This is a genomic window from Parapedobacter pyrenivorans (genome assembly GCF_014636865.1).
Taxonomy (GTDB): domain Bacteria; phylum Bacteroidota; class Bacteroidia; order Sphingobacteriales; family Sphingobacteriaceae; genus Parapedobacter; species Parapedobacter pyrenivorans.
In genome coordinates this window covers 2,893,933-2,998,918 of the sequence record NZ_BMER01000001.1, presented here as the reverse complement: position 1 = coordinate 2,998,918, position 104,986 = coordinate 2,893,933, and the positions used below count along the sequence as shown (strand labels likewise).

The following is a 104,986-nucleotide window of genomic DNA, read 5'->3' as shown; positions in this document are numbered from 1 at the left end:
GCTCGTGCCCGTAAAGGTAAAGCTGGCGCTGCTGCCGCCTGCCAGGGTCATGACTACCGTTTCCGTTGCCTCGATCACCTGGTCGTCCATGACGGTTACCGGAACGTCGACACTGTTCTGACCCGCTGGGATCGTAACCGCCGCGGTGATCGCGGCGTAGTCATCCCCGGCCGTGGCGGTGCCCCCTACCGTATAGGTTACCGTGATATCTTCCGCTACCGTCACACCTATGGGCAGGCTGACCGTGAAGCCACCGTCTGTGCCCGGCTCCGCCGCATCGGCGGTTTTTACGATGTTGAGGATGAAGTTTTCCGGTATATTGTCATCGTCTGTGATGTCCAGCGTTGCGTTACTGCCGCCGGTAAAGGCAAAGCTCGCACTACTGCCGCCCGTCACGCTGACAATCACCGTCTCCGTACTTTCGATCACCTGATCGTCCGTGATCATCAACGGCAGATCCACGCTGTTATCACCGGCTGGGATTACCGTTACTCCGGAGAGCGGTACATAATCCTGGCCGCTAGTCGCCGTACCGGCGACAGAATAATTTACCGTGATGTCTTCCGTAGCGGTCAAATCCGCCGGAAGCGCAATATTGAATGCCCCATCGGTAGCAGGTTCTGCCCCGTCGATGGTTTTGGTCACGTTCAGCACCAGATTGGCCGGTGTATGCTCGTCGTCCGCAAGGTGCACCATCGCGCTGCCCGAACCGGTAAAGGCAAAGCTGGCACTGCTGCCGCCGTTGAGCGATACAACCACGGTTTCGTCCCCTTCGATCAGCTGGTCGTCTATTACAGCTACCGGTATCTGTATACTGTTTTGCCCCGCGGGGATTACCGCCGTACCGGTGAATGCCGTGTAGTCATCACCTGCGGTGGCCGTACCTGCCACGGTGAAGTTTACCGTAATGGCTTCAGAAGCCGTGATGCCTGCAGGCAGGCTGACGGTAAAGATGCCATCGGTGCCCGGCTCTGCCGCGTCACCACTATTGGCGATGGTCAATGCCTGGTTCGCTGGCGTATTATCATCATCCGCGATGTTTACTTCCGCGCTGCCGGTGCCGGTGAAGGTGAAGCTGGCACTGCTGCCGCCAGCCAGGGTCATGATCACGGTTTCTGTTGACTCGATTACCTGGTCGTCTGCAACCGTTACCGGAACCGTGACACTGTTTTGTCCGGCCGGAATCACAACGGCTCCGGTGATCGCGGCGTAGTCATCGCCTGCCGTGGCTGTGCCATCGATGGTGTAATTTACGGTGATGTCTTCAGTAGCTGATATGCCGGTGGGCAGGCTGATCGTGAAGCTACCGTCTGTATCCGGCTCCGCGCCGTCAGCACCCTTGCTGATCGCCAGGGATAAGCCTGTTGTGCTCTCATCATCGGCGATATCTACCGTTGCACTGCCTGTTCCGGTGAAGGTGAAGCTGGTGCTGGCCCCGCCGTTAAGCGTCATAACAACCGTTTCCACTGCCTCGATCGCCTGGTCGTCGCTTACGTTCACCGGTACACTTACGCTGTTCTGGCCCGCGGCGATCACCACTGCACCCGTAATCGCGACGTAGTCGTCGCCCGCGGTGGCCGTACCGCTGATCGTATAACCTACCGTTACATCTTCGGATACCGTTATACCTGCCGGCAGGCTGATGTTAAAGGCACCATTTGTAAGCGGCTCGGCCGCGTCCCCATCATTTGTAACCGTGAGCACCCGATTAGCCGGATCAAGATCGTCATCCGCAATATCCATGGGCACTGTATTAGCAGCGGCATCAGCCGTGTATGTAAAGCTGTTACCGTCTGTACCACCCGCAAGGTTCATCACTAATGTTTCGGTGCCTTCAATGATCTTGTCGTCCCGCACGTTAACCCGAACCGCGACACTGTTCTGGTAAGCTGGCAGTGTTATGGTGAAAACCGTATAGTCCGTATTGCGCGTTGCCCCACCGGTCATGTTATAGCTGAGCGTCAAATTGGCCGAAGAAGTGTAACCCGCAGGTAGCGAGACGGTATAGCTACCACCGGAAGACGGCTCTGCGGCGTCTGTATTTTTGACGACCGACAATACCTGGTTGGCGGCCACTGCGTCATCGTCCGCGATGCTTACCGTAATATCATTATTGGCCGGATCCGGGGGGAAAATGAATGCATTCCCTCCTCCGTCGGTCGCGCTGCCGGAGAGCAATGTAAAGATCATCGTTTCTGTAGGCTCTATCACTTGGTCGTCCAGCACATCGAGGTTAACGGCGACGCTGTTGGTGTTAGCAGGTATGATAATCGTTCCCATATCCTGGTAGTCAATACCGGATGTGGCTGTGCCGGATACCCGATAGCCTACCGTTACCGGCCATGCCGATGTGGCAACCCCGGCAAGCTTAACCGTAAATGTTGCTCCGGTACCCGGCTCTGAACCATTCGTGCCGGCAATTACTTGCAAGGGCGTACTGCTGGCGGCATTGGCATCAACAATATTCACGGTGCCGCTGTTAGCGGAAGGATCAATTGTGAACGGATAACTAACCGAAGCGGCATCCGTTAATGTGACCTGCACACTTTCAGGCCCTTCAATAATGCCATCATTTGCGGCATCGACGTCTATAAAAACTTCATTGGCACCAGCCGGTATCACGATATTGCCACTGTTCAATCCGAGTATATTATAGTCTGAACCAGTTGTTGCAGTACCCGCAAGAAGGAAGCTGATCATCACATCGTCAGAACTGGTCACCCCAGGAGGCAACGATATCCGGTATTGCCCGTTCGTGCCGCCTTCTATCGCATCGGATACTTTGGTGAGCAACACGATGTTGCTGTTGGCGGTAAAATCATTGTCACCGATATTCACGGTAGCGCTGTTGCCCGCGCTTGGGATCGTATAGGTGTAATTGGCCGACGTGGCCGCAGACAAGTTGAATATCACTGTTTCACTAGGTTCTACCACACTGTTGTCAATAACGGCAACCGGCACTGCGATGCCATTTGTTCCCGCGACTATGGTGATTGTGCCGGTCAACGCCGTGTAATCCGTACCCGGTGTGGCGGTACCGCTTACGCTGTAGCTCAACGTAATGTCCTCTACGGCCAGTACGCCGGCAGGGAGGCTGATCATAAAGCCACCGTTGGTAAAAGGTTCCTGTGCATCCGCCGTTTTGGTAACGCTAACCTCGCGTTTAGCAGCCGAGAATCCATCAACCGTAACGGTAGCGGTAACCGATTCCGCACATCCCTCAGTGTTGGTGACCGTATAGGTGATGTCTGCCGTGCCGCCGGATACGCCGGTTACCACGCCGCTGGCGTCGACGGTGGCTACGGCAGCATCGCTGCTCGACCATACGCCGTCGGGTGTGGTGCTAGAAAGTGTGGTGGTTTCCCCTTCAAATACCGTGAGTGTCCCCGTGATGGCATCGACCACAGGCAGTGGATTTACCGTAATCGTCGCCGTCTGGCTGGCGGTACAACCCTCTTCAGTGGTTACCGTATAGGTGATGGTAGCCGTTCCGGGGGCGATCCCGGTTACCTCTCCCGTAGTCGCATCAACCGTTGCGATGGCCTCGTCACTGCTGCTCCAAACACCGCCTGTGGTGACACTCTGCAACGGGATGGTGCTTTCCACACATACCGCATCGGCGCCGGTTATCGGCGCTACGGTTACCGTGTTTTCGGTGATTACGATCTCATCGGAAATGCTGCACCCGTCGGGATATTCTACGGTTACGCTGTAGGTGCCAGCATCAGTAACGGTCAGCGTATTGCCGGTGCTGCCATCGCTCCATAAATACGTAGCAGAGGGGCCTGCAAAGAACCCATCTGTGTTCAACACGATGGGGAATCCATCCGCACACACCGTAAGGTCGGGGCCAAAGCCCATTATCGGCGAAGCGCCGTCGTAAGGCGCGATGTCCCAACCGCTACTGCCGCCCAGATCCTGGCTATGCGAGCCGGCCGTAAACTCCGCCCCACCTGTAGCTGTCATCTGCTGAAAACGGACATAATCGAAGTTTACATTACCCGTAGCTTTGGTAACGATCGCGTTGGTCGCTCCGCTGCTCATGATTTCCGTCAACCGGCACGGCGTACCACTGCCAAACCAGCTATCCGTTATGATGGTGTTGGTGCCGGAATTAAAGATATATCGGCTTCCTGGGAAGAAAATCAACGTACCGATCGTGTTGTTGGTACCATAGATTTTACCGCCGCCTTTAAATTCTACGGTATCCAATTGGTTGTTTGTTCCATTGATACCGATGTCCGAAGCAACATTCGTGTACGTAAAAACAACCTTGCTGGCCGCGATACTGGAAAACGCACTATGCTGAGTCCAGTAGCCGCTGATTGACACCCGATCATAGGCAAAACCATCGGCGAGAAACACGCGGGTGTCTATCATTGAACCGTCCGCAGCGAGGGAACGATTGGATGTGCCGCCATTGTATCGCCAAAGGTTGCCTGTCAGGATGGTGCTGCCCGTAATATCAACCGAAAGATTATTGTTGCGTTCGTTATTATCCACTGCATGAATATTCAAAACAACGTCATTGGCCACCAAACTTCCTTCATACAAAAAGATATCGGTCTGGTTATTGCTGTAGTCATTGCCAAAGACTAAGCGCCCACCTGTTTTGCGGAGTTCGAAATCCAGATTACCCAGCGCCTGCCCGGTGATGGTGGTTTCTTCCGTGCCCCGAAACTGAATGATCGTATTCAATGTGCTGGAAGGGTTGAGTACCATGCTTTCGCCCCATGCTTCCATGTTCCAAGCCCCAGCTTTGTTCAGAATCGGATTATTTGCCGCACCTGTCCAGTTCATATCACGGAAATAGGCGTTGCCGGCGTTTACCGTTATCGTCCTTGCCGCCGCTGTCGTCCCGAAGCCGCTGTTCACATCGAAATAAACATCGTTTGCAACCGTCGGGATACACGCTCCGCCCGGTCCGCCTGATGTGGTACTCCAATGGGAAGCGTCGTTCCAATCGCCGGCTCCACCCACCCAATACCGCGCATCGCCATCGGAAGCAATGATATTCCAGCCGGCATTGCCGCCGGCGTCAGCGCCGGAGAAGGTGATGGGAAGCGTCAGTGACCCGCCACCGCCGGTGGCGACCATATTTTCCATGTATACGTTGGCGATATCCACCTCCGCATCTGGGCCGAAGACGATGGTGCTAACTGCCGCACCGCTCCGTATTTCTCCCAGGCCGCTGCAATCGGGATGGGTAGCCTTGAAGTATTTGTTAATCGTATTACTATCAAAGAACCGAAAATTCCTGCTTTCGCCTGTGATCAACGAGTCGATGCTATTCCCGCCGTACCGAATCATCCCCTGCCCCTTGAATTCCAGCGTACCGATCGTGTTGCTGCTGCCAATCCACGCCTCGCTGGTCAGCGACGGATTACTGAACGTCAGGAAGTCGATCGTTGCATTGGCAATATCAAACCCATTGACGTTCGTGGCCGAGGATTCCACTTGATAGAAGCTTCCGGTCCGGATACCGAGATTCGTCTTCGCCAAAATGTAAGAGCCTGCTGCATCTACAGTCTTCGCTGCGTTTAAGAATTCCCAGTTGTTCACCGTTATGGACGCGTCTCTCATAGTTAAGTGTCCGCCCTGTGATTGGATACCTTGAAACACATTGATATCCAATACCCGGTCGTGTACATCCACATCTCCCCGCAACCAAACCACCCTGGCCTGTGGATTGCTCCAATTATCCAACAAGGCAACGGTGCCGATAGCTGCTGAAGGGCCTGACTTGGAGATACGAACCTCTAAAAGGCCCTGTGTGCTATTGTTGTTCGTGAATGTCACATCCTCCGCTCCGGTAAATTGCAACATGGCGTTCATCGTAACGTTCGGATTAAGAACGACGGAACCGTAAACCCGCAACTGGTAATTGTTTGACTCGTTGAACGTGACATTGCTCGTCAGATTCGCAGCCCAAGTCATATCTTGGCAATACGTATTGCCCGATGTGGTTATCACGCTGCCTGCGTTGAGCCCGCTGGCATTATCAAACACGACGTTGTCCGTTACAAACGGGATACAAGCACCGCCGGTGCCGCCGCTGGTTTCGCTCCAATGGCTACGGTCGCTCCAATCGCCAGCACCGCCTACCCAATATAGTGTACGGCTGGCCGTAGTGGGTGTATTGATAATAAAGCCACTGTTCCCTTCGTTATCCACCCCATTAACCGTGAGGGGTGTAATGCTCCCCGTTGCTGCGATATTGGTCAGCAACACGTTATCGATCTCAGCCACGGCTCCGTCTGCGAAGTGAATGGTACCGCCGGAGCTGCCCGTTATTTCCGTAAACCCATCACACGGTAAGCCACCAGCCCGGAAGCGTTTATTGATCGTTGTCGTGCCGCGGATAGTAATGTTCTTATTGGCTGCTGTGTACAGCGTGTCGAAAGCATGCGCGCCATTATCAATGATCTCAAACGCTCCGCCTATTTCAGCATACTGAATCACGTTGTTTGATCCCCCAACTGCCGCATTCCCTGCAACCGTTACGTACTTAATCACATTATTTTCGCCCCGGACAACGCCTGCGCCCATAAAGATCAACGTGTCTATGGTATTACCCACATGGATGCGTGCATTGGATGTCAGCGACGGGTTGCTGAACACCAGTTTCTCGAAGGTCGTATTATATACGGAAAAAAGATCGTTATTCGGACTATCCGACAGTGCCTCGACCTCGTCGAACTCGCCGCCGTCTGTTACCAGTCGAATAGCCGATTGGATGTAAGATCCCTCCGCCGCAGTCGTTTTATTCGCTCCCCTGAAATAAAAGTTGCGCAGTACGCTTAGCCGGCCTCCGGTAATGTCCAAATGCCGGGGATTATCGTTCTCGCTCCAAAAGCTAAAGACTTCTACATTCCTATCGGAAGCATCCAGGTAACCTGCCGTCAAGGTAAGACCGTAAGCGTTATTAGCCGTACTCCCCGTGTAGACCAAATCATCCGCAAGTGTTAACCCGCTTCCGGGTTTATTGATGGTCAGGTTCAGGATACCGTCAATCGTCCCGTTGGCGGTGAGCGTACCGGGATTGCTCCCCGCAAATTCCACGTTGACCACGCCATTATATGTCACCGTTGGCGCTAGCACCAGGTTGCCATATATAAACAGCGTATTTGAACCCGTACGAGCCAGAACGGGATTATTCGGCACATCGCTTTCCCACGTCATGTTGGCACAAAACGAATTGGCATCCAGCGTCACCGTCCGCGCTGTGGCCGTCGTGCCAAACCCGCTGTAACTACCAAAAAACACATTGTCGCCCGTGGCGGGAACGATGCTAGGTGTGCTTCCCGTGGGGCTGCCGAGCCGCCAATTGTTGATGTTACTCCAATTCCCACCGCCGCCTACCCAATAATAATCGGCAGCTTGGAGTTGAATAGTAAACAAAAGGGTGAGCAACGCAAGTAAGGTTCTTTTCATGATCAATCGACTAGCTGTTCTAGAATTTCAGAATATTTACCGGGCAGGAGTAAGCAGATGGCATGGTACATGGATAGGTGTCTTTGTTTTTCGGAGACAAAAATACGCTGCTTCCGACCCGTTGGTCAATCGTGCTTTTTTGAAAATTAACTAGTAGAAACGCGTTTTGCTGAATAGAAAATTTTCTATCAGCCAGGCATTTTGGCCGATCGAAACATTAATAATCAATCAATTAGAAAAAAAGCGAACTAATAATTAATTCCTCTTGCGCCCGTCAGGTAATTTGGGTACTTTTACCACACATCACATTATGGCCGAAACACCATCTATCTTAGAACGTGACTTCATTTATCGCCTCAATCAGAAATACCGCTTTTTTAGCTTTGGCAGCCTTTCTTATCGGTCTAGATCCAACCTTTGCGTCAGATCAAACGTTTATCATTGACCATTATACCGACGAGCATGGCCTTCCCCAAAACAGTGTAAAAGGAATCGGCCAGGATAACTTGGGTTTCCTATGGTTGATTTCAGAAAAAGGCCCGATCCGTTATGACGGTAACGGGCTATTCAGAACATTCGATGATTTATCGGCATCATTAAGAACGGACCGGATGATGGCGCTCTATCAAGGTGGGCCAAATGGGGAGCTCTGGGCTCAAGCAGAAAACGATGCCCTTGTCCTGTTGAAAGACGGGCGGGCCGTTACCTCGAATGAGACCTTTTGGACTGTTTTTGACAAGCCACGGCTGGATGCGGAGAAAACGCTGGTCACCACTACCCGATTGCCCTCACCTTATCCTGAAGCGCTTCCGGAGCACCTCTTTGTTCCAGACGGGGCGGGAAGCGGATTTGTCGTATCAAAGGATTCAATATCGTTCCCGCCGGACAATCTGAAATCCGTGTACAGGCTTCATTTTCCAAACAAAAACCCGTGGGGATTTGTGGGTTTCCAAGGGAAGTTACTTTACCTAGACCAGCTTCGATCATGTACGGTATTCCATCGGGATAACCGGATTACGCAAGAAGAAATCAGCGGCGATCTGCTCAGTTTACCGGCCACCACACGCTTTACAATCTATTGGAATACGGCATCCGATCAGGTCTTTATCTATGCGGCAAAAAAACTGTATTGGCTATCTGAGGATAACAATGGAAGATTCCACAGCACGTTGCTCGTTTCTGGATTCGATTTCAAAACGAATAACATTACCACGGCGCATTATGTGCCATTTCAAGGAAAGCTATTTCTTGGCAGCGCAACCAAAGGGCTGTTCGTTGTGCGAAAGCGGCATTTCAATATGCTCCATTCAGGTGTAGATTACCCCAGCAACACCTTTTACAATCAAACGTTGCTGCCTAACGGCCTACTATTGACCAATGAAGGCCGCACTTTTGACCAAAAGGGCCAGCCGCATCTGTCCCGCTTTCTGCAAGAAAAAAAACACCAATACCATCAGGTCTTCGGCCCCGACGGATACCTATGGATATTTCAGTGGGATACCATTCTGCTCGTTTCTCCTCGGGCTGACCAGCTAATCGGCATCAGGCAAAATCCGGCATTGGCAAAATTTTCCGATTGGGATGATGCCTCAAATTTCTGGATCGGAGGCGACGCAGGTAAACTGCAGAAGTACCACGCAGATCGAGATACGTTCTTAACCATGGGATCCTTTCCGGCCATCACGTATATCGAAGACGGAGGTCCGCAAGAATTATATATCGGCACCAAAAACGGCCTGTTCACCTTCAATACGCTGGACTACACCAAAAAAGAAATCCCGGAATTCGCCGGTAAAACCATACGCAGTATTTATAAGGAATCTGCCAGCAGGCATTGGATAACCACCTACCAACACGGTTTCTTTTTATATGAAAACGGGGTGGTAACTGCTTTTCCATTAGACAAAAACGGCTACCTGGCAACGTCGCATTGCATGCAGGAAGATACCCGTGGCTTTCTATGGATAAGTACGAATAAGGGTCTGTTTAAAGTGAGTAAACGACAATTACTGGACTATAAACAAGATATAACGAATGTGCCGTTTTATTTTTACTATGACAAACAGTGGGGACTCAATACCAATGAATTCAACGGCGGATGTAAGCCGTGCGCCATTAAACTGCCCAATGGCGATTTCTCGTTTCCATCGTTGGATGGTCTCGTGCAGTTCTCTCCGTACACGATCAGTGATTATTTCCCCTCCGGCGACGTCATACTTGATCAGGTGATATTAGATGAAAAAACGTTACCAATACAGGATACCATTAACATCCCGAACGAATTTTCACGTTTAGACATCAAAGTGGCCACACCGTTTTATGGTAGCCCGTACAACATGGAAATCGACTACGTCGTAACCAGTGAAGGCAAAGGCAAAGGCAATTGGCTTCCCCTTAATACTGCAAATCATACGTTATCCATCAATGAACTGTCCTCGGGCAGCCACGAAGTCTTAATACGTATGCGGAACGGTATGGGCGCCCGCGATTTCAGTTACGCGGCATTCCATCTTTACATACAGCCCTTATTTCACGAGACGACCTGGTTTACCTTACTTCTTTGTATGGCCTTGGGCCTCGCCGTTTGGCTGTTTATCGCTTTGCGTACCCGGTTCATCGTTAACCAAAACCGGTTGCTGCTCATGAAAGTCAACGAACGGACAGACATACTCGAAAGCCAGTATGAGTGGCAACAGCGGCTCTCCACGTCGATCACGCACGACATCAAAGCCCCGCTTAACTATGTGGTCAGGGCATTGGGTGCTATTCATGACATTGCGAAGGCTGAAGGTTTTTTGCCCCGCGAAATGGAACAGGTTTACCTATCAACTAAAAATATTTACCATTATTCGAACAACCTGACGAAATTGGCCAAACTCATGCCCACGCGGGGCGCGTTGGAATTCGCGGACGTACCGTTATTCCAGATTACGCAACAGCAAATCGACATTTTCGAATCGGCGGTCGAATCCCGGGGCAATACCGTGCATAACAACATCCCCATGAGCACCAGCGTATATTCCAACGCTGATATCCTGGCCATCATCATCCATAACCTGTTGGACAATGCAACCAAGTTTACCCAAAACGGGGAAATAAAAATCAACGTCGAACCCAAGACCGATACGACGGTGCTTTTTAGCATTACAGATACCGGCCTGGGTTTCCATCCCGAACAAGTAGACTATTACAATGAACTGAATCAGGGGCACCTACCTGTCCGGATTGAAGAAAAGAACATTGGCTTTGGCTTACTGTTGGTCAAGGATATGGCTCACCTGATCGGCGCGGAAATGTTTATCCAAAGCGTACTCGGAGGCGGTACAACCATTTCGTTCATTTTACGAAACCGTGCATGATGCTAAACGCATCCATTAATTCTTTGACGTTCCGGACATCCAGTTTCTCGAAAATTTTATTCTTATAGGTCCCCACGGTAGAGGTATGGATGAACAGGATTTTTGCAATCTCCCCTACCCCCTTCCCCTCAATCAATAGCCGGCTTATTTCCAGCTCTCTGTTTGTGAGCCGTGATAAGGGATTATTGTGCAATTGCCCTCCTTTATTCAACCTATTTTGCAGCATATGTTCCTTCAGTTTCTCACTCAAGTATTTTCTGCCGGCGAGCACCGCGTTCAGGGCCTCCCTGATCTCGTCTTCTTCGCTGTCCTTTTGTACGTACCCATCGGCGCCCGAATCGATATATCGTAACGCGTATAACCCCTCGTCATAAGCCGAAAGCATCAAAATCCGCACATTTGCTTGGAGATTTCGTATCGTCGGAATCATTTGGAAATTGTTTCCCCCCGGTATGTTGATATCCAAAACGATGATATCCATCGTTTCCGATGACAACAATCGCAATAATGCGGGTAAGTCAGCGGCTAAATGAATGGTACTTTCTGGCATCCATTCACGAATGAGGTATTTCATTCCTATTCTAACTGCACTATGATCATCGGCAATGGCAACGTGCAATGGCATATCAAGTCCCTTTCAAAACATACAGTAATTTCATCGGCATAAATCAGAAATGAATATATTCATTTCACCCACAAATATGGCAAAAAAGAACTGCTATCGCTAATCATACAGAAAATCAATAGGATAGGATAAAGACCTTATCTTGTCATATGACTGAATTACGCAAACAATGTAATGAATGTAATAATCTATTATTCAGTACGATACTTCAAATATGTGTAACAAATCCACACGCTTCTGCCATTTCACGAAATTTTTCCACGCGCTCGCCGGTCTCCATGGCCCGGTAGATGGCCTGCAAGATCACGGATAAGCCGGTTCCAGTTTGGCCCAGCCGTGCTCCGCCTCGGCCCCAAGGATGTTCATGCCTTGCCCGCTACCCCTTTGCATGCAGCGGAAGCGTAAACCAGAACGTACTTCCGGCGCCTACCCGACTTTCCACCCACAACCTACCGTTAAGCCTTGTGATGATTTCGTTAGACCAATAGAGGCCAATACCCAAACCGGATACATGCAGTCCACTATCTTCCACCCGGTAAAACCGCGTAAACAAGTGTGGGAGCTTATCGGCAGCTATGCCCCGCCCAAAGTCCCGAACGCCTACCTTAACTTCATCTTCCGCACAATCCAGGCTTACCCTCACCTCATCGGCACCCGGCGAATATTTGATGGCATTGGTGAGCAGGTTGATGAGTACTTGCTCGATGCGCTGCGCATCGCTGTTTAAGATACAGGTTTCCGCAGCCGTGTCAAACACAATCCGGTAGTTCTCATGCGTCTGCGCGATGAGCGCTGTCGTCTCTTCTATGAGGTATTTCAGATCAAACTCCGCGATATTCAGTTGGAGCTTGCCGGCCTCGATCTTTGATATGTCCAACAGGTCGGCTACGAGCATGTTGAGCTTTTTCATCTGGTGCAGTGCCTTTTGGACAAACAGTTTAGCCTTGCCATCTAAGGGCATCGCTGCCAATAGCTGCAAGTAGGCGAAGACACTGGTGAGCGGTGTCTTGAGCTCATGGCTTGCCAAACCGATGAATTCGTCTTTTTTATCGTTCAGTGCCTTCACCTCCTCATAGAGTTTGGCATTGTCCAAGCCGATGGCGGCCTGGGCAGCAATCGAAGCCACCAGTTGCTCATGATCTGCGGTGAATTTACCCGCCTCGGGATGACCGAAAAACAATCCGCCGATGACCGCTCCCGAGCGTGACACGACCGGTACGGCCAGGTAGCTCACCACCGGCAGGTGGCCGTTGGGCATTCCGTAATGCGGCGGGTTTTTCCCATAGCGCGGATCCTTGGTGATGTCATCGACGCGTACGATACCCTCGCCGGAAAACGTGGGATGGAATACGGCGGTATTTCGCGGCATCCCGAATTTTTCAAAAGCCTCGCGCGGCGCTCCAGATAAGGTATACAGCAGGTATGACTGGCCGTTCTCGTCGGTTTGGTTGTGGAAGAACGCACCGAACGCTGCGCCCGTCAACGCCGTGGTACTATCGGTTACCTTTTGCAGGATGTTGTTCAGGTCGAGATCTTCCGAAATGCTTTCGACCATTGAATTGATGATTTCGAGGCGCTCAGTATACCGACGGGCCGCTTCCTGAGCCGCGACCTGCACGCTGATGTCGCGGGCAATCTTCGAAGCGCCGATAATCTGGCCTTCATCATCGATCAACGGTGATACCGTGATTGAAAGCGGTATTTCGCGCCCGTCTTTCGTGAGCCTTACGGTGTTAAAATGATCCACCCGCCTGCCTGCGCGGATCTCACCGATGATGTAGTCTTCCTCCTGCAGGCGCGAGGATGGGATAATCAATGAGATGTGCTTGCCGATAGCCTCCGTGGCCGTGTAGCCAAACATGCGTTGCGCGGCGTTATTCCAACTGGTGATGATACCGTGCAGCGTCTTGCTGATGATCGTATCGTCCGAAGTCTCTACGATCGCTCCAAGCCGCGCCTTCCGTTCGATACCTTCCTGGATCCGGGCTTCGTTGGCTTTCTGCTCGGTGATGTCCATCACCGTCCCGATGAGTCGCACCGGATTGTCCGCACGGTCAAAGTAGACCTTCCCCTTGGCCTTTACCCACCGCAATCGGCCGTCTTCGATACCGACGGTCCGGTACTCAGTGTCGTATATGCCATCGGTTTTCACCTTGTCAAACGACTCGTTAATCGTCGCCACCACGTCCGTGCGGTCTTCGGGGTGCAGACCACCGATGAAATCCCCTTCGTACGAAACCGGGCCATCGTGGCCTACACCAAACAATTCCCTGCAGCGTTCATCCCATTCCAACCTTCCACTATTAACATCCAGGTCAAACACGCCAAGCTGTGCAGCTTCTTTCGCAAGCTGTGATTGTTCATAAGCCCTTTCAACTTCAAATTTGGCTTTTACTTGGGTAGACACATCGATGGTGATCGCAATCACGCCGATGATCTCGCCCTGGCTATCCCGATAGGCCTCTAAAACGAAGTTTTGATACACGGTATCGATCTTTCCGTTTCGCAACAGCATGACGGGTTGCTCATACGCCCGATACGTTTTTCCGGTACGGTACACGTGGTCGATCCACTGTTCCAAGCCCTGCCCCCCGGCGTCCGGCAATCCCTCAAAAATCGGACGGTGCATCACGTCCTTCTCGGCTTTGCCCCATAGCTCGATCATCATGGCGTTGGCCACTTCCACCACGTGGTCGGGTCCGCTCATGAAACACATCGCCACCGGCGCCTGGAGGATGATGTTGTGGAGCATCTTTTGGCTATGTTCAACGCGCTGTTTGGCCAATACCACATCCGTCACGTCTGCGGCCGTGTTCATCACCCCGTAAACCCTACCGAAGCGATCCTTCAACGGCGTGAAACTGTAGTTGAAATAAAACGTCTTCAGCACCCCGCCAAGGGTCAGGTCGACGCGCTGGTTGCGGGTATTAAAGGGCCTACCCGTGGTAAATACCGCATCAAGCTGTTCATAAATATGCTGGTCACGCAACTCCGGCAACACATCGGCATACCGCTTTCCGATCACGTCATTTCCCTTGCCCCAAACATCCATGATGGCTTGATTTGCCTCTGCGATGCGCATTTCGCGCCCGGCATAGACTGCAATCGGAAACGGCGCATTCGCAATGATGCTGCGCGTTTTGAATTCACTTTCCGCGAGGTCGTCGTTGGTCATCCGCAGCTCCTCATTCGTGGCGGTCAGTTCTTCATTGATGGCTGCCAACTCCTCGTTGGCGGCGGTCAATTCCTCATTCATCGCATGCATCGCCATTTCACTTTTCGCAATGGCCGCGATACCCGAGCGGATTCTTTCCTCGAGCTCTTTATTGCGCGTCGCCAGGTCTATATTGGCCTGGTCGGGCACGGCCGATGGCGAAACCGGTATACGGGCAATCTCGTCGACATCCGTGCACGAACCGACAAAGCCGGCATAGGAACCATCTGGCAAGTAGCGGGGCGCACCGCTTTCCGATAGCCATCGGTAAGCACCGTCATGCCTACGCAATCGATATACCATCCGGTAGGGCTTATGGCTATCGATAGCCACGGCATAGGCAGTCATGCAGCGCTGCAGATCATCCGGATGGACACTGTCCAACCATCCGTCGCCCTGCTCCTGCTCCAACGTCCGCCCTGTAAAACGCAGCCATCCCGCATTAAAGACATGGCGCCGCTTATCCGTGGCGGCGATCCACATCAGTGCCGGCACGTTGTCGGCCATGATTTTATAGGGGTCGTCCATGAGCTTATCGGGCGTATTTTTCTCCATATGCAATTATAGCAAATCGATGTGATTTCGATCGTATACGATTTCCATTTGTATACCGGTTTCCATCGTCTATTAAAAGCCTGCAGAAATAGTCAGATTATCGGATAGGTAATACAATCTTAAGCCCTAAATGTTTGTCGACTTGCACGATTCGCTAGGTAGCTGATGAAACCGACTTCACAACGGGCACTTCGAGCATGAGGCGATAGCTTATGGCAAGCGGCTGTTTCAGATACGGGAAACTTTCGATACTTGGAATTGTTGGCTAGTTATCTGTATATTTTTACATCATTCAGTTATGGAAAAAAAGACGCATCCGCAAAATCCCCAACAACCGGACACCAAGTATCCGATGCCCCCCTTTCCTGAACAAAAACAGGACTACCCGGGAAAAGAGGCGTTGATGAAGCCGCTGGCCGACCATGGCGAAAAAAGCTACAAAGGCACCGGAAAGCTGGCTGACCGAAAAGTAATCTTAACCGGCGGTGATTCCGGTATTGGAAAAGCGGTAGCCATCGCCTTCGCACGCGAGGGGGCCGACATGGTACTTAGCTATCTGGATGATCTGGAAGACGAAGACGCACAGGATACCGCAAGACATGTGGAAGAAGCCGGCCGTACGTGCATCCTGATCAAAGGAGACATCACGAGTGAGGCGCACTGCCAATCCATCGTAGCGAAAGCGGTACAGGCATTCGGCCGTATCGATATCCTGGTCAATAATGCCGCATTTCATATGGCACGGAAATCGTTGCAGGATATCCCTTCCGACGAGTGGACCCACACGTTCGCCGTGAATGTGCATAGTATCTTTTACCTGTGCAAAGCCGCCGAACCTCACATGAAGCCTGGTAGCTGCATCATCAATACGACTTCGGTAAACACGTTTAATCCTTCGGATGATTTGCTTCCATACGCAGCCACCAAAGCGGCCGTGGAGAATTTTACGGCAAACCTCAGCCAGATCCTACTGCAACAGAAAAAAGGCATCCGTGTAAACGCCGTAGCCCCAGGGCCGGTATGGACGCCGTTGATTACCTCAACGAAATGGCATGATGCGGCTACTTTTGGCGAGAACACGCCAATGGGCCGGCCCGGACAGCCTGCGGAGATTGCGCCGGCGTTTGTGTTCCTGGCTTCAGAAGAAAGCAGCTACATTTCAGGGGCTACCATACCGGCCACAGGGGGCCGTATCACGATTTGATGGCGGGCTCGGGTTACCTGCGTAGAAAAAAGTAACAAACTAAATGCGGCCCCGGCTGTTGTACCCATTGATAACTAAAATTTATGCAAATGAAGACGATTAAACTATTTTTCGCTGTTTTGGGCGCGGCCGCGTTTCTCGCAGCATGCAGCAACACAGGTAACAACCAACAACAAGACACCGACACCACGTACATGGAGCCAGCACCACCACCGGCTAACGACACGATGATGAATGACACCCTGATGAATGATACGTTGTAGTCTGTCGCAAAACTGAAGTCAAATCATTACAACGATGGGTGCTGGTAATCCATCGGTTGACGTAATCGTTATCGGTGGAAGTTTCTCGGGGTTATCTGCTGCGCTTGCGATCGATACGCTTTGGGGCTCATCCCCGTCAGCTGCCGGAATGACTCATGAAACGATGCAAAGTTACGGAAACCACTTGCATAGCACAGTTCTTTAACCGGCCGCTGTGGTTTATCAACCAACTGCCTGCACACATAACCGATCCGGATTTCGGTGAGGAACTGCACATAGGTTTTACCTGTTCGCCGCTTAAAAAACCGGCAAAACGATGTCCGGCTCAACCCCACCAGGTCCGCCACGTCTTCCAGCGTGATAGGCTGGCCTAAATGTGCGAAGCTATACCCGTAGATTTTGTTGATCCGCTCTTCGTCCATTCGGTCTATCCGATAGTCGAAGCCCACCGATGACAACGGTTGAGCTTCGGCCTGCACTTCCAAAAAGGTAGCAAGGCAATGCAACAGCGCAATGATCCGGTGCATCCCTGATGCTTGGCGTACGACCGTCAGTTCATCGGCAACACGCCGGGCACCGGCACCGCGCAGCAGCAGTCCGCGTGCGCTCTGGTCGATCAGCTGGACCAGCCCACCGGATTCGGGCAGCCGCATGAAAACCTCGCCCAGCAACCCCGGCTGGAAGTGAATCGCCGTGGAATACGGCTCGACTGTTGCGTTGCTTTCGGCTGTTTCGTCGTACCGCCAGCAATGGGGAAGGTTTGACCCCACCATCACCACATCCCCCGCTTCAAACCGGCTGATGCTGTCGCCAACAAACTGCAGGCCCGTGCCCCGATGAAAACCAATCAATTCAATTTCACTGTGGAAGTGCCACCAACTGTTGGTGTTGCGCACCCCATCCTGCCGCACGCTGAATGACGCTTCAACCGGCCGTTGAACAAAGAGTGGTTTTGCGCGTATCTCCATTGTAAAAGCAATTATCAGACTTTTGAATCAAAGCACAAAAACTAAGATAATATTTCTTAATCATCTGGCAATGCATCGGCAACGAGGAATGCATGCAATCGCCTATTTTTACACCCTGATATGGACACCATCATTTGCCACACACCGGGCGTACTCCAGCTCATCCAAACGGATGAACCACGCCCCCATCCTACCGACGCAGTGCTAAAGATCCGTCAAGTTGGTATTTGCGGCACCGACCTCCATGCATTCAAGGGCGTACAGCCCTATTTCAACTACCCCCGCATCCTCGGTCACGAACTCGCCGCAGAAGTGTTGCATGTGCTGCCGGGATATGGCTTCGAGGTAGGCCAACTGGTCACCGTAAAGCCCTATTTCCATTGCGGCAGCTGCATAGCCTGTCGACAAGGCAAAACCAACTGTTGCGTGGATATGAAGGTCTATGGCGTCCATATCGATGGCGGCATGCGTGCGCGCGTGTCGCTACCGGTTAGCGCACTCCTGAATGGAGACGGACTCAGTGTCGACGGCCTCTCTTTGGTAGAGCCGCTGGCCATCGCTGCCCACGGAGTTCGACGTGCCGCCATCCAACCCGGCGAATGCGTTTTGGTCATGGGTGCCGGCCCTATTGGCATCAGCACCATGTTACTGGCGCAGGCTGCCGGGGCCCAGGTTATCATCATGGACACCAACGTCTACCGCCTACGCCACTGCGAGGCGCTGTCAGACCAGGTGGTGACCATAGACGCTAGCGATGTAGCTATTTACCAACAATTGCGGCACCAAACGCAGGGCGATATGGCCAGCGTGGTTATCGATTGCACCGGAAGCCAACTCGCCATTACCAATGGATTCGATTACCTGGCACATGGCGGCCGGTATGTACTGATTGGCTTGCAGCAAGCGAATATTGCTTTTTCACACCCCGAGTTCCACAAGCGTGAAGGCACCCTGCTGAGCAGCCGCAACGCGCTCACCGAAGATTTTGACCAGGCAATCCGCCTGTTGCGGGGTGGCACGATCCGACCCGACATGTTTATCACGCACCGGATCCCATACACCGAGCTACCCGAATCGTTCGCGGACCTGCTCAAGCCTTCAAGCGGTATTATTAAAGCGGTGGCCGATTTCAGCGAATCGTAATCTCGGCCCGTATCATTGGAAAACAAATGATGTATACTAACAAAATAAACAAAGATGATGAAACAAGCAGTAATGATTTGCAGTGCAATTGCGGCCTGTATGCTGGCGCACGCACAAACAGAGATGGCCCCTGCGGGATTTGATCAATTAACCGAAAACATCCAACGCGGACGCATCGATACCATCCAATATTTCTCAACGACCGTAGGTACGGACCGGAAGGCGTTGATCTATACCCCACCGGGCTATACGACAACGAAGTCATATCCCGTGTTATACCTCCTGCATGGTATCGGCGGTGACGAAAAGGAGTGGTTTGACAACGGGGTACCGCACCTTATCCTCGATAACCTCTATGCCCAGGGCGGGGCAGCAGAAATGGTTGTCGTGATGCCCAATGGCCGCGCGATGAAAGATGACCGTGCCACCGGTGATATCATGGCCAAAGACAAGGTCGAAGCTTTTGCCACTTTCGAAAAAGACCTGCTGAACGATTTGATCCCTTACGTGGAACGCCAATTCCCAGTTAAAAAAGACAGGCAAAATCGGGCGCTGTTTGGTTTATCGATGGGTGGTGGGCAAGCGCTTAATTTCGGTTTGGGCCATATCGACCATTTTGCCTGGGTAGGCGGTTTTTCCTCCGCTCCCAATACCCGTATGCCCGAGCAGCTCATCCCTAACCTCAACGATGCGAAAACAAAGCTCCAACTGCTGTGGATATCCTGCGGCGACCAAGATCGTTTGATGCCTATCTCCCAGCGAACCCATGAATACCTGGAGGCAAACGATATTCCGCATACCTTTTACGTGGAACCTGGCGGCCATGATTTCGAGGTCTGGAAAAACGACCTATACATGGTCGCTCAACGGCTATTCAAAAAGTAGGCCATGAAGCGCTGAAGGATGTCAGTGATTATACTTCGTAGCGATAATCTGATGGAAGGCCGATTTCGGCATCATGCGTCGATCAAACAATAACGGATAATTGGTACGGCCGCGTATCGGCCAATTGTTCAGCCATGACTGGCCGTCGTGCACGCCCCAGAACGTAACCCGGCCAACCTGGTCGCGGTATTTCAGGAAAAGACGGAAAAGCGTTTCATACGCCCGGGCCTGAGCTTGTTCTATGCTGTCTGGCAATCCATCCGGATACGGATTAAGATGCTTGCTATACCTTTCGGTCTGACTGAGCTCGGCCGAATTTCCATTCCAGGGATTCGGAAGCACGCTCAAATCAAGTTCGGTAAACATCACGTCGACACCGAGTGCGGCAAATTCGCGTATGGATTGTTCAATGTATTCCATGGGAACGCTTCCGACATGCCAATGCCCCTGTATGCCCACCCCGTCGATGCGGACTCCAGCCGCCTGTATTTTCTTGATCAAGGCAATAGCCCCAGCTCTTTTTCTGGGTTGCTCGATATTGTAGTCGTTGTAGTACAGCTTGGTGTTTGGCGCTGCCTGCTGCGCCAGCCGGAATGCTTCTACGATGTAGTCTTCGCCGAGCGCCCTGAGGAAGATCGAATTTCGAAGCGTACCGTCTTCGTCGAGCGCCTCATTCACGACATCCCATGAGTCTACTTTGCCATCATATCGGCCGGCAACCGTACGGATGTGTTCAACAACATATTGCCGAATTGAATCTGCATCTTCCATATGGCGCATAAATCCGGGCAATTGGCTATGCCAGATAAGCGTATGCCCGTTTACCTTCAACTGGTTGCTGGAAGCAAAGGCAATAAACCTATCCGCCTGCTCAAAATTAAAATGGCCCCAACGTGGTTGCAATACGTGCGCTTTCATCAGGTTTTCCGGAGTAGCGGTATTGAAATGCTCCTTGATCAATTGCGATTCGGCCTCATTTTCCGGGTCGAGCTGCCGGGCATTCACAGCCGTTCCAATCAAGAAATCCCCCTTGAATGCTTCTTTCAATGAAACGCCCCTGCCGCGCTGGCTGTACAGCTCAGCAACTAAACCGCCATGGCAGAAAAGCGTTAATCCCATGTAGAGAAATAGTTGCCGGAGTCGAGTTTGTGTGTTCATTTAAAATCAGGCCGTAAGGATATGGTGTTTTCCGTAGGAAAGTCTACCGGCACCGGCAAGTCATCTTTTTTTGTCGCTAACCAGTAAAGCGCCCGGATCATGATCAACGCGTTATTCAGTTGCCAGTTATGGTTGCTGAAGCCATCGATCAAAAGCACCTTCACCGGTTTTTCCGTGGCTAGCAGGAAAAAAGGCATTATAAATATGGCTGCCATTGATAAGTAAATTCGCATTCCCATGTCCTTATGTATCGTATTGACTGTTCTAAAGTTGCACATCGTTTGCCGACGTCGCGTATAGCCCGATCAGCGCCCCCGTAAATCCTCCGGCCACATCGGTCGAAAGAATATCGCCCGATAACGCGCCGCCAAGGTTCTTAAAAGCACCCTTTCCTTGGGCATAGTTAAACTGATAGTCGTCATCTTGGGCCGTCACCTGTAGCTGCACAGGCACATTGGCATCTATTTTGGAACGGGCAACGATCGTCGACTCGCCATTCTCCGTGCGTTGCAGCACCAGGTAATGATCGGCACCTTTCCGGGTTATGCCGAATAGGTAATGATAAGTCTCTTTCTGCAAGCAGACGATCCCTGCCAGGTCGTTCTCCGAAGCCGGGGTATAAGCCAACGTGACGGAAGCCGTAAAATCAGCATGCTGCTGTCGATAAAACAGTGCAGATATCGGCTTCACCTCATTGATGGTGGTTGCAAACGGATTGATTGTTAAGCCGTCCGCTGTCACTACCGCAAACTCCTCCCGCGGACCGCGCAGTCCAATCCAGCGGTAATCCAACATGTTGCCGCTGAAACGATCTTCAAAAACGAAATTCCCGTTGGGCATGAATCCCCGTTTTCCCGTCAGGTTCTTTACCCCTTTGGGCATTTTCAGCTTCGGCTGGATCGGTTCCAATCCGCCTTCAAAGACCGGAAACTCGCCGCTCCAATCGACCGGCAGGATAAACGTTTCCCGGCCCGTATTGACCCGCCCTTTTCCATTGGGCCGGATCGCGAGAAAAACACCATAATGTTTTCCATCAGGGCCTTCTACCAAATCCGCATGTCCTGCCCAAGCAACCTTGTTGGGCCGGTCATCCGGAAGGTGCCGTTGCGAAAGAATCGGATTTTCAGCGGCGGGTATATAAGGCCCTTTCGGATGGTCGCTGCTGAAGATGACCTCGCTATGGTTTTCGGCCGTACCGCCTTCCGCACACATCAGGTAGTACTTGCCATTCCGTTTGTAGATATGCGGCGCTTCAATCCATATGGGCTTCTTCGTGATAGCTACGCCGCCATCCACGATGAGCTGATCCGTGCCCGCAATGACCTGGTCCTTTTCCACATCATATTCCCAAATTTTGATCACCCGATGGCCTTCGTAAAGCTCCTTCCCTTTATCCGGCGCGTCGTTGTGCACCACGTAAGCTTTGCCATCATCGTCGAAGAAGAGCGCCGGGTCAATCCCATCAAATGCGAGTTTAATCGGATCGCTCCATCCTTGCCTTGGGTCTTTCGTTTTGACCACGATGTTGCCGAACCCGCCCGCAAACTGCGTGGTGATCATGTAAAAGGTTTCATTATGCGGGTTGTACAGGATGTCTGGAGCGAAAATACCCATGGCCATGCCTGCGGTCTCAACACGCAGCTGCGAGGTCCGGTCCAATACATGGCCAATCTGGGTCCAATTCACCAGATCATTGGAATGGAAGATTGGCACGCCCGGGAAGAACGCAAACGATGAGCATACCAGGTAATAGTCATCGCCTTTCCGGGTGATACTCGGATCGGGATAACACCCCTGCAGTATGGGCGAATAAAATTCGTCTGCCGCCAGCGGATTGTCTTTATAGATCTGGTCGTCACCTTTGTACGTGAATCGTTTAAATAGCGGCAAATCCTGCTGTGATTTGACCACTGATGCATTGGCGGCTACCAACGCCGCCAATACCAACATACGGAATACTGCGTTCTTCATCTTAGTTACCCTATTACAAGCGTTGTGCCTATTTACGCCACGTGAATACATACGTTTCACCCGCTTGGGTAGGCACATCATACATAAATACCGCTGGTAATTCAACGGCCGTCAGTTTCGCATCCGGGCTGATGACCGGATCGGGGGTCGGAGCCACGGCGTAGAAAGGATTCGGATTTGCCCCCTTCGCCTCCTGCAGCTGGCCACCCTCTCCGTCCGCCAACAGGTTGGGAGACCTCAACCGCAGATTGCCGCCGATTTTCGAGGTGACGACCACACGTTCTACAATGCCGTCTTTCCAAACCAGCTCCGCGATCTCAAAGCCACCCCATGCACGGAGCCCCGTAATCGAGCCGGATGGCCACGCATCCGGCAACGCCGGAAGCAAGTGTACCGCCCCGTCTGCACTTTGCATCAGCATCTCCGCGATACCCGAGGTACAGCCAAAATTGCCATCAATCTGGAATGGCGGATGTGCATCGAATAGGTTATTGTACGTTCCGCCTCCGCGATTGCCGGCCACGGGTGTCAATTGATCCTGGATCAGTTTAAACGCGTGGTTGCCATCCTGCATCCGCGCCCACCAGTTCACTTTCCAACCCATGCTCCAGCCCGTCGATACATCACCCCGGTGCATCAGTGTCGTTGCTGCCGCCTTGAAAAGCTCCGGTGTCCGGTAAGCCGAAATCTGGTTGGAAGGAAACAGTCCATACAGGTGGGAAATGTGCCGGTGTTTGTCATCCGGGCTATCAAGGTCTTCCAGCCACTCCTGCAACTGGCCATACTGCCCGATATGCATCGGCGGCAGGCGGTCACGGAGTCGTTTAAGCGTATCGGCAAACAAGGCATCTTTACCCAGCAGTTCCGCTGCGCGGATCACCGTAGCGAACGCATCAAATACCAATTGGTTATCCATCGTTGCACCGGCAGCCAATGATGACCCGTCCGTTCCCTGAGGAGCATTTTCGGGCGAGGTGCCGGGGTTTACCACCAACCAACCGTTGGCCGGATCCGCAACCAGGAAGTCCACGTAGAATTCCGCCGCGCCTTTCAGCACCGGATAGGCCTCGGCTAGGAATTCCCGATCGCCGCTGTATAGGTAGTGTTCCCACAGGTGTTGGCTCGTCCACGCACCGCCACCATTCCAGATGCCCCAAAAGGCGCCATCTACCGGCCCGGTGGCCCGCCAGATATCCGTATTGTGGTGCGCCATCCACCCCCGGGCACCATACATCGTTTTCGCGGTTTCCGACCCGGTTTCGGCCATTTCAGTCACCATCCGCAGAAAAGGCTCGTGCAGTTCGGCCAGGTTGGTCCGCTCCGCCGGCCAGTAGTTCATCTCCGCATTGATGTTGATGGTATACTTACTATCCCAAGCCGGTTTCAAGCGGTGGTTCCAAATCCCTTGCAGGTTTGCCGGCTGGCCGCCGGGCTGGGATGAAGAAATGAGCAGGTACCTTCCAAACTGAAAGTAAAGCGCCGCAAATTGCGGGTCGTGGGTATTCCTGAAATTCGCCAACCGCACATCCGTCGGATGATTCGCCGCATCGCTGGTCCCCAGGTCTATCGTTACCCGGTTGAAGTACCGTTGGTACGCCTCGGTATGGTCGTCCAACAGGCTGGCAAAATCTTTCTTCAGCGCACGCTGCAGGTAGCCGGTTGCCCGTTCGGCCGCATCACCGGAGATATCGCGGTAATTATTGAAGTTCGTCCCAATGGCAATGTAGATGGTCACCGCGTCGGCTGCGGTGACGGTCAATTGGTTATCCTCCGTTATGAGTGTTCCCCCTCGGGGTACCACGCTGATGATTCCCTGGTACCGCACCATTCCTTTTACGCCTTCATGATCGCTGGTGGTACCCGCAAAACGAAGTTGGGCCCCTTCCGCCGTGACCACATCCGTCTCATGCGGAGCTGTATAGGAGGCCACAAACGAAATGGCCGATGGCCTGCTAGCCGTCAGGTGCACCGCAATCACCCGGTCGGGCAATGAGGCAATCACCTGCCGGGTATATTCCACCCCACCAACCGTATACGTGGTCTTCGCAACAGCGGTTTCCAGATCCAGTTCGCGGTAGTAGTTGGTATAGTCGTCATGCCCGTCGAATACCAGATTCAGGTTACCTGCCGGTTGGAACATCTGCCCCGAAGACTTTTTATGAAACATTAGCCGGTTGGCCATATCCTCTGCCTCCTTAGCCCGGCCCTCGAAAATCAGCTGGCGTATCGCGGCCAGCGAATCTCGGGGAACAGCCGTATCGTTTCGATTCGGGCTGCCGCTCCATATCGTATGCTCATTGAGCTGCAGCGTCTCCTGCGGCACGTTGCCATACACCATGGCCCCCAGCCAGCCGTTCCCTACCGGCAGCGCATTTTCCCAGGTTTCGCCCGAGGGCTTGTCGTACCAGAGCGTTAATCCCGGGGCTATCGGGCCGGCCTTGTCCTGGGCCCTGGCCGCTGGGCTTACGCAAGCAACTACAAGCAGTAAAACGTACATCCGGGCAACGGCAATGGCATGTGGTCTCTTCATGGTATGGATATCGTTAAATCTTTACTAAACTAGTAAATCCTTTTACAGTTTTGTCATACGCGGCTTATCGGGTCATATTTGGTTTATAAACTGTTACAAAGAGCGGGAATTCAGCCGTAAGTTCCAATGGATAGGTTATCCATTCATTTAGGAATATTATCATGCCGGGAGCCCACCGGGAATTTTCGCCGGTGAGCTTCCAACCGGTATCTAAACGGCGTAAGCCTGGGAAAGGCAAAAAAACCACTCACTACCGCGCCAATGGCGGCAAGTAGGGCGCAGCTTCAGTGGTGCGGCGACGGCTTCAATGATCTTTTACTTCAAAGATAACTTGTTTGTGATACGTCGCCCCCTCGCGTACCGCAGGGTCCAGCGTATGGAAAATAGGGGTTAATGAATACGGATCGCTTTCGCCGACCTGCCACTTATCCTTCCCAAGCCGGTTGATCGGGGTTGCTTCGCTCAACACGCGCTTTTCCGACCCCGGGTGGCCTAACACCAGTGGGCCATAGCTGATTTTACGATCTCCCGGCCTGTCGATGGTGGTGTTTGATAACGGCTGCAAGCGCGGCTGCATGCTAAACGTATATTGGATCTTATCACCCTGCTTCAGTTTTGACCTGACCACGAGAAACCCGGCTTTCTTTCCGTACGAAACCGGGCTGCCATTCACCGTGATGGCGGGATCTTCCGCCCATTCCGGAGCAAACAGATGTAGCCTCGTCGCGTTGTTATTCCCTTGGGTAGCCAGCACCTCTAGTTCGATATGGCCCTTATACGGGTATTGGCTTCGTTGCAGCAATGTGGTTTCCCCGCCCGACCGGGGGACCGACACTTCACTGGTGTTGAAGAACGGCAAATAGACCCGGTTTTTTCCACCGGTGAAATAAGTATACTGGATGGCGGCCGCCAAGCCTTCACCGCCCCGCATGGTGCAGCACCAATACGCTTCATCGGTATGCACCGATAAGACATCGTCTTCCGGACCCGGGCAATTGTCCAGCCCGAACCCGCCGTTGGCACGTTGCGCATGCGTCATCGCGTTGTAATAAATCAGGTGGGCATCCTGGAGGTAGTGGGGGTCCCCGCTATCTTGCCACAGTTGGGTGGCCACCATAAACGCATCCACAATGGCGCACGGCTCGGTCCATTCAGGCCTGCCGAACCAGTTAAAATTGGCGTAGGTTTCCGTCATCGCCTCGTCTCGGTAAAGCGCGTACCGGTTTGCCGCAGCCTTCAGCAGCTTGTCGTCTTTCGTCACCTCGTAGTAACGCAGCAATCCGCGGATTGCAGTCAGGGTGGCATGGGTTTGTGCCTTGATACGTACCAAATCCATCTGTAAGAAGCGTGCCACCATTTCATCGATCAACCCCTTCAGTTCAGGGTCGGGAAACAGGGTATAGGCATGGATAACGCCATCCATGAAAATGAAATCGCAGCCAATATCGGACGAGAGCAGCCAGTTGCCGATGGCATTTTGGGTGGTACCTGAAGCCTCGCCCACGTCATGGAGCCGCTCGTCGGGATCTATCGGATATTTGGCGTGATACCCCTTGGTGGGCAGTGCCAAATTGGTGATGATGTTCTTGATGTGTTGCTTTACCCGATCGTCTTGTTTCCACGCATAGTATTCGCACAGGCCCCGCAATAACCACCCATGGCCAGACAATTGCTGTTCGAGGATGGAATCCTGCATAATCGGCCCAAGGTAGCCTTTTGCATTGACGCGGGTGTCAATGCGGTCGATCAGTTCGGCAAGATACTTCGGCTCGCGGTGCGTGGCCTGGGCCTGCAGCGTCAATCCGAGGATAATGCGCCCCTCGTAATCACCCGGCCATCCGGCCGACACGCCTTCATGGGCAACGGGAAACACATTGTCAGGGGTATAAATATCCGATTCCAATCGATCAAAATTCCGGAGCGACCGGGTTTCCAACTCCCCGGAAACCCGCAGTTGCCCATACGGAACCGGATTCAACTCTTGCCCATGCAGTGAAACGCAAAAAACGCCACCGCAAACCGCTAAACCAATCATTCTAAACATACGATTCATCTCACAAAAAACTTATACTAAAAATTTAAACGACCGGATGATCGGCCACCAAGCGCATACTTCAGTCCGAGCTCTAAACGTTCACCGGAAAAATTGATTCCATTTATTCCATTCGAATAGAGCAGTACGGCGGAAAGCTGGGAAGTAAATGTTGTGGAGATCCCACCGGTAAACCGATCTGAACTGTGGTAAACGCCGTCTAAGGTAAATTTATTTTTCAAACCCAATGAAATGCCCGCATCTACCACAGCGGGCATACCCGACAAGGTGCGGTAATAAACGCGCGGTTCCACGGTTAGGCAATCGGCGGCACCGCCGGCATTGAACCGATATCCCGCCCCCGCCATGAATGTCGATGTTCCCGGCAGATCACCTCGTTCACCATTCAGCTTACCGCTAAGCGCAGGCATAGCAACCTGGATGGTCCAATGGGCATCGGTATATGCCACGCCCGCACCGCCGTCCATTGCATTCCGCTGTTCGTTGAATGCGCCGACCACGGGGTCGCCGGTCTGCCCCCGGATATCGGATTCATCGATCTGCGCACGGTGCATCCCCAGCGAGAGCCCGAAGTGAAGGTGCTGCCGGTCACCGTCCAACGGGAGGTGATAGGCATAGGTGCCCATCAGCCGTGTTTGGGCAATCAACCCTTGGCGGTCTTGCGAAGCCGCAATGGCCAAGGCCGTTTTGCCGCTCCGGTAAGCAGCCGTCAGCGCTTGCGTATGGCCGGCATCCTGCACCTCGTTCAATTGGTGTGCATACCCCAGAAAAAAAGACCACCCTTGATCCATCCCGGCTAACGCCGGATTCAGCAAGTAAGGTTGGTGGAAAAACTGCGCATTCAACTGATTCGGTTGCGCATAAACGGAGCCGACGACCAGGCCTGACATGGCCACAAAGAGCGATATCCGTTTCATGCTAACGTCCTCTTTTAACGTCATGCAACACCGTAATATAGCCCTTCAATGGTTTCTTTGCAGCGTCCCCATAGTCCACCTGGTAATAATAGGTCCCTTCAGGCAAAAGCTCGCCGTGGTTGTTCCCACCCCAACGGCGTCCTTGCCATTCGTTGCGGTACCCACGCTTTTCGAAGACGATGCCCCCGCGCTTGTCTACCACCTGCACGTGATTATTTGGAAATTGATCAATATCGTCAATCAACCACACGTCATTGATGCCGTCGTTATTCGGCGTAAGGATATTGGTCGCGCCGCTTCCGGTGGCCGCGGGGTTTTCGATTACCTGTCGTTCGATCTTCCCTACGACAACCTGATCGCCGTTGATCACATTTCCCTCGAAGTTCGCCAAAAACCCTTTCGGCACCAAGATCACAGGCGCCATGCTGGGCAACCCGCTCCCATGGTCAACTAGGGTATCCCGCCTCACCACATAGATGGTTTCACTGTCTTCTTCCTGCAGGTAACTGCCATCATATAACTCTTGGTACATAAACAGCCGATTATACTGTTTCGTCATCACCCAATAGAAATCATCCATCGGCTGCCCATGATAATCCGTCCAGACCTGAAGAATATCGGGATGTTCGGCAGCTGCGCCGGCGTCCAACCGAGCGGGCTCCACACTGGTATGCTCCCAACTTTCATTGAAACTATTCACCCATACACTCGCGGGATTATACTTGAGCACCCGCACCCAAAAACTTCTGTAAAAGTCGCCATTTTTCCGGGTTACATCGACTAAGTTGCCTACGCCGTTCCAGAATCCGGGACTCACCGCCATGACCTCGTCGCCCACCGGGTTGGCACCTTCGATCAACAAGGGCCATCCGTAGGTGTTGCTATACGCCGCTTCATCCGCCACCCTGTTAAACATCCACCTCACGGTGAACTTCTGGAAAAATGGCATCGATTGCACGTTATCCAATATGTTGGCCCGGTTCGGCAAAAACTCTACAAAGTGCACCATGAAAGGCATCCCGTCCTGATGGTAGTAGGCATCTTTGTGGGGTTCGTAGAATTCCTGCCACGTGCGCCGCGATTCATCTTCGCACCGCACCACGGCCGCTGCGTCGTCCAATCCACGGCTTGACCCCATTGCAATACAGAAATACAGCTGATGTTGGGCCGAGGAGCGGTTCGCATTCCAGAACTCGATGCGCTCGATTAATTTCTTTGCGCGATTATCCACCCACGGATGGTTTCCGTTGGTAATATCCAGCATGATGTAGGTGAAGCCTGCATCGTGTATCAATCGGATCTGCTCATCCAACACGGCCGGATCCCCGGCATCATAGCGCCCCAATGCAGGCGTATACACGTTTCCCCAAGCGTCCCAGGTGTTGTATTCCGGTGCCGAGCGCGTCTTAGATTTGTCGGGATTGCCAAGGCATAACCACTCATCCGCAGAGACCGCCGTTGCCACGACCTCACCGGGGCTGATCATACCGATCATTCGCGCCTTGGGAGCCGGCTTATTGCCACGTGACACCATCGTTGCAGGCCGGTGACCGGCAATCCAATGGTGATTGGCGTCGGTGAATCCCGACCCGGTAGCGTACGACACCCACCAATTGCCATTGATGTAATAAGCGACATCTGCTTGGCCATCCCCATCGATATCATAGGCAAACCAATCAGTTGCATCGTTACCGAACCCGCTTTTCCATACGCCCTGCGTCACAAAGCCGGTACCGCTGGAAAGCGCAACGGACCAATTTCCGGTGCTTTTCTCCACCACCACGGCATCGGCCATGCCGTCACCGTTTACATCGGCGAGCAGGTGTCCATCGGCCGTATGGCCGAACGCATTGATCCAAGGGGAAAAGCCGCCAATGGCTCCTTTTCCATCAGAAAGGCCGACATACCACGCGCCTACGAGGCCCGTGTGGAAGTAGATGATGGCATCGTCTTTCCCATCGCCGTTTACATCGGCCAGGAATTGCTTCGTTGAACCCACCCCGTTTCCTACGGCCCAGGTCACCGGAGGTGAAAATCCATCGCCTTCGGAAAGGGCAACATACCAATTGCCATCCTGCGGATCGAATAATACCGCATCGGTTTTCCCATCACCGTTCAGATCGCCCATCAGCGCGGTTTTACCTTCCGAATCAAGCGCCGCATCGGCGAGCAAGCTGACCGGCTCCGTAAACCGTTCGCCATCCGAAAACGCGCCGAACCATGCGCCGTTTTCAACAATGACGGCGTCGTCCTTCCCGTCGCCGTCCACGTCTTTCAGGAAAAAGAAGTCGGCATCCAACCCAAACCCGGAAAGCCGCTTGTTCGGACCCTCATTAGCGAGCAGCGTGGAGTAGAATACGCCTGAATGCTTAGGCGCCGGGGTTTCCTGCGCGCTAGCACCGGCGGCCCCCAACACCACCGTCACCGCTACACATACTTTCTTGGCTATTTCGAGTGTCATATTAATCAATTAAACAGATTTTGGTAATGATAAAGCCGAAACTTGTCGAGCCGGAAATACTGTTGGTCTTGCAACAGATTTGCCACTACACCCAACGTGACTTCCGTTTCTTCCGTCAATACAAAGGACAGCGACGGGGCCGTAAACGGCGTGTAGGCGATGGCTTGCGCAATGTCATCGGCATCAGGTAGACCGGGGCCTTCGTTCACCACGATATAGGCTTGCTCGGTAATCGCGAAATCCAAAAAGGCCACATCCAAATCGTACTTACCTGCCGGTAGGGTCATGGTTTGATAAATCTTCCCGTTTGGAATTTCGGGTGACGAATAGCGTTCCATCGACATGAAACCGCCGTTCCCGTAATTGTCGAAACCGCCCAACGTCCCACCCTCGTAGTTCTTCACACTGGCACTGGTGGTCCAGTCGGCCAATACGCCGCGCCTTGCCCCATCGTATACGGAGGCGATGAACGGATGTCCGGAATTTTTGATGTATTGGTTGGTCACTTCCACCTTGGTGCCCAGCATCACCGGGTCTACGTCTAACACCACATTCAGCTTGGACAGGTCCTCGTTCAGTTCGAACTTGGAGGGGTTGGACAATTGGATGGTCAACACCAGCTGTTTGCCCAGGTAGCTGTTTAATTTATTTGCATCAAACACAACATCGAAAGCGCTGTGATCTTTCCCCGCCGACACCGAGGTGGGCATGCTGTATACATCGGCAGGCGCGACCACGGCATTGGCCGCTAAAACGCCTCCCGAGATCAACTGCTGCGCAGCGGCATCGTCCGCGCGCACCTCTAGCGTGAAGGATTGTTGTTCTTGCAGGCCCGATCTGCCGATATACACCGGTACGACCAACTTACCGTTCTCCTTGTCGACCAGGTAATTCTTCGGATTTGCTGGCACGTTGAAAACCGGGTTGGTGGCCGCCGTCATGTAAATCTTGGCCGCTCCCGAGGGCGCGTCAACGCTTTTCGAACATGCCGACACACCAATCGCCAAGCACCCTACCATCGCGCCTATCCACGCTAACTTATTTCTCTTCATTTTCATGTCTATCGGATTTTAAGGTGATCAATAGCCCGGGTTCTGTCCGTTAACCCACTCCGGGCCGTTCTGTGCTTTCATTTTAGGATTCGAATCAATCCACCCTTGAAATATAGGGAACAGGTAATTACGCTCGGAAAATTCTTGCGTGTGCACCACCGCGCGCGTATCATATACCCATTGCCCGTCCTGCTGGCGGATGTCTACCCCGTAAATCGGCTGATTGAGCACCACCTCCGCCGTCCGCCAGCGGATGAGATCCCACCAGCGTTTATTTTCGAATGCCAGTTCCACCCGGCGCTCCCGGCGTACCATCTCACGCAGCTCCTCCCGGTTCAGCGCCCGCCCGTAGGTATCTTGCAACGACGGGATGCCACCCCTTAGACGTACCTGATCGATCGCATCGATGACGGACTGGCTGATATCCCCCGCTTCGATACTTGCTTCGGCATAGTTTAACAGGGCTTCAGCGTAGCGGAAGTAAATGTAATTTGCCCCGTCCTTATGCAGGTTCCCGACCAACGACGCATCGATTCCTTTACGCCTGAAATAACCGGTATTGTTCTCGGCCGCCGGATTGCGCGCAAACTGCTGGCCTTCTTTCATCCGGTATACCTGCCCGGCGAACTCCACCCCGTCAAAAATAATCGACTGGTAGAACCGCGGTTCCCGGTTTTCATAGGGCGCCGACTCGTCGTAACCCGCCCCGGCATCGGTGGGGCGCAAGCCGTTCGCCATGGCATAATCATCCACGAGATTCTGTGTGGGTTGCATGGATGCCCATCCGTTGAAGTTCCCCTTGGGCCCATAGTAGTTATTCCGATACCCGGTCCGCGTAGACGGCTCATGTTGGTAGGCAAATATCGTTTCCCTGTTGTTGTTGTTTCCTTCCAGGAACTGATCATGGAAATCTGGGAACAGGCCATACGGATTTCCGTTACCGAGTTCATCGATCAATTGCTTGTAGGTCGCTGCGGATTCGGTATGATTTCCGGCAAACAGTTCAATCCAACCCTTCAGGAACAAGGCAGCGCCCTTACCGGCCCGGCCCTCGTTCGCCGACCCTGCGGTGTTATTGGCGGGTAGGTCGTTGGCGATGGCCGCAAGTTCTGACACCAAGAAATGGTAAGTTTCCTCGGAGGTACTCCGGGGCTTAAAGATCTCGTCGCCCTGCGAAGCCTGATGGAGCACGTTAGTGACCAACGGTACGCCGCCATACGCCATCCATAGCTGGTGATAGAAGTAAGCCCGCAAGAAACGGACTTCCGCCTCGCGCTGTTTACGCCATTCTTCCGGAAAGTTGCCTGCATGCTCTTCCACCAACTTCAGGAACAGGTTACACTTCCGGATTCGACCATAGGTGTGATTGTACATAAACGGAATTGCAGGGTAGTCGTGGTTATACAGCCCGGGATTAAGGGAACCTGCACCGTACGACCTGGCCACAGACTGCGTCCAAGACATGGACCAATGAAAACTACAAACGGCGTTATCGCTCCAGTTTTCAAAAGCATCGTAGTTATAGCTCTTTCCTTCCTCGTCCGGCAAACTGCCGTATATCGCATTCAAAAACAAGTCTGCGCCCGATGGGTCAGAGAAAACGGTCTCCGAAGATAGCTGGTCGCGGGGGGTCACTTCCAAAAAGTCATTACTGCATGATGACAGGACGAAAAGTAACAGAAACAGGTTAAAGCATTTTATTTGATGTGTCATAATCATATCCCTAACTGATTAAAATTGAACATTTAATCCCACAGAAAACACTTGTTGGTGCGGGTAATACCAACCGCGTGCGTTGTTATCGGTGCCACCGCCGCCCTGCCCCATCTCGGGATCGATAAATTTCTTGATCGCGCTCCAAGTAGCCAGATTCTGTCCGGCTGCATAGATGCGCAAGCCACCTAAGCGCATGGCATTGGCTATTTCCGTGGGTAACGTGTAGCCTAACTCTGCATTTTTGATACGTAGGTAAGAAGCATCGTAAAACCACCAGCTAGACGACTGCTGGTTGTTGGCATTGCCGCCCTGACTGAATAGCCGTGGAAACCGCGCATCGGTGTTATCCGGTGTCCAGTAATCGTCGGCCACTGCCTGGGTGGCGCTTGCGCCCACATAAAACGGCCAAACCAGTTCCATTTGAATCTGGACATTCGTCTGCGCGGCACCTTGAAAAAGTACGTTTAAATCAAAATTCTTGTATCTGATCCGCGGGCTGAAGCCATAGATGACCTGGGGCAATATCGGATGGCCGATATGGGTTTGATCGTTGACATCTACTTGACCGTCTCCGTTGATATCGGCATACATGATGTCGCCGGGCGCTACCGCACCGAATGTAGGCGTCGGGAATCCCCGCAATTGCCCATTTTCATCAAAATCTTCGATCTGGTATAGCCGCATCGCTTTCAATGCGAACTGGGAATTCAAGGGCCGGCCTGTGCGGGACCGGTTGGGGTCGTTCCGTGTCACCGCATTCTCAAACGTCTCAATCAGCTTGTTCTTCGCATAGGTGAAATTGGCAGCCAATCCTACTTCAAGATCGTTCGAAAGCGATTTCTGGAACTGGACCGACAGATCCAGACCGCGGTTTTCCATCACGCCGGCATTGATCTGCGCAAGCCCGATTCCATATTCGGTTGGCACCACCGACGACGGCGATACCAGCATGTTATTGCGCTTTTCGAAAAAATAATCGACCTCAAAGCTCAACAGGTTGTTAAACACTGCACCTTCCAGGCCGACATTTGACTTCACCGCCCGTTCCCAGGTGATGTAGGGGTTTGCCTCTGATCGTTCATTAACACCCTGCAAGATGGAGCCGCCGAAGTTATAGGCATTCCCACTCAGGGACATCGCGTTCGAATACTGGAACGGCCCGCCAGCCAGGTTGCCGGATTCGCCGTACGACGCGCGGAGCTTCAATTGGTCAACCCACTCCACGTTGTCCTTCATGAAACGTTCTTCCGACAAACGCCAAGCGAGCGAGAACGCTGGAAAAAACCCGAAACGCTTGCCCGGCGCAAAATAATAATGGCCGTCATAACGTCCGGAAGCTTCCGCGAAATAGCGATTATTAAACCCATAGGTTACCCGGTAAACATAGCCTACCTGCCGGGCCTCACTGGAGGTTCCGCCCGTGCCCCAATCTTCTTTATCCGAGCTTCCCAAGTCGATTTCCGGCACGTTGAATTCGTAATTTCCACGTGACGCGGCCACGTAATCCCAGTCGGACCGCCGGGCTTCGATGACGCCCAGGCCCGTTACCGAGTGCTGCCCGAATTGCCGGTTGTAATTGATCATCCCCTGCAGGGTGTAATCTTTCCATCGTTGGTTCTGTACAAGCAACGACGGTTTGCCGCCAACGGTTACTTCCGTATACTCATACGGCGTGGTGGTGGTGTTGATTGAATAAGATGATGGAGCCGGTTCATTCCAGTTCTTATCGTGCAGCGTGGTTGGGTCATAGCTGACCACCCCCTTGAGGCTTAACCCCTTAACCGCCCGGATTTCTTGGTCAACCGTGAGCTGGGCCATCACCCGGCTCTCTTCGCTAGCGCGCGAACCGGTTGTCAAGTGGTGCAAGATGCGTTTACCATTATTGTAGGCCTCAAGGCCGTTCGAGTAGCGGAGCGCATTGATGGGCCACCAAGCCTGTGCAGTGGAAAAAATTTGCCGGGGATCGCTCGACGGCCGATTGACGAGCTCGTTGTAGGCGTTGATTGACAGCCCGATCTTCGTTGTTTCGGTCACTTTGGCATCGATGGTGGTTACCAGGTTGTAACGCTTCCGGCGTGTCGACGACCACATTCCTTCCTGCCCGAGGTACCCCAGGCCGGTGTAGTACGTGATGCGATCTGTGCCACCGGAAAACGCCACGCTGTGGTTCGTGAGGGCAGTGTTCTTATTCCGGATCGCGTCCATCGCATTGGTATTCGGGTACTTGTCGTAATCGGCATCCGGGGCCCCCTCCACCGACTTCCGGAATCCTTCGACCATTTCGTCGGAAAACGGCGCTGCCTGACCGGCATTGATATCGGCAATATTGCGGAGGCGTACGTAATCATAGGCATTGACCATGTCTACAATAGTTGTTGGGTTTTGGAAGCCCACATATCCATTGTATTCGAAAGCCATCTGCCCGCTTTTTCCCTTTTTAGTGGTGACCAGGATAACACCATTCGCCCCGGCCATACCGTACGGTGCTACTGCAGCCGCATCCTTCAAGACCGTAAAGCTTTCGATTGTGCTGGGGTCTAGCTTGGAAAATGACCGCGGCACGCCATCAACGATCACCAGCGGTGAACTGTTGCCCGTGGTGGCCACCCCGCGGATATGGATTTCCGCACCGTCCCGGCCGGGCTCACCGCTGCTCTGTGCGGCAATGACACCGGCAAGCCTGCCATTCAACGCATTACTCAGATTTGCCGATGGGGCATTTTTGACATCCGACGTTTTCAACGTGGCAACCGAAGCGGTGGTTTCGCTGCGCTTCTGGGTGCCATATCCCACAACAACCACCTCGTCGAGGGCATCGGAGGTGACCTCCAAGGCAATGGTTAGGCGTTCTCTACCCATAATGGGTATTTCGAGCCTTTCGTAGCTCACGAAGGTCACCACCAAGGTATCTTGGCCGGGCGCCGTTATCGAAAAGGCACCCTCATTATTGGTTACGGTGGTCCGCCCAGTAGATTTAACGAGCACCGTGGCTCCAGCCAACTGCTCGCCGGTCTGTTTATCGGTCACGCTCCCCGAAACAATAGCTTCCTGTTGGATCGCCGCCTCGGCATATCCCGTCATCGCTCCCCAATTGAGCAACCAAATGGTCAATACACCCGGTACCAGTCGCAAAAGTTTGTGTCTCATAATCTGATTTTAATCTAATTCCCTTTGTAATTTCGAAATGCTTACGCTCGCCGCGTTAGAACGTGATGGTCAACCCCCCATCCACCGTCAGCACAGACCCCGTGATGTACGATGCATCCGGACCGGCCAAGAACCACACCACACCCGAGACTTCCTCGGGTAACCCCGGCCGCTTCAAGGGCAAGTGATTATATTTAATGTAATTATCCTTGAACCAATCCGATTCCAATTCATTGCCATGGGCCTTGACCGACATCGGCGTACTGATAAAGCCCGGTGCGATCGTATTTGCTAGGACATTACGTGGTGCCAGTTCTAATGCCAGCGACCGTGTGAATTGGGTTATGGCGGCTTTGGCCATCCCATAGGCCGAGCTACCATTTTCCACCCGGTTCTGGTGGATGGATGTGATGTGGATGACCCGGCCGCCGTCTTTTAGCAGCGGCACGAGCAAACGGCAGCTCTTTACCGTGCCATAGAGCATCACCTGCAAGGCATTATCCCATTTTTCAAACTCACTGTCCAATACGGGCATCCCTTGCGATACGCCTACACTATTGACCAGCACATCGAAATCGCCACATTCCGCGTTGATCCATTCCGCCAGCTTTTCGATGTGGCTGCTATCTCTCACGTCAACCTCAAACACACGATGACCATCACCAGGCAGCAGCTTACATGCTGCCTCCCCTTTGCTGAGGTCTGACGACCCGATGAATACCCGATACCCCTCGTTAGCGAAACGGATGGCTGTCGCTTTTCCAATGCCCGAAGATCCGCCAAGGATGACCACTTTTTTCTCCTCCAACATTAGTACGTCGCCCTCCCTCCAGAAATGTCAAAAGTAAACCCGGTTGAAAAACTGGCCTCCGGCGATACAATCCAGCTAGCCACAGACGCCACTTCCTCCACCGTTCCCAAACGTCCCATCGGAATCTTGTCTGTCATGTATTTGAGCTGCTCGGGCGCCGTATCGGCATTCATCGCCGTCTTGATAACAGCCGGTGCCAATCCGTTTACGGTTATCCCTTTGGTGGCATATTCCTTACCTACTCCTTTCACCAAACCGATCACGCCGGCCTTCGTTGCCGAATACCCCACCATGTTGGGGTTGCCTTCCTTGCCGGCGATGGATGCGATGAGCAGGATACGGCCATAATTCCGTTTGGCCATCAATGGTATGGCATATTTGGTCATCAGGAAAGCCCCTTTCAGGTTCACCCGGTAAACGTCGTCAAATGCGATGGCGCTATAATCTTCAATTGGCGTACTGGTCGGCCCCACGATACCCGCCGCGTTCACCATGATATCCAGTCGCCCGAATTGATCGGAAACTTGTTTATATACCCGCCGTACGGCATCCTCATCGGCGATATCCAGTGGCAAACCACTCACCTTCGTGCTCGCCTTACTCACCTCCGCTATCGCCATGGCCAATTTATCTTCGTTTTTGTCGGCCAGTATCACGGTTGCGCCTTCCGCAGCGAGCCGGTATCCAATGGCTTTTCCTAACCCATCTGCACCGCCCGTTATCAAGGCGACTTGATTTTCAAATCGTTTATTCATACGTTATAATTAAAATTTGCTGTTACTATTCCGGAAGCGCCCAATCCCCGCACAACGAATAGCGAGCCAGCATGCGGCTGCTTCTTCAATTCCGTTGTGTTAAGACCGGCCGATTAATAATCATTGTTAGCATGGGCTAAATTACAGTGATTCGACCCCGCCGGAAAACACCCCTTTTGCAACCTGTGATACACTATTTACATCCCATACATTTCTGCTTTGATTATTCGCACATAATAGCTAATTATGTACAACCATTTATGACTATTATGATGCAACACCAATTAAAAAGCGTATACCAGCACCAAAGTGGATCGGCCGATATGAGCTTTGTGGTTAGGGAGTATCTGCAACCGCATTTCAATTCACCTTTCCACTTTCACGATGCTTACGAACTCATCATGATCCCGAAGAGCCAGGGGAAACTCTACGCGGGAACCAAAGTGCTCAATTTCACCGATGGTGAAGTTTTCCTTTTCGGCCCGGGCTTGGCGCACTGCTTTTTAAACGATCGGTCATTCAAGGAGACCGGCGAAACGGCGCACGCGATTGTTATATTCTTTAAGGAAGATTTTTTGGGTGATTCCTTTTTCGAAAACGCCGAGCTGGTCAACGTCCGTTCGCTCTTGCAAGCTTCGTCAATGGGGATTAAATTGAACAGTATTGATAGCGAATTGGCTGTGAGCTTCCACCGTATAACGCAAAGCAAAGGAATGGAGGCCTTGCTGTTGCTACTGCAGATGCTCCATCGGCTTTCCGGCCTACATGAGCACCTGGTTTCGATCGACAGCGTGATCCCCAAGGTCAGGCATGATCGAACAGATGCCGAACGCCTGGAGAAGGTTATCCGATACATCATCGACAATTTCAAGGACGAGCCCGACAGTAAGGAAGCCGCATCGATTGCGTGCATGAATGAGGCCGCGTTCTGTCGCTATTTTAAGCGACGGACGGAGAAAACATTTTCACAATTTGTCAACTACGTCCGTGTTACCCACGCCACCAACTTGCTATCCAAGGAAAATTGGACTATTGCCGGCATTTGCTATGAATGTGGGTACAAGAATATTTCCTACTTCAACCGCCAATTCAAGAGTATCATCGGTGTAACCCCGCTCGAATACCGATCTGTGCACCGGGGTGCCGCCGAGACATTGCTGGAGGAAGTCGTTTAATGCGAGTCGCGCGACACCTCGCTTCCCGACCCGCCCTTCAGGAAATCGAAATCTGCTCCCAGGTGCGCCTGCTCCACGTGGTCTACGTACAGCTTGGCATAGCCGCGCGCAAAGGGATTCACTTCGTTTTGCCACCGGGCACGCCGCGAGGCCAGTTCCCCCTCCTCCACCAGCAGCTCCAGCCGACGGCCGGCCACATCCAGGCGGATCAGATCGCCGTCCTCCACCAGCGCCAGCGTGCCCCCTGCGGCAGCCTCTGGAGACACGTGCAGCACCACCGTGCCGAAGCCCGTGCCGCTCATCCGTCCATCCGAGATACGCACCATGTCGGTTACCCCCTTGGCCAGCAGCTTCATCGGGATGCCCATGTTGCCCACCTCCGGCATCCCAGGGTAGCCCTTCGGGCCCACGTTCTTCAGCACCAACACGGACGTCTCGTCCACATCCAGGTCCGGGTCGTCTATCTTCCGCTTGTAATCCTCAATGTCCCGAAATACCACCGCACGACCCGTGTGCTGCATCAGCGCCGGTGATGCTGCCGACGGCTTCAGCACGGCCCCGTCTTCGCACAGGTTCCCGCGTAGCACCACCATGCCCGACACCGGGTTGATGGGTTCCTCCACGGTGGCGATCACCGTAGTATCCACGCTCACGCAGCCCGCGGTGTTCTCGCCAACCGTACGCCCGTTCGCCGTCAACGCATCGGTATGCAGGAACCGTTCGATGGCGTGCATCACCGCCGGAAGGCCGCCCGCATAGTAAAGGTCTTCCATGAAATAGGCCCCCGAGGGCTGCAGGTTGGCAACCAACGGCACCTCCCGCGAAAACCTATCGAAGTCCTCCAGCTCCAGCTCCACGCCCATCCGGCCAGCGATAGCCATCAGGTGGATGGCAAAGTTCGTCGATCCGCCGATCGCCGCATTCACACGGATGGCGTTCTCGAAAGCCTGCCGCGTGAGGATGTCCGACAGCTTCAGGTCCTTCCGCACCATCTCCACGATCCGCCGGCCGGACAGTTGCGCCAGCACCTTCCGGTTGGCGTCGGCTGCCGGTATGGCCGCATTACCCGGCAGGGTGATGCCCAGCGCCTCCACCATACTCGCCATTGATGACGCGGTGCCCATCACCGCGCAATGCCCACGACTCCGGCACATGCCCCCCTCTGCAAGGTTCAGTTCCTCCTCGCTCATCATGCCACGGCGCGCATCCTCCGAAAACCGCCAGATATCGCTCGTGCCGATGTTCCGGCCACGGTATTTGCCCGTGAGCATCGGACCTCCCGAAACAACCAGCGTGGGCAGATCCACACTGCATGCGCCCATCACCAAGGAGGGGGTCGTCTTGTCGCAGCCGCAAAGCAGCACCACCCCGTCCAACGGGTTCGCCCGGATGGACTCCTCAACGTCCATGCTCGCCAGGTTCCGGAAAAGCATCGCCGTCGGCTTCATCAGCGTTTCGCCCAGCGACATCACCGGGAACTCCACGGGGAAACCGCCGGCCTCCAGCACCCCACGCCGGACGGACTCGGCAAGCTCGCGGAAATGCGCATTGCACGGCGTCAGCTCCGACCACGTGTTGCAGATACCGATCACAGGCTTGTCGCGGAACATGTCCCAGGGAATACCCTGGTTCTTCATCCACGCGCGGTAGATGAAACCGTCCTTGCCCTTGCGGCCAAACCAATCGGAACTACGTAATTTCTTATTATTCTCTACGTTATTATTCAAACCCATTATCAATTATTTTTACCAAAACATCATATATAAAGCCACCAGTATACCGCAGACCAATAACGCACCCGCCGCAAAACCACGGTCCACGCCAAACATCCGCCGGTCTACCTCCAACCCTTTTGCCTGTATGCCCCGATGCCGATCCCACAGGCTAATGCCCCACATCCCGATAACGCATAACACGAAAACAATGCTCATCCGGTCTAAAAAAGGTATTTCGAACTGCCCGGAAGCGTTCAGCTTTGCGAATCCGATGGGTTCGAGAAACGACCAGCTCACCCAATTCGGGGAAAACTTGAGCCATACTGAAAGCGCAAATCCCCCGATCGTCGCAAACAATGCTGCATTAGATGTGGTGCCTTTCCAGAAAAACCCGAGGATGAACATCGCGAAAATCCCCGGGGAAACGAAACCTGTATATTCCTGGATGTACTGGAAACCGCCCTTCTTATCGATTCCCAAAAATGGGGCAATCACCACAGCGACCAACATCGAAACGACAACGGTCCACTTCCCCACATGCACCATTTTCCGTTCGGAAACCTGCCTGCCCGAAAGCCTTTTGTAGATATCCAGCGTAAAAATGGTTGCGATGCTATTGGCCTTACCCGCTAGGGAGGCAACGACTGCTGCGGTAAGCGCCGCAAACGAAAGTCCTTTGAGGCCTGGAGGCAATAGGTTCAATAATACGGGATAGGCTCGATCGGGATTCAGCGAGCCATCGGCAAGCATTTCCTGTTGGAAGTTTCCCTGCTGGTACAATACGTATCCCGCAATACCCGGCAGCACCACGATCAAGGGCATCAGCAATTTCAAGAAGGCAGCAAACAGGATCCCCCGGCGCGCCGTTTTCAAATCGGCACCCAATGCCCGCTGCGTGATATACTGATTGCATCCCCAGTAATTGAGGTTGGCGATCCATAAGCCGCCCAGGATGACACTCAGACCCGGCAAATCAAAATAGTGGGGATTATCGCGGTGCAATATCATTTCAAAATGACTGTCTGCGTGCTCCGTCATCAGCTTAAACCCCTGTAATACACCCGAAGAACCGAAATGATCGGCTACCAAATCAAGCGCCAAGTAGGTAGTGGCTAGGCCTCCTAGCACGAGAATACCGACTTGTATTACATCGGTATAACCGATGACTTTCATTCCGCCCAATGTAATCACAATGGCAAATACCGCCAAAAAATACATACAGGTGGTCAGGTCTAACCCGGATATGCTATTGATGGCCAACGCGCCCAGAAACAGGATAGACGTGAGGTTAACGACTACATACAGCAGCAGCCAGAACACCGCCATGATCAAGCCTACCGTATCGTTATACCGTTGGCTTAGAAACTGGGGCATGGTGAAAATCTTGTTCTTCAGGTAGACCGGGATGAAGAAAACGGCGACCACAATCAGCGTCAGCGCCGACATCCACTCGTAAGATGCGATGGCCAATCCCATCTGAAAACCGGAGCCGCTCATGCCGATAAACTGTTCCGCGGAAATGTTAGAAGCAATCAACGACGCACCTATGGCCCACCACGTAAGTTTTCCCTCCGCCAGGAAGTATTCCGTGGTCGAAATCTCGGCAGTTTTTTTTCGGAAATACACCCACAGGCCGTATCCGGCAACGATGATAAAATAGCAAATAAAAACAACGTAATCTCCCGTGGTTAACCTATTCATTTCGGCTTATTCAATTAATTGGCAAATGCAACAGGTTGCAAATATAGATTGCCGGAAGTCCGAAAGCGTGCACGAGATTTGCTCAGGTTGATACACTATTTGCCGGAACAAGGAGGGCAACAGCCACGTTTGGCCCACTTCTGATCGTCCAAAAAAACAGAAAAAGCGTAAAGGGACCACCCGTAGGCAGTCTCTTCACGCTTGAAGGAAACCTCAGTCGATTAGTGGCGTCTCCGCCACAGGCGTTGCAGCAGCCACGTCACGGCAAAGCTCACCACGGCACCGATGGCGGCGAGCAGTGCTGTGCGCAACATATCGTGCATGCCCAGTTGGCCGATGATGCCCAGCAGCGTTCCGCCGGTGGTGCCGATGCCGAGCTGGTGGTTAGTCTTCATCATCGTCGTCCCCTTTTTTTGCAGCACTTTCCACGGCTTCCAATACACCAAGTGCCAGCGCTACATATTTGGCTACCACGACTACCTTGGGCGGCAGCTTCAGTGGCGCAGCAATAATCAATTGACTGGCCATCGCCAGCGTTTCTTTGATCCTGTCGTATAGTGTCGGCTTCTCCGCTTCGGGAAGCCCAACGGTTTCTTTGTTTACGTTCATTTTTTAGCTTTTTTGTGATCTATTAAATGTGGAGGCACTTTGGACGCGCGCCGCAACTGTAACGTGGGGTGCTGTTAGCAAGCCCAACGGAACTGTAACGCTCGCTCTGCTCACGCCACTAGGTTCCTTACGGGCTTGCTAAGCAGCTGGATGGGTTGCGAAAGCCCCCATACCCCTGCCCCATTCGGTTTTAGCCTGCTGCAGAGCCAACCTAGGAGATCCAAGCATAGCGCCGGAGATCCAGTTGGTGAGCAGCAGGCTAAAACCGATTCTCTACCATTACCCGATCATTACCCAGCCCAATCTGCTCCACCAGCAACGGGTACACGTACTTATACGCTGCGGCGGAGTGCAGCACCTGGTAGTCGCCATCCAGCAGTTGCCAGTACGATCCCGTGAGCGGGCAGCCTGCCGTCTGCGTATGGTAATTGCCGATGTGGATGAACACCAAGCTGTAGTTTGGTATCTCGATGATCTCCACCATGCCTTGGTGCAGCTTGGGGTATTTGGGCGCATAGCGTGCGTTCATGCCCGCCCAGGGATTGAGCGAAAGCCCATACTCCCCCTCCGGGATGCAGGTAAGGCCCTGGATTTTCTCCGTTCGGATGCTGTCTTCCAGCAGGTAGCAACAGAAAAAGCTGCCGATATAGAGGTGGCTCAGGGTACTGTTCTTCCCCTGCGCCACGCGGATTATTTTTATTCTTTGTCGTTCATTCATAGGTAATTCTCCCCAAAAACTGGCTATTCGAAAACTCTTTCCTGTCGCGATCCGACACGCAGGCGTACACCAGCAGCTCACTGCCGGTCGGTTCATCCGAGACATCCACCGACACCGCTCCCGCGTCCCGTGATACCTTTCCAACCATTACGGTCTTTTCCGCCGGATGATAAACCACGATCGTTACGCGGTCGTCCGGATAGCCGATGAATTGAGGCGGCTCGGTCGACCAGGTCACATCCACCGAAGTACCCAACATCCCGATTCCCACGTCTGCCAAACCCTGTAACATGCCTCGGCTCAACCGCACCTCTTCAGGCTCGATCTGCAGGTCGGGATATTCACCAGCAATTGCATGGTTGAGCACATGCGAGGCCGCAGCATTCATTGCCGACATCTTGGTCCTTGTGGTATTGGTGGCCGAAAAGCCCAGATGAATAACCGCTTTGAGTGGCTTTAAAAAGCCCATCACCAATGCCAATCGCGCACGCACTTCCAATTGCCTTGCAGTGGGTTCTTTGTGCGATTTCCGTGGGCGGCTCCGGATGTAAAACCCGTGCGGCCCCTTACAACCCACCATATCGCCAACAGCGCCCGAAAACGCCAACAAGTCAGTTAATTTTGCCATGATCTCTCCTTTTTAATGAACCGGGGCACAAGGCCCCGGTCCATGTCAAACTTTAGTCGCAGCACGAGCTACGCCCACAATACCGAACCTCCATACACCGTTTCCGATATCGAAGCACCGTCGCGGCTCACGCAAAACAGCCATACCTCCGCATCATGCCCCACCGTGTCGTCATCTATGGGAACGACCGCCTCGCCAACCGAGCGCTGCACCACCTCATCCGTGGTGTAAAACACCTCCAGCTCGCGGTCATACAACAGCAAGTACACGTCATCGTCCGCGTGGCCGTTGAATGGTGTTACCCCCGGTCGCCACGCTACCGTCACCTCCTGCGCACCGGCGGTGAGCGTTACGCCCCGCGGCTTCAACAATCCACCCTTGCTGAATTGCACCTTGCCGTAGTCGATGGTAAACTCCGGGTAGCTGCCCGTCACGGCCGGCAGGTTCATTCCCATCGCCTGGTTGAAGAGCGTAGCCTCGCCGTCGTCCAAGTTGGCCAAGCCGATCTCAAACAACCCCTTGAGTGGGAGTAGGAACTTACCCATCAGCCCGAAACGCTGTTGCTGTGCCAATTGCGCCTCCGAAAACGGCTTCGTGCGTTTCTTCGGCAGACCACGCATGTAGTGGATGTTGCGCCAGCTGCTGCCGATTATGCTTCCCACTTTTCCCGAAAAAGTGCCTATTGCACCGTTTATGAATTTTGCCATAATGTCCTCCTTTTTTAAGTGTAAAAATTCATATCGCCAGCGTCCTACCCTTTGGTAGCCCAACGCTGACGACGCAAACATAAACACCTGAAAAAGAATAAAATAACAGCTGTCCGCAGTTGACCGGAATTGGCCACCATTGGCCGGATTTAGCCGGGTTTAGCCGGGCAACACGATGACTAACCGTGCAGGGTACCAGACTGGAAAGCGAAAAGATAACGAGTTGCTTGGGAGCTCCTTCTGCACTCCGAGCTACCTCGTATTGCACTCGTATTGGTCTGCGCAAAGCGAGGTATAACCGAGACCAAACCAAGATCAAAGGGAAGTCGCAACGAATACCGAAGTGGGAACGGATATTGATACCTGTGCTTCCCGCCGCCTCGATGCGGACGGCGGGAAGCAACGAAGGCAGCTATCCGGCGGTAGCATCTCCTCTACCCGATGCGATGATTTCATCCATCAGGTAAAAGTACATGCCGCCAAAGCGGATGGGCCGGAGGATACCTTGCTGATTATACCTTCGCAGGGTACGGTCGGTAATGCAGAGCATGGTCATTACCTCTTCAGGTCGTAGCAGCCCATGGCGACGAGCGGGATTGCCCAGACCGGCCAGCAACTGCTTGAGCAGTTCTGCAATTTGGTTAAGTAGCGCTACGACAGCTTCCGCCAACGCGCTTTCCTTTTTGGGGTAAGATAAATAAGGGTTGTTTTCCATAAGAGCCTCCTTTTAGCGTTAAATAAAGTATGTTAAACATATGTGGACTATTGATTTTCTTTACTCAATAAGTTCTTGATTTCTTCGCGGTAGGTTTCCGAAACCGAGAACGATTTTTGCGGCAAATGGAACAACTTCACAAACCCTCCATTGAATTCGGCGATCATATCCAACGCCACTGCGTAACTACGATGTGTCCGTACAAACTGTGGATAAGGCAAGCTATCTACCAATTCGCCAAACGGCCTATTGACGACCATGTCCATCACTTCTCGAGATACTTTACTCGTATGCCTGTCCAAGAAATGGTACTGACCAAGGACATGTACTTCGGTTGTGTTCCGGCGGGCCGCCAAGGCAAGGATATCCGTTAGATTCACCATGATCATCTTATGCTCAACCGGCAAAATAACACGGGAATCTGCTCGTTCTTCAATCGGCACTGTTGGTGCTGCTACGCCAAACAGCTTTTTTTCGACGCGATGAATAGCTTTGGCAAACTGGGCAAAATCAATCGGTTTCAACAGGTAGTCCACCACCTCCAGTTCATAGCCCTTCAGGGCAAATTCATCATAGGCTGTGGTCAGTACAATCGGTGGTGGATCAGCTAATTGCTCAATGAACTCCAATCCGTCCATCACATCCATCCGGACGTCGAGGAAAACGGCTTCTACGGTGTTCTGTCGGATAAAACGGAGCGCTTCAAACGGATCGGTAGTTGCCAAAGATACCGACACGTTTTCCATTTTGGTGGCGTGCGCATTAATTACATCAATACTGGATTGGTGGTCGTCGACAACAACAATCCGCAAACGATGGGGATAAGGAAGGATAGCCATATTAAATGTGTTTAGTATAATCAATGGATAAAGTAGCCGTATAAAAGTCGTCGCGGTCCTCAATTACCAGGTTATAAGGAATATCGGTCAATTCCAATCGCTGTCGTACCCCTTTAATACCCAAACCTGATGGGCGACCGGATTTAAACCGGCTCTTCATTTTATTCGTTATTTTCTTATTCCGGATCCTGAAATGGACATGCTGTTTGACGATATTGATTCTGATCTGAACGGGATGTTCGGCGTTTCCGTTATCTCCCAGTTCGTATGCATTCTCCAGAAAGACGATGTAACTGAATGAAGGCACCGAGATCGGCGGCAGCCGAGTCGCCACCTCGATATCCAATGAGCTATTTGATTGGTATCCCAGTTCATAAACCTTCGACCATATTCGTAGCATCTCTATTTCATGTCTCAGTGGTACCATTCCCGATTGGCCCGGTGCATTTTCCAACACATATTCATGCATCGCTTTTAAGCCCAGAAAGCCGTTTGCAATCTTTTCGTTCTTTAAGAGCAATTGGTAAATAGCATTGTAAGCATTTCGAATACCGTGCGAATTCATCGCGGTTACCCACTGTGCACTTTCTGCCCGTCTCCTTTCCAACTCACGTTGCAACGCTAACGCCTCCATGTTTAAGCGTTCGACTTCCTTTGCATGCAACGCCCGTTCCAATTGGAGCTGTTGTTCCAGTGCGTTAACTGCCTTTCGATGGAGTGCATAAGCTACGGCTCCTAGCGCAACATCCAGAAACATATTCAAACCAAAGAATAGTGAACGCAGTGTCATGGCTTTTACAGGACGTTGTAATTCAATGTGGATACTCGGCAGCCAAACATTCAATAGCTCGAACAACAACAATTGCATGGCCACCGCTACCACCAGATAGCCTACCGCTTTCAACCAATTGTTGCGGATATGCCAATGGATTACCAGTAGCGCATAAAAGGTCAAAGCCATCAGCAAGCAGACCATGAGGTAACCAAAAACATAATGAACTGGCCTGCCAAATAAGTTGAGCGAGGAGACCACTGCCGTATAGAGTAGCCACCAGCGACTGTGCAAAATCACGCGATGAAACCATGGGCTTCTAGGTATAATTGGCTGCATAGGCTTATATTTTAAACGATAATATTAAAAATTATCGTTTAAACACCCATAAAACCTACGAAAAAATTACTCACTTTAGTAAATAATGCTGCAGATAGAGCCAGCATTCCCACTGCCAAGGATCATCTGTTATGTGTGCAGCCAAATCGGCATACAATACCTGCATCGCCCGTTGGATATCCGAAGCGATGGGTGTGTATCCATTGTTACCTGGCAACGGATTGACACCAAGCTTGAACCTGGCACGACCCGGTCCCCCCCGCAGGCAGTGGATGACATGCAATGGCACACCCGCCCTATACGCCAGCCAAGGCAACCCTTGTCTGACGTGTAACGTACCGTTCATAAAGGGCACCGGTATGGTCTTGGACTGCTGGCTACCCGCGCCGGTATTGCCGTCTACATATGCCAATAAACTTTCACCCCTGCCTAGGGATCGCAGCATTTTCAACCCAGCGGCAGGCGACTCCGCATCGATGATGTCAAATGTCGTTGGCAGTGGACCGCCGATGTCGTGGATCGATCTGCGGAACGTTTCACCCTGATCAATGGCGATATTGGTGGCCAAAAGCAGGGAAAACTTTACGCCCATTTTGGCCAACACTTGCCCCAACAATCGATATGACCCCATATGGAAGGTAGCAATAATGGCTGGTTGTTTAGGCAATCCTGCGATAACTTCCCTTACCGGATCATCCAGGGCATACTCCATTTGCTGAAAATGGCGCTGTTCTTCCTTTGCCCAGCACTGGTTACGGATCGTCTTTTTGAATAAATCCACATGATCTGCCATGGGTACATTTGGTATCATTAAGCCCAGGTTGGCGCTGAAAATTGCAAAGCGCCGGTACCATGCCTCGGACGTTATTACATCGATACCTTCGATTTCGTTGGCCATGGCTGTCAGTTGTTGATAGAAATTCATTTCTGGGTTTATTGGAAAACACGGTTGAAAACAGGATGATGCCCCGCCGCTTATTGCGGGGCACCTTCATGCTCGATTAAAAGATCCAGGGATCACATTTTGGTTCTTCTTCGAAAATCGGGAAAAAAGATTCTTCTTCCATGGTTTCTCCGTGTTAAGGTTTTATCCTACTCTCTTACTCAGGTTTTCGGAATCCCCTGCTTCCTTTGGCCATCGGAATAAACTTGTCGACAGCGGCAAACATGGGAATCCTGACTAACTTTATGCGTGATTCAAAACGGAATCCGACTTTAACGGGACGAAATAGGTCTACCGGCGGACGAATGCTTTCGTCCTTTGACGAGCCAAGCCTATCAACCCATGATACGATTCTGTCACCAATTGCCATTCCTTAGTTTCTACCTATCCATTTTTAGCACATGGAAAGAACACTAACTATTTGCTTTGCCCAGGCATCGGATCGGCCGGCCAAAGCACTAAACGATCCGGTAAGGATCAGCGATTATCCGATACCTTATGCTAAACGCAGCCTGCTGGAACATGCAGAAGCGCATTTATTTCTGCAACTGGTCGAAGGGTGGCAATTCAGCATCTACCTGTATACGGCACATATTGTCCGCGGCCAAGCCATGCAGTTGCAGCTCGGCGAAGGCCTGGTTTTGTTTGTATACCAGCTCAAAGGTCGCATAAACAGACTGCTGCACGGCGGGGCACCCTTCCGGCTGGAAAAGGGCAGGTACTGCGGGTGCTACCTACCTGCCGGCAACTACCTTTTTAACCTGCCACCCGGCCAACATGAGACCTTGTTGGTTGCGTTTCCATACGGATACCTCGTATGGCTTACGCGGCAGTATAACGAGCTGCATCCTCTCGTAAACGCATGGAAAACCAACGCCGACCCGCCGTTGTGCCTTCGCGAGGCTACGCTAATGCAAGACGAGCAGCGCACCCTCCAACGTATACGGAACTGCCCGAAGCGGGGCGACGAATTGGACGGCGCGTTGAAGATATACCTCGCCCGGTTGCTAGCCCTTTACCACGAACGATTGCAGCAGCAACCCGCCATACACCCGATCGACACGATGCTCGACGGTGTGCAGGCCCATATCGAAGCACACTACGCCGAAAAGTACTCCATGCGGCTAAAGGGGATTTCACGGCAATTCGGATGGTCGGCTCCCGCGCTTCGGCATGCCTATGCCGCTAAGTATGGCATCTCCGTTGCCTGTGCTGTACGCATGCAGCGTATCCACGCGGCGAAGCACCTGCTGCTGGATACCGAACTTTCGCTTACCGCCATTGCCGAACGGGTAGGCTTTATGTATGCCGAGAGTCTCATCCGCGCCTTTAAGCGCGAGACCGGACTAACGCCCACAGCCTTTCGCCAGCAGCATTGACCGGTTTGACCATCCGCCGGAAAAATAGCTGCACGGCTATCGTTTCGGTTAGCCACATCGGCGGCTTTTCACCTTTCCTTAGCGTTATGAAAGCAACACCTTACATGCTCATCATTACCGTTCTGCTCACCATGCTTTTCTTTTATACCGGCATCGAGAAAGTTTGGTACCATACGGTATTCCGTATCCAGCTATACAAGCAACCGCTGCCCGGCTGGGCAAAGGCGGTTTTGGAGTGGGGGCTGCCTATCGGCGAACTGGCCGTAACCGGACTATTGGTTTACCCGCGAACAAGACGCTGGGGCCTTTGGGCTTCGGTCGTGATGCTTTTGGCGTTCGCCGGCTATACCGCCTACGCGGCATCTGAGCCTGATGGAAATGTGGTGTGCGCCTGCGGCAAGCTCTTCAGCAGCCTTTCGTGGACGGCACATTTCTGGGTAAACATGGGGCTCGCCGCATTGGCAGCAATGGGTGGGGTACTATACCACCGAAGCATAAAAACACGTAACGAAAAGAAGCCGCAGCGGTGGGCTGACGGCCGATAACGATATCCGTATACGGACGCTGGGTGTAGCTAACTCGGCAATCACAAAAGCGGGAAGCGACGTTCCCACGAGCGGTTTACAACCAAAAGAGGAAGGCGATAAAACGATGCCTTCACCGGCTGCCGGAGGGCAGGAATAACAAACCGTTTGAAGGGAGCAAGCAACCCGCCAAGTGATGTTCTTTAAAACAGGAGTAATTATGGTTAAATTAAGTAAGCAGCTACCCTTGGTAGCGTTGTTGCTGGCGTTCACAGTGTTCGTCGGCAAAGCCGCGGTGCAGGCTCTTAGTACATCAAGCGCCACCATGTGGTCATATAACCCTGAGAAAGGGTTTCCCCCTACAGATCCGCGGGGATATGACGAGGCTCCCGGAGCCAGTGAAAACGATTGTTCAGGTCAAGAACAGGTATGTCTTGTAGACGCTCCTGACGCAGGAGGGCAACCCGATCTTTCGCCGGAACTTATTGAGGCGATCGAAGACGGGGACCAGCATCAGGACCTCACGTACGGGGCGTTTTCCGGAAATTAAGCAGGGGTCGGTTTTGTGAGTAACAAATGAACGGGTACAGTTAGCGCTGTACCCGTATTTCATGTTAACGCTGGTTCTGCAGAATTCCCGAATGTAAAATGACTTGAATCGGTATCAGAAAGGTATAACGCGGATCGTTCGGTTCCAACACATAGGTCTGGCCGTCAACAACTCGAACCAACGTCTTCGCAAATCGCTCGTCTTTGTTCAACCGCCGGAGATCGCCCCATCTTACCCCTCCACGAAACGCCAACTCTCTTTCCCGCTCTGCCAAGACCCATGCCAGCGCACGTTCTTCATCCAGATCGGCGGGGATGTCGACCATTCCGGCTTCCATCCGCTTATTCAACAATTGTTTCAGGGTTTCAACTCCTTCCTGCCAATCGCCCAAACGAATCAACGATTCAGCCCTCATCAGATAGACCTCGCCGGTTGCCAGTCCTGAAAAAATTGCGCCTCTCCCAAAATAGGAGCCTTTAAATAGGCATGTACCATCGCTCTGCTCCTCAAAAAACAGTGCCTTGCGAAGATCATTCGGGCCATACGTCGAGTACAGCGTTGAGTCTACACGGGCGCGTGACTGCGCGAGAATACCGGACTGACCCTGCAACGCCGCATGAAAAATGACCTCTGGGTTCAATTCGGTAAACGGCTCCCGCTGTGAAGCGTCAAGATCGTTGTAATCCATCAGGTCTGGCTGAACGGCCAAACAACGGTCTGCATAGGTTAATGCATCGTCGTACCGTTCCATAAACACGTACAACCGCGAAAGCGCTGCGTATGCGGCAGCCTTCGATGGGCGTGTCGCGATAAACGATTTATCCGGCAGGAACGAAACGGCTTCCAGCAGGTCTGCCTCTATTTGCCGATACGTATCGCCCACCGTGGCTCTAGTTGTCGCCGCGTTGATATCCGGGGTCAATCGAAGCGGCAAGCCATAAGGGCTATCTTCGATATCCAAATCATAAGGAGGCACAAATAACTGCACCAAGTTGAGGTAGGTAAATCCACGGATAAACAGTGCACTGCCTTTCACCCGATCACGATCTCTTTCTCCCAGACCGTCCAGCAACGCATCATCTATCCCCTCTAGGACAATGTTGGTGTAGAAGATCTTCTCATAGCAGACCGACCAATCCCGCGAGGCATCCGCTTGGGGGTCCCAAACGTAAGTTCCACGCCCCCATTCCGCACGAGCCATCCAATCTGCTGTGAGCAGGTAGAAATAGTCAGCCGCATTATCGCCGCAATCGGGATAATTTTCGTTCATCCTTGCTTGATAGTCAACCAATGCCTGAAAATCCCCCACGGTTGAAGGTATGGCGATTGAAGAACTGGGCTTTTCCGCAAGGTATTTTTCACAGGCGACCGTACAGCAGAAGATCAAACCCAGTCCCAGCGTTTTCTTTAATGATATCATTGTTATTAAATTAAAAGTCCATCGATAACCCAAACGCAACACTTCGGGGCGCGGGCATTTCCAAGTAGTCCGGATCCAGCCCCGCATCATTGGCTTTCCAGATTAGGCCCAGATTGCGCGCATAGAGGGTTGCCCTGATTTCCCTAAACGGCCCCCACCGCAATGCATCGCCACGGAATGCATAACTTAGGTTTACATCCTGCAGACGAATGTGGTCTCCACGCTCGGCAGTTGCTTCGGAATCACGGTAAAATCCGTCGCGCACGGCGCTGCCCGGTATCAGCATGGACGGTACCGTGGTATGTACCTCGTCGCCAGGCTGTTGCCACCGTTTGTAATAATCGCCATGTATGTTGATGGCGCTGCCGGAAAGGATGGGGTAATACATCACCGTGTTCCTGCGGAAAAAATAGCCGAAACGGAACGTTACGTTTGCTGAAATAGATAGGTTCTTCCATTGGAACGTATTGCGCAACGCACCGAAATAGGGCGGCATGGCGGTGCCGTGCAGTATGACATCGTTTTCGGTAGCGCGCTGTATCATACTCGTGTAGTCTTTGGAGACTTCCCCGTTTAAGTACCCCAAGGGGTCGCCCGTTTCGGGATCGAGGCCCGCGAACCGATAACTTAGCAGGGCGTAGGCCGGCCGACCGACAAAGGGAGTTAACGTATTTCCACCCCTGGTCACCGCATTGCTATAGCTTGTTGGGGAATAATAATATTCCAGCACCTTATTGCGCGTGTGGGAAAACGAAGCATCCCACAACCACCCGAGGTTGCCTTTTCCATGGCGGCCATACAATGAAATGTCGAACCCATGGTTTTGCAGTACCGCACTATTGCGCGAAAAGGAATTAAAGCCCGATGTACGATCTGCTTCGACCAGTGCAATCAGGTCTGATGCGGTTTTGATATAATATTCCAGACTACCGCCCAGGGTACGTCCCCGGGTTGCAAAATCCAGCCCGATGTTCCAAGTAGCCACGTCTTCCCAACGCAACTCCGGATTAGGTGGATTACTGACAATGGCATAGGGAAATCTGCCCAACGTTGTAACACCGCGGTAATCGATGGTGGTAACGGCAGGCCGGTCATTGTCGGTATTGCCCGCATGGCCATACGTAGTACGCAATTTGAGGTGCGGTACAGCCGACCAATGATAAAAAGGCTCATCTGCAATATTCCATGCCAGACCGGCCGACCAGAATGGCGACCATTTGTTATTGGTAGCCACCCCGAAGAGGTTGGATGCATCCCGCCGTGCACTTGCCGAAACGGTGTACCGATCGGCCAAGGTATAGGAAGCATTGGCATACAGCGAAACAAACCGGGTTACCGCCCGCTGGCTGGATACCATGTAAGGTATGTTACTTAAACTCGAATTGGTATAGCGCGGATAGCGGTTTACATAGTCTACTCCTTGGCTGATCCGCAGGTCTGCATCATACCCGTAGAACCTATCGCTGTTCGATTCGGTTCCGGCATGCCTGATCTCGCCACCGGCAATAGCTGCCACGCGATGAATAGACCAATCCCGGTTGTAGTTGGCCTGCCCACGGATGCCATAGCCTTGCAAACGCGACCGGCTACCGTCTAATATGCTGCCCAGCGGAACGGGTCTGATCACATTCTCGCCCGCCAGTTGCGTAAACGTATTAACCAAATTACGCACATAGTACGAATGTTCGTGCTGCAACTGCTGCCCATCGGTCCATTGGTTTTCATACTGCCCGCGTATTTCCGTACTCAAATGAGAACTCCATTGATATCGTGCAGAAAAGTTGAACAGCAGGTTCTGCAATCGTGTCGTGTTGTCTGCGAGTGCAAGTTCCTCGTAGGGCCGGTACCGCCAATCGAGCAGCCTTCCCATCCCCGCGGTATCTGCATAGCCTGCACGCCGATCTCTTGCAATCACCGCGGGCTGACCATTTTCATCTACCAACGCCGCATAGGGGTAAATACCGTTGCCCGTACTTATACTTATTGAACCGGGGTCGTTTGACTGTCGATTACTTGCCGAATAGGCGATGCCGATATCCATCGTTAGTTTATCCAGTGGCCTCAGTGAGGTTTGGTTTCTAACGGTTGTTCGCGTATAACCATTGCCCCGCTCCGACTGAAGATTCCTGTCGAAACCCGCAGAAAATAGCGTATTCAGCCGGTTGCTCCCCCCACGCAGGGACAGCGCATATTGCTGCATGACGGCTTCACGGTAGAGATAACGGCTCATATCGTTTCGAAGGTCTACGTTTCTAAGCGCGTCAATTTTCGTTGTCGCCTCTTCCTCGGTCAGCAAGCCACGTCGCTGCGCATCCAATATATCTACTACCGGTGAGACCACCGGCCAGGTACGTGTATTGGACAAGTCGGAATTATACACGCCACGGTCGAACAGCATCTTCTCGATATCGATGTAATCGGTTGACGCAACCTGCGGTTGATAGAAAAGGTCGGGCTTTTCCTGTATGGTGATATTGGAAGTAGCCGACAATTGAAACGGCTGGGCAAATCGGCCTTTCTTTGTGGTGATCACCAGTACGCCATTCCCTGCCCGTGCCCCCCAGATGGATGCAGATGCTGCATCCTTGAGCAGGGTTACGCTCGCCACGTCGTTGGGATTAATAGCGTCCAGATCGCCTTCATAAGGAAAGTTATCGAGGATGATCAGCGGACGGCTGTCCGTAAGCCCTATTGAACTCAGCCCCCTTACCCGCAGGACGTCCGAAGGACCGCGCTTGTCGAATAATATGCCCGGCATGACGCCATCCAAACGTGACAGCACATGGGTGGATACCTGCCTATTGAACAGCCTTTCGTCTACCCGCTCGAAGGAGCCGGTTGCCCGTTCGGCCGGCAAGGTTTGGTAGCCTGTTGATACCTCCACCTCTTCCAACAAAACGGTATCCCGCTGCAAGCTATCCTGTTTTACCTGAGCGGTGGCAGACACACTGCCCATGTACAAAGCCAGTGCTGTCAATGCATAGCCAAACTTATTCATGGCCACCCTCCCCTCTCACGTAGCCGTGTTTCGTAAGCGTAAGGGAGAGCTGTCCGATTTCTTCCTGGTTATCGCCGTCAGTCAATAAAAACATCTCCAGCATCCGGTTTTCTTCCACCAGATCAAAACCTTGTGCTTGCAATACCCTTCGGACATCTGCGATGGTCCCTTTACGAGCCGAATCATCCATCCATATTTGTCCGTCGAAGCCTGTCTCATCAAGTACAGGGGGGATAGCGATATCGTATCGTTGATTAAGAAACCAAGCTACCGACACCATATTCAACCACTGTACCTCGTTGTTTGGCGCCGGATGGCTTTTGGCATTCCCGTTACCTTGTATGATCAGACTAGGCATGCTTTTAACGATTAACTGCCCCTTTACCCCGGTCAACGCATTGAGGTCTGCCAGCATTCGCGCTTTCACTGCCTCTTTGGGGGTTCCGACCGGATACGTCGCCTCGTAACAATAGTTATATACAAAAGGTTCATATTTCGGATTCCGTAAGCTGTGGTCGTCAAACCTCACGGCAGAATCAACCAGCATGATCCTTCGGTTTGCCTGGCGGGGCAGTGGGCTGCTTAACGCCACGCCAAATAGCCGGAGCAACGGTTGATTCATGTAATATTGCCATTCTGTGCCTTTTAGGGAATCGATTTCTCGCCCTGTGGGTTCTCCTGCACCGTGCATGTAACGGGAGAGCATGGTATGATACCCGATCGGCGGCTGCCAATCGGCACCAAGTGATGCCGACCAATCCATCAGCGGCTTTACCGGCGCTGCGCGTAGGTGCGGTACACCGCCTGCATCCCCCGCTGTGAGATCAGCGATCAGGCTTTCGGTTAAGTATTCGGGAGTAATTGGGCCTTTATACAGCCCGTCTTTACCGATTAGTGCGAAATAAGGGATGGTTCCGTTTGGATTGGGGAAAGCCTCTTTGAGCAGTGAGTCTGAAAGGATGGTCTGAAAAGAACCTCGCAGCTGCCCGATGCCACTGGCTTTGGAGCGGGTAAATAATGTGGCTACTGTTTCCGTTGATTCATACGTAACCGGCAAGACGATCATATTTTCCTGAAACTGGTCTTGCAGGCGATGCATGCGCGGCATATTCACAATACAGCTTTTGCACCACGTAGCCCAGAAATCGAGGACAATCACCTTGCCCCGGTGATCTTTGAGCGTAACGGTTTCGGTACTGTTATCTGCTGCATTCCATAATGTAAGCGGCGCGTTCCATAGCTCGTCAAAAATTGAATTTCCTGTCGGCAATGCATTGGTTAGCTCTGCCTTTGCGGGTGTCTTGGGCGCTTGGCCTTTGCTATGTGTGGCCACGCCCACGATAATAAGTAGGAATGCGATTTTGAGTGTCAGGCTGGGTAATAGCCAGCCTGTGTTTTCTAAATACATACGTGATTTTGGTTTTTGTGTGAAGAAAAGGTTGAGCTGATCGGACTGTTAATGCTTTCGGAAAAAACGCCCGACAGCGCAGTGGAGCGGTGAGCTAGGTTCCCGACCGAGGTCGAGACTTCGCTTCGCTCCGGCTGCGCGCGGGCTTCCAAACACATGATCGTCACCACGGCCAACAGGCGGATAAATAGTATATAAGTGTGCTTAAGTTTATGTTTGGAAAGGGCATACCCCTCCCCTATGCGTAAAATTGATTTCATTCAGCATTGGTAATTAACGGTTTACGAAAAACTCATTCCCAAACCGACCGCCAAGCCGAAGAAAATTTCCGCGATTATTTGCAGGTTTGGAAAAAAGCGTCTACTTTTAGCTATTGCATAGTAACCGAAAATAAACACCTTCACCAACCTGAGCTAAAAACGGGTTTTTCTTTCAGCATTGGGGTCGGTGGCAGCCATGAAATCGGGAGTTTATATTCCCACACGACGGAAGGACTTTTTCTTTGCCCTCCCGTAAGCGAATCATAGCCGCATTGTTTTTTGGTTAACCTTATACAGGTGCACGTTTTACGTTCTTTAAGATTGATTGTAGGGACTGGAGTTGTACGCTTCTAGTACCGCAAATTGCGGTAGGCGCCGCAATTAGAATGTGGTTGAGGTACTTTAACGGTTTCGCGATGATCGTTTTCATAATCATTGGTTATTTAAACGATGCCATCTCAGAAAGCTTAGCAAGTTAGGTCGCAAAAACCAATAGGGCGACTCCTGCAGCTTTCTAGTTGAGGAAAACGGTCAGTAAACCTAGCCAAAAACCTACTCGAGGTTTTTGGCATGCCCCTAGAAAGTCTTACGCAAGAGTCGCCCCACTGGGTGTATACCGACAAAGATAAACAATCCAGCAGTTTTGGGCGACCTTACGGTACTCTCGTGGGCAAAATTGACCGTTTTTCCAAACGAGATACATCATTAAGAACAGCTTTAATAGCTGTTCCCTTGTTGTCGCTAATAAACTAAAACAAAGATAACAAAACATATTTAATGTGGCAATATAACCACATAAATATTTTAACAAAAATCGTAAATGACTGATAAAGAAGAACAAAAAAGCAGGGTAATTGAAAAGTATGAAGGTATTTACAAGAGGATTGGAAGTAATATTAAGAAGTACCGAAATAAGGCTAAACTTACACAGGAACAATTAGCTGACAAAAGCCCTAAACTTGATCGAGCCAAAATTAGTGACATGGAAAATGGAAAGGAAGATTTTATGTTTTCTACCTTGCTGGAAGTAGCCAATGGGCTAAACGTTGATGTAGAAAAGTTGACCAAGAAGGAACGAATGGTTAAGAAAACAGAGTAATAGCGTTGTCTGAAACCTCAACTCGACCTACTTACATTTATTTTTTTCTAATTTAGTTCCTGTTAGTACTGAAACATACAAAATTGTCTACTATTCAACGACCGAAGAAAACTCAAGTTATGGTTTTGCCGGCATATCATGGAGATTCAATTATTGTTAAAACCATCGATTCAAATGGCAATCCATTCCACATGCTCATTGATGGGGGGACAGCTCAAACTTATGATAATACCTTAAAAAATGAGCTGCGGAAAATCGAATTCATTGATGTTTTAGTATTAACACACGTCGACTCCGATCATATCGCCGGTCTTATTAAATTCTTTAAATCCCCCTTTTTTAAACCATCCCAAATCGGAAAATATTGGTTCAATTCGAAGAATATAAAATTTCTTAGGAATAGTGAAACTATCAGTCTTAGTCAAGCTAAAACGCTTGAAGAATTGCTCATTGATAAAGGTGAACTTAAAGAAAAATGGGCCGAAGATATTTACATAGGAGTTACGCCGGTGGTTCCCCCCGGAATTTCTATTGAAGTGTTATCACCAACTAAAGATGTCCTTGACGACCTTTACGGAAAATGGCCTGATTTATCAGCTGAGTACAACAAAAAACTTCGGGACATAAACATTTCTTCAAGTATTGCATCATCACAAATCGATAGAGGGAGTCTTGCGGATCTAGCCGAAAATGATGATACTCCAGAGAAAAGCATTTTTGAGGACTTATTTAATAGTTCATCCATCGCTTTCGTACTTCGCACCTTTGATCTTAGTGTTTTATTATTAGGAGATTCACATACCGAACTTATTAAACAAGCTTTAATCTCCAAAAATTATTCAGTTCAAAAAAGATTGAAAGTTGATCTCGTCAAAGTTTCACATCATGGCAGCAAAAATAATACTATGAATGACGTTCTGGATATGATCGATTGTGATCGATTTATTATATCCACTAATGGAGGGAGTTCTGATCATACACACCCAGATCGCGAAACCATCGCCCGCATTATATATCATCCGGAACGAGTCACGAGTAATTTTGAAAAACATCGAAAAATATACTTAAATTATCCTAGAATAGAAGTCGAACGTAAAGCTGGCAAATTCGTAGATGACAAGGATCTATCTGTTGGAAATTGGGAATTAGTAGAAGGCACGAATATTTTTGAATATGAATGAAAAATTAACCAATAAGCCGTGTGTGCGCATTAAAATTTTTATCGACCAACAACTAAGAAATCATGGTAGCGGATGTTTGGTAAAAGGTACAAATGGCTTTTTTGTACTGACAGCCTATCATTGTATTTATGGGGAGAACAACATATTTAAAGATGTTAGACTTGATCAGATTTTGATTGAACGTCAAGACTTTTATAATACACCCTTTGAAACAATCGAGGCTGTCGAAATCGTGGCTTCTGATGAGTGTGAAGATTGGGCTCTGCTTAAAGTTAACTATCTTGATTCAGATAATGAGTTTCCTGAAATTTTAATCTCAGATAGTTTCAAGATCGATATGCCAGTTACTTTCACGGGATTTCAAGTTGTAAACCCGGAGCAATGTAGAACTTTCAAAAGCAGAGTGCTGAATGGTATATCAAATAATGAGTTTCGCATAACACTTTCAGGCCAAGACAAATTTAAAGGTGGTAGTGATGATGCCTGCGGTTTGTCAGGAAGTGGTGCTTTCATCATTAACGAAGATATTTTTTATTTGATCGGGATATTAAAAAGTGTAACAGGATCGGAAGCCTTGAATAATGATATCAAATGTTGTTCGCTAGGAAGAATTGTTGATCATATCGGGCTAGAGAAATTTGATATCTCCACCGAAATATTCGGTGACAATTGGGGAAGCGAACAGTTTGGTGAACTTACTTTAAGCGATGCGAGGAACCTTGTTGAAAAATTTGAGGCAGTAGATAGTAAAATGTCGACATTGAAAATTCAAAGATATTGCCAAGAGCTTTCCTTAGGAAAATCGGAATTATCCAGCCTTCTGGAACGTGATCTAAGTGCAATAAAATATCGAATTTTTGACGCTTGTCAAGGTGAACTTGTCGACTTTATCGATCAAAGTAACGACGAGCAACTTACCACAGATCAAGTTAAGGCACTCATTCAACGATTTAAAAATAAGGCTATTGAAATTATTCAGGTAAAATCAAAAAAATACGAGTATCCGATCTTAGACGATGATCTGATTTATCGCATTGTCTTGGACCTGATCAATGAATGTTATCTTTCTTTCGACAAGGAGGGGATCTATGCAGAATAAAAACGCAGCGAAAAAGCGACTCATGTTCATCCAGAAAGAGGATTATAACTTTCTGGCCTATAATACTATCATTCTGCTTAATGCTCTAGATTGTACGACCGAGGCAAAAAGGTTCAAGGATTTCCGAAAGATTGCCTATTTAATCGACCTCATCAATGAAGGCGGCGATCCGAATAAACTTGACCAAAGATTTTTATCTAAAATATATACGAGGGCGCAAATAAAGAAGAAGTTATTACATCATCTGATCATTATACTAAAGAATAAAAACTATATAGGAGTTTCCATGAATGTTACTTCAAAAACGATAGACCTTTGGCTAAAAAAGGAATTTATACCCGAGGACTTTCTTCGAACTTCATTGTTCTTAAATGAAACCACCAATGCACTTGTGTTAAAAACGGCGCTGGGTATGATCAAAACAGTGACGATAAAAACGTTGGTCGATAAAATATTCACGCAAAACAATGTGCTTACATGGGAAGTTTGATCATAAACAAAGTTAAGTATTTCGGGGATAACTACTTTTATGAATCACCCGATCTTCATCCTGGTGTCAATATTATTTTAGGAGACAATGGCTCTGGTAAAAGTACTTTTAGTTATTTTATTGAATATGCGTTAGGTGGTAAAATAAAGCCTTTCACCGATGATGATGCCGAAGGTCGCTATTCACTGATTTTAAACGATAAAAACAATTATGTCCATCTTGATCTTTCGATCAATGGTATTGCCTATTCGTTCAAGCGCTTTATCAATTCCTCGGACATATTTATTGACCAACCTTCAGGAACTCAATCCTTTCCGTTGGACAGAAAGTCCGCTTCGTTTATTTTTTCTGACTGGTTACTGGAAAAACTGGAAATACCTGTATTTGAGCTTTACTTGGGCGGTTCGCATTGGTATTTTAATTTTAACGATCTTTTCCGGCTGCTTAACTATGATCAGAATACAGAGCCAAGAAAAATTTACAAAGCCCCTTTAGCCGAAAATTTTGTAGCCGATTCCATAATTATTAGAAAATCGATCTTTGAGATATTACTCGGGATTTCTTCCGCGGATTATTTCAAGAAAATAGACAAGGCAAGAGCGGCTATGAAACATCGGGACCTAGCAAAGGCTCTCTGGGAAAATTTCACGGCAAATCATGAAGTAAATGGTGATTTTGAGAAACTTTCTTTAAGAAAAACGGAAATCGAGTCGACCTTGGCAACGCTCGAGGCCGAAAGAAAAGGTCATTTAAAGGAAAATACAACCGTTGATGATAAGATGGGAGAATTGGCCCAGGTGCAATCGATACTTGTAGACTTGGAGCTAAAGTTATCACAGGATCGGGTTGCAATAGGGGCTTTAGAAAACGAAAAAGCCAAGATCGATATTTTACATGCTGGATTAGTACAGGAGATCGCTCAAATTGAAAAGATCATATTTACCCACGAAAAACTCGATCTTTTTGCCATGGAACTATGCCCTTTTTGTATGACCAAAAAGGATGTTGTTGAAGGATATTGCATTTGTGGATCAAAATTCAATGATGATGATTATGAGAAGTTTGTTTATAATGCTAACGAGTACAAAGACATTCTATCTCATAAGCAGAAAAGCATTAAAGCAATCAATTTAGGTAAGGCCGCTTATGAGGATGATCTGATAGAAAAAAAACAGCGTATAGAACAAAACACACTTCTTTGGGAAGAATACACACTAAAATTAAAAAATATCATCAACACAGCGGAGTTTGCGGGTAACTCGACAGTCGTAGACGATCTTAATGATCGCATTTTCAAATTAAAAGATGAGCTCCTAAAAATTAACTACGGCCTAAAAAACAGTACTGAAGAAAGTAGGCTTAAGAAAGATTATGAAGACAAAAACAAAATTTTTGGAGCAGCACAAGCAAGTCTGAATAAAGCGAAAGAAGAATATAACAAAAATAATGCGAACACGATAGCCCAATTCAATCAGATATATAGTGAGCTTCTATCCAAATCTTCCTATCAAAGTCACGAGGCTTACATCGATGAAGATTACATGCCATTCATTGATAATAGAGAATATAAAGCGAATAGTAGTGATGTGCCCAAACGGTTGATGTACTATTTTACTATGCTTGCACTGTCGTTGAAGCTAAATTCAGTTAAACATCCAAGATTTTTGCTGATCGATACGCCTGAAGATTCAGGCATAGATACCGATCACCTAAATCAAAATTTAGCATTACTTAATAATGCAGTTGCCTTCGGTAAACAACCTGACGGTTCTATAAAAGAATATCAAGTAATTTTAACTACCGGTTATGGTAAGTTCCCAACAGAATTTGACGAATTCGTTGTTGAGCGTTTTTCGGAAAAAGAAGGTAATTTCATTTTGAAATCTCGCTCTGCAAGCCATGACGAAACTAATAAGTTTCCTGACAACAAAGGATTTCACTCCCATGAATGAATAAACAATTTGGCTTAAATCTAAAATTCAGCAAAATAGTTTATCCAAAAAAACGCTCAATTTCGTCAAGACCATCTTAGCCAATAACTCATGTAAGGAATTTCCGATTATATCACGTATCACTCAATAAATCATGGCTATACCTTCCGTCTATAATTTCCAACAAAAGTTTGGAAATTAAATCCCGGCGCCCTACCTTTATATTCGACCAGTGCAACCTGGCTTAATGCAAGTGATTTTGATGGTGGCGATACGTCTAATGGTGTAAGTGTATATGCTGACGTTGATCGAGATAAATTTGAAAGGATATTTATAGACGAGTTTTTACTAACCGATTACTAAACAAGAAATACAAATCAGCTAACCAAGTGACGGCACAAATTGTTTCGTCGAATATAACTTACTATCAATGACTAAAACCGAATTAGAACGAACAGACACCGTACTATTAGAAGCTAACGTTCAGGATCGGATTTTCCAAATCAATGGGCTTAACGTAATGTTGGACAGAGACCTCGCCGACCTATACACTGTGGAGACCAAACAATTGAAAAGACAGGGTAGGCGCAACATCGAGCGATTCCCGGATGATTTCATGATTGAATTGACCGTTGAAGAATACTGGATGCTAAGGAGCCAATTTGGCACCCTAAAGCAGGGCGAACATTCAAAGTATCCGCCTATGGCGCAGACAAGGCGTCGCTATGCTCTCTGGTGTAATTAATAGCCAGCGTGCTATACAAATCAAGAGCAGCCCAGCACTATACTATGATTATCATATTATAATCAAATAGTAAAAGCTGATTACGGGAAACCGTATAGAATATAGAAAGGATTTGAGAAAGTTTGGGGCATTAAGGAACGAACAATCTCCACATCAACGAATTTAATATTGAATATCCGAATTGAGCGGGCGCAGAATGGCATCAGATTTATTTTGGTCGCAACCTCACTAACCACAGAATTTCATGGCACTAAAACCGATAATTTTAAAAGGGGAACAAAAGCGAGTTTTGTTTTTGCAAGTTACAGAGCCTATACAAATAAAAGGCGTTGCTGGAAGCGGAAAAACGACAGTCGCCCTTTACCGAGCTAAACATTTGCTTGACACGAGATCAAACTTATTTCAAGAAGCCAAAGTTGCAATATTCACGTACAATAAGACACTTGTAAAATATATTAACGCAATTACTCCTCATATTTCGGGTGGCTATCAGGCTGACAGTGAGGAAATAAAACCAACTAAACCCAAAGGAATAAATGTCTTTGTAACTAATTTCCATAAATGGGCTTACCATTTTATCGAACAAAATGGCATTCCACTATCTAAAGTAATTGGTGGCAAACGTATTTCCAAAACTATTTCGGGAACGAGCCAAAGCATTATTGTTGCAACTATAAAAGCAAAATATTCCTCACAGAATGTAGCGAGTAAAACTGTTGATTTTTTTCTTGAAGAAATTTCTTGGATGAAAGGCAAAGCTTTCCAATCTAAAGAAGAATACATTGATGCAAAACGAGTGGGACGGGGAACAAATGATAGAGTAACAAAAGCGGACAAAGAGATCATTTGGAGGATTTATTCAGATTACAATAATCAACTTAAAGTTAACGATCAAGCAGATTTTGACGATTATGCATTGCTTTGTTTGAAAATAATCAGTTCAAAACCAAAATTCACAAAGCCTTTTACTCACATTATTGTTGATGAAGCCCAAGACTTAAGTAAAGCGCAAATTCTTGTCATTTCACAACTTGTTTCCGACGAAACAAAAAGTATTTCAATTATTGCTGATGCTGCCCAGAGGATCTATAAAAGTGGATTCACTTGGGGCGAAGTTGGTTTGAATGTAAGAGGTGGTAGAACTATTGAATTCAAGAAAAATTATAGAAATACCGTACAAATTGTACGAGCTGCACTCTCTCTTCTGGAAAAGGAAGATGATAAAAGCGATTTTACAGCCGTCGAAACGGCACGTAAAGGTGAAAAGAAACCCTTAGTAGGTTATTTTCACAATTGGGATCAACAATGTGCTTATATTCTGAAAGAACTTAAAAAACTAAAGGTAGATGACAACATCAATTCAACTGTTATTCTGCATAGGAACAGAAATGGATTAAATAATATTCAAGGTTTTTTGGACGCAAATAACTTTGAAAATCAAATTCTATTAAATTCTGAGGATATAGATTTTGGAAGCGACAATATAAAAATCTGCACTCTATCATCTGTCAAAGGACTTGAATTCGAGAATGTATTTATCGTTGACTTAAATGATGATGTTATTCCCTATCCGGCAGGTTTCATTGATGCTGACGACGAATTCCATATTTCAACGGAAAGACGTTTACTCTATACATCGATGACAAGAGCAAGAGAAAGATTGTATTTGTTATCCAGTGGAATGCCATCACGATACCTTTCAGAAATTGACGAAAGTTTGCTTGAAAAAATTGAAAGAAGTAGTCTTTCAAAAACAGATAATAAAAACGATTTACCATTTTAGAAAATGGAATTAAAACAGGATCATAAAGAATTTCAAAAGGAGATCGTTGGTAGAGGAATTGAGCATTTAATTCACTTCACTCCCACCATTAATTTGTTAAGTATCTTTGAGCAGGGAAAATTGCTATCAAGAAATTTACTTGAGCAATTTGATATTGACCAAACAGATATTTTTGACTATGTAGAATTTACCGATGATATTCGATTTGATGATAAAAGTTACATTAACCTATCAATACAACACCCCAACTCATTTTTGTTTAATCGCTTCCGGCAAAAAACAACACACGAACATCACATATATTGGTGTGTTCTGAAAATTGACAAAAAATATATCTACCAACTTGATACGTTGTTTTCTGTAACCAATGCAGCAAACACCCACAATAAAAGGAAAATTGGAGTAACGGGCGATATAGCCAAATTTCGAATGTTGTTTGCAGACTCATTACAAATTGTTACTTCTTATAGTTCAAAAACTATTACGAGAAACCATTTAAAAGAAAAATATCCGACAGATGAACAGGCTGAAGTTTTAGTGAAAAACAAGATTGCTGTTTCGGATATATTACAGGTGTGCTTCAAAGATGAAAAAGATCTAGCAACAGGAAAAGCTGCTCTAAGCGACTATAATACTACTAATTTTGTCGTAGACAATTCACTTTTCAATAATTCAAGATTATAATGAAAGCAGAAACAAAATATAAGGGAAGCGTTAAACTCTCAGCAATTGGAGATGCTTTAGGTTGGATAACTGAGTTTGAGAAAAATACACAATCTTTAAATGAGAAATTTGGAACTAAACGAATTGACAGCTTTCATACGTGGAAAAAAGTGGTGGGTGGTAGATTTTATGGTTTTATTGATACTATAAAGGCAGGTGCCTATTCTGACGACACACAACTACTTTTGGCTGTTGCAAGAAGCATCAAAAAAGATGGCGCTTCAGACCATAATTATTTCGCAAAAACTGAGCTCGTTAATTGGCTAGAGTACGCGAGAGGAGGCGGCAGAACGGTAAAAGTCGCCGCTGATAAAATTCAAAGAAAATCAGTAAAATGGTTCAATAATTTTTATAGCTACAAAATAAACGGGGAGAATTACGATTACAAACAAAGCGGTGCAAACGGTGCGGCTATGAGAGTTTTGCCGATTGCATTAGCTAATCTTGGAAACATTGAAAAAATTAAGGAAGAAATATTTTGCAACAGCATAATTACCCACGGACACCCAAGGGCCATTTTAGGCGCGATGCTCTACGGATATGCTTTAAATCAAATTATCGTTTACAGACCCGAGGATTTTAATTGGGAAAACTACATTACACATATCGGACTGGATTTTCCGAAGAAGTTTGAACTTTCATTTGCAAATAGAGCGGAAATAAGAGAATGGATCAAAGAATGGAATAAAACTGGCAATACAACTTTTGAAACAATTTATTCCGAAACACTCACGGAGACACAAGACCAATTACGTTTTGTATTCCAAAGCATAAAACAAACTTTACCTGTTCAGGAAACCTTGAAAAAACTTGGTTGCTTCGACCAGGCCACAAAAGGTTCAGGAACAGCGACAGTTATTGCAGGAATCTATTTGGCTACAAAGTTTCACAAAACGCCATTAGAAGCTGTAATTGAAGCGGTAAATGCATTGGGATCAGACACCGATAGTATTGCAGCTTTTACAGGTGGGCTTATCGGAGCGCTGCATGGGCATAACATTATTCCCGATAAATGGAAATCAGTACAAGACTTTGAGTACTTAGATCAAATTGCAGAAATGCTTTTAGCCATTTCAGAAGATAGATTTGAAGAAAATCGCACTCCTTTAACATCAAATTTAAAAACACTCAACAATATTGTGGAAGACGATTTCGATCTTGACGAAGAAATTGAATTCGCCCCATTAGGCAATGGTAAGATCACCCTCATTGACAGACAACCGACTTTAACAAAAGGTAAATACAACCTCTTACTTGAAACGGCTTTAGAAAATGGGCAGACTATTTTGGTTTCGAAACTTTTTAACGACCCTACTTATTCAAAAAGAATCGATGAGCCTAATGAAATAGAAATGTTGCTAGGATTGGCTAAAGATAACTTAAGACCCAAGACATTGGAGAAACTGAAAAAGTATTTAAGCAAACAAAAAAAAATGCCGACAGAGCAACTTGAAATATTATTCACAATTATAAAGAACGAAGAATGATCGCCCTAATCGTGCCAGTCATAGCAGAGATTAAAAAGCAATACTTAGCTAATTCGGGAAAATAAACCGAACGATTGACAAATAAAACATACAAATTGAAAAGTGTGCTGTAAGCTTCCCTGAAAAAAAGACTGTTAGAGAATAGAAAATGATTGATAACTTTAACAGTGTATTATGAAAGGGAAGCGATTCAAACCGGAGCAGATCAGTAAGATTCTTAAGGAATTCGAGGCGGGTAAAAGTGTTCAGGAGATTACGCGCGAACACGGAGTTAGTCCGGCCTCATTTTACAAATGGCGGCAGCGATACGGTGGCCTTGACGGCAGCGAGCTGAAACGCGTAAAGGAACTGGAGGAAGAGAACCGCAAGCTTAAGCGGATGTACGCTGATCTTGCCCTTGATTTGGAGGCCGCAAAGGAGGTCATTGCAAAAAAGCTTTGAAGCCCTGCCAGAAAAAACAGATTGCCCAGGAATTGATGGAGTTGGGAAAGGCATCAGCAGGGCGTGCCGGGTGTTGGGTTTGAGCAAGACCTGTTATTATTATGTAAATATGCGCGATGATAGCGAGGTTGAATGCGCTCTGCGTAAGAAAGCGGAGGATTTCCCACGGGGGGTTTCTGGAAAGCGTTCAGGAGGTTACGCCGGGAGGGCTATGGATGGAACCACAAACGCGTCCATCGGGTGTATAAGCTTATCGGACTGAACATAAGAAGGAAAGCAAAGCGGCGGTTGCCGCAAAGGATAAAGCAGCCGCTTGTTAAACCTATATCGTCCAATGACACCTGGTCGATGGATTTCATGAGCGATGCGCTGAGCAATGGCCGCCGGTTCCGCTCCTTCAACGTAATGGACGATTTCAACAGAGAGGCATTGCATATCGAAGTGGATTATTCCCTGCGCAGTTCCCGGGTGGTCTGGGTGCTGAACCATCTGATTAAACGCAGGGGCAAGCCCAGGAAAATCAGGATGGATAACGGCCCGGAGTTCATATCCCAGCTTTTAACGGAATGGAGCATGGTCAACGGCATCGAGTTTTTATATATCCAGCCCGGAAAGCCCACGCAGAACGGTTTCGTGGAAAGATTGAACGGTACTTACCGTGATAATGTGCTGGACTGCTACCTGTTTGACACATTGGACGAAGTGAGGGAAGTTACCTGGCAATGGATGGATGATTATAACAATCACAGGCCACATGACAGTCTTGGAAATATGCCACCAACAGGATATGCTGCTCTATCCAATTTTGAAAGCGATAAACAGGCGTGTTAGGGTATTTAGGTTTAGGTTAATTTGAAGAGAATTTTGTAAAATTACACAGTCTTAATTTCGGGAAGCCGACAGAGGTATGATAATTTTACGCTTGAACTTATTCGTAATGAACTTGTAACCCCAATAAATCCTAGCTTAAATTAGGCTGGTCACTAACCAATGGGCAAATGTAATAAATGCGGTGTCGCATTTGTCAAGTTAAAATCACTTTAATACCAAACACAATCATAACATAAACAAGATATAATATGGAGGTTTATCATCGTTTCGACAGTAATATTGATTATTCTAATTATATACAGACTGTTATCAGAGAAGAAAAAATATGCAACCCCTATTTACCAAAAAAACCTACAGACAATCAATGAATTTCTTGACTTGGTTCGTTCATTAAACGACTATGTGACCTGGGTGCAGCGTGATCAGCTGAAATCTGAGTATGCTACTGTCGGTCAATTCTTTAAGAACAAAACCAGTTATTACAAGAAAGAAACAGCCGTAAAAAGCTTCAATGAGATTTTCGAAGATTTTGACAACTACGTCATTCGATATAACCGGAACTACGTCAAAACACAAAAGGAAAGACTACGGGAATATTTTGACCATATTGAAGGAAAAAGCCTGGACGACCAGCAGCGTACGGCATTGATAACGGATGAATACGCAAACTTAATAATTGCAGGTGCAGGGTCCGGAAAAACGTTAACGATTCTTGGAAAGGTTCAATACCTCATTGAACAGAAAAATAGCAATGCCGATGACATCTTGCTATTGTCATTTACCAAAAAAACGGTTGATGAACTAAACGAAAGACTGACAAAAATTGGCGTTGCCACCAAAGCAACAACCTTTCATAAACTCGGTTATGATACCATAAAAAAACACCGTGCGGACATTCCCGCTGTCACAAACGAAAACACGTTGAGCGGGGTAATCAAAGCGTATTTAAAGGAAGATATTTTTGAAGATGCAGCAGCATTGCAAGCATTTATTCAATACGTTGCTTGTTATATGAACATTCCGGAAGAATACGATAATTACGATTCATTCGAAAATAATTTGTTTTTAACGGCCTCATGGAACCTGCATTTTCATCGCCTTTTGTCAGGCACTGACATGGCAGGTTTCATATGGCGAAAAAATAGACACAGAGAAGGGCATTGATTTCCACACATTAAAATCAAAATGTGAACCACCACTGAATATGGTGTCAAAAGCTAAGCATGACACGATACAGGGCGAAAGGGTAAAAAGTGTAGAGGAACTTATGATAGCGAATTTCTTGTACCTCAATGGAATTGAGTATGAATATGAGAAACCGTATCCACACGGAGCTATCATGTACCGGCCTGACTTCTATCTAAAGGATTATGATATCTATCTTGAGCATTTTGGGGTGGATGAGGCATTTTGGGTAAGCAATCCGAAATTGCGTAAAGAGTTGGATTGATTGATGGTAAGCGAAAGCCAATTTCGGAATCGCTGCAATCTCGTATCACATTTTTGTAGTTGGCAATTATTTCGTATTTTTACAAAAATGAATGGTCCAAACATGCAAACTTTGATTGTCCAACCAGAAAACAAGGAACAACTTCTTGCTGTTGAATCCGTATTGAAGCTACTTAAGATTAATTTCGTTGTCGAAGAAGACGAAGCTTTACCTACATATGTGGCGGATGGGACGAAGGAGTCGATGCTGGAAGCACAAGCCGGCAAATTGACGCCATTCACTTCAATTCGAGAAATGCTAGATGTAAAATGAGTCTGGAAATTCATTATACACCTAAAGCCAAGAAATCCCTTCAATTTTTACACGCATTCATCACGGAAAAATTTGGTAAGAGACCCGCTGATAAATTTATCAGGGAAGCTGAAAAAACGATTCTCCTACTAAAGGAGCAACCATATCTCTTTAAGAAAAGTGAATTGGGGGAACATATCCGGCTAGGCCTAATTAGTCGGTACACTTCATTCCTGTACGAGGTAACAAATACTCGTATCATTCTACATTTCTTTTGGGATAATCGGCAAGAACCTTTTTACGATTAATCTTTACAACAACTTCTTATTCGGCTAATAATCGTGCTAAAACTCAGCAACCATTTGCTCGGCTTTCCCAACAAAATGACGGATGACCCCTATCCTATCGCTATTGCTGAGTGATAATGAAGCGTACCGGTTTGCAGAGGAACGCAGGTTGTTTTATGTGGCGTTGACGCGGACTAAAAATGAGGTGGTGTTGCTCGCTCCATCAGAGGCGTCGTTGTTTGTGGAAGAGCTGCTAAAAGACACCAATTATTTATTGACCACGGCAGACGGGGCGGTGAACGCTACGCCCTGTCCCTACTGTAAAACCGGGAAGCTGGTGATCAGGCAGAACCCCTCTAATGGCAGTCAATTTTTGGGATGCTCGCATTACCCCAGTTGTAACCAGACGTTTAAAAACCTGGAAATTTTAACGGACAAGCTGATGTGTCCGGATTGCCAAAGTGGTTATATGGTTAAAAGAAATGGGAAATTCGGCGACTTTTTGGGGTGTACCAATTATCCTGGGTGTAGGAATACGATAAAGTTGAAATGATATGATTCGCTATAAGAGTCGGTGAATACAAAGCCCCGAAACGGGGTGGTGCATTCCTGCCCCGCTTTGTTACAACGGGATTGTTAAGATACGTTAAAAAGACAATATTCCGTCGGTGACACTGTTGGAATATTCTTAAACAATCCGGGAAGCGCAGTGTTGGCAATTAGGTAGTTACGTTAACGGAGAACTCATGGTCAAACACAGTGAAATCTTTGTAGTATGGCTCATCGCCGGAATCGGGTTGTTCGGCTGCGGCGGAAGGAATACGGAATCGAACGTGGAAGCGCCAGGCGACAAAAAGCCGGGTAAGGACAAACTGTTGGAAGCAGGTGCAGATATGTTACAGGATAAATCTCCGCTCAGGCATTTCAATGCTTACCTGGATGGTTTCCATTTCTACAACGGGAATATCAACGCGCAGATGGAGGCGCACCATTATGTCCACCAGCTCAACGAGGATGTGTACCAAGCCGTCATCTTTGACGGCAACGACCGGGACGCGAAACTGATGGGCGTTGAATACATCATTACCGAGCGGCTGTTCAGGACGCTACCGGAAGAAGAAAAAAAGCTCTGGCATTCGCATCACTACGAGGTAAAGTCCGGCGCGCTCATTGCGCCGGGTATTCCAGAAGTAGCCGAACATGAGCTGATGGAAAAGCTGGTATCCACCTATGGCAAGACCATCCATACCTGGCATACGGACCAGCAGCGGACACTGCCGTTGGGATCGCCGATGGTGATGATGGGTTTTACTGAAGATGGGCAGCTCCATCCGCAATTGCTGGAGGAACGAGACAAGCGGTTCAATATTTCGACTGCCGAGAAGAAAGAGAAACGGGCGGACATTCCGATGCCCGACGTCGACCCGATGGCCAATGCCTGGGAACGCGGCGAACTGCGGCAGTTCATCCTGACCAGCAACGTGGATAGTGCCCTGCATAAGCACCAGGGACCGGTACAAAAGGAATCAAGAAAAAGCAACGATGGAAAATGACACGAAAGTGTTATCCGGCATACCCATATGCTGTATCTGTTATTGAAAATTTCGCCCTTTGTGGAATACCCCGGCGGTATCGGCTTCGTCGGGGGTGGCCAGCCCGCGCAGCCAGCCATTGAGGTTGGTGCAGTGCTGCACGATGACGTGGATGACCTCGCCCTCGATCTGCAGCTTGCCGGATACCAAAAGCAGCCGCGACTGCAGGATCTCGCGGCGGTATTTCTCGAACATGGTGCCCCATACCACCAGGTTGGCAAAACCGGTCTCGTCCTCTACGGTGACGAACAGCACACCCTTGGCCGTGCCGGGCCGCTGCCGCACGGTGACCATGCCGCAGACCTTCACGAACATGCCATCCTGCATGGTGGGAAGCCTGCCCGTTGGTGTAACCCGCAGTAGCTCCAGCTTTTCCCGGAGGAAACTGACGGGATGCGCCTTGATGGATAACGCCGTGCTGGCGTAATCCTGCACCACGTGCTCGCCAGCGGTCATCAGCGGCAGCTCGATCTGCCCTTCGTTGGTGCATGCCGAGGATTGGCCCTCGAACAGCGCCACCGGCCGGTCTGCCAGCGCCGAGACGGCCCAGAGTGCCTGCCGGCGATCGACCCCCATGGAGCCGAAGGCATCCGCATCGGCCAGCCGCTCCAGCGCCGCCAATGGCACACCGGCATCAGCCAGTGCGCTGATGGCGGTGTACCCGCCCTGCGGGCGTGCGTTGATGAGTACCTCCATATCTTCCTCACGCAGGCCCTTGACCTGCCGGAAGCCCAGGCGTAGCGCGTGGTGGCTTTTACCGAACTCACCATCCAGCGTATGATCCCACAGGGAATGGTTTACATCCACCGGCAGGACGGTGACGCCGTGGTTGCGGGCATCGATGATGATCTGCGCGGGCTGGTAGAACCCCATGGGCTGGCTGTTGAGCAGGGCAGCGGCAAAGATATCGGGATAGTAACACTTGATCCACGACGACACATATACCAGCAGGGCGAAGGAGGCGGCGTGGCTCTCGGGGAAGCCGTAGCTGCCGAAACCTTCCAGCTGCCGGAACACCCGGTTGGCGAACTCCTCGGTATAGCCTTTTTTCATCATCCCACTTACCATCTTCTCATGGAAGGCGGATACCTGCCCCTTGGCCTTGAAGGTGGCCATGCTGCGCCGGAGGGCGTCGGCGTCGGCGGCCGTGAAATCCGCCGCCACCATGGCGATCTCCATAGCCTGCTCCTGGAACAGCGGCACGCCGAGTGTCTTCTCGAGGATACCCCGGATTTCCTCGGAGGGATATTCCACGGGCTCCTCGCCATTGCGCCGCCGCAGGTAGGGATGCACCATATCGCCCTGTATCGGCCCGGGCCGCACGATGGCCACCTCGATGACCAGGTCGTAGAACGTGCGGGGCCGCAGCCTCGGTAGCATGGACATCTGTGCCCGGCTCTCGATCTGGAACACGCCGAGCGTATCGGCATGGCTGATCATCTCATATACCTTCGGGTCATCCTGCGGGATATTGGCCAGCGTGAGGTCGAGACCGTAATGCTGTTTCGCCAGGTCAAACGCCTTGCGGATGCAGGTGAGCATGCCCAGGCCCAGCACATCAACCTTCAGGAACCCGAGCGCTTCGAGGTCGTCCTTATTCCACTCCAGGTTGGTGCGGTCTTCCATGCGGGCGTTGATGATGGGGCACAGCGCATGCAGGTTGCCCTGCGTGATAACGAAACCGCCGGTATGCTGCCCCAGCTGGCGCGGGAAGCCCATGTACTGGTAGGTAAGCTCCAGCACCTTGCGCAGTTGCGGATCGCGCACATCGAATCCCTGCTCGGCTAGCAGCTGCTCATCAAGGCCTTCGTCCCAATGGCTGCTTACCGTGCCCGCCAGCCGGCCCACGGCATCCACCGAGAGGCCCATGGCCTTGCCGACATCGCGCACTGCCCCCTTGGCGCGTACCTGCGTAACGGTGGCCACGATGGCGGCCCGATCCCGCGTATATTTTTCGTAGATATATTGGATGACCTCCTCCCGCCGCTCGTGCTCGAAATCCACGTCGATATCGGGCGGTTCATCCCGCGCATCGGACATGAACCGGGCGAACAGCAGCCGGAACTTGGCGGGATTGACCGAGGTGATGCCCAGGCAATAGCATACCGTGGAGTTGGCGGCCGAGCCCCTGCCCTGGCACAGGATGTTGCGCTCGCGGGCGAAGCGCACGTAATCGTGCACGGTGAGGAAATACGAGGCGTAGTTCTTCTGCTGGATGAACGCCAGCTCCATCGCAATGGTTTCGCGGACGTTGACGGGTATATCGCCGCCGAACCGCTCCGTTGCCCCTGCCCAGGTGAGGTGCGCGAGCTCCTCCTGCGGGGTGCGGCCTTCCGGAACGAGCTCTGTGGGATAGACATACGTGAGTTCGCTGAGGGAAAAGTGGCAGGCATCGGCGATGGCCGCCGCGTTGCGGATGGCTTCTGGGTATTGCCGGAACAGCCGATCCATCTCTTCAGCCGGTTTGAGGTACCGCTCCGCATTGGAATGCAGCCGATAGCCCGCCGTTTGTAGGGTGCACTTCTCGCGGATACAGGTGAGCACATCCTGCAGTTCGCGGCGCTGCGGAATGTGGTAGTGTATATCGTTTAGCGCGACCATCGGCATATCCAGCTGCTGGCAGAGCTGATGGATGCGAAACAGTTTCTTGGCGTCATCGCCGGTATAGGTGCGTACGGCACCCAGGCAGAGGTGGCTGCCCAGCTCCTGCCGGTATTCGGTGATGTGCCGGATGTAATCGGGCTCAAGCGCGAAAGAAGCCGTTAGCTTATCGGGTGGCACGGCGATGAATTCGATGCCCGCGCTGTGCGCATAGACATCGGCCTTGTACAGGTGGCATTTTCCTTTCTCAGCTCGGCGGTTGCCGGTGGTGAGCAGTGTGGAAAGCCGGCCGTAGGCCGCAAGGTCGGTAGGGTAGGCAAGCAGGCTGGGCCCATCCAGCAGATCGAGGCGGCAGGCGGGAATGAGCCGGATGCCGTGCTTCTTTGCCGCCATATGCGCGCGCACAATGCCGGCAAAGCTGTTGCGGTCGGTGATGGCAATGGCGCTGTAGCCCAGCGCCGCCGCCCGCTCCGCCAGCTCCTCGGGGTGCGACGCACCGCGCAGGAAACTGAAATTGCTGGTAACCTGTAACTCGACGTAGCTCATTTGCCCTTCCATTTTTCTATGAAGGCAAAGGTAGTTATACTAATTCTATTAGTAATTCAAAATGTTACTTCTTTTTGCGGTGTCGGAAAATTCAACGGATAGAATCACGAGGTTCTTTCTTTTCCCTTTCGTTCCCCGAAGCGTTATGTCTTATAGGTGGCCAGGGGCGGATTTTCGTAAAGGGCAATTTAAAGAGCCTGCCAATGGTCAGCTCACTTTCGTCGGCATAGGACGGCACGCCCGTTATGATCTTATCTTGATCAACATTCAGGCGGACGGTGCGGTGTATTCGGTCCCAAACCGAAAAGACAATCGCGTAATTACTATCGGTTTGCTGCTTAACGATCGAATGGTGAATACCATGCATGCGCGGGGTAACGACAAAAAAGTTCAACATCCTTTCCAGCCGGAATGGCATTTTTAAATTGCTGTGATGAAATTGCGTGGCGGCCTCAAAGGCGATTTCATAAATCAACACGGCTACCGGACCGGCGCCGATCAATACAACGGCTGCACCACGGAAAAGTACCGACCCGACCAGCTCTCCGAAATGAAAACGAAATGCGGTGGTGACATCCAGGTCAAGATCGCAGTGATGTACCAAATGGAAGCGCCAAAGAATCGGCAGCTTATGGAGCAATATATGCCAGAGGTAATTGCTGTAATCAAGCAGCATAAAAGCGATTGCGCCCTCGATAAGTGGAGTTGCATCAAACAGGTAGTTGAGGCCGATGTGCCAGGATTGGTTTTTCATGGCCAGCCAAACCATTACTGGAATGAGCATAAGCCGCAGCAGCAAAAACGCCGGTATCGAAACGACAAAATTAATGATTACTCGCTTCCATCGGCCCTGCACCCGTTTACGTAGCTGATAGTTACTTTCAAGGACAAAAAGTAGGACGAAAAGGATGGCCAGCACAGGTGCACCGTAAACATCGAAAATGGAGTTAGTCATGGCGCCTCAGTTTTTCTCCTTCGCCTTTTTTGGTGTGCCAAGTAACACCTTTATTCAACCCGAGGTCTTGCTGTATGCGAGGTGAAGAACCTTTGGGCGCCTTGCCCACCATCATGCGAACATACCGTATGCCATCTTTTATATTTTCCCAAAAATGCCTCGGTGCTTTATAACCGTAGGCCCTGTACCTGTTTGGTGGCACTTTGCCCTTCTGCCGGACGAAATTTTCAAAATCCTGCACCCAGGTGAAAAATGAAGCCATAAATTCGTTTTCAAGAACCATATGCTCCGCTTGATTATCGCTGTATTTTTTACCGCTACCGGTAATGCCGCATTTCCATAGCTGATCTGGCACTTCTACCCCTCCATAGCGGCACTGCCACACCAGGGATGCATACGCATTGCGTTCATCGCTAAAGGGTTCTTGGACCGGGTCAAAATAATGTTTGTGCTGTAGGATTTTCGGGCGCCCTGCTTCGTCTAGTTCATCGCCTCCTTCGTCTCCATAGCAAAAGAAGGCTGCTGTTCGCCCTTCCAAATGATTCAGGCTCATCGACTCCCACCGCGCGGTGTGTTCCAAAGCCATGGCTTTTTCCGGATTTTTGTGGTCGATGCTTTTTTCATCCGGGTTGCCACCATTCATGCACACCAGCCGATCGAACATCAGTTTTAGGTTACTGCTGCAGCTGTACCAGTTGATCGGGCCGATAATAGCCCAGGCATCTGCCATATCCAACCGGGCATACAGGTCTAGGTTCCACATCAGATCGGGTTCTTTACGGCTATCCTTTTTATAGCAATTGCAGGGCCACACACAAAGGGCCATGGCCGTCGATACACATGCATTGCAACTTTGTATTCCCGCTCTCGCATAAACGTTACCCAGGTCTTCGTAATCGATTTCCCATTCCTTGGGTAACATTTCCGCCATCTTTAACATCAGCGTCCGGGATTTGCTGTCAACGCCCGGACAATTGTATTGCCTTCGTTGGGAGCCTGATATAATCAGCACCCGAAAGGGCCGCTGTGCCGGCGGTAACTTTGCATTTTCATCATTGGGTTTCATAGTTGCCAACTCAATTAACAATGATTATCTCCTTAAAAATTTCCGATGCAACTTGACCAAACGGGCCTGCGGATATCCGAGGTAGTATAAAATCCACGTGGCGTAAAAAATACCCTGCATCCGGTATATGCCATTTTCCAGGTATTTCCGGGCAGAAGTGACAACGCTGTCGTTCAGCACGGCGAATTTTCCGTGTTTCTTTAAGCGGTGTATGATCTCTTGGTCTTCCATGATGTACAAATCATCCCTGAATCCGCCCGACTTCTGAAATACCGCTTTGGTTACAAATAGACTTTGATCGCCAAAGCGGAAGGCATTGAGATCAAACCGGGTAAACCAGGCGTTTGCCCTCAGAAACCAGTGGTGACAGTCAAAGGCAAGCCTGAAGCATCCGCTTTTTACCCCCTGTGAATGGGCCGCCCGAATGTCGTGCATAAAGTTAATGGGCGGAATGCTATCTGCATGTAGAAAATAAAGCATCTCTCCTATTGCCCCGGCAACCCCTTTGTTCATTTGAGCCGCTCTTCCCTTCTGTTCGCTGTGCACCACAATTGCCCGCGCGGCGACTGCTAAAGCAACCGTATTGTCGGTACTGCCACCGTCTACGACAATTATTTCCGTATGATGCGTCTCATTCGCCGCACGTATTTTGTTGAGGGTACGAACGATTTGACCGGCCTCATTGTATGTCGGAATGATGATACTTAAGAAGGTCGACTGTCGATTATCCATGTTGGTTCATTTTTGCCAGATGCGGCAGATCCTTTTCTTCGTCGACGTCGGGCAACGGCGGCAAAAGCGAATAACTGAGTCCATCGTTTTTGCAAATCGCTACGGTCTTCTCAAAAACGGCTGCTGTACTCCACGGAATATTTTCGAACAACGTTGGATGTGCCCGCTTCATTCCCAACAAATAGTAACCACCGTCATATGCGGGGCCGATGACAACATCCCGTTTGTCCAGTGTATCGAAAGCTGTTGCTACAATCGTTTCATCTATAGCAGGGCAGTCCGTACCAACAATTACTGCCTTGGCATACCCTTGCCCGAACACATCAGTAAATGCATTTTTCATTCGCTCCCCTAAATCGTCGCCACACTGCGTGGCGTTTGCGAAACCAGGGGCAATTGTAAGATCAAGCGTAGTCTCGTCGGAATAAAACATGATTTTTTCGGCTTTTACTTTCGTCGCCATATTGAGGGTATGGCTCAACAGTTGCCGGTAAATTTCCAAAGCCGCGGCATGGCCAATGGAAACAGCAAGACGGGTTTTTACCTTGCCATAAACCGGCATTTTGGCAAATATGATCAGGATATCCGCTCGCGCCATACTTGCTAGGTTAGTTATGCTATCGTACCTCCGCAGCTTGATCCCGATCCGGCTGTGCACCCATAGCAATGGTTGCCTACAACGATTTCTCTTTCCTTTAATGTCTGATGATTGAACTCGCGGATGTGTTGACTCTCGCAATTGACTTTCAATTCGAGCATCTGATTGAAATCGCAATCGTACAGATAGCCGTCCCACCCCACGGAAAGGGTGTTGCGGCACATTACGTTTGCCGCTGCCGCCGGATTATACGCATGGATAAGCTTTTCCATATAGCTTTCGTAATTACCGCTCATCAATAAATAATCAAGAAAACGGCTGATGGGCATATTCGTAATGACAAACAACTCGTTGAACTCAATGGAAAACCGCTGCCTGAGTACCTCTCTGTAGGTTGTTTCCAAAGCAATTTGGCCGGATGGCAGAAAAGCGCCTGAAGGATTGTAAACCAGATTGAGTTTCATTCCGGATCCCTCCTTTCCGTAGCCGGCACGGTTGAGCAGCTGAAGTGCGTGGATGCTGGCGTCAAATACGCCATTGCCCCGTTGCCTGTCGGTCCTGTCCTGGGCGTAGAAGGGAAGCGAGGAAACGACTTCGACACGATGTTTCCGATAGAAATCCGGCAGGTCGGCATATTTTTTATTCGCCAGGATGATAGTGAGATTACATCGTACGATAACGTGTTTCCCCAACCGGGTCAGCTGTTCCACAAACCAGCGGAAGTTGGGATTCATCTCGGGGGCTCCGCCGGTAAGGTCTACGACGGTGAGCTGCTCATGCTGTCGAAGCACGTCAAGGCATAGCTGCATGGTCTCCGCGGTCATGATCTCTTTGCGGTCAGGCCCGGCATCCACGTGGCAATGCTTACATGTTTGGTTGCACATCTTACCGATATTGACCTGCAAGGTGTCGATTTGCCGGGCCTTGAAGGGATACGACTGGGATTGGGCCAGTTTATCCCGGAAGGAAATGGGGATGGCGGTACCGTCTTGGCCATACGCCAGGATGGCTAACTGTGCATGGGCATCGGCCAGAGAATGATGTTGTGCCTTTAATGACTTCATCGTTACATGGCTATTTTTTTTACCTTGTTCATCATCTGCACACCGTGCACCAGGGAAGCTCCGCCCCGTATGGCCGCTGCAACATGAACCGCTTCCATCAGCTGCGCTTCGCTCCATCCTTTTTCATAGGCGTCCGTACTATAGGCATCGATACAGTAAGGGCATTGCACGGCATGTGCTACTGCCAGCGCAATTAGCGATTTTTCCCGCGCTGATAATTCACTGTCCTTGAATACTTCCCCATAATAAGCGAAAAAGCGATCACCCAGTTCTTTTTGAAATTCGCCGATGTTGCCAAACTTTGCTAAATCTTTTTCATCGTAATAGTGTTCACTCATGGCGCTGTTTTTGGTTATGAAAAGCTACAATACTTTTGATTCCTTATGGTTAACAGCCTAAAACCCTCAATGTTTTCAATGGGATAAGCGATTTCCGGGTAAGCCTGACGCATACGACAAACTGATGGAAATGACAGACGCCGGACTATTAGCAAAAGCCACTGTTTGGGCGGCCACCCAGCCGCAATGTGCTAACCACGCATTTAATATTGCTAATGGCGATCTGTTCCGTTGGAACGATCTGTGGCCAAAGATCGCCGAATACTTCGATGTAAAAGCTGGGTCCCCGCTGCAAATGTCCCTCCAAACCGTTATGGCGGACAAAGAGGACTTATGGAAAGCCATGCAAGCAAAATATAAGCTCAAGGCAGTTGGCTATCAGGAAATATCATCATGGGCTTTCGGCGATGCAGTGTGCCGTTATCCATTGGCCCGCCGGCTTCGCCGTAACGACAGTATTAGCGCCGCTCCCAGGGCTAAGATGGCCAGCGCAATAATAAGCACTGCCGCCCTACCGTGGGTAGCCAGCAAGCCTAATAGCAAAATCAACAGGCCGACGCCTAGCAGAGATAGTGCGATAGTCTTTACCGCCAAAGTGCCTCTACGCCTACCTTGCGAGGCATCATCAGCTCCAGCGAGGTTGTCATCCGTCGCAGTCGGTACCCGGTAGGGTCTATCGCGGTATATCACTTCAAATACAGCCAGAAGTACGATGGGCAAGGTTACACCAAGCACGGTTTCCTGCATGCGGCCCAACGAGATCTCGAATAAAGCAGGCGAAACGAACTTGAAAAACAGGTTGACCAACAGGCTACTGATGGTAACAAACAACACCGAGAAAGCCGTTTGGCGCTTGGAGAACAGCGCCCATACCGCCGGCCCATACAACGGTACGCCGGTGAGCGCTCCGATACTCAATACCACTTCCACAATCCCCCCCATGGCCGGAACCATAAGGGCTATCAATACCGTAACGACTCCAAAACCAAGCGTGGAGAGCCGTGCCACCCACATCAGCGACTTGTTGGAAGAACCAGGGTGTAACCGCTTATAGACATCGTTGGTAAACACGGCCGATGACACGTTCAGCGATGCATTTACCGAATCGGTAGTCGCAAAAATCATCCCCGTAATCATCAAGCCCATCATCCCCGCCGGTAACACCTCTTTACACATCATCAAGTATGCTCCTTCATTTTCGAGCCCCCCCAAATCAACATTGATCATACGGTACAACATTGGCGGTAACATCCACACCACGGGGCTAAACACATATAGCCAACCGAATAAATAACCCACCTTTTTTGCCTCGCGTTTAGTGGGCACGCTCGTGTATCGTTGCACGTATGCCCAATTCCCACCAATGAAAACCATGTTGTAAAACCCGAAAGCTACCATGAACCAAAGGGAATATTCGCCGCCGGTGAGGTTAAAAAAGCCAAGCGGCGCATCCTGAATGAATTGACCGATACCACCTACCTTGTCAAATGCCAACGGAACGACAATCAACACCGCCGCAGTGAGCACCACGAACTGGAGCACATTGGTGACAATGACCGCCCAAAGACCTCCAGAAGTGGTATATAGTACCGCCATAAGGCCAAAAAGGATAATCGCCCAATGCGAAGGCAAGCCGGTAGAAACATTTACCAGCTTTGCGACGGGGTAAAGAAACGCACCGTTATAGGCGAAGCTCATCAACAGGAACACGAAGGTGTAAAACTTGTGCACGCTGCTGCCAAAACGTTGTTGTATAAACTCAGCAGCGGTCAACACACCGGTTTGTCGCCAGCGCGGCGCAATAAACCGTCCGATAAGGAAACCTGCGACCGCCATGGTCCATTGAATGGCCACAGCCACCCAACCTTGCTCATAGGCGATCGCTCCCCACACCACAAACGTGCCCGCCGAGAAGAACCCCATGTAAAGGGAGAGTCCGCTCATCCACCAGGGTAAGGCGCCGCTGGCACCGAAATATGACTTCATATCAGCTTTGCGGTCACTCATCGAGAGTCCGGCCACTAAAATACCAATGGAGAAAATGGCAATTACCCAGTAATCCAGCGTGGTCATTTTTGCTCGTTATTTTTCTGTGCTTTTGTTTCTTCCTGTACGCGCAATGGATCGCTTTTGTAACAACGCATAGCGAAAAGTGACGCCGGTACATCTTTTGACGGGTGTTCCATATAAATGGTTAGCTTGTCCGTTATCACAGGGCGGTCAAAGGTAAGCGTATTTCGGGTTTGGTAATTACCCGCTCGCTGATATACCAACCGACCACTGGCGTCTTCTATGCGATAGTTACGGACGCAAAAAGGCATGACCCGCTCGGGGTGGGTCATAAGAACAGACTCCATTGCGTGGTCGAAATCGGTATCGAAAGCCAGCTCGATACGGCTAATCGACTGCGGCCGATCCCAGGTGAGCATTACGTGTGGGTTGGCGTCGCTGGGGTCAGCAACCCAGGCATTCGGCGCTGTCGTGGGTCGGTCTATTCCATTTCGCAAATTCTCTGCCCCGAATGCCGTTACCGCCTTGGAAACCGTGAAGGCTATGTTCTGGCCCTGCGGCCGTCGTTGCGGGCACCAGAATTCAAATTCATCTATTCCCAATCCGGCTTTCGGTTGTTGCCGTCCGTTGTTGGATACCTTTTTATTGACACCGTTAAATACCGTAACCAGTCCGGTTATCCGCTCTTCCGTGTAGGGAAGACTCACGTGTTCATTTTTCAAGAATGTCAGGAATACATATTGCGCCTCGTCAAGCGCGACATCAAAACCCAATTGGATTTCCGTTTTTCCACCCGGCAATGCGATGGTTTCCTGAGCCAGCACGCCATCGGGCGTGAAACCACCCTTGCGGCTGCTTGCCCGCAGTTCTACGAGCACCTGCGTATCCTGATGGGCGTCAATAGTAACCACAAAACCCGGCACATTGCCAGCGGGCAAAGGGATTAGCTGCGCAGCCGAAATATTGAGTGGCCGCCATATCACGTCTGCACCACTGAAGCCCGAAAAGGACAACGCACTAGAAACAGATACATTCGCTTGTTGCGCCAAATCAGCATCGTCATGGAGGGCAAGGCCCGGAATGTACTGCCCTGTTTTCATCAATTGCTGCTGCAAGCGATCGATATACCCATCAGCGTATACAGCGGACGGCAATATACTGAACCGCTTACAGATCGACGCCGCTACCGCAACCGCCTGCCCAACATACGCACTGGTAGCCATTACCCGTGTTGCACCAAACGCCACATGGCTTACACTGATGATACGCCCGGCGATAAACAGGTTTTTGATGTTTTTGCTATATAACGTACGGTACGGAATCTGGAAAACCCCCTTGCTGTGCCACTGATTACACGGCTGCCGATCGCTGAATACACCATCCGCGGGGTGTAGGTCGATAGACCAACCCCCATATGCTACCGCATCGGGATGGGTGCGCTGTTCGATGAGGTCGCGTTGCGAGAGCATGTATTCTCCCTCAAAACGACGGCTCTCGCGTTTACCGGGAATCATTCCTACCCACTCGAGCGTCATCGTTTCCGCTTCAGGAAACCTTGCTGAGTTCTTAATGTAATCCCAGATCCCGTATACCACACGCCAAAGCTCCCATTTGATCCGTTCGGTGTCATGCACGGTATCCAAACGGCCACCGTGTTCCACCCACCAAAGCTGGCAGCCGTGTTCATTTGCTTTAAAATTACGGAAACGCGGAATCTCTTTCGACACATCGATTGCGAATGAGGGTGGAATAAAGCTCACCGGGGTTCCCACATCTTTGCTGTAGAAATATAACGAATGGCCCAGCAATTCGCCATATTCCGCATCGGGTGCCATCAGTTCGTCAAATTCGTCCCGGCTTTCGGCACCCATACGAAACGCTGCACCGGCGAGAAATCCTACGATCCCATCCCCCGAGGAATCACAAAACAGGGGTGCGGTTAAGTAATAAGTCGTTGAATTTTGGCTGCAAAAGGCCTTTACCCCATTAATGTATTCCGGACCGCCCTTCTCCACCTCATAGACCGCGGTATTGAGGAGTAATTTGATGTTCGGTTCTTGGCTTACTTTATCCAGTAGAACCAAGTCAAATATCATGGGATTGCCTTCCGGATTGCGATACATATTTTCGACCAATAGCTCGTCGACCACGCCGCCCTCCCTGCTCCATCGGTTATTGTTGCCCATGTGGGATGTAGCGCCCAACACCCAAAGGCGTACTTCGCTGGAAGCATTGCCTCCGAGTACGGGGCGATCTTGCACCAATATGACCTCCATACCCTGGCGTGCCGCCGTAATGGCCGTACACGTGCCGGAGAGCCCCCCACCAATGATGATGAGGTCTGCCTGCATCGTTTCCAAATGTAGGCTTCTGCCGTCAACGCTAAATCTTTCCTGTTGTACCATAAAAATTTATCTTAATCACCGAAGTTGATAGCGATCGGTTTTCCCACCATCAATATATTGCCAAGGAACCATGCATTGTCTGCGAATCGTGCAGGATCGTCCATTGTTAGCTTTCTGGGATTTTGCAGCAGAATAGCCGCCTTGTCGAATTCTTTGCCTGACACCTTAATCGTAACATCGTTAACGCCATCATTCAATCCGTCTAGGAAAAAGAAGGTTTTCCGATAGTGAATGCAATGGTTATCAAATCGGGTTACTTCAGACGCCTTGCCGTTGACATTTACGTCGAGTATACCGCTTCCCGGCCCGATCACATCATAAAACCCCAATACGTTACCTTCAAATCGTATGCGGATCGTCGCATCAGGGGGGACGGCCTTATACAGCGCAGGGATAAATGAAGCTACCTGCTTTTGCACTGGATGGTCCTGTTCCAGCTTGACCCAGTCTTTATTTTCATCAAACTCACTTAGGGAAAGCATTTTAGCACTTTCCCAATTGTCTGATACGAACGGTTTTTTCAACTCATGCCTATGGCTTGCGTTCCGACCCTGCATCTCCATCAGGTGCTTCATCACGATATGTGCACAGATTGGATGGCCAGAGGCAGGCAGTGGGTGCACTTTGTCCGCCGTGAAAACGATTTTACCAGGGTGCTCGCCGGGGTTCCCGGTAAAAACCAGGTCCCCGGCTTCGCGCAACTTGGCAACCTCCACTCCGATATGAATGGATGGGATGCCATAGTGCTGCGCTACCTGCTCCATCGCTTCGGCGGCACGGGGAAAGCGCCCCGTTTCCCGGAACTTATCTACGATTGTTTCTGTAATGGTGTATACAAAGCATATGTCGGTATTCGGATTGGCCGACCAGGTCTTTCTCACAATCCCCTCGATGGAACGATAAATCACGTCGGGTGGCAGCGGAGAGTCATTCACGGCAAACTCCACGAAAAGCAAGTCAGGTTTGTGCCGCAAGACATCTTGATCCATGCGGAAAACGCCCAGGGTGGACGTTGTTCCGCCAATTGCGGCATCGACATGTTTGAACGTATTGTGCGGAAATGAGGTCCGGAGCGTATGATATGTCAACTCCCGCCAACCATCCCTTGCTTCGGTGATACTCCCGCCGATATACGCCACACAAAGTTCGCTTCCAATCCGATTCTTTACTTTGTCGAAAAAATTCGGTAAGCCACCCCGCATATGGAACGGCGCCGGCAATTCGAACTCATGCTGCGCTTGCGCGTTTATACTGCGCATCGGTGCGCCGAGGCAAATACTTAACAGGCACAGGTTCCGCAAAAGATGAGCTATTTTTGACATATTTCGTTGTATATTACCGATATGAAACCTCAACTACATTTACACCCCATTCTGGAAGATCGAACTTGACTTGGTTGCCTGTCCTCGTTATGTCGGCAGGTTGTCCTAATAATTCCACTTTGGAGATCCGCTTATTCTTCACGGAAAGGTTCGCAAGGTCAATACCAAGCGTGGCCTGCTGGGGTGCCAGCGATTGATTCAAGAGCATAATGTATAGCTTCTTCTTTTCCTCGTCATGCGCCAACAGGTATTCGATATACGGGTTATCGGACGTCAGCAAACCGGGGCTTAGCAAAATGTCGGCCTTTTTGCCATAAACATTGCCTGTTGCAAAACCATAGGATACATGCGGACCGACCTTAGGGGTCATGAATCCACGTGGGAACTCGATCTTTCCTTCCGATCGCATGCGCATTTCCGAAAGCAGGTAGTCTGTGATCCAGCCAATTTGCCAATATGCATGATGCGGGAATTCGCTGGCTCCTCCTTTGGGGTTTACCACTCGGGTCCAGTAGTAAATCGCCTGTCCGGAAGGCTCATCATTGAAGGCATGGCGCCCACGGGATGCCGCCCTAGCCATGTCCAGAAACAAGGATTCGCCCGTTTGCTCGTAAATACGGACAAATAACCCTGCATAACTTGAAATCAAAATTGGCCCGGCTCCGGATGCTGTCCCATTAATGTGTTCCACACTTAGTCCGGTTTGGTTGATTTCCCAGTCCTCATACTGTTTCCCATTCACCGTCTTAATTTTCTTACTTGCTACGGGATGCGTGAATATCGACGTCGCAAAAACACGGCTTGCCTCGATTGCGGCGTCGAGATAACGTTTGTCACCGCTTATATCGTACAGATCCAAAAAGCCCTGTGCACATTGCGCGGTTGCAAAGTCCCATTGGTTGCCTGAATCTCCATATACGCCGAGGTAGTATCCTTTTTTAACCCCATTTTCTATGAGCCAATCGGCTCCTTTTTTTGCTGCTTCGAGATACCGTTCATCTTTTAGTATCCGATGCGCTATCAACAAGCCGTACCAGGTTGGACGATAATCCTTCAATGTTGGAAACGGTGATTTCAGGGTCAAACGGTCATAAGCTACCTCCCAGGATCCGTCTTCGTGTTGCCATGAAATCAGCTTTTCGCCCGCCAGCCGGACGCGGTCTTTAAGTGTTTCATCCTGCGGATTGAACAACAGCATATTTCCCATATCCATCAGCGTGTAATAGGTTGTATAAATCGGTTCGACCCAGTTACCTACTTCGGAAGCAAAAGGAAATTGTTCACCGACCGGGAAACTGTCCTCAAAAGGATATTCACCAAGTGCAGCATGTTGGAAAAAGCCATCTCCGGTTTGTTGTTGCACTAATTTGTAATTCCTCACAAAAGGGATACGGCTTTGGATCGTTGAATCATGGCCATTATTCGCCAGCAGCAACATCGCGCCAACATCAGCGTTCTTCGACCCATTTGCGCCAATCACTTTACCGTGGTGGTCCCAAGTCCGCCATTTCGACCGCTTTTCATCCCGAAGGAATACCTGCATGCGTTCCAACCGACTCGCCAAGGACTCCTTTTGTTGTTGAATTTGCAAAAGCGAACCGAAATCATAAACATTCATGACAGCATGTTTAAATACCTGAAACCAATCCGAGTCTTGGATGGTATATCGAAATTTAAACGTGGTTTCCTGTCCTTTTTTTAAGTATGAGCCTTCCCGACCCAGTACTGGCGCATACGCCGTTGGCGTTACCTCATTGTGGCGATTCATCGTCGACACTCCCAACTTATTGGTTTGCCGGTCTGCAGAGTCCTTTGGCCAGGGATCAGCGCCCGTTCCGGGGTTTGGTACCACGGCAAACGTAATCCCATTGGTGGTACTGATCGTGGGCGCAAACGTCATCGTCGAATTCTCCTTCGATAAAACCGGTGTGGCAGGCAGCCCCTGGCTGTACTTCACAGCAAGATCTGGATTTAATTGCAGTTCCCTTCCGTACCACGAACCCGGTACCATCCCCCAGGCGATATCTCTGGGCTCCACAGCCGCAACCGTTGGCGTGGCGAGGGAGAAATATCCATCTTTGTCAGCTTTGACACGTAATTCCACTAAAATATCAGAGGAAAAGCGTTTGTCGGTGCTCCATTTTGCAACGACGGTACCGATACTCAGTTGCTGGCTAAACTCCAGTGCGCCGTCAGCCAATGTCTTTACATCGCTTGGATAGAATGAATGATCCTGGCCTTCCACGTCTTGATCAACGCGCCCCCCAGAGGGATGGTAGTTCAGGTAAAGAATGGTATACAGCCCACTCGGAACCTGGAGTTGTTTATTGTTCACATTAATTCCGGTGATGCGCCAACCTGCTGCTTCTTTATTCCAGACCAGACTTAGTGTCGGTGTTTTTAGCTGTACGCTATTATTCGGGTGTCGCGGATTATCATGCGTGGTACTGCCACGTCCATCATGATGGACCAGGCATGCAAGAAAAATCATCAGGATTACATAGTGTCTCATTGTTCTATTCTTTTTTAGTGATTAAATTTTTGGTCGAATGCATCGATTCTCGATGCGCTTCTGGTTAAAACATGAATGATTGCCCAGGCAACTAGATAGGTCATCCCGCAAATGGTGAACAGCAGGTTGTACCCTCCTGACAAATTACCTTGCAGCTTATAAGCGTCGAGCAGGTAGCCAACCAGCATAGGAAATAAAATCCCCCCTACGGCGCCGGCCATCCCGCCTATTCCCACTACTGAACTGACCGTGCTCTTCGGGAACATGTCTGAAGCCATCGTAAAGATATTGGTTGCCCAGGCCTGATGTACCGCTACGGCGGCACTGATGAGTGCCACAGCAATCCATACGTCCGTCACGAATTGCGTGAGGATAATCGACGTTTCCAAGATGGCAAACACCAACAAAGCCGCCTTTCTGGCGTTTAGCGTACGCCACCCCCTTTTGACCAATAGTGATGAAAAATACCCTCCGGCGATGCTGCCTACGGTTGTGGCCGCATAGATGACCATCAGTTCGGGACTGGGCTTAGTAAGGTCTAGGCTAAATGTGGAAGAGAAATACGAAGGTAACCAAAATAGGAAAAACCAATAGATGGGATCGATCAACAACTTGCCGGTGATAAATGCCCACGTTTGCGGAAAGGAAAACAGCCTTCCCCATTTGATCGGCTTTTGGTCGGTTTCCGTTTCGGCCATGGTCTGGCCACTTTGGATGAGTTTCAGCTCATCCGCGGATAGCCGCTTCTGCTCGGCCGGCACCTCATACAACCACCACCACACCATCAGCCATACGAAACCAAGTGACCCGGTGATCCAGAACACTTCCTGCCAGCCATAGTGGGTAAGAATCCAAGGTGTCATAAACAACGCGGTTACAACACCGATGCTTGTACCCGCATTAAAAATGCCCGTAGCCAGTGCACGCTCTTTTTTGGGAAACCATTCAGCAACAGCTTTCATTGCGGCAGGAAAATTACCTGCTTCGCCGATGCCAAGACCAATACGTGCAGCCGCAAAACCAAAGACACCCCTAGCTACCGCGTGCAACATACCTGCCACACTCCATACCACTACACTGATCGCATATCCCCATTTGGTACCGACCTTATCGATCAGTCGGCCGAAAACCAGCAAGCCGATTGCGTACGCAGCCGTGAAAGCCATTACGATATGGGCGAAATCAGTTTCCGACCAATTGAACTCTTTTTCCAGGGTCGGTTTCAGTAGCCCGATGATCTGCCGGTCGAGGTAGTTGATAGTTGTTGCGACGAATAACAACGACACAATCAACCAGCGGTAGTTCTTTATAATGATACTAGCCATGGTCAACGTTTATCCAGTGGTACGTGCTTTCCCCTATCATTCCGCATGCTCATTTCGGCGTAGCCACCGACCGACTTTCCTGTTGGGCTTCAACCTTCACTTCCAGCCAGATGAGTTTCTGCTGATCGCCGTTCGGGTTAACCAAACTGATCGTGTTGTACCCTGCCTTCACCGCTTTTGGATCGATTTTAAAGCGCATCACCCGTGGCGCAACATCAGCTACGTTGCCAACCTGTTCCCACTTTTTGGTTTTCGTATAGACAGTACCGTTTGCCCTGGTCACATCCGGCAGCACCGTTGTCAGCACATCGTTTACTTTGACTTGTATTTTGGCTGTCTCATAGCCCTCCATCAACTCAAGTCCGGCTAGTACGACGTAGTCCGCATTGGCTGTCTTCGGCCCGGTATACAACGTGAACGATTGTTCAGCCGCGGTCAGATCGACGGGCAATAGCGATGCGGTCTCTTTGTTCCTCCCCGCCGGAGAAGGGTAGGTTAATGGATGTCTTCGCGGTGTGCTATTGACGGTTTCGGCCGAGCCGATTTCGGTGAGTATAGCCGTCCTGTCATTGATTTTATAAGTTGAGCCATCCGATTCGATCACTTTCCGATCGTAGTCGCGCCGGTTGAAATGATTGAATAGGTAAATCGCATCTGCACCCCGATTGAACGCACTCAACGCAAACCCTCTCATCGACTCCAAATCGAATCTGAACGTTTTGCCGTACGGATCGCGCTGGCAGGAGTAATACATATCTGCCGACGGAGCCAGCACATAATCGTGGTTTGGACCAATCAGTTTCCGCCATAGCTCTAAGGGGATATCGAAGTTTGTCGGATTATGCCAGTTCGCGGGAATCAACATGTCGGTCCATCCATTTTTTACCCAAGCAACCCCATCCAGGCCGTAAGATTCACTGATTTCGGGTGTGGAAAGTACCCGCGTGGCTATCCGAATCGGATGACCACGTTTAGCTGCCTTTTGATTGACGAGCTCCCGTGCTTGTCGCATGAAGTCGTTAACGATCGCGATCCAATCTTGTTGGGTCCCGTCCTTGAATAGCGTTTGAGTTCGGATCCAGTCCAGCTCTATCCCATCTACATCGTATTTATCGAGTGCTTCGCTGATCAACGCCAGGTAAAAATCCCTGACTTCCTTTTTTCCATAATTCATGAAGGCCGTAGGATACAGCATGTATTCCGGGTGTTCGAGGATAAACGAACTGAGTTTGGTACTATCGTCCCAATAATGATGGTCATTCATCCGGATGGACAACCATGGACTCATGTTTTGCTCTCTAGTCCGTTTGATGCAAACCTCGAATGGGTCGACTTGCTTTTTACGCAACTTGGCGTGGGGCAGCGCCCAACTTGTGGCTGTAACACCGGCTGGAAGATCCCAGTACGGCGTCATGACTTTGCTATCGTAAGCAGCGCGCTGATAATTGACATTATACAATATGGTCGTCACCTGCGTCTTGGCATATTCATCAATGTAATTTCTTAAGGTATACACGATTTCGTCCCGATCCAGGGAGTCTATGTCCTTACGCCAGCTGGGCCATGCCACGATCGCATCTGCAGCGACATTTACAATTATCTTATCCTTGACCTTAGGTTGATCTGCCTTTTTTTGCGCCAAGGCTTGAAATGATACGGTCAACACAGACAGTAACGTAAAAGCGTAAGCGTAGCGGTTCCGGCAATAGTCTCCCCTCAAGGAGACCTTGCTCATTTCATTTTTTCTCATGATGTTTTATTGCGTAATTAACAATGCTAGGGCGTAATCGTAATCTCTATCGTTTGCCTTTCGGTGTCATTTTGGTAAGTTGTCTTCGCGTAACTTTCGAACGTTGCTTTAAAAGTTCCGATTGATGAATACGTATACGTATAGCCTTCAATTTTTGAGCTTAGGTTTTTAATAGGCACGCCAAAATCGGGGGTAACCCTTTTAAGATCGATGGGGCCGCTCAGTACCCATGACTCAGCATCCTCGGTAGCAGCATCGGCAGTAGCGGCGCCTGCAATAGTCAACGCCGCAGAACTGCTCGTCCAACCATAGGTATTGCTGATCTTGGCTGCCCGCCATCCCGGACTTATTGTGGTTGAAACACCATAATTGGAAATCGCGGAGTTACCTAAATTCGCCAGGGTGTACTTCGTGCCATCCGCCAACTGATTGGCCACCGTTAGCCCCGAAATGGTCCACTTCGGTTGTGCCGACCCGCTGACGGCCCGATACTTAAATGCCAGAAATATGGGCCTTTCATTGGCGGCAAAATCCGAAAGATCAATTTTTCCCGAAGGTGTTGAAACGCCGTCGGACAGCGTAGCACGGTCCGTGATATCAATCCAGTCTGCTGCAAGGATATTTGCAGCGGTAACGGCTTCATCTTCGGCTTGACCAATCCCCTTAAAATTAGTTGACACCATGATCTCCAACGTATTGGACTGCCCAACATTTCCAAGAAGGGAAGTGAATTGTAGTTCTGGTACGCCATCTGCCTGTTTACGCGTTACGAAATCATGTCGCTTCCCCATCTCTCCAGAGAAAAATGTCAGCATACCGGGGTTACCCGAAATGTTAAATTCCACCGGTTCTCCGACCCGATAGGTAGTCTTGGGGCTTGTTACGGAGAAGGAAGTGTCTATGATTACATCCTTTGAACAGGATAGACTAAGTATTATAGCGATATTGAATAATATGTATTTCATCTCTACTAGATTTTATTTATGCTATTACCAACCGTCAGTTTGTACTAATTTTGGATTTAACGTGAGCTCTCGCAGTGGGATGGGAATGTAAATGTGCTTTTCCGAAATATTCTGCCCAGCGATCGTAAGTGGTTTATAATTATTCGGTGCTGTCGCCTCAATCTCACTAGCCAACTCCTTCATGGTTGACACGAGCAGCCCCCAGCGAATCAGATCATAACGGCGGTGCCCCTCAAACGCGAGTTCTCTTGACCTTTCATCCTGTATGGTCTTTAATAAATCGGCCTTTGTAGCATATTCCTCGGGTTTCAATAGTTCATCGCCAACAATTGAAATTGTTGCAGTGGCTGTCGCCCCGGAACCCGTCCCTTCGATTGTTATAATTGGGTCCGTTTCGTAAAATGCTCCTCGCGTTACAACAGCAATATTGGTTACGGCCCCTTCAGAAACACTAGCCACAGCGGTAGCGTCGGCTGTTGCCCCACCTCCGCTAATCGTGACGGTAGGGGGCTCCGTATAATTAGTACCGCCGTTCGTGATCGTTATCCTGCTTAGTGTTTGTCCGTGGGCATCTTTTCCGTATCCACGCTGCCTCACTTCGTTTACGTACTGATAGGCAGATTCAGGACCATTGATGAAATTTTCTGCTTCGGCAGCCATCAACAGTACATCCGAATACCGCAAAATGGCGTAGTTCGTTGACGTAAAATTATTTATCCTCCGCTCCGTTAATTCATATTCTCTTCGCCACTTGCCCACACGCCGATCAAACAGCTGGTTATCGCGCCAATAGACTTTAACTGTGCCGCGATCATTCTGGTACTGAAACGGAGCAATGGACCAATCCCTGCGCGTATCGTGTGGATCAAACAAGTTGAATAGTTTAGGATGAGCTTGCAGGCCGCCGTTGGAAAAGCCGAGATTGACGTCCTGTTGACGAATGCCGTTTATAAAGCCCCAGCCACCGTGACGACTGAAAAGATCACCTACACCGGTGGTATAGAATTCCACTTCCCAGAGATTTTCCTTGGTGTCGTATTTATCCTGGATGTAATTAATGAACACCTGGCTATAATCTGGATTAAGCTCGTGCAGGCCGGAGTTGATTACCTTGTTTGCCCACTTCAAAGCCTCACTGTATCGTTCCACTTCGTTATAGGGTTCGCCCGCCCGAAACAAATTTACCCGTGCGAGCATCCCTTGAACCGTCGATTGGCTTACGCGGCCACTATGATCATAATCCGATATCGGTCGTACCATCGATTCCGCTTCTTCCATTTCTTTGGTTACAAAATCATATACAGTTGTTGCCGGTGTCCGTTCAACAAAAAGTTCATTCACAGAGACAGTAGGTTCTACAAGTAGGGGCACCGCACCGTAATTGCTTACCAACATGAAGTAGTAATACGCACGGAGAAACTTAGCCTGGCCCAGTATAATCGCCCGCTCCGTTTCGTCCATTTCAGGTTTCTCAATATTAGCTATTAGATTATTCGCCCGGTCTATCCCACGATACAGGCTATTCCACACGTCGGTGACACCCAGATAAGAGGAATTGTAATCATATTTCTGCGGAATGTTCGTACTGCCACTGAGGTTAAATCCTTCGTCTACCGATGCTAGCCACTGGTAATATAAAATGGCCGATCCCGACAATCCATATAAGGATGGTGCTTGCAAAATGTTATAAACGCCGATCAGTGACTGGTTTAATTGCTCTTCCGAATTGTAAAAATATTGGGGAGCAATAAAATCAGTCGGCTCCAATGTCAAATTATTCTTACAGGATAGAAATCCCGCAAAGAAGACTAGAAAAAATATAAAGCGCTTTTTCATAATCGTACTATTTCAATGTTCAAAAGTTTACGTTTAGTCCGAATACCATTGTTCTGGCTCGCGGATAGGCAGAATAATCCATCGCTGGCGTCAGGTTGGTACTCCTGACGGCGACCTCAGGATCCAACCCCGAGTAATTTGTCCATGTATACAAATTATTCGCTGCAAAACTGAATCGGACGGACGACATTTTCAACCGGCTCATCAGTCTGCCGGTATAGGTATATCCAAGAGAAACCACACCTAGCCGTAGCATCGATGCATCCTCGACGATTCTAGTAGACCAATATTGCGGGCCGCGGCCGGCTCGGGTCGGGATGGTTGAATTCACGTTGTCTGGCGACCAACGATCGGCGTACGTAGCGTACATGTTGGTATTGACCGTAAAATTGTCTTGCCCCTCGAATATAATCCGGTTTGCATTCAACACGTCGTTGCCGTAAGAAAACCGGAGAAACACACCCAGGTCAAAACCGCGAAATGTAAAGTTGTTGTTAAAACCGCCTACAAAGTCTGCATTGGGATTGCCGATTACGGTAAAATCGTCTGTATTTACGTTGCCATCGTTATTTAGATCTCGGTATCTCGCATGACCGGGTGCGATACCGGATCTTGTTGTCCCGTTGGCTGGCAGCTCATCTTTTAGGACATATGATCCATTTGCCGTTTGATAAAAATCCTCGTATTGATAAACGCCGTCATAAATCGCCCCGTAAAACAATGCAACCGGATACCCAACCTTTGCCAAATATTTAGGCACGCCGCCAAACGGCCCACCTGAGGTCGAAACAATACTCTCCTGACCTTCCGTGAGGGAAAGGATTTTGTTGCGGTTGAACGAAATATTAAAACTGCTAGTCCAGTTAAACGATTTCGAATTAATGTTGATGGTATTCAACGTAAATTCAAAACCCCTGTTTTGCACGGCCCCAATATTCTTGAATGCCGTGGTGAACCCGCTTGTTCCGGGAATCTGTGCATTCAGAAGCAAATCGTAGGTACGCTTATTGTAGTAATCTGCGATTAACGATATTCTATTATCCAAAAAACCCAATTCTACGCCTACGTCGACCGACTTAGTCGTTTCCCATCTCAGATCGGGATTGCCTATTCCGGTAGCTGCTGCGCCGTAAACGGGAGTGGTGTGCCCAAACGAATAGGCATTTCCCAAGGGGAAGCCTATCGACGTGAGGTAAGCGAAATCGGAAACCCTGTTATTGCCGGAATAACCAAAACTAGCTCGCAGCACGGCATCGGAAATGAAGGGCATACGGGTCATAAAACCTTCCTCAATCAGCGCATATTTGACGCCCAAGGACGGGAAATACGCCCATTGATTCCCAGCAGCGAATTTGGACGAGCCATCGCCCCGCAGAATCCCCTGGATGCTGTATTTGGATTTATAATCGTATATAACCCTTCCAAACACCGATTGCAACCGGTTTGCAGAGCTCGTTGCGATGATATTCCGTGCAACCCCTTGGTCCAAGCCACTGATACCCAACGCTTCATTTGGCAGTTGCTGAGCCTCTATTCCTGAAGACGAAGTGCTATGCCGTTGTTGGCTGAATCCGGCAACTACATTCAGCTTATGCTGATCAAATGAGCGTGTATACGTAATGGTATTCTCGTTTACGTAATTGAGATTTTCGAAATTGACGTTTTTACCATTCACCCCTAAACTAAGGGGGTATAAAGGACTTCCTGTGCGCGTTTTGGAATTATTAAACGCAATATCCTGTGATAGATTTTTGCTAAATCCGCCTGTCACTTTCACCTTGAGTCCCTTAAGTATCGTATACTCCAGAAATGTACTGGTGAAAAGGTTGCTGGTATTTCGCCTCCTCACTTCATTCTGCGCCTGAATAAGCGGATTTACCCTCCGGTCATTAAATCCACCTCCCGTTTCGGTGTTCGGATCAAATAATTCGTCTTCGAAATCGATTAATTGCCCTGGAATTTCAATAGGCCGGTAGCTCCACACGCTATACATATAAGGGCCACTCACGCCCGATTGATCAATGTTGTTCACTACCGTTCCATAGGTGTTGTAGTCGGCATAATTCAAGGTTAATCCCAACTTCAATTTTTCGGTGAGCTGGTGATCGAAAGCCACCCTGCCCTGATATCGCTTAAATCCCGAATTAAGGATGATACCATCTTGATTGGCGTAAGATCCGGAAACGGCGTATTTACTTTTTGCCGTGCCTCCTGAAGCGGACAGGTTATGGGTTGTCATGTTGGAGTTCTGAAAAATCTTACCATACCAGTCGATTGGCTGTTGGTTTCGGTAATCCTCCAGTGTTTTACCGTCAGAAAGGTAGTTTAATGTAGCACTTTCGTTGTTGATTTCCAGTTGCAGTTTTACAAATTCGTATGGGCTTAACAGTTCGATCCTTTTGGTATTTGATTGAAAACCGCTCGTAAGGTCATACGCGATTTTGGCTCTACCTTCCTGCCCCCGTTTAGTTGTTATTAAGACCACGCCATTTGCTCCTCTAGAACCGTAGATAGCGGTTGCTGCCGCATCCTTAAGAATAACAATCGATGCAATGTCGGCCGGATTAATGGAATTGTTCTCATTATCCTCCAATGGAAAATCATCGACCACGTATAATGGAGAATTACTTTGCGTAATGGAGTTTCCACCACGGACGATGATGTTTATCGGAGCTCCCGGCTGGCCATCGTCGGCGCGCACTTCAACCCCCGCAACTCGACCTGCAAGTGCTTGGTCAAAAGAGACTACGGGTGCCCTTTTCATATCTTCTACTGGCACAACGCCTACAGCTCCCACAATTTCGCGCTTGTTCATGGTGCCATACCCCACTACGACCGCCTCGTCCAGGTTGCTCACCGTTGCTTTTAACGAAACATTGATTGAAGGCTGATTCGCAACATCAAGCTCAACAGCCTCAAACCCTAAAATAGTGTATGTTAGCTTCGCCCCAGCGCCCGGAATATGGATGCTATAGTCGCCATTTGCATTGGTCGTAGTGGCTGTGCTCGTGCCTTTCACCCGTACGGTTACCCCTTCAAGTGCCGCCCCTTGTTCATCCGTAACACGGCCGCTGATTACCTGCTGATGCTGAATTGGTAAATTTTCCTTATTTCTCGTGCTTCCTCTCACCGCAATTGTCTTGTCTTTGATTTTGTAGACTAATGATCGGGGGGTCAACACCTGATTCAATACCACTTCCAGTGGTTGATTCTTCACATTCAGGGAAACCAGCAAGTTGGGTTTCACATACTGATCGTTGTAAATAATCAAATAACCGGTCTGCGCCTCAATGGCAGCAAATACTTTGGTAATGGGCTGCTCCTTAACATTCAGCGTGACGGTCTGGGACAGCGACTCCGCGCTTACATGTAGGCAAGCAATCGCTAAAAACAGCGATATCAATTTCATAATTCGGAATAATCGGTTAAGTACATTGAGCTTTTTTTCCCCGCCCAATGGGTGAAACACATAATTTATCATTACGTTTGTACGTTAGATAGCTGATCTGCTAATTTTAATAATTTGGTTACTATTGGTGCTGTCTGAACAAGAAGGGAGGTGTTGGTAGCGCTTCCCTTTCTTGCGTTTCAATGGTTACGTTTTGTCCATATTTTTGCTTTTAAGTTTGTAATTGGTTTTTATTTGTAAGTGTTTCTGGTGTATTCTACTGGACAATCAATGTGCGGCCCTCCAGTTTAATTTTCGCGTTAGAAATATTAAGCAAGTCCAATATGGTCAGCAACGATAAATCCCGCTGCATCTTACCGGTAAATGTTTCCTGCGGTATTGTTCCCCTATATGTCACTTCGACATCGTACCACCGGGCAACCTGACGGATCATCTCATCAAACGAAGTATGGTTAAAATGAAAACGCCCGTTCATCCAAGCAGTGTATTGATCGGTATCTACTGGTGCTTTAGCAATGTTTCCGTTCACCAACGTCCCCTGCTCGCCAGGAACGAGTGTTATGTGCTCACCGCCGGTTCCGCCCCACAAACGTACAGCCCCTTCAACGAGTGTTGTCCTCTCCTCCTCATCATCAGGGTATGCGGAGACATTGAATTTTGTACCCAATACCTCTACTGTTTGTCCGTTCGTTATCACTTTAAACGGCAAAAACTTGGATTGGATGTCTTTTTGCCGGTTTACCTCAAAATATCCCTCACCCGCTAGCTCGACTACACGTTCTTTTTCCGTGAAACGACTGGGATACTTCAGCGTGGATGAAGCATTGAGCCACACACGTGTACCATCAGGCAAGGTAATTTGGTAAGTGCCGCCTTTAGGAGTGGTTAGTTCTAAAAAGACGATTTCTCCCTCTGCTACCACATCCTCTTTTTCCGAGCGTCCGCTTTCACCGGGCTTCAGGGTCGCGAGGGGATCCCCGTCGTTGTAGGTTATTTCACCATCCCCGATGACGATACCATCCCGGGCTTCGTCCAATGTTATGGTCCGACCACCCGCAAGGGTGAGCGTGGCGCGGTTGCCTCCGGGTGGAACATCCGTTGATGGTATGCTCACGGTTTCAGATTTTGACGGGGCACGGTCGTTAACATAAAACCATGTGACGACGGAAGTCGCAAGGAGCATCGCAGCAACATAAGGCATCCATCTTCGCAATATGTGCGTCTTTGAGGGCACATCATGTTCTTCTTCTGATGTTTGTATAACCTGATCAGCTTCTAGCTTTCTTTGCGTAAGTTCCCATAGCCGCGTTCGTTCAACCGCGTGGAAAATTTGCAGCTTCTGAGATAAGTGTTGGGTATCGTTGAGCCCATCGAGAAATTCTCGGTTTTCTAAGCGCTCAGCCAGCCACTCATTCAACGCGCGCTGTTCTTCGGCCGTTAACTCCTGCCGGAGATAATTCGCAATGAGCTGGGCGAGGTATTCGTAACGATCGGGCATAATTGTTCCTAATATCGGTATAGAAACGACAGGATTCGGAAAACGCCCAAAGGTTTTTTATTTTTCTTTTATTTCGGCAATACGCAGCAAAAAATCCAGATGAATGCAGGCAATCCTTTTTTTAGCAGGGCGGTTTGGAGCAACTGGATAGCGCGTGCTTTCTGATTGCGGACCGTCTTTACGGATACGCCCAATTGCGCAGCTACCTCATCGGTCTTTTTCCCATCAAAGAAGATAAGCTTAAAGATTGCGCGCGCTTTGGTGGGCAATCGCTCAATCTCTTCGTATACGAGCTGCAGCACCTCCGTCTCTAACAAGGAATAGTCTTCGCCGTCCACTAAAGTTTCTAGCGTATGCCTGTAGTCTCCTAAAGACGCCTCCCTCCGTTTGTACTGTTTCAACCGATCAAGACACAGGTTCTTCGTGCTAATGTAAAGGAATCCTTTGATACTACTTAAGTTATCAAAATCGGCAGCTCGCCGCCACAGCTTCACGAAAACTTCAGACACCGCATCTTCTACCTCTCCCAGGTCGTCGAGGATGGTTCCTGCATAGTAGCACAACGGACGGTAGTGCAAATCGAAAACATGGCGAAAAGCTGCAGGGTTTCCTTTTCGAAACTCCGATTCCCAATAGCCTATTGACTTACTTGAGGTTTTCATATTGGTTAGTCAAAGATACAGGTGTGGGAGAAGATTTCCAAACTTTAAAGTTCCGCTACTCTCCGACCAGCGCATGGTTCTCACATGAAAAGTTTAACATCCATCGGCAGGGCCGTAACGCCATGGTGCGGGAATCGGGAAAAGTTAGCTCCCATGTGTTCTTAATTACTTGCATGGTCTAAGAGATATTTGGCCTGACGGTATAACGTCACACCAATGAACGACGGTTTGAATTTGGCTTAAACGCTTATCGCGTTCGAAATACGCTTTGCGGCAATCACTGCTCCTTCCATATAGCCAGCATAGGCTGTGGCGGTTTCTGTTGCGGAAAAGAATAGTTTGCCCTCCATATAACTTTCCAGCAATAAGGGATGCCCATTATACTGATGCGGCCGCTGGATAAGCTGACTTCCTCCAGATATAAATTCGTCTGTCCAAACCTTGTCGAAATAAGTGGTCGGCGTCAGTGCCTCTACGCCCAATAGCTCTCCCAATTGGCGTAATACATATTCCTTTCTGACTTCGGGCGAATACGATGCTGCACCACCACTGAGGAAACCGGTAAAGCCAAACTTGTCTTCTTCGAAATTGGTGTGGTCGTACATTTCCACAATAATTCCCGCGTGACTATACAACATTCCCGAATACCCCTTGTTTCGCCAAAAAGGCTCTGTATACTCTATCGTGAATTTGATAGCGCCTGCCATCCAGGTATGTACGTCTACTAAGAAACCGGCGAGCGCATCCGGTAATTTGGGGGAAAACGTAAATTGGGCCGCCATTAACTGCGGAGGCAAGCTGATAATTACCTTATTTGCATGGACTTGCTTACCTTTTGCAGTGGTCAGCAAGATTTTATCCCCGGCCTCCGTTACGGCAGTGACCTTTGAATTGAAAAAAATGCTTTCCGCGGGCAACCGTTGGGCTAATGCATCAATCAGGGACTGTGTTCCACCCACGATCCGGTATGAAGGACTTTCAGCTTCAGGTACAAAGAATTTTTGCGGCGGCTCAAAGGATCTGGTTTGAAACAGGGATATCCCCTTAGAATACTGCGGATATTTTTTTAATCCCAATTCATCAATCAGCGAGAGCAGATTGGTATGCATATCCGAAAACCATGTTGCGCCCAATTCCAAAGGTGCTTCCAATGTACCCTTCACGGTCTGTATTCTTCCACCCAATCGCGGCGAAGCTTCCAGAACTGTTGTCCTGATAGCTCGCTGCGACAGTAAGTAAGCTAAGGTAAGTCCACTCAAACCACCGCCCACGATTACAATTTCTTCATTAGTTTCCATTGCGCGAAATTGCTAATTTAAATTTAAGAAATTATGGCACAAAAGAAACCCGTTACCTTGTGTAAGATAACGGGTCCGCCCCAATGGGATTAGGGGCTATCAACCTAAACCTTAGATAAAGATAGGAATTACCTCGCTAAACTCAAAACTCATCCAACTATTCTCGCCTGATAGCGCAAATACGATTGTTTCCGAGCCCTCTGAACTCTACGATATCAACACCCAATTGAATCAAATGCGTAGTATAAAAACACCTTTTGCGAAACTTTTTATTATATTCGATTCGTATAAACAGTTGTTAGCGGTTATTAATGTGATCGTGCTAAAACTCAGCAATCATTTGCTCGGCTTTCCCAACAAAATTACCGATGACCCCCTCCTATCGCTGTTGCTAAATGATAACGAAGCATACCGGTTTGCTGAGGAGCGTAGGTTGTTTTATGTTGCGTTGACGAGAACTAAAAATGAAGTGGTATTGCTTGCTCCATCAGAGGCTTCGTTGTTTGTAGAGGAGCTACTAAAAGACAATAATTATTTATTGACCACCACTGATGGGGCTGTGAACGCTACAGCATGTCCATACTGTAAAACCGGGAAACTGTTGATCAGGCAGCATACTGCGAATGGCAGCCAATTTTTGGGATGCTCGCATTACCCGAGTTGTAACCAGACGTTTAAAAACCTAGAAATTTTAAAGAACGATCTGATGTGTCCGGATTGTCAAAGTGGCTTTATGGTTAAAAGGAGCGGTAGATTTGGCGACTTTTTGGGATGTACCAATTATCCGGGGTGTAAGAATACGATAAAGTTGAAATGATATGCAATGACACCGCGAAGAATAACACATTTATTATTGGAACTTGGACTTTTTTCATATTCGCTAACTTTGCCCTATTATAAAGACGCAAAAGCCGCTGACGAGTTGATTAACAATTCGAGCAGGGCAAATAAGCAAATATAAACAGAAGAGCGCATCCGCCACATAGACCATAGTAAAGCATAAACTTATATCGAATTTACGCAGACAACTAAACAAATTAGTATATTTGTCTGAGACTTAGATATGTATTAATGACCGAGACACAACTAACCGATTTGCTCGAAGAATTAGTGAAACAATCGCACGAAAGTGAATGGGTTGAATTTAAACTTAACTTCCATTCGGTTGAGGAAATAGGTGAGCGAATCTCAGCTCTGGCAAATGGTGCCTGTATACACAATCGTACGTACGGCTATTTAGTTTTTGGGATTGAAGACAAAACACATATTATTAAAGGCACGTCCTTTAAGGCCAAATCTCATAAAAAGGGAAAGGAAGACCTTGAGCATTGGCTCGCTACTCGTTTAAATCCTAGAATTGATTTCACGATATATGAATTTGACTATGTTGATGACCGCCATATATCACTTTTTGCGATCCCTGCCGCAAAAAACCAACCAGTAGAGTTTCTTCACCAAGCCTATATCCGTATAGGCAGCATCACAAGAAAACTTAATGAGTTCCCGCTGAAGCAAGCTAAAATCTGGAAGAAGGATACTACGCCTTTTGAAAAGGAAATTGCTCGAGACAATTTATCTGCAGCAGATATCACAAAACTATTAAGTATCGAAACTTACTTTGACCTGTTAAACATACCGTACCCAACAACGCAACAAGGCGTAATTGATAAGTTTATCGAAGAAGGTTTAGTCGTAAAAAGCAGAGGGTATGCGATCACAAAACTTGGCGCGATATTACTGGCGAAACAGCTAAAAGATTTTGAAAGTGTAGAACGAAAATCAATCAGGGTAATTGTATATAAAGGAAAGAATAAAGTAGAGACAGAAAGAGAACAAATTGGAGTGAAGGGATATGCTATTGGTTTTGAAGGATTAGTCAACTGGATCAATAGTCAACTACCCGCCAATGAAGAAATCGGGAAGGCGTTGAGGACAGAATCAAGAGTGTACCCGGAAATAGCTGTACGCGAATTGGTGGCGAACGCATTGATTCATCAAGATCTTACTGAAAAAGGATTTCCAATGATAGAAATCTTCTCTGATCGGATTGAGATTTCGAATCCGGGGACGCCCCTCGTTACTCCCGAACGTTTTATAGACGCTTATATGTCACGCAATGAGCGGCTAGCCGATATAATGCGAAGGATGGGCTTTTGCGAAGAAAAGGGAAGCGGATTGGATAAGGTGATTTTTTACAATGAACTGTATCAACTTCCTCCCATTAATGTTATCGTAGCCGAAAGTAGAACTCGCGTTACAATGTATAGCTATAAAACACTGAATCACCTGGATAAGAAAGAAAAGATAAGTGCTTGCTACCAGCATGCGTGTTTAAAATATGTTTCTAACGAGAAGATGACAAATCAGTCATTAAGGGAACGATTTCAGATTGAAGATCACAACTATTCGGTTGCTTCTAGAATTATAAGGGATGCTTTGGGTGAAGGGGTGATAAAGGAAGATGACCCGGAAAACAAATCTAGGAAGTATGCCAGCTATATTCCTTTTTGGGCATAATCTTATGTGATGGTCATGTGATAGAACAAAACATTTGACATTACAAGTATCTGATAACCAATATTTTTTTATGTGATGGTCATGTGATAAGTAAGTGTATGGACTGATTCGATGGTGTGACAGTGTGTAATCTTCCCCAAAACAATTGCGATTATAAATGCAACCTTATGAGAATACAGCAGACCTAAATGCCTGTAGGTGATCGTAGGCTAACTTCACATGTTCGGACTGGAAAAGGTCCGCCTTTCTTGGGTTCCATTGCTTAATGGCATATATTACCTGCTCTACATTGTCTACGCCCGGTTGCTTGCTGGCATAATCTGCCGAGGCCAACAGTTCCAACGCATAAGTAGACTCAAAGCCTTCGATAAGTTTCAAAACAGATTGAAGCCGATCTCGTTGTACGGCGCTCAGTTCCGATTGGATAAACCGCTCAACCTCAGCATACCGCTCGTAATTGAGTAGCAGCGGCTCGAAAGCCTTGGCTTGGTTTTGTTCAAGCCCCTTGAGGTACACGCCGTTCACC

Annotated in this window: 77 protein-coding genes and 2 pseudogenes (1 of these 79 cut by a window edge); 28 read left to right on the top strand and 51 right to left on the bottom strand. The window is 49.5% G+C overall.

Annotation, left to right across the window (positions count from 1 at the left end; genetic code table 11):
• Positions 1-7,434 (bottom strand): Calx-beta domain-containing protein (locus IEV98_RS11840; protein WP_188506032.1); only part of this gene is annotated, 7,434 nt, incomplete at its 3' end.
• Between the two features lie 383 nt (positions 7,435-7,817).
• On the opposite strand from IEV98_RS11840, the gene IEV98_RS11835 reads away from it, so the two are divergent.
• A complete protein-coding gene (locus IEV98_RS11835; protein ID WP_188506031.1) occupies positions 7,818-10,793 on the top strand; it encodes a sensor histidine kinase in 2,976 nt (991 codons plus the stop codon).
• Here the strand turns inward: IEV98_RS11835 and IEV98_RS11830 are convergent.
• Both IEV98_RS11830 and IEV98_RS11825 read right to left on the bottom strand, forming a co-directional pair.
• Entirely contained in the window at positions 10,771-11,418 is a 648-nt protein-coding gene (locus IEV98_RS11830) for a response regulator transcription factor (RefSeq protein ID WP_188506030.1), read from the bottom strand. The genes IEV98_RS11835 and IEV98_RS11830 overlap by 23 nt on opposite strands.
• A 376-nt stretch (positions 11,419-11,794) precedes the next feature.
• Positions 11,795-15,187 carry a PAS domain S-box protein gene (locus IEV98_RS11825; protein WP_188506029.1) on the bottom strand — a complete coding sequence of 1,131 codons (3,393 nt, stop codon included), beginning with the start codon at positions 15,185-15,187 and terminating at the stop codon, positions 11,795-11,797.
• Positions 15,188-15,485: 298 nt separating this feature from the next.
• Here IEV98_RS11825 and IEV98_RS11820 point away from each other — a divergent pair, with 298 nt between their 5' ends.
• Together IEV98_RS11820 and IEV98_RS11815 are read left to right on the top strand one after the other, a co-directional pair.
• Positions 15,486-16,391: an SDR family oxidoreductase gene (locus tag IEV98_RS11820; RefSeq protein WP_188506028.1), complete on the top strand. Its 906-nt coding sequence runs from the start codon at positions 15,486-15,488 to the stop codon at positions 16,389-16,391.
• A gap of 89 nt (positions 16,392-16,480) precedes the next feature.
• Complete coding sequence (locus IEV98_RS11815; protein ID WP_188506027.1) at positions 16,481-16,654, top strand: hypothetical protein; 174 nt, start codon at positions 16,481-16,483, stop codon at positions 16,652-16,654.
• A 68-nt stretch (positions 16,655-16,722) separates the two neighbouring features.
• Here the strand turns inward: IEV98_RS11815 and IEV98_RS11810 are convergent, their stop codons facing one another.
• Positions 16,723-17,622: an AraC family transcriptional regulator gene (locus IEV98_RS11810; RefSeq protein ID WP_188506026.1), complete on the bottom strand. Its 900-nt coding sequence runs from the start codon at positions 17,620-17,622 to the stop codon at positions 16,723-16,725.
• Between the two features lie 120 nt (positions 17,623-17,742).
• On the opposite strand from IEV98_RS11810, the gene IEV98_RS11805 reads away from it, so the two are divergent.
• Complete coding sequence (locus IEV98_RS11805; protein WP_188506025.1) at positions 17,743-18,765, top strand: zinc-binding alcohol dehydrogenase family protein; 1,023 nt, start codon at positions 17,743-17,745, stop codon at positions 18,763-18,765.
• Positions 18,766-18,819: 54 nt separating this feature from the next.
• On the top strand, positions 18,820-19,650 hold the full coding sequence (locus IEV98_RS11800) for an alpha/beta hydrolase (protein WP_229738701.1): 831 nt from the start codon (positions 18,820-18,822) through the stop codon (positions 19,648-19,650).
• 21 nt (positions 19,651-19,671) lie between these two features.
• Here IEV98_RS11800 and IEV98_RS11795 read toward each other — a convergent pair whose 3' ends face one another.
• The 12 genes from IEV98_RS11795 to IEV98_RS11740 form a co-directional block, all read right to left on the bottom strand.
• A complete protein-coding gene (locus IEV98_RS11795) occupies positions 19,672-20,808 on the bottom strand; it encodes an endo-1,4-beta-xylanase (protein WP_229738700.1) in 1,137 nt (378 codons plus the stop codon).
• The gene (locus tag IEV98_RS11790) at positions 20,805-21,023 is read right to left on the bottom strand and encodes a hypothetical protein (RefSeq protein WP_188506024.1); all 219 of its coding nucleotides are present in this window, start codon (positions 21,021-21,023) and stop codon (positions 20,805-20,807) included. The genes IEV98_RS11795 and IEV98_RS11790 overlap by 4 nt, the downstream gene beginning before the upstream one ends.
• A 49-nt stretch (positions 21,024-21,072) precedes the next feature.
• A complete protein-coding gene (locus tag IEV98_RS11785) occupies positions 21,073-22,779 on the bottom strand; it encodes a glycoside hydrolase family 43 protein (protein ID WP_188506023.1) in 1,707 nt (568 codons plus the stop codon).
• Between the two features lie 28 nt (positions 22,780-22,807).
• Complete coding sequence (locus IEV98_RS11780) at positions 22,808-25,309, bottom strand: glycosyl hydrolase family 95 catalytic domain-containing protein (RefSeq protein WP_229738699.1); 2,502 nt, start codon at positions 25,307-25,309, stop codon at positions 22,808-22,810.
• Between the two features lie 304 nt (positions 25,310-25,613).
• Positions 25,614-27,362: a beta-L-arabinofuranosidase domain-containing protein gene (locus tag IEV98_RS11775; RefSeq protein WP_188506022.1), complete on the bottom strand. Its 1,749-nt coding sequence runs from the start codon at positions 27,360-27,362 to the stop codon at positions 25,614-25,616.
• Positions 27,363-27,379: 17 nt separating this feature from the next.
• Positions 27,380-28,279, bottom strand: coding sequence for a PorP/SprF family type IX secretion system membrane protein (locus tag IEV98_RS11770; protein WP_188506021.1), 900 nt, complete (start codon positions 28,277-28,279; stop codon positions 27,380-27,382).
• Between the two features lies 1 nt (position 28,280).
• Positions 28,281-30,740 carry a T9SS type B sorting domain-containing protein gene (locus IEV98_RS11765; RefSeq protein WP_188506020.1) on the bottom strand — a complete coding sequence of 820 codons (2,460 nt, stop codon included), beginning with the start codon at positions 30,738-30,740 and terminating at the stop codon, positions 28,281-28,283.
• Positions 30,741-30,745: 5 nt separating this feature from the next.
• On the bottom strand, positions 30,746-31,798 hold the full coding sequence (locus tag IEV98_RS11760; protein ID WP_188506019.1) for a DUF5013 domain-containing protein: 1,053 nt from the start codon (positions 31,796-31,798) through the stop codon (positions 30,746-30,748).
• A 21-nt stretch (positions 31,799-31,819) separates the two neighbouring features.
• Complete coding sequence (locus tag IEV98_RS11755) at positions 31,820-33,505, bottom strand: RagB/SusD family nutrient uptake outer membrane protein (RefSeq protein ID WP_188506018.1); 1,686 nt, start codon at positions 33,503-33,505, stop codon at positions 31,820-31,822.
• Positions 33,506-33,523: 18 nt separating this feature from the next.
• Positions 33,524-36,655 (bottom strand): SusC/RagA family TonB-linked outer membrane protein, encoded by a 3,132-nt coding sequence (locus IEV98_RS11750; protein ID WP_188506017.1) that lies wholly within the window; start codon positions 36,653-36,655, stop codon positions 33,524-33,526.
• Between the two features lie 55 nt (positions 36,656-36,710).
• Positions 36,711-37,466: an SDR family NAD(P)-dependent oxidoreductase gene (locus tag IEV98_RS11745; protein ID WP_188506016.1), complete on the bottom strand. Its 756-nt coding sequence runs from the start codon at positions 37,464-37,466 to the stop codon at positions 36,711-36,713.
• Entirely contained in the window at positions 37,466-38,221 is a 756-nt protein-coding gene (locus IEV98_RS11740) for an SDR family NAD(P)-dependent oxidoreductase (RefSeq protein WP_188506015.1), read from the bottom strand. The genes IEV98_RS11745 and IEV98_RS11740 overlap by 1 nt, the downstream gene beginning before the upstream one ends.
• Before the next feature lie 269 nt (positions 38,222-38,490).
• Here IEV98_RS11740 and IEV98_RS11735 point away from each other — a divergent pair, with 269 nt between their 5' ends.
• Complete coding sequence (locus IEV98_RS11735; RefSeq protein ID WP_188506014.1) at positions 38,491-39,396, top strand: AraC family transcriptional regulator; 906 nt, start codon at positions 38,491-38,493, stop codon at positions 39,394-39,396.
• Here the strand turns inward: IEV98_RS11735 and IEV98_RS11730 are convergent.
• The 11 genes from IEV98_RS11730 to IEV98_RS11680 form a co-directional block, all read right to left on the bottom strand.
• Positions 39,393-41,129, bottom strand: a complete 1,737-nt coding sequence (locus IEV98_RS11730) for an IlvD/Edd family dehydratase (protein WP_188506013.1) — start codon at positions 41,127-41,129, stop codon at positions 39,393-39,395. The genes IEV98_RS11735 and IEV98_RS11730 overlap by 4 nt on opposite strands.
• 12 nt (positions 41,130-41,141) lie before the next feature.
• Positions 41,142-42,812, bottom strand: coding sequence for a sodium/sugar symporter (locus tag IEV98_RS11725; RefSeq protein WP_188506012.1), 1,671 nt, complete (start codon positions 42,810-42,812; stop codon positions 41,142-41,144).
• 221 nt (positions 42,813-43,033) lie between these two features.
• Positions 43,034-43,210, bottom strand: coding sequence for a hypothetical protein (locus IEV98_RS11720; protein WP_188506011.1), 177 nt, complete (start codon positions 43,208-43,210; stop codon positions 43,034-43,036).
• Positions 43,197-43,421: a hypothetical protein gene (locus IEV98_RS11715; RefSeq protein WP_188506010.1), complete on the bottom strand. Its 225-nt coding sequence runs from the start codon at positions 43,419-43,421 to the stop codon at positions 43,197-43,199. Before IEV98_RS11715 ends, IEV98_RS11720 begins: the two co-directional genes overlap by 14 nt.
• Before the next feature lie 259 nt (positions 43,422-43,680).
• Positions 43,681-44,139 (bottom strand): DUF5675 family protein, encoded by a 459-nt coding sequence (locus IEV98_RS11710; protein WP_188506009.1) that lies wholly within the window; start codon positions 44,137-44,139, stop codon positions 43,681-43,683.
• On the bottom strand, positions 44,132-44,767 hold the full coding sequence (locus IEV98_RS11705) for a DUF6266 family protein (RefSeq protein ID WP_188506008.1): 636 nt from the start codon (positions 44,765-44,767) through the stop codon (positions 44,132-44,134). The genes IEV98_RS11710 and IEV98_RS11705 overlap by 8 nt, the downstream gene beginning before the upstream one ends.
• Before the next feature lie 68 nt (positions 44,768-44,835).
• Positions 44,836-45,474, bottom strand: a complete 639-nt coding sequence (locus IEV98_RS11700; protein ID WP_188506007.1) for a DUF6266 family protein — start codon at positions 45,472-45,474, stop codon at positions 44,836-44,838.
• 412 nt (positions 45,475-45,886) lie between these two features.
• The gene (locus tag IEV98_RS11695; protein ID WP_188506006.1) at positions 45,887-46,189 is read right to left on the bottom strand and encodes a helix-turn-helix domain-containing protein; all 303 of its coding nucleotides are present in this window, start codon (positions 46,187-46,189) and stop codon (positions 45,887-45,889) included.
• A 47-nt stretch (positions 46,190-46,236) separates the two neighbouring features.
• A complete protein-coding gene (locus IEV98_RS11690; RefSeq protein ID WP_188506005.1) occupies positions 46,237-47,028 on the bottom strand; it encodes a LytR/AlgR family response regulator transcription factor in 792 nt (263 codons plus the stop codon).
• A gap of 1 nt (position 47,029) precedes the next feature.
• Positions 47,030-48,139: a LytS family sensor histidine kinase gene (locus tag IEV98_RS11685; RefSeq protein WP_188506004.1), complete on the bottom strand. Its 1,110-nt coding sequence runs from the start codon at positions 48,137-48,139 to the stop codon at positions 47,030-47,032.
• 70 nt (positions 48,140-48,209) lie between these two features.
• A complete protein-coding gene (locus tag IEV98_RS11680; protein WP_188506003.1) occupies positions 48,210-49,064 on the bottom strand; it encodes a lysophospholipid acyltransferase family protein in 855 nt (284 codons plus the stop codon).
• Positions 49,065-49,483: 419 nt separating this feature from the next.
• On the opposite strand from IEV98_RS11680, the gene IEV98_RS11675 reads away from it, so the two are divergent.
• The 3 genes from IEV98_RS11675 (at position 49,484) to IEV98_RS11665 (ending at position 51,535) form a co-directional block, all read left to right on the top strand.
• Positions 49,484-50,461: a helix-turn-helix domain-containing protein gene (locus IEV98_RS11675; protein WP_188506002.1), complete on the top strand. Its 978-nt coding sequence runs from the start codon at positions 49,484-49,486 to the stop codon at positions 50,459-50,461.
• An 86-nt stretch (positions 50,462-50,547) separates the two neighbouring features.
• Positions 50,548-51,006 carry a MauE/DoxX family redox-associated membrane protein gene (locus IEV98_RS11670; protein ID WP_188506001.1) on the top strand — a complete coding sequence of 153 codons (459 nt, stop codon included), beginning with the start codon at positions 50,548-50,550 and terminating at the stop codon, positions 51,004-51,006.
• 199 nt (positions 51,007-51,205) lie between these two features.
• The gene (locus tag IEV98_RS11665; protein WP_188506000.1) at positions 51,206-51,535 is read left to right on the top strand and encodes a hypothetical protein; all 330 of its coding nucleotides are present in this window, start codon (positions 51,206-51,208) and stop codon (positions 51,533-51,535) included.
• Between the two features lie 64 nt (positions 51,536-51,599).
• On the opposite strand, the gene IEV98_RS11660 is transcribed toward IEV98_RS11665, so the two are convergent.
• From IEV98_RS11660 to IEV98_RS11645, 4 genes are read right to left on the bottom strand one after another with little or no spacing between them, the layout of a single operon-like run.
• Entirely contained in the window at positions 51,600-52,955 is a 1,356-nt protein-coding gene (locus IEV98_RS11660) for a RagB/SusD family nutrient uptake outer membrane protein (protein WP_188505999.1), read from the bottom strand.
• Between the two features lie 10 nt (positions 52,956-52,965).
• Positions 52,966-55,953, bottom strand: coding sequence for a SusC/RagA family TonB-linked outer membrane protein (locus tag IEV98_RS11655; RefSeq protein WP_188505998.1), 2,988 nt, complete (start codon positions 55,951-55,953; stop codon positions 52,966-52,968).
• Positions 55,946-57,361 (bottom strand): TlpA family protein disulfide reductase, encoded by a 1,416-nt coding sequence (locus IEV98_RS11650; RefSeq protein WP_188505997.1) that lies wholly within the window; start codon positions 57,359-57,361, stop codon positions 55,946-55,948. Before IEV98_RS11650 ends, IEV98_RS11655 begins: the two co-directional genes overlap by 8 nt.
• Positions 57,352-57,621: a hypothetical protein gene (locus IEV98_RS11645; RefSeq protein ID WP_188505996.1), complete on the bottom strand. Its 270-nt coding sequence runs from the start codon at positions 57,619-57,621 to the stop codon at positions 57,352-57,354. Before IEV98_RS11645 ends, IEV98_RS11650 begins: the two co-directional genes overlap by 10 nt.
• Positions 57,622-58,441: 820 nt before the next feature.
• On the opposite strand from IEV98_RS11645, the gene IEV98_RS11640 reads away from it, so the two are divergent.
• The 16 genes and pseudogenes from IEV98_RS11640 to IEV98_RS11565 all read left to right on the top strand — a co-directional run bounded on the left by IEV98_RS11640 (position 58,442) and on the right by IEV98_RS11565 (position 73,012).
• Positions 58,442-58,720 carry a helix-turn-helix domain-containing protein gene (locus IEV98_RS11640; protein WP_188505995.1) on the top strand — a complete coding sequence of 93 codons (279 nt, stop codon included), beginning with the start codon at positions 58,442-58,444 and terminating at the stop codon, positions 58,718-58,720.
• Between the two features lie 119 nt (positions 58,721-58,839).
• Positions 58,840-59,901 (top strand): ComEC/Rec2 family competence protein, encoded by a 1,062-nt coding sequence (locus tag IEV98_RS11635; protein ID WP_229738698.1) that lies wholly within the window; start codon positions 58,840-58,842, stop codon positions 59,899-59,901.
• On the top strand, positions 59,894-61,000 hold the full coding sequence (locus IEV98_RS11630) for a trypsin-like peptidase domain-containing protein (protein ID WP_188505993.1): 1,107 nt from the start codon (positions 59,894-59,896) through the stop codon (positions 60,998-61,000). Before IEV98_RS11635 ends, IEV98_RS11630 begins: the two co-directional genes overlap by 8 nt.
• Positions 60,990-61,490, top strand: a complete 501-nt coding sequence (locus tag IEV98_RS11625) for a hypothetical protein (RefSeq protein ID WP_188505992.1) — start codon at positions 60,990-60,992, stop codon at positions 61,488-61,490. The genes IEV98_RS11630 and IEV98_RS11625 overlap by 11 nt, the downstream gene beginning before the upstream one ends.
• Complete coding sequence (locus IEV98_RS11620; RefSeq protein ID WP_188505991.1) at positions 61,478-63,442, top strand: AAA family ATPase; 1,965 nt, start codon at positions 61,478-61,480, stop codon at positions 63,440-63,442. The genes IEV98_RS11625 and IEV98_RS11620 overlap by 13 nt, the downstream gene beginning before the upstream one ends.
• Before the next feature lie 409 nt (positions 63,443-63,851).
• Positions 63,852-64,166 carry an ORF6N domain-containing protein gene (locus IEV98_RS11615; protein ID WP_229738697.1) on the top strand — a complete coding sequence of 105 codons (315 nt, stop codon included), beginning with the start codon at positions 63,852-63,854 and terminating at the stop codon, positions 64,164-64,166.
• Between the two features lie 244 nt (positions 64,167-64,410).
• Complete coding sequence (locus IEV98_RS11610) at positions 64,411-65,949, top strand: 3'-5' exonuclease (RefSeq protein ID WP_188505990.1); 1,539 nt, start codon at positions 64,411-64,413, stop codon at positions 65,947-65,949.
• Between the two features lie 3 nt (positions 65,950-65,952).
• On the top strand, positions 65,953-66,633 hold the full coding sequence (locus IEV98_RS11605) for a DarT ssDNA thymidine ADP-ribosyltransferase family protein (RefSeq protein WP_188505989.1): 681 nt from the start codon (positions 65,953-65,955) through the stop codon (positions 66,631-66,633).
• Positions 66,633-68,159: an ADP-ribosylglycohydrolase family protein gene (locus IEV98_RS11600; RefSeq protein ID WP_188505988.1), complete on the top strand. Its 1,527-nt coding sequence runs from the start codon at positions 66,633-66,635 to the stop codon at positions 68,157-68,159. Before IEV98_RS11605 ends, IEV98_RS11600 begins: the two co-directional genes overlap by 1 nt.
• A 174-nt stretch (positions 68,160-68,333) precedes the next feature.
• Positions 68,334-69,431 (top strand): annotated as a pseudogene (locus IEV98_RS11595) (IS3 family transposase).
• Between the two features lie 279 nt (positions 69,432-69,710).
• Positions 69,711-70,595, top strand: coding sequence for a UvrD-helicase domain-containing protein (locus tag IEV98_RS11590; protein WP_188505987.1), 885 nt, complete (start codon positions 69,711-69,713; stop codon positions 70,593-70,595).
• A gap of 103 nt (positions 70,596-70,698) precedes the next feature.
• Complete coding sequence (locus tag IEV98_RS11585) at positions 70,699-70,881, top strand: hypothetical protein (RefSeq protein ID WP_188505986.1); 183 nt, start codon at positions 70,699-70,701, stop codon at positions 70,879-70,881.
• A gap of 102 nt (positions 70,882-70,983) precedes the next feature.
• Positions 70,984-71,193 (top strand): DUF2683 family protein, encoded by a 210-nt coding sequence (locus IEV98_RS11580; protein ID WP_188505985.1) that lies wholly within the window; start codon positions 70,984-70,986, stop codon positions 71,191-71,193.
• The gene (locus IEV98_RS24715) at positions 71,190-71,480 is read left to right on the top strand and encodes a type II toxin-antitoxin system RelE/ParE family toxin (protein ID WP_188505984.1); all 291 of its coding nucleotides are present in this window, start codon (positions 71,190-71,192) and stop codon (positions 71,478-71,480) included. Before IEV98_RS11580 ends, IEV98_RS24715 begins: the two co-directional genes overlap by 4 nt.
• A gap of 82 nt (positions 71,481-71,562) precedes the next feature.
• Positions 71,563-72,012 carry a DNA topoisomerase family protein gene (locus IEV98_RS11570; RefSeq protein ID WP_188505983.1) on the top strand — a complete coding sequence of 150 codons (450 nt, stop codon included), beginning with the start codon at positions 71,563-71,565 and terminating at the stop codon, positions 72,010-72,012.
• A 193-nt stretch (positions 72,013-72,205) separates the two neighbouring features.
• The gene (locus tag IEV98_RS11565) at positions 72,206-73,012 is read left to right on the top strand and encodes an OBAP family protein (RefSeq protein ID WP_188505982.1); all 807 of its coding nucleotides are present in this window, start codon (positions 72,206-72,208) and stop codon (positions 73,010-73,012) included.
• 39 nt (positions 73,013-73,051) lie between these two features.
• Here the strand turns inward: IEV98_RS11565 and IEV98_RS11560 are convergent, their stop codons facing one another.
• The 7 genes from IEV98_RS11560 to IEV98_RS11530 form a co-directional block, all read right to left on the bottom strand.
• Positions 73,052-76,198, bottom strand: a complete 3,147-nt coding sequence (locus IEV98_RS11560; protein ID WP_188505981.1) for an error-prone DNA polymerase — start codon at positions 76,196-76,198, stop codon at positions 73,052-73,054.
• 91 nt (positions 76,199-76,289) lie between these two features.
• Positions 76,290-77,153, bottom strand: a complete 864-nt coding sequence (locus IEV98_RS11555; RefSeq protein ID WP_188505980.1) for a sterol desaturase family protein — start codon at positions 77,151-77,153, stop codon at positions 76,290-76,292.
• Positions 77,146-78,219, bottom strand: a complete 1,074-nt coding sequence (locus IEV98_RS11550) for an NAD(P)H-dependent oxidoreductase (RefSeq protein ID WP_229738696.1) — start codon at positions 78,217-78,219, stop codon at positions 77,146-77,148. Before IEV98_RS11550 ends, IEV98_RS11555 begins: the two co-directional genes overlap by 8 nt.
• 24 nt (positions 78,220-78,243) lie before the next feature.
• The gene (locus tag IEV98_RS11545) at positions 78,244-78,951 is read right to left on the bottom strand and encodes a TIGR04283 family arsenosugar biosynthesis glycosyltransferase (RefSeq protein WP_188505978.1); all 708 of its coding nucleotides are present in this window, start codon (positions 78,949-78,951) and stop codon (positions 78,244-78,246) included.
• Positions 78,944-79,549, bottom strand: a complete 606-nt coding sequence (locus IEV98_RS11540; protein WP_188505977.1) for a TIGR04282 family arsenosugar biosynthesis glycosyltransferase — start codon at positions 79,547-79,549, stop codon at positions 78,944-78,946. The genes IEV98_RS11545 and IEV98_RS11540 overlap by 8 nt, the downstream gene beginning before the upstream one ends.
• A 14-nt stretch (positions 79,550-79,563) precedes the next feature.
• A complete protein-coding gene (gene arsS / locus IEV98_RS11535) occupies positions 79,564-80,613 on the bottom strand; it encodes an arsenosugar biosynthesis radical SAM (seleno)protein ArsS (RefSeq protein WP_188505976.1) in 1,050 nt (349 codons plus the stop codon).
• Between the two features lie 2 nt (positions 80,614-80,615).
• A complete protein-coding gene (locus IEV98_RS11530; protein ID WP_188505975.1) occupies positions 80,616-80,951 on the bottom strand; it encodes an arsenosugar biosynthesis-associated peroxidase-like protein in 336 nt (111 codons plus the stop codon).
• Between the two features lie 100 nt (positions 80,952-81,051).
• On the opposite strand from IEV98_RS11530, the pseudogene IEV98_RS24710 reads away from it, so the two are divergent.
• Positions 81,052-81,309 (top strand): annotated as a pseudogene (locus IEV98_RS24710) (NAD-dependent dehydratase); the annotation flags it as partial.
• Positions 81,310-81,371: 62 nt separating this feature from the next.
• On the opposite strand, the gene IEV98_RS11525 reads toward IEV98_RS24710, so the two are convergent.
• The 12 genes from IEV98_RS11525 to IEV98_RS11470 all read right to left on the bottom strand — a co-directional run bounded on the left by IEV98_RS11525 (position 81,372) and on the right by IEV98_RS11470 (position 101,943).
• Positions 81,372-83,024 (bottom strand): sodium:solute symporter family protein, encoded by a 1,653-nt coding sequence (locus IEV98_RS11525; protein WP_188505974.1) that lies wholly within the window; start codon positions 83,022-83,024, stop codon positions 81,372-81,374.
• Positions 83,021-85,366 carry an FAD-dependent oxidoreductase gene (locus IEV98_RS11520; protein WP_188505973.1) on the bottom strand — a complete coding sequence of 782 codons (2,346 nt, stop codon included), beginning with the start codon at positions 85,364-85,366 and terminating at the stop codon, positions 83,021-83,023. Before IEV98_RS11520 ends, IEV98_RS11525 begins: the two co-directional genes overlap by 4 nt.
• 11 nt (positions 85,367-85,377) lie before the next feature.
• Positions 85,378-86,688 (bottom strand): SGNH/GDSL hydrolase family protein, encoded by a 1,311-nt coding sequence (locus IEV98_RS11515; RefSeq protein ID WP_188505972.1) that lies wholly within the window; start codon positions 86,686-86,688, stop codon positions 85,378-85,380.
• A 13-nt stretch (positions 86,689-86,701) separates the two neighbouring features.
• Positions 86,702-89,200 (bottom strand): glycerophosphoryl diester phosphodiesterase, encoded by a 2,499-nt coding sequence (locus tag IEV98_RS11510; RefSeq protein ID WP_188505971.1) that lies wholly within the window; start codon positions 89,198-89,200, stop codon positions 86,702-86,704.
• Between the two features lie 14 nt (positions 89,201-89,214).
• On the bottom strand, positions 89,215-90,525 hold the full coding sequence (locus IEV98_RS11505) for an MFS transporter (RefSeq protein ID WP_188505970.1): 1,311 nt from the start codon (positions 90,523-90,525) through the stop codon (positions 89,215-89,217).
• Positions 90,526-90,574: 49 nt separating this feature from the next.
• Complete coding sequence (locus IEV98_RS11500) at positions 90,575-92,275, bottom strand: glycoside hydrolase family protein (RefSeq protein ID WP_188505969.1); 1,701 nt, start codon at positions 92,273-92,275, stop codon at positions 90,575-90,577.
• A 26-nt stretch (positions 92,276-92,301) separates the two neighbouring features.
• Positions 92,302-93,240 (bottom strand): DUF5017 domain-containing protein, encoded by a 939-nt coding sequence (locus tag IEV98_RS11495; protein ID WP_188505968.1) that lies wholly within the window; start codon positions 93,238-93,240, stop codon positions 92,302-92,304.
• A 24-nt stretch (positions 93,241-93,264) separates the two neighbouring features.
• On the bottom strand, positions 93,265-95,076 hold the full coding sequence (locus IEV98_RS11490; protein ID WP_188505967.1) for a RagB/SusD family nutrient uptake outer membrane protein: 1,812 nt from the start codon (positions 95,074-95,076) through the stop codon (positions 93,265-93,267).
• Between the two features lie 19 nt (positions 95,077-95,095).
• Positions 95,096-98,485 (bottom strand): TonB-dependent receptor, encoded by a 3,390-nt coding sequence (locus tag IEV98_RS11485; protein WP_188505966.1) that lies wholly within the window; start codon positions 98,483-98,485, stop codon positions 95,096-95,098.
• 256 nt (positions 98,486-98,741) lie between these two features.
• Positions 98,742-99,983 carry a FecR family protein gene (locus IEV98_RS11480; RefSeq protein ID WP_188505965.1) on the bottom strand — a complete coding sequence of 414 codons (1,242 nt, stop codon included), beginning with the start codon at positions 99,981-99,983 and terminating at the stop codon, positions 98,742-98,744.
• Positions 99,984-100,051: 68 nt separating this feature from the next.
• Positions 100,052-100,645, bottom strand: a complete 594-nt coding sequence (locus tag IEV98_RS11475; RefSeq protein ID WP_188505964.1) for an RNA polymerase sigma factor — start codon at positions 100,643-100,645, stop codon at positions 100,052-100,054.
• A gap of 239 nt (positions 100,646-100,884) precedes the next feature.
• Positions 100,885-101,943 (bottom strand): flavin monoamine oxidase family protein, encoded by a 1,059-nt coding sequence (locus IEV98_RS11470; protein ID WP_188505963.1) that lies wholly within the window; start codon positions 101,941-101,943, stop codon positions 100,885-100,887.
• A 235-nt stretch (positions 101,944-102,178) separates the two neighbouring features.
• On the opposite strand from IEV98_RS11470, the gene IEV98_RS24705 reads away from it, so the two are divergent.
• Positions 102,179-102,760: a topoisomerase DNA-binding C4 zinc finger domain-containing protein gene (locus IEV98_RS24705; RefSeq protein ID WP_371870662.1), complete on the top strand. Its 582-nt coding sequence runs from the start codon at positions 102,179-102,181 to the stop codon at positions 102,758-102,760.
• A gap of 254 nt (positions 102,761-103,014) precedes the next feature.
• On the top strand, positions 103,015-104,460 hold the full coding sequence (locus IEV98_RS11460; protein ID WP_188505961.1) for an ATP-binding protein: 1,446 nt from the start codon (positions 103,015-103,017) through the stop codon (positions 104,458-104,460).
• Between the two features lie 165 nt (positions 104,461-104,625).
• Here the strand turns inward: IEV98_RS11460 and darG are convergent, their stop codons facing one another.
• On the bottom strand, positions 104,626-104,986 hold the end of the coding sequence (gene darG / locus IEV98_RS11455; RefSeq protein ID WP_229738695.1) for a type II toxin-antitoxin system antitoxin DNA ADP-ribosyl glycohydrolase DarG. The gene runs 686 nt beyond the window's last position; 361 of the gene's 1,047 nt are visible here — the last part of the coding sequence; its start codon lies beyond the right edge, outside the window; it ends in the stop codon at positions 104,626-104,628.

Excerpts from the sequence above, each read along its gene's own strand:
- IEV98_RS11780 (WP_229738699.1), bottom strand. The coding sequence starts at position 25,309 with ATGAAGAGACCACATGCCATTGCCGTTGCCCGGATGTACGTTTTACTG.
- IEV98_RS11825 (WP_188506029.1), bottom strand. The coding sequence starts at position 15,187 with ATGGAGAAAAATACGCCCGATAAGCTCATGGACGACCCCTATAAAATC.
- IEV98_RS11510 (WP_188505971.1), bottom strand. The coding sequence starts at position 89,200 with ATGAGACACTATGTAATCCTGATGATTTTTCTTGCATGCCTGGTCCAT.
- IEV98_RS11620 (WP_188505991.1), top strand. The coding sequence starts at position 61,478 with ATGGGAAGTTTGATCATAAACAAAGTTAAGTATTTCGGGGATAACTAC.
- IEV98_RS11585 (WP_188505986.1), top strand. The coding sequence starts at position 70,699 with ATGATAGCGAATTTCTTGTACCTCAATGGAATTGAGTATGAATATGAG.
- IEV98_RS11540 (WP_188505977.1), bottom strand. The coding sequence starts at position 79,549 with ATGGCGCGAGCGGATATCCTGATCATATTTGCCAAAATGCCGGTTTAT.
- IEV98_RS11520 (WP_188505973.1), bottom strand. The coding sequence starts at position 85,366 with ATGGTACAACAGGAAAGATTTAGCGTTGACGGCAGAAGCCTACATTTG.
- IEV98_RS11770 (WP_188506021.1), bottom strand. The coding sequence starts at position 28,279 with ATGAAACGGATATCGCTCTTTGTGGCCATGTCAGGCCTGGTCGTCGGC.
- IEV98_RS11625 (WP_188505992.1), top strand. The coding sequence starts at position 60,990 with ATGCAGAATAAAAACGCAGCGAAAAAGCGACTCATGTTCATCCAGAAA.
- IEV98_RS11480 (WP_188505965.1), bottom strand. The coding sequence starts at position 99,983 with ATGCCCGATCGTTACGAATACCTCGCCCAGCTCATTGCGAATTATCTC.
- IEV98_RS11470 (WP_188505963.1), bottom strand. The coding sequence starts at position 101,943 with ATGGAAACTAATGAAGAAATTGTAATCGTGGGCGGTGGTTTGAGTGGA.
- IEV98_RS11525 (WP_188505974.1), bottom strand. The coding sequence starts at position 83,024 with ATGACCACGCTGGATTACTGGGTAATTGCCATTTTCTCCATTGGTATT.
- IEV98_RS11750 (WP_188506017.1), bottom strand. The coding sequence starts at position 36,655 with ATGAGACACAAACTTTTGCGACTGGTACCGGGTGTATTGACCATTTGG.
- IEV98_RS11760 (WP_188506019.1), bottom strand. The coding sequence starts at position 31,798 with ATGAAAATGAAGAGAAATAAGTTAGCGTGGATAGGCGCGATGGTAGGG.
- IEV98_RS11490 (WP_188505967.1), bottom strand. The coding sequence starts at position 95,076 with ATGAAAAAGCGCTTTATATTTTTTCTAGTCTTCTTTGCGGGATTTCTA.
- IEV98_RS24715 (WP_188505984.1), top strand. The coding sequence starts at position 71,190 with ATGAGTCTGGAAATTCATTATACACCTAAAGCCAAGAAATCCCTTCAA.
- IEV98_RS11700 (WP_188506007.1), bottom strand. The coding sequence starts at position 45,474 with ATGGCAAAATTCATAAACGGTGCAATAGGCACTTTTTCGGGAAAAGTG.
- IEV98_RS11615 (WP_229738697.1), top strand. The coding sequence starts at position 63,852 with ATGACTAAAACCGAATTAGAACGAACAGACACCGTACTATTAGAAGCT.
- IEV98_RS11710 (WP_188506009.1), bottom strand. The coding sequence starts at position 44,139 with ATGAATGAACGACAAAGAATAAAAATAATCCGCGTGGCGCAGGGGAAG.
- IEV98_RS11685 (WP_188506004.1), bottom strand. The coding sequence starts at position 48,139 with ATGCAGCCAATTATACCTAGAAGCCCATGGTTTCATCGCGTGATTTTG.
- IEV98_RS11505 (WP_188505970.1), bottom strand. The coding sequence starts at position 90,525 with ATGGCTAGTATCATTATAAAGAACTACCGCTGGTTGATTGTGTCGTTG.
- IEV98_RS11725 (WP_188506012.1), bottom strand. The coding sequence starts at position 42,812 with ATGAATAGGTTAACCACGGGAGATTACGTTGTTTTTATTTGCTATTTT.
- IEV98_RS11530 (WP_188505975.1), bottom strand. The coding sequence starts at position 80,951 with ATGAGTGAACACTATTACGATGAAAAAGATTTAGCAAAGTTTGGCAAC.
- IEV98_RS11765 (WP_188506020.1), bottom strand. The coding sequence starts at position 30,740 with ATGACACTCGAAATAGCCAAGAAAGTATGTGTAGCGGTGACGGTGGTG.
- IEV98_RS11560 (WP_188505981.1), bottom strand. The coding sequence starts at position 76,198 with ATGAGCTACGTCGAGTTACAGGTTACCAGCAATTTCAGTTTCCTGCGC.
- IEV98_RS11565 (WP_188505982.1), top strand. The coding sequence starts at position 72,206 with ATGGTCAAACACAGTGAAATCTTTGTAGTATGGCTCATCGCCGGAATC.
- IEV98_RS11790 (WP_188506024.1), bottom strand. The coding sequence starts at position 21,023 with ATGGCAGCCATATTTATAATGCCTTTTTTCCTGCTAGCCACGGAAAAA.
- IEV98_RS11820 (WP_188506028.1), top strand. The coding sequence starts at position 15,486 with ATGGAAAAAAAGACGCATCCGCAAAATCCCCAACAACCGGACACCAAG.
- IEV98_RS11740 (WP_188506015.1), bottom strand. The coding sequence starts at position 38,221 with ATGAATAAACGATTTGAAAATCAAGTCGCCTTGATAACGGGCGGTGCA.
- IEV98_RS11500 (WP_188505969.1), bottom strand. The coding sequence starts at position 92,275 with ATGAGAAAAAATGAAATGAGCAAGGTCTCCTTGAGGGGAGACTATTGC.
- IEV98_RS11545 (WP_188505978.1), bottom strand. The coding sequence starts at position 78,951 with ATGGATAATCGACAGTCGACCTTCTTAAGTATCATCATTCCGACATAC.
- IEV98_RS11715 (WP_188506010.1), bottom strand. The coding sequence starts at position 43,421 with ATGAACGTAAACAAAGAAACCGTTGGGCTTCCCGAAGCGGAGAAGCCG.
- IEV98_RS11600 (WP_188505988.1), top strand. The coding sequence starts at position 66,633 with ATGAAAGCAGAAACAAAATATAAGGGAAGCGTTAAACTCTCAGCAATT.
- IEV98_RS11800 (WP_229738701.1), top strand. The coding sequence starts at position 18,820 with ATGATGAAACAAGCAGTAATGATTTGCAGTGCAATTGCGGCCTGTATG.
- IEV98_RS11650 (WP_188505997.1), bottom strand. The coding sequence starts at position 57,361 with ATGTATTTAGAAAACACAGGCTGGCTATTACCCAGCCTGACACTCAAA.
- IEV98_RS11720 (WP_188506011.1), bottom strand. The coding sequence starts at position 43,210 with ATGATGAAGACTAACCACCAGCTCGGCATCGGCACCACCGGCGGAACG.
- IEV98_RS11690 (WP_188506005.1), bottom strand. The coding sequence starts at position 47,028 with ATGGCTATCCTTCCTTATCCCCATCGTTTGCGGATTGTTGTTGTCGAC.
- IEV98_RS11830 (WP_188506030.1), bottom strand. The coding sequence starts at position 11,418 with ATGCCATTGCACGTTGCCATTGCCGATGATCATAGTGCAGTTAGAATA.
- IEV98_RS11695 (WP_188506006.1), bottom strand. The coding sequence starts at position 46,189 with ATGGAAAACAACCCTTATTTATCTTACCCCAAAAAGGAAAGCGCGTTG.
- IEV98_RS11815 (WP_188506027.1), top strand. The coding sequence starts at position 16,481 with ATGAAGACGATTAAACTATTTTTCGCTGTTTTGGGCGCGGCCGCGTTT.
- IEV98_RS11675 (WP_188506002.1), top strand. The coding sequence starts at position 49,484 with ATGGAAAGAACACTAACTATTTGCTTTGCCCAGGCATCGGATCGGCCG.
- IEV98_RS11475 (WP_188505964.1), bottom strand. The coding sequence starts at position 100,645 with ATGAAAACCTCAAGTAAGTCAATAGGCTATTGGGAATCGGAGTTTCGA.
- IEV98_RS11580 (WP_188505985.1), top strand. The coding sequence starts at position 70,984 with ATGCAAACTTTGATTGTCCAACCAGAAAACAAGGAACAACTTCTTGCT.
- IEV98_RS11735 (WP_188506014.1), top strand. The coding sequence starts at position 38,491 with ATGATGCAACACCAATTAAAAAGCGTATACCAGCACCAAAGTGGATCG.
- IEV98_RS11495 (WP_188505968.1), bottom strand. The coding sequence starts at position 93,240 with ATGAAATACATATTATTCAATATCGCTATAATACTTAGTCTATCCTGT.
- IEV98_RS11745 (WP_188506016.1), bottom strand. The coding sequence starts at position 37,466 with ATGTTGGAGGAGAAAAAAGTGGTCATCCTTGGCGGATCTTCGGGCATT.
- IEV98_RS11660 (WP_188505999.1), bottom strand. The coding sequence starts at position 52,955 with ATGATATCATTAAAGAAAACGCTGGGACTGGGTTTGATCTTCTGCTGT.
- IEV98_RS11515 (WP_188505972.1), bottom strand. The coding sequence starts at position 86,688 with ATGTCAAAAATAGCTCATCTTTTGCGGAACCTGTGCCTGTTAAGTATT.
- IEV98_RS11795 (WP_229738700.1), bottom strand. The coding sequence starts at position 20,808 with ATGAACACACAAACTCGACTCCGGCAACTATTTCTCTACATGGGATTA.
- IEV98_RS11550 (WP_229738696.1), bottom strand. The coding sequence starts at position 78,219 with ATGAAACCCAATGATGAAAATGCAAAGTTACCGCCGGCACAGCGGCCC.
- IEV98_RS11460 (WP_188505961.1), top strand. The coding sequence starts at position 103,015 with ATGACCGAGACACAACTAACCGATTTGCTCGAAGAATTAGTGAAACAA.
- IEV98_RS11630 (WP_188505993.1), top strand. The coding sequence starts at position 59,894 with ATGAATGAAAAATTAACCAATAAGCCGTGTGTGCGCATTAAAATTTTT.
- IEV98_RS11645 (WP_188505996.1), bottom strand. The coding sequence starts at position 57,621 with ATGAAATCAATTTTACGCATAGGGGAGGGGTATGCCCTTTCCAAACAT.
- IEV98_RS11570 (WP_188505983.1), top strand. The coding sequence starts at position 71,563 with ATGACCCCTATCCTATCGCTATTGCTGAGTGATAATGAAGCGTACCGG.
- IEV98_RS11665 (WP_188506000.1), top strand. The coding sequence starts at position 51,206 with ATGGTTAAATTAAGTAAGCAGCTACCCTTGGTAGCGTTGTTGCTGGCG.
- IEV98_RS24705 (WP_371870662.1), top strand. The coding sequence starts at position 102,179 with ATGCGTAGTATAAAAACACCTTTTGCGAAACTTTTTATTATATTCGAT.
- IEV98_RS11680 (WP_188506003.1), bottom strand. The coding sequence starts at position 49,064 with ATGAATTTCTATCAACAACTGACAGCCATGGCCAACGAAATCGAAGGT.
- arsS (WP_188505976.1), bottom strand. The coding sequence starts at position 80,613 with ATGAAGTCATTAAAGGCACAACATCATTCTCTGGCCGATGCCCATGCA.
- IEV98_RS11810 (WP_188506026.1), bottom strand. The coding sequence starts at position 17,622 with ATGGAGATACGCGCAAAACCACTCTTTGTTCAACGGCCGGTTGAAGCG.
- IEV98_RS11730 (WP_188506013.1), bottom strand. The coding sequence starts at position 41,129 with ATGGGTTTGAATAATAACGTAGAGAATAATAAGAAATTACGTAGTTCC.
- IEV98_RS11605 (WP_188505989.1), top strand. The coding sequence starts at position 65,953 with ATGGAATTAAAACAGGATCATAAAGAATTTCAAAAGGAGATCGTTGGT.
- IEV98_RS11655 (WP_188505998.1), bottom strand. The coding sequence starts at position 55,953 with ATGAATAAGTTTGGCTATGCATTGACAGCACTGGCTTTGTACATGGGC.
- IEV98_RS11640 (WP_188505995.1), top strand. The coding sequence starts at position 58,442 with ATGACTGATAAAGAAGAACAAAAAAGCAGGGTAATTGAAAAGTATGAA.
- IEV98_RS11635 (WP_229738698.1), top strand. The coding sequence starts at position 58,840 with ATGGTTTTGCCGGCATATCATGGAGATTCAATTATTGTTAAAACCATC.
- IEV98_RS11485 (WP_188505966.1), bottom strand. The coding sequence starts at position 98,485 with ATGAAATTGATATCGCTGTTTTTAGCGATTGCTTGCCTACATGTAAGC.
- IEV98_RS11775 (WP_188506022.1), bottom strand. The coding sequence starts at position 27,362 with ATGAATCGTATGTTTAGAATGATTGGTTTAGCGGTTTGCGGTGGCGTT.
- IEV98_RS11610 (WP_188505990.1), top strand. The coding sequence starts at position 64,411 with ATGGCACTAAAACCGATAATTTTAAAAGGGGAACAAAAGCGAGTTTTG.
- IEV98_RS11555 (WP_188505980.1), bottom strand. The coding sequence starts at position 77,153 with ATGACTAACTCCATTTTCGATGTTTACGGTGCACCTGTGCTGGCCATC.
- IEV98_RS11670 (WP_188506001.1), top strand. The coding sequence starts at position 50,548 with ATGAAAGCAACACCTTACATGCTCATCATTACCGTTCTGCTCACCATG.
- IEV98_RS11755 (WP_188506018.1), bottom strand. The coding sequence starts at position 33,505 with ATGACACATCAAATAAAATGCTTTAACCTGTTTCTGTTACTTTTCGTC.
- IEV98_RS11785 (WP_188506023.1), bottom strand. The coding sequence starts at position 22,779 with ATGAAGAACGCAGTATTCCGTATGTTGGTATTGGCGGCGTTGGTAGCC.
- IEV98_RS11805 (WP_188506025.1), top strand. The coding sequence starts at position 17,743 with ATGGACACCATCATTTGCCACACACCGGGCGTACTCCAGCTCATCCAA.
- IEV98_RS11705 (WP_188506008.1), bottom strand. The coding sequence starts at position 44,767 with ATGGCAAAATTAACTGACTTGTTGGCGTTTTCGGGCGCTGTTGGCGAT.